The organism is Bowmanella yangjiangensis (assembly GCF_018531185.1).
In the GTDB taxonomy this organism is placed as follows: Bacteria; Pseudomonadota; Gammaproteobacteria; order Enterobacterales; family Alteromonadaceae; genus Bowmanella; species Bowmanella yangjiangensis.
Genome location: NZ_JAHDJU010000001.1, coordinates 1,380,384 through 1,495,726, shown reverse-complemented (window position 1 = coordinate 1,495,726; position 115,343 = coordinate 1,380,384). Strand labels below are relative to the sequence as shown.

At 50.4% G+C, this 115,343-nt stretch carries 102 protein-coding genes (1 of these 102 only partly in view); 44 read left to right on the top strand and 58 right to left on the bottom strand.

Annotation, left to right across the window (positions count from 1 at the left end):
* Window positions 1–1,732, bottom strand: the 5' portion of a protein-coding gene (locus KJY73_RS06715; protein WP_214341785.1) for a TonB-dependent receptor plug domain-containing protein. The gene continues 833 nt to the left of window position 1, outside the view; 1,732 of the gene's 2,565 nt are visible here — the first part of the coding sequence; it begins with the start codon at window positions 1,730–1,732; its stop codon lies off the left edge, out of view.
* A 285-nt stretch (window positions 1,733–2,017) separates the two neighbouring features.
* The gene (locus tag KJY73_RS06710) at window positions 2,018–2,629 is read right to left on the bottom strand and encodes an FMN-dependent NADH-azoreductase (RefSeq protein ID WP_214341783.1); all 612 of its coding nucleotides are present in this window, start codon (window positions 2,627–2,629) and stop codon (window positions 2,018–2,020) included.
* Window positions 2,630–2,819: 190 nt separating this feature from the next.
* Here KJY73_RS06710 and KJY73_RS06705 point away from each other — a divergent pair, with 190 nt between their 5' ends.
* On the top strand, window positions 2,820–4,223 hold the full coding sequence (locus KJY73_RS06705; protein ID WP_214341781.1) for a DUF4397 domain-containing protein: 1,404 nt from the start codon (window positions 2,820–2,822) through the stop codon (window positions 4,221–4,223).
* A 36-nt stretch (window positions 4,224–4,259) separates the two neighbouring features.
* Here KJY73_RS06705 and KJY73_RS06700 read toward each other — a convergent pair whose 3' ends face one another.
* The 3 genes from KJY73_RS06700 to KJY73_RS06690 form a co-directional block, all read right to left on the bottom strand.
* Window positions 4,260–5,984 (bottom strand): potassium/proton antiporter, encoded by a 1,725-nt coding sequence (locus KJY73_RS06700; RefSeq protein WP_214341779.1) that lies wholly within the window; start codon window positions 5,982–5,984, stop codon window positions 4,260–4,262.
* Window positions 5,985–6,126: 142 nt separating this feature from the next.
* Window positions 6,127–7,365 carry a cystathionine gamma-synthase family protein gene (locus KJY73_RS06695; protein ID WP_214341769.1) on the bottom strand — a complete coding sequence of 413 codons (1,239 nt, stop codon included), beginning with the start codon at window positions 7,363–7,365 and terminating at the stop codon, window positions 6,127–6,129.
* 63 nt (window positions 7,366–7,428) lie between these two features.
* Window positions 7,429–8,022: a lysophospholipid acyltransferase family protein gene (locus KJY73_RS06690; protein WP_214341766.1), complete on the bottom strand. Its 594-nt coding sequence runs from the start codon at window positions 8,020–8,022 to the stop codon at window positions 7,429–7,431.
* Window positions 8,023–8,172: 150 nt separating this feature from the next.
* Here KJY73_RS06690 and KJY73_RS06685 point away from each other — a divergent pair, with 150 nt between their 5' ends.
* From KJY73_RS06685 to KJY73_RS06670, 4 genes are all read left to right on the top strand, one after another.
* Window positions 8,173–9,438, top strand: coding sequence for a S1 family peptidase (locus tag KJY73_RS06685; RefSeq protein ID WP_214341764.1), 1,266 nt, complete (start codon window positions 8,173–8,175; stop codon window positions 9,436–9,438).
* The gene (locus KJY73_RS06680; protein ID WP_214341761.1) at window positions 9,429–10,385 is read left to right on the top strand and encodes an FHA domain-containing protein; all 957 of its coding nucleotides are present in this window, start codon (window positions 9,429–9,431) and stop codon (window positions 10,383–10,385) included. Before KJY73_RS06685 ends, KJY73_RS06680 begins: the two co-directional genes overlap by 10 nt.
* Before the next feature lie 8 nt (window positions 10,386–10,393).
* Complete coding sequence (locus KJY73_RS06675) at window positions 10,394–11,164, top strand: NRDE family protein (protein WP_214341758.1); 771 nt, start codon at window positions 10,394–10,396, stop codon at window positions 11,162–11,164.
* Between the two features lie 103 nt (window positions 11,165–11,267).
* Complete coding sequence (locus KJY73_RS06670) at window positions 11,268–12,455, top strand: amino acid aminotransferase (protein ID WP_214341755.1); 1,188 nt, start codon at window positions 11,268–11,270, stop codon at window positions 12,453–12,455.
* Window positions 12,456–12,516: 61 nt separating this feature from the next.
* On the opposite strand, the gene KJY73_RS06665 is transcribed toward KJY73_RS06670, so the two are convergent.
* Both KJY73_RS06665 and KJY73_RS06660 read right to left on the bottom strand, forming a co-directional pair.
* On the bottom strand, window positions 12,517–14,475 hold the full coding sequence (locus KJY73_RS06665; protein WP_214341752.1) for a methyl-accepting chemotaxis protein: 1,959 nt from the start codon (window positions 14,473–14,475) through the stop codon (window positions 12,517–12,519).
* 199 nt (window positions 14,476–14,674) lie between these two features.
* Window positions 14,675–15,349, bottom strand: a complete 675-nt coding sequence (locus KJY73_RS06660; protein ID WP_214341749.1) for a hypothetical protein — start codon at window positions 15,347–15,349, stop codon at window positions 14,675–14,677.
* Between the two features lie 118 nt (window positions 15,350–15,467).
* On the opposite strand from KJY73_RS06660, the gene KJY73_RS06655 reads away from it, so the two are divergent.
* The 5 genes from KJY73_RS06655 to KJY73_RS06635 all read left to right on the top strand — a co-directional run bounded on the left by KJY73_RS06655 (window position 15,468) and on the right by KJY73_RS06635 (window position 18,841).
* A complete protein-coding gene (locus tag KJY73_RS06655; protein WP_214341746.1) occupies window positions 15,468–15,896 on the top strand; it encodes a hypothetical protein in 429 nt (142 codons plus the stop codon).
* Window positions 15,897–16,038: 142 nt separating this feature from the next.
* Entirely contained in the window at window positions 16,039–16,515 is a 477-nt protein-coding gene (locus KJY73_RS06650; RefSeq protein WP_214341744.1) for a glycine zipper 2TM domain-containing protein, read from the top strand.
* 51 nt (window positions 16,516–16,566) lie between these two features.
* Window positions 16,567–16,839, top strand: a complete 273-nt coding sequence (locus KJY73_RS06645) for a PepSY domain-containing protein (RefSeq protein WP_408611346.1) — start codon at window positions 16,567–16,569, stop codon at window positions 16,837–16,839.
* A gap of 5 nt (window positions 16,840–16,844) precedes the next feature.
* Entirely contained in the window at window positions 16,845–17,519 is a 675-nt protein-coding gene (locus tag KJY73_RS06640) for a response regulator transcription factor (protein ID WP_214341740.1), read from the top strand.
* 5 nt (window positions 17,520–17,524) lie between these two features.
* Complete coding sequence (locus KJY73_RS06635; RefSeq protein WP_214341738.1) at window positions 17,525–18,841, top strand: ATP-binding protein; 1,317 nt, start codon at window positions 17,525–17,527, stop codon at window positions 18,839–18,841.
* Here KJY73_RS06635 and KJY73_RS06630 read toward each other — a convergent pair.
* Window positions 18,816–19,859, bottom strand: a complete 1,044-nt coding sequence (locus KJY73_RS06630) for an AI-2E family transporter (protein ID WP_206593745.1) — start codon at window positions 19,857–19,859, stop codon at window positions 18,816–18,818. The two genes, KJY73_RS06635 and KJY73_RS06630, sit on opposite strands and share 26 nt — an antisense overlap.
* 86 nt (window positions 19,860–19,945) lie before the next feature.
* Between KJY73_RS06630 and folX the strand changes: the two genes are divergently transcribed.
* Entirely contained in the window at window positions 19,946–20,311 is a 366-nt protein-coding gene (folX, locus tag KJY73_RS06625; RefSeq protein ID WP_206593746.1) for a dihydroneopterin triphosphate 2'-epimerase, read from the top strand.
* A gap of 22 nt (window positions 20,312–20,333) precedes the next feature.
* A complete protein-coding gene (locus KJY73_RS06620; protein ID WP_214341735.1) occupies window positions 20,334–21,233 on the top strand; it encodes a TIGR01777 family oxidoreductase in 900 nt (299 codons plus the stop codon).
* Between the two features lie 49 nt (window positions 21,234–21,282).
* Here the strand turns inward: KJY73_RS06620 and KJY73_RS06615 are convergent, their stop codons facing one another.
* Complete coding sequence (locus tag KJY73_RS06615; RefSeq protein WP_232848412.1) at window positions 21,283–23,805, bottom strand: ABC transporter permease; 2,523 nt, start codon at window positions 23,803–23,805, stop codon at window positions 21,283–21,285.
* Entirely contained in the window at window positions 23,795–24,511 is a 717-nt protein-coding gene (locus KJY73_RS06610; RefSeq protein WP_232848411.1) for an ABC transporter ATP-binding protein, read from the bottom strand. The genes KJY73_RS06615 and KJY73_RS06610 overlap by 11 nt, the downstream gene beginning before the upstream one ends.
* Window position 24,512: 1 nt before the next feature.
* Between KJY73_RS06610 and KJY73_RS06605 the strand changes: the two genes are divergently transcribed.
* Window positions 24,513–25,130 (top strand): arylesterase, encoded by a 618-nt coding sequence (locus KJY73_RS06605; protein WP_408611345.1) that lies wholly within the window; start codon window positions 24,513–24,515, stop codon window positions 25,128–25,130.
* A gap of 57 nt (window positions 25,131–25,187) precedes the next feature.
* Window positions 25,188–25,364, top strand: a complete 177-nt coding sequence (locus KJY73_RS06600) for a hypothetical protein (protein WP_214341724.1) — start codon at window positions 25,188–25,190, stop codon at window positions 25,362–25,364.
* 51 nt (window positions 25,365–25,415) lie between these two features.
* On the opposite strand, the gene KJY73_RS06595 is transcribed toward KJY73_RS06600, so the two are convergent.
* Together KJY73_RS06595 and KJY73_RS06590 are read right to left on the bottom strand one after the other, a co-directional pair.
* Window positions 25,416–26,687 carry an amidohydrolase family protein gene (locus KJY73_RS06595; protein ID WP_214341722.1) on the bottom strand — a complete coding sequence of 424 codons (1,272 nt, stop codon included), beginning with the start codon at window positions 26,685–26,687 and terminating at the stop codon, window positions 25,416–25,418.
* The gene (locus tag KJY73_RS06590) at window positions 26,684–28,096 is read right to left on the bottom strand and encodes an amidohydrolase (protein WP_214341720.1); all 1,413 of its coding nucleotides are present in this window, start codon (window positions 28,094–28,096) and stop codon (window positions 26,684–26,686) included. Before KJY73_RS06590 ends, KJY73_RS06595 begins: the two co-directional genes overlap by 4 nt.
* 991 nt (window positions 28,097–29,087) lie before the next feature.
* Here KJY73_RS06590 and KJY73_RS06585 point away from each other — a divergent pair.
* On the top strand, window positions 29,088–30,644 hold the full coding sequence (locus KJY73_RS06585; protein WP_214341718.1) for a Fic family protein: 1,557 nt from the start codon (window positions 29,088–29,090) through the stop codon (window positions 30,642–30,644).
* A 153-nt stretch (window positions 30,645–30,797) separates the two neighbouring features.
* Here KJY73_RS06585 and KJY73_RS06580 read toward each other — a convergent pair whose 3' ends face one another.
* Window positions 30,798–31,409, bottom strand: coding sequence for a tyrosine-type recombinase/integrase (locus KJY73_RS06580; protein WP_214341706.1), 612 nt, complete (start codon window positions 31,407–31,409; stop codon window positions 30,798–30,800).
* Window positions 31,410–31,778: 369 nt separating this feature from the next.
* Between KJY73_RS06580 and KJY73_RS06575 the strand changes: the two genes are divergently transcribed.
* Window positions 31,779–32,375 carry a hypothetical protein gene (locus KJY73_RS06575; RefSeq protein ID WP_214341704.1) on the top strand — a complete coding sequence of 199 codons (597 nt, stop codon included), beginning with the start codon at window positions 31,779–31,781 and terminating at the stop codon, window positions 32,373–32,375.
* A 265-nt stretch (window positions 32,376–32,640) separates the two neighbouring features.
* On the top strand, window positions 32,641–34,323 hold the full coding sequence (locus KJY73_RS06570) for a KAP family NTPase (RefSeq protein ID WP_214341701.1): 1,683 nt from the start codon (window positions 32,641–32,643) through the stop codon (window positions 34,321–34,323).
* Between the two features lie 193 nt (window positions 34,324–34,516).
* Here the strand turns inward: KJY73_RS06570 and KJY73_RS06565 are convergent, their stop codons facing one another.
* Complete coding sequence (locus KJY73_RS06565; protein WP_214341698.1) at window positions 34,517–35,458, bottom strand: tRNA-dihydrouridine synthase; 942 nt, start codon at window positions 35,456–35,458, stop codon at window positions 34,517–34,519.
* 106 nt (window positions 35,459–35,564) lie between these two features.
* Here KJY73_RS06565 and KJY73_RS06560 point away from each other — a divergent pair, with 106 nt between their 5' ends.
* Window positions 35,565–36,239, top strand: coding sequence for a DUF599 domain-containing protein (locus tag KJY73_RS06560; RefSeq protein WP_214341695.1), 675 nt, complete (start codon window positions 35,565–35,567; stop codon window positions 36,237–36,239).
* A 20-nt stretch (window positions 36,240–36,259) separates the two neighbouring features.
* On the opposite strand, the gene KJY73_RS06555 is transcribed toward KJY73_RS06560, so the two are convergent.
* The 4 genes from KJY73_RS06555 to KJY73_RS06540 form a co-directional block, all read right to left on the bottom strand.
* Window positions 36,260–36,595: a hypothetical protein gene (locus tag KJY73_RS06555; protein WP_214341692.1), complete on the bottom strand. Its 336-nt coding sequence runs from the start codon at window positions 36,593–36,595 to the stop codon at window positions 36,260–36,262.
* 343 nt (window positions 36,596–36,938) lie between these two features.
* Window positions 36,939–38,189 carry a lipoprotein-releasing ABC transporter permease subunit gene (locus KJY73_RS06550; protein ID WP_214341689.1) on the bottom strand — a complete coding sequence of 417 codons (1,251 nt, stop codon included), beginning with the start codon at window positions 38,187–38,189 and terminating at the stop codon, window positions 36,939–36,941.
* Window positions 38,186–38,866, bottom strand: coding sequence for a lipoprotein-releasing ABC transporter ATP-binding protein LolD (lolD, locus tag KJY73_RS06545; RefSeq protein ID WP_214341686.1), 681 nt, complete (start codon window positions 38,864–38,866; stop codon window positions 38,186–38,188). Before lolD ends, KJY73_RS06550 begins: the two co-directional genes overlap by 4 nt.
* A 30-nt stretch (window positions 38,867–38,896) precedes the next feature.
* Window positions 38,897–40,102, bottom strand: a complete 1,206-nt coding sequence (locus KJY73_RS06540; RefSeq protein ID WP_214341682.1) for a lipoprotein-releasing ABC transporter permease subunit — start codon at window positions 40,100–40,102, stop codon at window positions 38,897–38,899.
* Between the two features lie 179 nt (window positions 40,103–40,281).
* Between KJY73_RS06540 and KJY73_RS06535 the strand changes: the two genes are divergently transcribed.
* The 5 genes from KJY73_RS06535 to KJY73_RS06515 all read left to right on the top strand — a co-directional run bounded on the left by KJY73_RS06535 (window position 40,282) and on the right by KJY73_RS06515 (window position 48,743).
* Entirely contained in the window at window positions 40,282–40,881 is a 600-nt protein-coding gene (locus KJY73_RS06535; protein WP_214341679.1) for a PilZ domain-containing protein, read from the top strand.
* 55 nt (window positions 40,882–40,936) lie between these two features.
* Window positions 40,937–44,422: a transcription-repair coupling factor gene (gene mfd / locus KJY73_RS06530; protein ID WP_214341677.1), complete on the top strand. Its 3,486-nt coding sequence runs from the start codon at window positions 40,937–40,939 to the stop codon at window positions 44,420–44,422.
* A 2-nt stretch (window positions 44,423–44,424) separates the two neighbouring features.
* Window positions 44,425–45,714 carry a CsiV family protein gene (locus KJY73_RS06525; protein ID WP_214341673.1) on the top strand — a complete coding sequence of 430 codons (1,290 nt, stop codon included), beginning with the start codon at window positions 44,425–44,427 and terminating at the stop codon, window positions 45,712–45,714.
* The gene (locus KJY73_RS06520; protein ID WP_206593760.1) at window positions 45,711–46,229 is read left to right on the top strand and encodes a cob(I)yrinic acid a,c-diamide adenosyltransferase; all 519 of its coding nucleotides are present in this window, start codon (window positions 45,711–45,713) and stop codon (window positions 46,227–46,229) included. The genes KJY73_RS06525 and KJY73_RS06520 overlap by 4 nt, the downstream gene beginning before the upstream one ends.
* A gap of 315 nt (window positions 46,230–46,544) precedes the next feature.
* Complete coding sequence (locus KJY73_RS06515) at window positions 46,545–48,743, top strand: GGDEF domain-containing phosphodiesterase (protein ID WP_232848410.1); 2,199 nt, start codon at window positions 46,545–46,547, stop codon at window positions 48,741–48,743.
* 10 nt (window positions 48,744–48,753) lie between these two features.
* On the opposite strand, the gene KJY73_RS06510 is transcribed toward KJY73_RS06515, so the two are convergent.
* Window positions 48,754–49,269, bottom strand: a complete 516-nt coding sequence (locus KJY73_RS06510; RefSeq protein ID WP_214341668.1) for a M23 family metallopeptidase — start codon at window positions 49,267–49,269, stop codon at window positions 48,754–48,756.
* A gap of 58 nt (window positions 49,270–49,327) precedes the next feature.
* Window positions 49,328–50,167, bottom strand: coding sequence for a rhombotarget lipoprotein (rhlP, locus tag KJY73_RS06505; protein WP_214341657.1), 840 nt, complete (start codon window positions 50,165–50,167; stop codon window positions 49,328–49,330).
* A gap of 196 nt (window positions 50,168–50,363) precedes the next feature.
* On the opposite strand from rhlP, the gene KJY73_RS06500 reads away from it, so the two are divergent.
* The 6 genes from KJY73_RS06500 to rsgA all read left to right on the top strand — a co-directional run bounded on the left by KJY73_RS06500 (window position 50,364) and on the right by rsgA (window position 54,430).
* Window positions 50,364–50,612 carry a GlsB/YeaQ/YmgE family stress response membrane protein gene (locus KJY73_RS06500; RefSeq protein WP_214341654.1) on the top strand — a complete coding sequence of 83 codons (249 nt, stop codon included), beginning with the start codon at window positions 50,364–50,366 and terminating at the stop codon, window positions 50,610–50,612.
* A 150-nt stretch (window positions 50,613–50,762) separates the two neighbouring features.
* The gene (locus KJY73_RS06495; RefSeq protein WP_214341651.1) at window positions 50,763–51,125 is read left to right on the top strand and encodes a hypothetical protein; all 363 of its coding nucleotides are present in this window, start codon (window positions 50,763–50,765) and stop codon (window positions 51,123–51,125) included.
* Window positions 51,126–51,228: 103 nt separating this feature from the next.
* The gene (locus tag KJY73_RS06490) at window positions 51,229–51,960 is read left to right on the top strand and encodes an SDR family NAD(P)-dependent oxidoreductase (protein ID WP_214341649.1); all 732 of its coding nucleotides are present in this window, start codon (window positions 51,229–51,231) and stop codon (window positions 51,958–51,960) included.
* Between the two features lie 52 nt (window positions 51,961–52,012).
* The gene (locus KJY73_RS06485) at window positions 52,013–52,420 is read left to right on the top strand and encodes a DUF2141 domain-containing protein (RefSeq protein WP_214341647.1); all 408 of its coding nucleotides are present in this window, start codon (window positions 52,013–52,015) and stop codon (window positions 52,418–52,420) included.
* Window positions 52,421–52,435: 15 nt separating this feature from the next.
* The gene (locus tag KJY73_RS06480; protein ID WP_214341645.1) at window positions 52,436–53,098 is read left to right on the top strand and encodes a TVP38/TMEM64 family protein; all 663 of its coding nucleotides are present in this window, start codon (window positions 52,436–52,438) and stop codon (window positions 53,096–53,098) included.
* Window positions 53,099–53,392: 294 nt separating this feature from the next.
* Window positions 53,393–54,430, top strand: a complete 1,038-nt coding sequence (rsgA, locus tag KJY73_RS06475; RefSeq protein WP_214341643.1) for a ribosome small subunit-dependent GTPase A — start codon at window positions 53,393–53,395, stop codon at window positions 54,428–54,430.
* Window positions 54,431–54,543: 113 nt separating this feature from the next.
* On the opposite strand, the gene KJY73_RS06470 is transcribed toward rsgA, so the two are convergent.
* From KJY73_RS06470 to KJY73_RS06425, 10 genes are all read right to left on the bottom strand, one after another.
* Window positions 54,544–55,068 (bottom strand): NAD(P)H-dependent oxidoreductase, encoded by a 525-nt coding sequence (locus KJY73_RS06470; protein ID WP_214341641.1) that lies wholly within the window; start codon window positions 55,066–55,068, stop codon window positions 54,544–54,546.
* Window positions 55,069–55,105: 37 nt separating this feature from the next.
* Complete coding sequence (locus KJY73_RS06465; RefSeq protein ID WP_214341639.1) at window positions 55,106–55,540, bottom strand: acetyltransferase; 435 nt, start codon at window positions 55,538–55,540, stop codon at window positions 55,106–55,108.
* 62 nt (window positions 55,541–55,602) lie between these two features.
* The gene (locus tag KJY73_RS06460; RefSeq protein WP_214341636.1) at window positions 55,603–56,946 is read right to left on the bottom strand and encodes a sensor histidine kinase; all 1,344 of its coding nucleotides are present in this window, start codon (window positions 56,944–56,946) and stop codon (window positions 55,603–55,605) included.
* A complete protein-coding gene (locus tag KJY73_RS06455) occupies window positions 56,930–58,291 on the bottom strand; it encodes a sigma-54-dependent transcriptional regulator (protein WP_214341633.1) in 1,362 nt (453 codons plus the stop codon). The genes KJY73_RS06460 and KJY73_RS06455 overlap by 17 nt, the downstream gene beginning before the upstream one ends.
* Before the next feature lie 88 nt (window positions 58,292–58,379).
* Window positions 58,380–59,594 (bottom strand): ABC transporter permease, encoded by a 1,215-nt coding sequence (locus tag KJY73_RS06450; RefSeq protein ID WP_214341630.1) that lies wholly within the window; start codon window positions 59,592–59,594, stop codon window positions 58,380–58,382.
* Window positions 59,595–59,596: 2 nt separating this feature from the next.
* Window positions 59,597–59,797, bottom strand: coding sequence for a hypothetical protein (locus KJY73_RS06445; RefSeq protein WP_214341621.1), 201 nt, complete (start codon window positions 59,795–59,797; stop codon window positions 59,597–59,599).
* A 12-nt stretch (window positions 59,798–59,809) separates the two neighbouring features.
* Entirely contained in the window at window positions 59,810–61,162 is a 1,353-nt protein-coding gene (locus tag KJY73_RS06440; protein ID WP_214341618.1) for an ABC transporter permease, read from the bottom strand.
* A gap of 10 nt (window positions 61,163–61,172) precedes the next feature.
* Complete coding sequence (locus tag KJY73_RS06435) at window positions 61,173–61,874, bottom strand: ABC transporter ATP-binding protein (RefSeq protein WP_214341615.1); 702 nt, start codon at window positions 61,872–61,874, stop codon at window positions 61,173–61,175.
* A gap of 11 nt (window positions 61,875–61,885) precedes the next feature.
* Window positions 61,886–63,157, bottom strand: a complete 1,272-nt coding sequence (locus KJY73_RS06430) for an efflux RND transporter periplasmic adaptor subunit (protein ID WP_214341612.1) — start codon at window positions 63,155–63,157, stop codon at window positions 61,886–61,888.
* A gap of 293 nt (window positions 63,158–63,450) precedes the next feature.
* The gene (locus KJY73_RS06425; protein ID WP_214341609.1) at window positions 63,451–64,479 is read right to left on the bottom strand and encodes a hypothetical protein; all 1,029 of its coding nucleotides are present in this window, start codon (window positions 64,477–64,479) and stop codon (window positions 63,451–63,453) included.
* A gap of 204 nt (window positions 64,480–64,683) precedes the next feature.
* On the opposite strand from KJY73_RS06425, the gene KJY73_RS06420 reads away from it, so the two are divergent.
* A complete protein-coding gene (locus tag KJY73_RS06420; RefSeq protein WP_214341607.1) occupies window positions 64,684–65,721 on the top strand; it encodes an oxidoreductase in 1,038 nt (345 codons plus the stop codon).
* On the opposite strand, the gene KJY73_RS06415 is transcribed toward KJY73_RS06420, so the two are convergent.
* Genes KJY73_RS06415 through KJY73_RS06405 form a run of 3 tightly spaced genes read right to left on the bottom strand, consistent with a single transcriptional unit; the run spans window position 65,711 to window position 67,021 of the window.
* Complete coding sequence (locus tag KJY73_RS06415) at window positions 65,711–66,325, bottom strand: DUF6058 family natural product biosynthesis protein (RefSeq protein WP_214341597.1); 615 nt, start codon at window positions 66,323–66,325, stop codon at window positions 65,711–65,713. The two genes, KJY73_RS06420 and KJY73_RS06415, sit on opposite strands and share 11 nt — an antisense overlap.
* Window positions 66,322–66,678 carry an antibiotic biosynthesis monooxygenase family protein gene (locus tag KJY73_RS06410; protein ID WP_214341595.1) on the bottom strand — a complete coding sequence of 119 codons (357 nt, stop codon included), beginning with the start codon at window positions 66,676–66,678 and terminating at the stop codon, window positions 66,322–66,324. The genes KJY73_RS06415 and KJY73_RS06410 overlap by 4 nt, the downstream gene beginning before the upstream one ends.
* Before the next feature lie 4 nt (window positions 66,679–66,682).
* The gene (locus KJY73_RS06405) at window positions 66,683–67,021 is read right to left on the bottom strand and encodes an NIPSNAP family protein (RefSeq protein WP_214341594.1); all 339 of its coding nucleotides are present in this window, start codon (window positions 67,019–67,021) and stop codon (window positions 66,683–66,685) included.
* A gap of 72 nt (window positions 67,022–67,093) precedes the next feature.
* On the opposite strand from KJY73_RS06405, the gene KJY73_RS06400 reads away from it, so the two are divergent.
* Complete coding sequence (locus KJY73_RS06400) at window positions 67,094–67,825, top strand: ArsR/SmtB family transcription factor (protein ID WP_232848409.1); 732 nt, start codon at window positions 67,094–67,096, stop codon at window positions 67,823–67,825.
* On the opposite strand, the gene KJY73_RS06395 is transcribed toward KJY73_RS06400, so the two are convergent.
* The 13 genes from KJY73_RS06395 to KJY73_RS06335 form a co-directional block, all read right to left on the bottom strand.
* A complete protein-coding gene (locus KJY73_RS06395) occupies window positions 67,781–71,815 on the bottom strand; it encodes a hypothetical protein (RefSeq protein WP_214341591.1) in 4,035 nt (1,344 codons plus the stop codon). The genes KJY73_RS06400 and KJY73_RS06395 overlap by 45 nt on opposite strands.
* Window positions 71,816–72,080: 265 nt before the next feature.
* Window positions 72,081–75,179, bottom strand: a complete 3,099-nt coding sequence (locus tag KJY73_RS06390) for an efflux RND transporter permease subunit (RefSeq protein ID WP_214341588.1) — start codon at window positions 75,177–75,179, stop codon at window positions 72,081–72,083.
* A 5-nt stretch (window positions 75,180–75,184) separates the two neighbouring features.
* A complete protein-coding gene (locus KJY73_RS06385; protein ID WP_232848408.1) occupies window positions 75,185–76,219 on the bottom strand; it encodes an efflux RND transporter periplasmic adaptor subunit in 1,035 nt (344 codons plus the stop codon).
* Window positions 76,220–76,428: 209 nt separating this feature from the next.
* Entirely contained in the window at window positions 76,429–77,796 is a 1,368-nt protein-coding gene (locus KJY73_RS06380; protein WP_214341585.1) for an SLC13 family permease, read from the bottom strand.
* The gene (gene nagZ / locus KJY73_RS06375) at window positions 77,786–78,787 is read right to left on the bottom strand and encodes a beta-N-acetylhexosaminidase (protein WP_214341582.1); all 1,002 of its coding nucleotides are present in this window, start codon (window positions 78,785–78,787) and stop codon (window positions 77,786–77,788) included. The genes KJY73_RS06380 and nagZ overlap by 11 nt, the downstream gene beginning before the upstream one ends.
* 60 nt (window positions 78,788–78,847) lie before the next feature.
* Window positions 78,848–79,483 (bottom strand): PilZ domain-containing protein, encoded by a 636-nt coding sequence (locus KJY73_RS06370; RefSeq protein ID WP_214341578.1) that lies wholly within the window; start codon window positions 79,481–79,483, stop codon window positions 78,848–78,850.
* Window positions 79,484–79,578: 95 nt separating this feature from the next.
* Window positions 79,579–80,232, bottom strand: a complete 654-nt coding sequence (locus KJY73_RS06365; RefSeq protein ID WP_214341575.1) for a PilZ domain-containing protein — start codon at window positions 80,230–80,232, stop codon at window positions 79,579–79,581.
* A gap of 122 nt (window positions 80,233–80,354) precedes the next feature.
* Window positions 80,355–81,017 carry an SDR family oxidoreductase gene (locus tag KJY73_RS06360; protein WP_214341572.1) on the bottom strand — a complete coding sequence of 221 codons (663 nt, stop codon included), beginning with the start codon at window positions 81,015–81,017 and terminating at the stop codon, window positions 80,355–80,357.
* 17 nt (window positions 81,018–81,034) lie between these two features.
* Window positions 81,035–81,787, bottom strand: a complete 753-nt coding sequence (gene kdsB / locus KJY73_RS06355; protein ID WP_214341570.1) for a 3-deoxy-manno-octulosonate cytidylyltransferase — start codon at window positions 81,785–81,787, stop codon at window positions 81,035–81,037.
* A 6-nt stretch (window positions 81,788–81,793) separates the two neighbouring features.
* The gene (locus KJY73_RS06350) at window positions 81,794–81,991 is read right to left on the bottom strand and encodes a Trm112 family protein (protein ID WP_206593778.1); all 198 of its coding nucleotides are present in this window, start codon (window positions 81,989–81,991) and stop codon (window positions 81,794–81,796) included.
* Window positions 81,981–82,952: a tetraacyldisaccharide 4'-kinase gene (gene lpxK / locus KJY73_RS06345; protein WP_214343278.1), complete on the bottom strand. Its 972-nt coding sequence runs from the start codon at window positions 82,950–82,952 to the stop codon at window positions 81,981–81,983. The genes KJY73_RS06350 and lpxK overlap by 11 nt, the downstream gene beginning before the upstream one ends.
* The gene (msbA, locus tag KJY73_RS06340) at window positions 82,946–84,700 is read right to left on the bottom strand and encodes a lipid A export permease/ATP-binding protein MsbA (RefSeq protein ID WP_214341567.1); all 1,755 of its coding nucleotides are present in this window, start codon (window positions 84,698–84,700) and stop codon (window positions 82,946–82,948) included. Before msbA ends, lpxK begins: the two co-directional genes overlap by 7 nt.
* Before the next feature lie 131 nt (window positions 84,701–84,831).
* Window positions 84,832–87,069: a DNA internalization-related competence protein ComEC/Rec2 gene (locus tag KJY73_RS06335; protein ID WP_214341564.1), complete on the bottom strand. Its 2,238-nt coding sequence runs from the start codon at window positions 87,067–87,069 to the stop codon at window positions 84,832–84,834.
* Between the two features lie 47 nt (window positions 87,070–87,116).
* On the opposite strand from KJY73_RS06335, the gene KJY73_RS06330 reads away from it, so the two are divergent.
* On the top strand, window positions 87,117–87,653 hold the full coding sequence (locus KJY73_RS06330) for a DUF2062 domain-containing protein (RefSeq protein WP_214341557.1): 537 nt from the start codon (window positions 87,117–87,119) through the stop codon (window positions 87,651–87,653).
* Window positions 87,654–87,695: 42 nt separating this feature from the next.
* On the opposite strand, the gene recD is transcribed toward KJY73_RS06330, so the two are convergent.
* From recD to recC, 3 genes are read right to left on the bottom strand one after another with little or no spacing between them, the layout of a single operon-like run.
* Window positions 87,696–89,591: an exodeoxyribonuclease V subunit alpha gene (gene recD, locus KJY73_RS06325; RefSeq protein ID WP_214341545.1), complete on the bottom strand. Its 1,896-nt coding sequence runs from the start codon at window positions 89,589–89,591 to the stop codon at window positions 87,696–87,698.
* Window positions 89,585–93,127 carry an exodeoxyribonuclease V subunit beta gene (gene recB, locus KJY73_RS06320; protein ID WP_214341542.1) on the bottom strand — a complete coding sequence of 1,181 codons (3,543 nt, stop codon included), beginning with the start codon at window positions 93,125–93,127 and terminating at the stop codon, window positions 89,585–89,587. The genes recD and recB overlap by 7 nt, the downstream gene beginning before the upstream one ends.
* On the bottom strand, window positions 93,124–96,417 hold the full coding sequence (gene recC, locus KJY73_RS06315) for an exodeoxyribonuclease V subunit gamma (protein WP_214341539.1): 3,294 nt from the start codon (window positions 96,415–96,417) through the stop codon (window positions 93,124–93,126). The genes recB and recC overlap by 4 nt, the downstream gene beginning before the upstream one ends.
* A 230-nt stretch (window positions 96,418–96,647) precedes the next feature.
* On the opposite strand from recC, the gene ppk2 reads away from it, so the two are divergent.
* Window positions 96,648–97,415 (top strand): polyphosphate kinase 2, encoded by a 768-nt coding sequence (gene ppk2, locus KJY73_RS06310; RefSeq protein WP_214341536.1) that lies wholly within the window; start codon window positions 96,648–96,650, stop codon window positions 97,413–97,415.
* 52 nt (window positions 97,416–97,467) lie between these two features.
* Window positions 97,468–97,872, top strand: coding sequence for a GFA family protein (locus KJY73_RS06305; protein WP_214341533.1), 405 nt, complete (start codon window positions 97,468–97,470; stop codon window positions 97,870–97,872).
* A gap of 177 nt (window positions 97,873–98,049) precedes the next feature.
* On the opposite strand, the gene KJY73_RS06300 is transcribed toward KJY73_RS06305, so the two are convergent.
* A complete protein-coding gene (locus KJY73_RS06300; RefSeq protein WP_214341530.1) occupies window positions 98,050–98,658 on the bottom strand; it encodes a DUF4136 domain-containing protein in 609 nt (202 codons plus the stop codon).
* Window positions 98,659–99,056: 398 nt separating this feature from the next.
* On the opposite strand from KJY73_RS06300, the gene KJY73_RS06295 reads away from it, so the two are divergent.
* From KJY73_RS06295 to KJY73_RS06280, 4 genes are all read left to right on the top strand, one after another.
* Window positions 99,057–99,860 (top strand): helix-turn-helix domain-containing protein, encoded by an 804-nt coding sequence (locus KJY73_RS06295; RefSeq protein WP_214341527.1) that lies wholly within the window; start codon window positions 99,057–99,059, stop codon window positions 99,858–99,860.
* Between the two features lie 43 nt (window positions 99,861–99,903).
* A complete protein-coding gene (locus tag KJY73_RS06290; protein WP_214341524.1) occupies window positions 99,904–100,299 on the top strand; it encodes a VOC family protein in 396 nt (131 codons plus the stop codon).
* Between the two features lie 69 nt (window positions 100,300–100,368).
* Window positions 100,369–100,896 (top strand): cupin domain-containing protein, encoded by a 528-nt coding sequence (locus KJY73_RS06285; protein WP_214341521.1) that lies wholly within the window; start codon window positions 100,369–100,371, stop codon window positions 100,894–100,896.
* Between the two features lie 275 nt (window positions 100,897–101,171).
* Complete coding sequence (locus KJY73_RS06280; RefSeq protein WP_214341518.1) at window positions 101,172–101,630, top strand: GreA/GreB family elongation factor; 459 nt, start codon at window positions 101,172–101,174, stop codon at window positions 101,628–101,630.
* A 226-nt stretch (window positions 101,631–101,856) separates the two neighbouring features.
* Here the strand turns inward: KJY73_RS06280 and KJY73_RS06275 are convergent, their stop codons facing one another.
* The 5 genes from KJY73_RS06275 to KJY73_RS06255 all read right to left on the bottom strand — a co-directional run bounded on the left by KJY73_RS06275 (window position 101,857) and on the right by KJY73_RS06255 (window position 105,432).
* Complete coding sequence (locus KJY73_RS06275; RefSeq protein ID WP_214341515.1) at window positions 101,857–102,381, bottom strand: GNAT family N-acetyltransferase; 525 nt, start codon at window positions 102,379–102,381, stop codon at window positions 101,857–101,859.
* 1 nt (window position 102,382) lies between these two features.
* Window positions 102,383–102,988, bottom strand: coding sequence for a DNA-3-methyladenine glycosylase I (locus KJY73_RS06270; RefSeq protein ID WP_332874163.1), 606 nt, complete (start codon window positions 102,986–102,988; stop codon window positions 102,383–102,385).
* Window positions 102,989–102,997: 9 nt separating this feature from the next.
* On the bottom strand, window positions 102,998–103,285 hold the full coding sequence (locus tag KJY73_RS06265; protein ID WP_214341513.1) for a YciI family protein: 288 nt from the start codon (window positions 103,283–103,285) through the stop codon (window positions 102,998–103,000).
* 13 nt (window positions 103,286–103,298) lie between these two features.
* On the bottom strand, window positions 103,299–103,877 hold the full coding sequence (locus KJY73_RS06260) for a TetR/AcrR family transcriptional regulator (protein ID WP_214341510.1): 579 nt from the start codon (window positions 103,875–103,877) through the stop codon (window positions 103,299–103,301).
* A gap of 316 nt (window positions 103,878–104,193) precedes the next feature.
* A complete protein-coding gene (locus KJY73_RS06255) occupies window positions 104,194–105,432 on the bottom strand; it encodes a glycoside hydrolase family 18 protein (protein ID WP_214341508.1) in 1,239 nt (412 codons plus the stop codon).
* Window positions 105,433–105,743: 311 nt separating this feature from the next.
* Between KJY73_RS06255 and KJY73_RS06250 the strand changes: the two genes are divergently transcribed.
* Window positions 105,744–107,021, top strand: a complete 1,278-nt coding sequence (locus KJY73_RS06250; RefSeq protein ID WP_214341505.1) for a DUF2157 domain-containing protein — start codon at window positions 105,744–105,746, stop codon at window positions 107,019–107,021.
* Entirely contained in the window at window positions 107,018–107,959 is a 942-nt protein-coding gene (locus tag KJY73_RS06245; RefSeq protein ID WP_214341502.1) for a GDYXXLXY domain-containing protein, read from the top strand. Before KJY73_RS06250 ends, KJY73_RS06245 begins: the two co-directional genes overlap by 4 nt.
* Before the next feature lie 84 nt (window positions 107,960–108,043).
* Here the strand turns inward: KJY73_RS06245 and KJY73_RS06240 are convergent, their stop codons facing one another.
* Together KJY73_RS06240 and KJY73_RS06235 are read right to left on the bottom strand one after the other, a co-directional pair.
* Entirely contained in the window at window positions 108,044–108,727 is a 684-nt protein-coding gene (locus KJY73_RS06240; protein ID WP_214341499.1) for a glutathione S-transferase family protein, read from the bottom strand.
* 1 nt (window position 108,728) lies between these two features.
* Complete coding sequence (locus KJY73_RS06235) at window positions 108,729–109,055, bottom strand: antibiotic biosynthesis monooxygenase family protein (RefSeq protein WP_214341497.1); 327 nt, start codon at window positions 109,053–109,055, stop codon at window positions 108,729–108,731.
* Between the two features lie 377 nt (window positions 109,056–109,432).
* Here KJY73_RS06235 and KJY73_RS06230 point away from each other — a divergent pair, with 377 nt between their 5' ends.
* Window positions 109,433–110,473, top strand: a complete 1,041-nt coding sequence (locus tag KJY73_RS06230; RefSeq protein WP_214341493.1) for a hypothetical protein — start codon at window positions 109,433–109,435, stop codon at window positions 110,471–110,473.
* A gap of 59 nt (window positions 110,474–110,532) precedes the next feature.
* On the opposite strand, the gene KJY73_RS06225 is transcribed toward KJY73_RS06230, so the two are convergent.
* The gene (locus KJY73_RS06225) at window positions 110,533–112,215 is read right to left on the bottom strand and encodes a carbon starvation CstA family protein (RefSeq protein WP_214341491.1); all 1,683 of its coding nucleotides are present in this window, start codon (window positions 112,213–112,215) and stop codon (window positions 110,533–110,535) included.
* Between the two features lie 171 nt (window positions 112,216–112,386).
* Here KJY73_RS06225 and xthA point away from each other — a divergent pair, with 171 nt between their 5' ends.
* The 3 genes from xthA to KJY73_RS06210 are packed head-to-tail and all read left to right on the top strand — an operon-like array spanning window position 112,387 to window position 115,174.
* Window positions 112,387–113,193, top strand: a complete 807-nt coding sequence (gene xthA, locus KJY73_RS06220) for an exodeoxyribonuclease III (protein WP_214341488.1) — start codon at window positions 112,387–112,389, stop codon at window positions 113,191–113,193.
* Window positions 113,194–113,199: 6 nt separating this feature from the next.
* Window positions 113,200–113,856: an energy-coupling factor ABC transporter permease gene (locus KJY73_RS06215; RefSeq protein ID WP_214341485.1), complete on the top strand. Its 657-nt coding sequence runs from the start codon at window positions 113,200–113,202 to the stop codon at window positions 113,854–113,856.
* A gap of 1 nt (window position 113,857) precedes the next feature.
* The gene (locus tag KJY73_RS06210) at window positions 113,858–115,174 is read left to right on the top strand and encodes a hypothetical protein (RefSeq protein WP_214341481.1); all 1,317 of its coding nucleotides are present in this window, start codon (window positions 113,858–113,860) and stop codon (window positions 115,172–115,174) included.
* The last annotated feature ends 169 nt before the right edge of the window (window positions 115,175–115,343 follow it).

Sequence of the window (115,343 nt, the reverse complement as noted above, 5' to 3'; positions counted from 1 at the left end):
CCTGAGACACCAACACCCCCTGACTGTTTACGACAAACTGGGTACCGATATTGTTGAAGTACAACTGCTGCATGGACGGAGCGCGAAAGCCTGAGCTTACCGCACCACGTAAACTCAGATTGTCGGTAACAAACCAGTTAGCGGCCAGCTTATAGTTGGTGGTATGGCCAAAACCGTCGTAGTCATCGTAGCGCAGTGCACCTGTGACACGTAAGTTTTCGCTCAGGTCAGTTTCGACATCCACATAAAACGACATAACATTGCGGGTTTCATCTACCGATGAGGCCGGTGCAATACCTGGGAAGCCCTGAATACCGCCGCTGGCATCTTCGCTACCCAAGCCACCACTCAAACCACTGTAGATACTCACACCATTTACCGTATCGTAATCACGATAGGCGTATTCTTCACCGGGCAGAATTTTGTAGCCGTCTTCACGCACTTCCGCTCCCAATGCCAACGAGAAGTCGTCAAATTCTTTGGTGTAATCGAGGTTCAGGGTTTGCAGAGACAGTTCCAGACCATAAGCATCTGCCTCACGGGGAATACTGGAACGAATTTCCTCAGCGCTCATGCCCTGCTCATAACGCAGGGTGTTGGCGTAAGACGCATTGATTGAGTCACTGGTCTCATAGTCAATGCGGTTCTCCCCCCAGGTATAGGACAAATCCAAACTAGCCTGGTTGGAAAAATCCACCTTGTAACCCAGGTTGTAAGACAGATCATCAATCTGCGAATTTATTTTGGGCAGGAATCCCATCTGAATTGTGGCATCGCCGTCTTGCAGTGGGGTGTTTCCATCTGCATTGGCATTATGACGGAAAAACGCAGCCGACTCGTTGTCACGGGTAGAATAGGTTAAGAAAGCATATAACTCCCCTTCTCCCAACTGATACCCCGTATTTAGGGTTAAGGCAATTTGCCGAGAATCTGCGTCACCAATCCTGAAGGTATCGCGTGGCGCGGTCAGTTCTCTGGGATCCCCCGCCAACAAGGTGCCGTCCGCCAACGTCGTGCAGCCAGGGAACTGGCAGGAGCCGTGCAGTCCGGCCCGGTTGGTATGCCCACGGTCCCGGTAGTTAAACGTTAAATTCAGATAACCATCATCCCCCAGTGCCAGGCCTTTATTCAGATCCAGGTTAATGGTCTCACCATCACCTTCAGAATACTCGCCATACGAGAGCCCCGCGCTGCCCTGTTCAGCACTGTCCTTAAGTACCAGATTAATTACCCCGGCAATGGCATCTGAACCATATTGTGCGGCCGCACCATCCCGCAAAACTTCAATGCGTTTGATGGCAGCAGCGGGAATCGCATTCATATCAGTCCCAGCAGTACCACGACCCACAGAGGTATTAATATGAATAAGCGACGCCTGGTGACGACGCTTGCCGTTTATCAGCACCAGTGTCTGGTCGGGTCCCAAGCCTCTTAACGTGGCAGGCCTTAAGGCATCGGTACCATCGCTGATGGAGGAACTGGAGAAATTAAAGGATGGAGCGACCGCCTGCAACATTCTGCCCACTTCGGTTTGCCCGGTGTTCTGCAGGGCTTCTGCGTCTAATATATCGACAGGCACCGGTAACTCTTCTGCCGAACGCCCCGACACTCGACTGCCCACTATGGCTATTTTCTCGACCTGCTCAGCCCCCTGCTCCTGGGCGGTGAGTTGAGAAACAGGTAAGATGCCAAACATGGTCGCCACGGCCATGCTGATTGTGCTCTTTTTCATATTGTGCTCCCTTGATTATGGTTGTATCAATGCGCGGCATCTGCCGACGGTGCGCATTGATAACAAAAGGCATAGGCCAACTTCCCTCCATGCCTTATCCAAGGCTAAAAATAAGCCCGGACTATCAAGGTTTAGCATAGATATGCTGATAGTGAGAAAATCGATGGGTAGCAGATACGGTAACACGCGGGCATAAAAAAGCCCCGCTCGAGGGCGGGGCATAAAGAGCACACTCAACTAGGAACACACATTTGTAAGAGCTCGGCTCTCACTCACTGCACTTATTCAGGCAACCATTTTTTCAATAAGTTCAGAAATTTTTTCATCGGCTTGTGCAAAACCTTTATTCGCCGCGTCAGGCCCCATGTTCAGGCCTTCTGCATAGACAAATTCAACGTCTGACATACCTAAAAATGCCAGTACATCTTTCAAGTATTGGGTCTGGCTGTCTTTCGGCGTGCCCTGATACAGGCCGCCTCGTGCCGCCACCACATACACTTTTTTATTTTCCAACAATCCGACCGGACCATTTTCCGTGTAGCGGAACGTCACGCCAGCGCGAGCCACCCTGTCAATCCAGGATTTGAACACCGAAGGAACACCAAAATTGTACATGGGCATACCAATCACAATAATGTCATTGGCCTTAATCTCTGCCACCAACTCATCTGAGATCGTAGCCAATTCCTTCTGTTGCTCCGAACGCTCATCAGCAGGAGTCATCCAGGCCGCCATTTCGCTGCTGCTCAGATGAGGCAGGTTTGAGCTATCCAAATCCCGCAGCGTAACATTGATATCGGCGGAGGCCGCTAACTGGTCAACGAACTTTTCAGCCAGTTGCCAGGAATGACCTTGCTTACCGTTAAGACTTGTATTGATTAATAACAGCTTTTTCATGGCTCGTTCTCCAGTCAGTTAATTTAGAACACGAGCTAATTATCGACCTCATCATTACGAAAGAAAATCGCAATAAATGCGCAAAAACATTCTAATAAAGTGAAAGAAAGGACTAATGTTAACGGGATGTGATCCCCTGCAGACTTTTGCCCGTAGTTGAATTTGCCTAAACAACAATGAGGAAAAAACCATGCAAGGGATCACAAAGCTCTTGACGATCTCAATGATGACTGCAGCACTATCGGGATGTTGGCTTGATGATGATAATTCAACCACGCCAGCACCAACACCAGAACCTGAACCACCCGCACCAGTCAGTTCATACGTGCGTATTACCCATGCGGTATCTGATGCGCCGAAGGTTAATATACTTGCGAATGACAGCATACTGGCGGAGTTGGAAAATGTCGATTATCAGGTGTCTTCCCCTTGGATTACCCTGGACGAAGGCAAATACACCATTCAAGTCGATGCACAACTGCCGATGAACACACAAACTCCGGTAATCGGGCCAGCAGAGCTGACTTTTGCAGGAGATAAGACCTACGATATTTTGGCCGTAGGCACAGTTGCTACCATCGAGCCGTTGATAATTGAAAACGACTTCAGCCAAGTAACAGCTGGCAATGCCAGAGTACAGATTGTACACGGGGCGGCAAATGCCCCTATGGTAGACATCTATGTCACGGCACCTGGCGATGACCTCAGCAGCGCGCAAGCGTTAGCAACGCTGTCGTTTAAAGAGCATACCGCACAAGTTGAAGTATCAGCCGGTGACTATCAGGTAAGAATTACCCCTGCAGGCAGCCAGGATGTGGTGTTTGACTCCGGCACATTGTCCCTGTCTGATGGCTTGGATGCTATGGTCACTGCAACGGATAATGTCGGCGCAGGTACCTCCCCCGTGACCTTATTACTGTCAACGGCAGAATCTTCAAGTTTGATTTGGGATGCTAATGCTGGCGCGCATCTTCGTGTTGTGCACGGCGTAGCCGACGGCCCTGCTGTGGATGTTTTAGTGAACAATAATTCTGCACCTGCTGCCCCAGGGCTTGACGGCGTTGCATTTCTGCAGCAATCAGGTTATCTCCCCTTAGCCGATGGTGACTATCTGATTGATGTCGCCGCGGACGCAGACAACAGTGTTGTGGTTATTGACGATGCCCCTTTGATGTTGGAGCAAGGTGCAATTTATACTGCCATTGCTCACAATAATCTGGCCAATATTGCCTTAGGTGTATTAGTTGATACCCCAAGACCTCTAGCCACCGCCGCTAAAGTGCGCATTGTGCATGCATCACCCAATGCCGGACGTGTTGATATCTATGTAACAGACAGTGAAGACATCAGCAACGCGTCTGCCGCCTTCACGGATATTCCCTTCAGTTCCCCTGATTTGGCTAACACCGGCTACGTAGAACTCGCAGAAGGACGCCACTACGTGACAGTCACACCAGCAGGCAGTAAAGAACCCGCCATCGGACCGCTGGCGTTAGATCTAATGGCTGGGCAAGCCTTTACCGCTGTTGCACTAGATGCAACCGGGGGCGGCTTACCACCACAGGTTTTGTTGTTGGATGACAGCCAACCTTAAAGCTCAAGGGATGGCCTATTCTGGCCGCCCCTTAACTTAGCTTTCTTTTATACCCACACTCTCAATATTGCCGTTGCTATCCACCTGTCGCACTGTCAGTGTCACACTTCCCACATGCAGGTAGTCTCCAACCACCACACGGCGGTGAAACTTACGGGCAAAGAAGTCCGACAGACTCAAGGCGGCTTTCTCTTGTGGCAGCTCACCTAATGGGTAGAACTGCGCAACTTCACCAAGTGACAGGCTGGCATGCAAGCTGAATGCACCAAAGAAGTCACTTTCCTGTAACTGTCTGGCTTTGTCGCTGCTGGCCAGCACGCGACTGACGCTGTCCATATCCGCAGCCCGCCCCATCACCAGCACACAATCGCCGTCAACAAATTGTTGGGTATGCTCAGCCTGAATCCATGCATGGTTGCGGATAATGCCCACAAAACAGGGCTGGTGAGTAAAACTCAGCTCCTCCCAGCGATGTTCAAACGCCAGGCTGTCCTTGTTGATGGGAAAGGCCCAGACTTCCAGCGGGTCACCACTTGGCAGGGTTTCCAGTGGCAAACGCTGCGTTGGCTCTGGCGTAGGCGGTACTTCCAACCCCAGCCATCTCGCCAATGGTGTCATTGTCCAGCCTTGTACCAACAAGGAAATCAACACCACGAAAAACGCCACATCGAAATACAAGGCCTGATCTTCGAGCCCGGATAGCCAGGGATACAAGGCCAGGATGATAGGGACGGCGCCGCGCAGCCCAACCCAACTGATAAATAGCTGTTCGCGCCACGGAAAGGCAAAAGGTAACAGGCACACCAAGGTAGCAATGGGCCTGGCGACAAAAATCAATATCAGCGCGATGGATAGCGATAACGCGGCGTTATCCATCAAATGTGAAGGCGTGACCAATAACCCCAGGATCAGGAACATCAGTATTTGCCCCAGCCAGGTCAGGCCGTCCTGCACCTGTAATATATGCACAATCTGAGGCAACCGCGCATTACCGATGAGATAGCCCATTAAATACACCGCCAGAAAGCCGCTGGCGTTCGCTTTGGCGGTTAAGGAAAACACCAGAATGGCACTGGCTGCAGCCAGCAGTGGTACAAAAGTAAAATCCAGCGGAATACGCCTGACCAATTGGATAAAGGCTTGCCCGCCCAACCAACCGGCAATCAGTCCAATCACTAACTGCCATAACACATCTGTGCCAAGGCTCAGCAGGTCCAGAGAAGCGCCGGTGGCCAGGGCCGTTGTCAGGGTCATGGTCAAAATAACGGCCATGGGATCGTTAGTACCGGATTCAATTTCCAATGTCGAGGCCACTCGCTGTTTAAGGGTCACACCGCGAGACTGAAAAATGCCAAACACGGCGGCGGCATCGGTTGAACTGAGCAATGCACCTATCAGCAGCGCTGTCGGCCAGGGCAGTTCGAACAACCACACCGTCCCGGCCGCGGTGATGGTACAGGTAAGGGCAACACCTAGGGTGGACAAACTAATGGCTGGCCACAGCGCTACCCGAAATCGTTCCTTGTGAGTACGCATACCACCATCAAACAAAATTATGGCTAGCGCCAAAGAGCCAATAAAGAAACTAAGCTGTGGGTTGTCGAACTCTACGCCCAATATGCCGTCTTCTCCTGCCAGCATACCTATACATAAGAATACCAGCAGCAGTGGCGCTCCCAGGCGATTTGACAGGACACTGGCAAGAATGCTGAAAACCAGTAACGCCCCACCCAACAGCATAATGCCGATCACTTCATTCATGGCGTTTTCCCCGGCTAACTAAAAAATAAGGTTAACACATGGTACAAATAGCATGAATTGACTCGGGCCTGGATTGTCTCCGGTTCGCCTTATCAAACAAAAAAGGCGCGTAAATACGCGCCTTCACTCAGCCTTAGACCCTTTAGATCTTATCCAGCGCCTGATCAAAATCAGCGATAATGTCGTCAATATCTTCAATACCGACACTCAGACGAATCATATTGTCACTGATGTCCGCTTTGGCACGCTGTTCAGCGCCCATTTCAAAATAAATCGTGTGAGCGACAGGAATAGCCAGTGTTCTGGTATCACCTAAGTGCGTGGCATTTAGCACCAGCTTCAGATCATTCAAAAACGCGAAACAGTCTGCACCTTCTTTGAGATCCAAGCTTAGAATCCCGCCATACTGGCTGAAAAACTCACTGGCCAAAGCATGCTGAGGATGGTCGCTTAAGCCTGGATAATAGACCTTCTCCACCTTGGCATGACTGGCCAGGTAGGTCGCCAGGGTTAAGGCGTTTTTACAAATTTTATCCATTCGCAGCGCCAGGGTTTCCATCCCGACCGAAATCAAATGTGCCGAGTCAGGGGTCAGGCAGCCGCCCATATCACGCAGCCCTTTCTTTTTGACTTGCAGCAACCCCCAAAGATGGCTTGGCTGTGACTTGTAAGAGTCATTGATATTAGGAAACGCCTGCCAATCGAACAGCCCGGTATCAATCACCGCACCACCCAAAACATGACCATGGCCGGCAATGTACTTAGTCAGTGACCCCAGTAACATGGACGCTTTTACTGACTTCGCATCAAACAAATTCGCCGGGGTCATGGTGTTATCCACCAGATACAACAAACCATGCTTTTCGCATAAATCGCCAATGGCGGCGAGATCGGCAACCTGCGTCACCGGATTGGCAATAGTCTCCAGGTACACCGCGCGGGTATTCTCCTGAATAGCGGCCGCCACATTGCCCGCCTTAGTGGTATCCACTAAGGTGACCTCAATGCCGAAACCACGCAAGGTATTGGCAAAACTGTTGGTGTTGCCAAATAAAAACTGGCTGAAAATAAGATGATCGCCCTGCTTAAACAAAGCCAGCATGGTCGTGGTAATCGCTGCCATACCCGAGGCAAAAGTCAGTGCGCCTACACCGTTTTCCAATTGCGTCAGCATATTCTGCAACGCATTGATTGAAGCAGATGATTGACGTGAGTATGCATGCCCGGGGTTGCGGCCTTGAAACACATCAACCAAATCTTCTACTTGTTTATATTCGAACAGCACAGACTTAGTGGCAGGCTGATGCACAGCCCCGTCTTCAGGGTGGTTAAGCAGTCGGTCAGCGTGTACCAGTCTGGTGGTAAAACCTTTAAAATCCAAAAATCACCTCATCATTGCCCAATGAGACCGCTGCCTAGGGTCAAGCGGTCCCTGTACGAACTGTTATGCCAATTCAGGATACTTGGCTGCGACGCCAGCGTAAAACTCTCTGATTTTAGCCATCTCTACGGCTATATCATCGCCGATTTCCATCAAAGGACCAAATCCAATTACTTTCTTTTTATAATCCAAGTATATAAGCAGCACTGGAACATTGGCAGCACGGGCGATATGCAAAAAGCCGGACTTCCAGTTTTCGACTTTCTTGCGCGTGCCTTCAGGTGCCACGCCCAACACCATATCCTGACGGGCAAATACATCTGCCACTTGCTGTACTAAGCCCTGAGGTGCACTGCGCTCAACCGGGATACCGCCTATTTTTCGCATCCACCAGCCCAAAGGGCCTTTAAACAAAGAATGTTTCCCTAAAAAGGAAACCCGCAGCCTAAGCGCAAAAGCTGTCGCCAGACCCACAACAAAATCCCAATTGGAGGTATGCGGAGCCACGCAGGCCACCATTTTGTTCAGGTTGGGGAACTCCCCTTCCATTTTCCAACCTTTCATGGCCAAGACTTTACAGCCAAGCCAAAAAGTAAAACGGCTGCCTATTCTGGGCACTTTATCGCCAATTGGCGGCATATTCAGTGAAGATTGCATAAATTCACGTGTTTAACTTCAATGTACCTAATGTTCTCCGACCTCCTACTGCTTGTCGAGCGTATTTGCACAAATTCAAACAAGAGAAAGCATGGCAAAGCCTTGTCTGCTCAGGCAGAATGACCTTATTGATGACATTTTGGTGTGACAATGAAGTTGACGTTCATAATAGGGATGCTGATATCCCTGCTTGGTTCAGTGGCAAGCATGCCACTATTGGCAGAAGAAAATGCCAAAGATGTTTTTGGCCATTACCAACCCGCACTGTTTCAAATTCGCATGATTGAAGTGGAGTCTGGTAACAAGTCCTCCATAGGTTCTGGTTTTCAGGTTAGCGCCGATGGTCTGATCGTCACCAATTACCATGTCATTTCAGATTCAGTTTTTTTTCCCGAAAAATACCGTATCGAATATTTAACCCACACAGGTGAAACAGGGCCACTGACACTCCAGCATATTGATGTGGTAAACGACCTCGCCCTGGTGCGCCGAGAATCTGATGCAGCAGCATTTTTCCCTTTAGCGGCCAACCTGCCAGCGCAGGGTGACAATATTTTCTCACTGGGTAATCCCCATGATTTGGGCATGATAGTGGTACCCGGCACTTACAATGGCCTTAAGAAGAGCAGCTTCAATCAGAAAATTCATTTTACCGGCTCAATCAACCCTGGCATGAGTGGCGGCCCCACTGTGAATGCGTCCGGCCTGGTGGTTGGTGTCAACGTCGCTACGGCCGGAAACCAGATCGGTTTTCTGGTGCCTCTGGCGCCATTGCAGGCTTTGGTTGGACGTGCACAGGATAGCTTGCCGGATAGTTTTCTGAATGAAATTCAACGCCAGTTAATCGTCAATCAAGAACGCTTGCTCTCCCCCTTTATCCAAGCACCATGGCCAATGGCGTCCCTTGGACAGGCCAAAGTCGCGGGTGAGGTCGTGGACTTTTTACCCTGCTGGGGCGACTCCAATGCCAATGATAAAAACGCCCGTTACCTGACTGTGCAAAAGCGCTGCCGCCTTGACGAGGAAATTTTTTTGAACCAACGCTTGCGCACCGGCACGCTGGAACTGGAATACGAGTGGCTGACCTCCAACAAGCTGTCTTCCACCGCGTTCTACAACTTATACGAACAAGGTATGCAAAGTGCCGGTCCGGGTAATAATGCAGGCAAGGAAAACATCACCAACTATCAGTGTCAGCAACAGCGCGTCACTAATGCCCAGAGCATGAAACTCAGATTTGTGTTCTGCACCCGCGCCTACAAAGATTTTGATCAGCTTTTTGATGTACTGATCCTTGGCGCCAGTTACGGCCAGGCCCAACAAGGCTTGATTAGCCACTTTACCCTGGCAGGCGTGACTCAGCAAATGAGCCAGGCGTTCACCCATCGTTTCGTGGAGGCTATGGCATGGCAATAATCATTGAAAAGCTCGGCGGCAACAACCGTCAGGTAAAACACTACCGTTTTGCAAAGCCTTCGGTCAGCATTGGCCGTGGTTATGATAACGATATCCGTCTGGATGACCCCTATGTGGGCGCCGAACACGCCGTAATAGAACAAGATGCAGAAGGCCGCATTTATATTCGCGACAGCCAGTCGCTAAACGGCATGCGCGTCAACGGCAAACAACAGCAACAGGCAGAACTGAGCAAAGATGATGTGGTGGTGTTGGGTAAAACCCGCCTGCGTATTTTTGATAGTGCCGAACAAGTAGAACCAGCACTCAGGCTCAGCGTTATCGAATCACGCCTGACCATATTGTCACATTGGCGTTTCACGCTGTTACTTGCCTTTGTTTACGCCTTGGCCCTCACTTACCAAACTTACCTGCACACCTTTGTCGAATTTGATGTGGGCAAGATGCTGCCCCGGCTTGTCAGCGAATTACTGATCCTATCCGTCTGGCCTTTGCTATTTGGATTACTTTCCAGGCTACAAAAGCAAGATGCCCGACTGGCCAGTCAGTATTCAATTTTACTGTTAGTGGTCTTAGTCGGTATGGGGCTGTCTTTGGTAAGTCAGTGGCTGAAATTCAACTTCGCCCAATTTGCTGCCTGGAATGGTGTTGAACTAACAGTGATGGGCGTACTCTTCTTTAGCCTGCTTTGGTTAACGTTATTAATTGCCTTCCACCAACCAACCTACAGGCGTAATCGCATCGCGCTGGGCTGTACTTTTTTGCTTATTGCCTGTCTGATGGGATGGCAGGAGATCAAACAAGCTGATTTCTCGCCCCGCCCTAACTATCAATTTGTATTGCTACCCTACAGCTATGCCATAAATGATGGGGTATCCACCGAAGCATTTGTAGAAGGACTGGCCAGCACTTATCAGAAGACCGCAGCCAGCCGCAGTAAAGATTAGGGACTGGCATGTGTATCCTGTTCGTGGCAGTGAGACAGCACCCGGAATATCCGCTGCTGATCGCTGCCAATCGGGATGAATTTCATCGTCGCCCAACATCAGCATCTGGTTTTTGGCAGGATCAGCCGGATATTTTAGCGGGACGAGATATACAAGGGGGCGGCACCTGGATGGGCATTAACCGCCGCGGACAGATTGCCGCCCTGACCAACATTCGTAGCCCTTCAACCTTTGTTGCCGACAAGCCCAGCCGCGGTCACTTGGTTAGCGACTATCTGGCAGGTTCTACAGCCACTGATTACGCCAAATGGCTGCGTCAGTATAGAAATAATTACAACGGCTATAACCTACTGTTTGGCCGCTGGCAGTCGCTGTCGGTATACAACAACCATACCGACCAGCTAACCCAGTTAGAAAATGGCGTCTATGGTCTCTCGAATGCGGATATCCATAGTCCCTGGCCAAAGACCAGCAAAGGCGTTGCGGCACTCACCAACTATTGCCACCAAGGCAGCACCGACATTGAGATGCTGTTCAACATACTGCGCGACGAAACCCCTGCAGATGACGCTTGCCTGCCGGATACCGGCGTATCCAAAGAGTGGGAAAAACGGCTGTCTTCTATTTTTATTTGTAGCGAGGAATACGGCACCCGCACCTCTACCCTGCTTATGGTAAACAGGCACAGTCAAATTAGTTGGCATGAGCGCAGTTTTCTGCCGTCAGGAGAGCTTTACAATACTGTCAACCAGCATTTTCCTTTAGACGAATATCTATAACAACAATGATATAAATCCGCACTCGAAATTTGTCGTACTGCTGTCATAATAGGACGCCTTTTGCGCACAAAACCATCTGCACACAAATTAGTTGAGGGAAACCATGTTAGAAGTGCTTGAGCAGTTACCTGCCGATCCTATCCTTGGCCTGTCCGCCGCGTTCAAACAGGAAACCAACCCTAAGAAGGTTGACCTGGGTGTTGGCGTATATAAAGACGAACAAGGCCGTACGCCAATTTTGCATGCTGTTGCGAAAGCACAGAATATCCTACTGGCGAATGAGGATTCCAAAACCTATATCAGCCCTCAGGGCGTACAAGGTTTTATTGATGGGATGCTGGAACTGCTGCTGGGCAAAGGTCATAAGACCCTGATTGAACAGCGTGTTGCTGCAGTTCAAGCCCCGGGCGGTTGTGGTTCGCTGCGAATCCTTGCTGAACTGCTTAAGCGTGCTAACGGCGATCTGACCGTGTGGGTAAGCGACCCGACTTGGGCTAACCATATTCCACTTATTGGTAGCGCCGGTCTTAAAATTGAAACCTACCCCTACTTCGACAAAGACACGGCCAGCATCAAGTTTGACCAAATGGTCGCTTGTCTGGAAAAAATCAATAAAGGCGATGTCGTGCTGCTGCATGGATGCTGTCACAACCCCACTGGTGCAGATCTGACTAAAGAGCAATGGAATAAGGTGCTGGAATTAGCCCAACAGCGCGGCTTCCTGCCCTTCCTTGATATTGCGTATTTAGGTTTCGGTGACAGCATTGAAGATGACGCTTACGGCTTGCGACTGCTGGCAGACAACCTGCCGGAAGTCATTATTGCAGCCTCATGTTCGAAGAATTTTGGTCTGTATCGTGAGCGTGTAGGCCTGGCTGCCATTATCAGCGCCAACCGTCAAAGCCGCGATGCACTACAAACCCAGATCCAGGCCATTGCCCGTGCCATATACTCTATGCCACCTTCATACGGTGGTGCATTGGTTGACATCATTCTCAACAATGACGAGTTGAAGAGCCTGTGGATGGATGAAGTGACCGAGATGCGCGAAAGGATGCAAACACTGCGTCGCTTATTGGCCGATAAGATCAAAGAAAAAAGCGGTAAAGATTTTGACTTCATTACCCGCCAGAAAGGTATGTTCTCTTATCTGTGTATCAGCCCCGAGCAAGTGAAGAAAATGCGTAGCGAGCATGCTGTGTATTTTGTTGATTCAAGCCGTGTCAATATCGCCGGCATCAGTCACCAAAACGTTGACTATATTGCTGAAGCACTGGTTGCCGTACTGTAACAATCAGTCGAAGAAAAAAAGCCGCATTACGCGGCTTTTTTTATATGGTTTCCCCTCTAAGTCAGGCAACCTTAAAACGTTCACAACTTTGCTTTAAGTGCTTGGCCAGTTCATACAAACTGTTCGAGGAAGCCACGGTGTCATTTGCTCCTTCAGAAGTATCCCGGGCAATGACATTGATATCCCCCACACTACGATTGATCTGCTCAGCCACTATGTTCTGTTCCTCGGAAGAGCTGGCGATTTGATGATTCATATCATTAATCATTCCCACCGCCGAAATAATGCTCTCCAACGCACTGTTGGTCTCCAAGGCAGCCTTGGCGGTTTGCTCCGCCTCACTTGTGGTTTTCAACATAGACTCCACTGAACGCTTGGTTTGACTTTGCAGGCTGGACAGCTTGGCCTGAATCTCTTCGGTACTGGCCTGAGTACGACTAGCCAGAGTACGGACTTCGTCTGCCACCACCGCAAAGCCTCGACCTTGCTCCCCCGCCCGCGCCGCTTCAATAGCCGCATTCAATGCCAATAAGTTGGTTTGTTCGGCAATGCTCCGAATCACGCCCAAAATACTGCCAACGTTGTCCACCTCTTGTTCCAAATTGGAGATAATGTCGCTTACACCGCGAATATTACCGACCAACTTGTCGATATTCTGACCGGTAAAATCCACCACCTGCTTTCCCAGTTGAGCCTGGTTATCTGCCTCTCGGGCAGCCTCAGCGGCATTGTGAGCGCTGCGGGTAATCTCGTGCACCGTAATGGTCATTTCTTCCATAGCGGTGGCGGTCTGCGTCAGCATATTCATCTGGTTTTCTGTATTATCAGCGGTTTGCTGGGTGACTTTCGACAGCCCCTGGGCGGCATGAGTCAACTCGTCACTGGCACCATTAATTTGCCTGATAAGCCCGGACAATTGCTCAACCATTTGCATGGTAGAAGCATAAATACCTGTGAGGGGTTTGCCATTGCCTGTGCTGGTTCCGGCAAAGGTAAAATCACCCGAAGCCACTTTACGCACAATGGCTTCAATGTCCCTTGGTTCACCGCCAATAGGTCGAATCACCATATTACTGACAAACCAAGTCACTAAAATAGACACAATTACAGAAGTAATCGCCAGGATGATGACTTCCCATTCGACCTTCTTGTTGTAAGCAATTGCTTGGTCACCGGTTTTCTGCTCATCTGTCTGTATTACCTGCGCAATGTTTTGCAGCTCCTTTAACACCGCGGGGCCAATCCGGTTTAGCTCGGTTTCGATCAGTCCATTGCGCTCTCGGATAATGCCAGCCGTGGCACTAAAGGCTGCCTGGTATTGTTCAACGACCTGTTGGCTTTGCGCGGCAAGCTTAGTAACGTCACCACTGGTATTCACTTGCAGTTGCCCCAATCGTTGCAGCAAACCCGTTAAGGCCGTCTGCGCGGACGCGGCGTCCGCATCAGCATTGGTCATCAGGTACTTATTGGCAGACAAGCGTGCTTGCATCAGTTGCTCTAAACTAAGGGCCACTTGAACATTGCGTTCAGGATCCTGACGGATTTCATTTCTTCCCAGCAACTCATGCAACAAGGTTAACCCTTGCGGTCCAGCCTCATCCATTATGCCGACTTGCTGATTGCGTTGACGAAACAGCCCCTCAACTTGCTTAAAAACATTTTGATATTGGCTGATAGACTGCACTATTCGCTGAACGGCCTGCTTAAATTCAGGTTGGGTCAATCCATTTCGGGTAGCTTCCGCATCAGCATTCAGCCGTTGTATTGTCTTGCCAATGGCGTCGAGGTTGGTTTGGTTAGGTTGTTTCAGAAAGTTGATAACTGAAATTCTCATCTCCATCAAAGAAATGGTCATTTGCTGCACTACGGCTCGGTCCTGATTAAGCTCTCTATAGGTTTCCAGATTGTCATTGCCCCGTGATAACGCCACGTAAGATAGTGCAACAACAACAAAGATAATGGCCACTAAGATTAAAAATCCGCTTGCCAATTGTTGGCGTAACGACAGTTTTGCAAACACAAGCACCTCCGAATTGAACAAGCCATCCGGTTGGCCAGGCATTTCCAAAATAGGTAACCTTGAAGTATGAGATTCGTGGCTTAATCAGACCCACACCCTAGTAGCGGCATGAATCGGACTTACCGGTAAAAAGCCATCACACCTCAAGCAAAGTGTAGAAAACTTTATAAATTAAGCGAATAGACCTTGGTCTGTGTTTTCAGGGCACAAATGCATCAAGGCGATGATTCATATCCCCCATCACCTTGGCTTTAAATCCAGACTCATGACGCTGTTCGATTTGTCGCTTGTAATCAGCGATGTCCAATATTTCCAGATTCGCGGTCAGTGTTCGGAACAATCTGGGCAAGCGCTCTCCCGGACATTGAATATGATGAAGCCCACCACTATAAACAAACAGCAGTTTGCCCTGATCCAACCGTTCCAGTATGTCCGCCACCCCACCTCTCACGCTCATGGGTTTGCCGTCCTTATCCAGTCCGTTGCGTCTTTTCATCCGCCCCTCTGGCAAAATAGCGGTGATCACATCACCATTTACCAATGACAAGAAATGCTCCCAACTCTCATCCGCTTTACGGGTAATGGGAATAACGCCCGGCAGCAGCACCTTAAGCACACGACCAGCAAGGGGACGCTCTAAGGTCACGTCAGCACCAGGCACAATGACCTTGTGTGCAATATTCCAGACAAATGACCAGGGCGCAAAGCGAATAAACAGCGGCTCAAACAAACTGGTATGGTTCAAAAAAACCACCAGCCTTACCTCTCCCAGCGCGGCTTCCTGTTCTTCACTCAGCCAGTTCGGCCTGCCGCGATAGAAGCAGTGAGATAAAAACTTTACCCCACCCATTAACAGAAAACTGAACAGCTTCAACGATTCACTCTCCTCATCATTAGCCAGTAACCCTTTTTACATGCATTCAACTTAGCAAATTAAAGGATATTTCGGCGCAGCCGATACTTCATATGTAAACGCAAGACGGAGACCATTTATGTCCACACAGCCCCGTACCCTGATTCGCACGTTGTCTTATTCGGCATTGGCGCTGCTGGCCACTTTGTCTCTGACTGCCTGTATTCAAAGCCAATCCCTCACTGCGGTTGACTCTCAAGACCCGCAGTTGGTTGAACAGGCCCTTAAGCGCGTCAATCATAGCTTCAAAACCTCCTTTATGATGGGCGACTGGTATTATCAAGGTGCGCAAGTGGTCAAAGGTGGCATCAACGCCTACATCCAAATTCCAGCCAAGCTGGATATGGAATTGGAATATCAGCAAAACTATCTTCGCCAGTCTGTGTGCCCATCAGCCGCACAGCAGGAATTCTGGCAGGGAATGGGGCCGTTGTCCTTGTCGGTGCATATTTACACCTTTAATAAGAAGTTCAGCGTACACGCTGAATGTACTAACCCACTAGCCTGAATATTCAGGCGTAGCAGTACAACAGGGGCCTCGGCCCCTGTTTTGTTTGTTTAGCGCTATGCCCCCGCTTAAGTAAAAGTTCAGGCAAGATTCATCCTGGTCGTCCTACTCTGTGCATAACAACGACGAAGAGGATGTAACTATGAAAGCCTGGATGATTCCTTTATCCCTGTTGGCGTTATCTGCCAATGTGCAAGCCGCAGAGCGTTATGCTTATGCAAAAGTAAAGCAGGTTAGTCCTATCTACGAAACCATTTTGGTCAGTAGTGAGCCCGAACGTGTGTGCTACACCACCAGCCGTCGCCACGATGCTACACCAACGGTGGTCGGCGCTATTATCGGCGGTGCAGTAGGTCATGCACTGGGTCACAGCTCATCGAATAAAAAGGTTGGCATGGTGGCGGGTGCTGCGCTGGGCGGTGCCATTGGCCACGATGTTGGTAAAAACGGCTATCGTCAGGTATGCGAAACCCGTCCGGGGGAACAGCGTCGCATCCGCGAGCTGACAGGTTATGATGTGACCTATCAGTACAAGGGCGACTTGTACCATACTGTCACCCAGCACCACCCTGGCAAACGCCTGAAAGTTAAAATAAATGTTAGCCCCGCATTTTATTGATATGGGCTTTACAGGTAGACTTGAAGGCAATATGGCAAGTCGAAGGTAGCAATGATGAAACTGGGTAAAATACTGATATTCACATTAGGTTGTATGTTGGCTACGACGTCTCAGGCTTACCCTCAGAACAAGGAACAGTTGGACGAGGCCCAAGCAGCCAAACGCGCTAAACAACAGGTGGATGGTCGGGTATTGAAAGTCGAGCCGCAAAAGGACAACTACCGAGTCAAAGTGTTGCAGAAAAACGGCCGGGTGGTGACGGTGGATGTGGATAAAAAGTCCGGAAAAGTCAGACCAAGCAAGGACAACAAAGATAGGAAGTAAGCGCAATGCGAGTATTAATTGTTGAAGATGATGCCAGACTACTGACCCAGTTAGATCAGTTGATGCAGCAAAATGGCTACAGTGTGGACCTGGCTGACGATGGACAAAAAGCATTGTTTCTGTTCCGGGAATATCCTTACGATTTAGCCATCATTGATATCGGCCTGCCGGTGTTGGATGGTCTGGATTTGATTCGCCAGGTGCGTAAAGACAAGATTACCAGCCCAATTTTGATCCTCACTGCCCGCGATCGCTGGCAGGAAAAGGTCGAAGGGCTGGAAGCCGGTGCCGATGACTATCTGACCAAACCCTTTCACAATGAAGAATTGCTGGCACGTGCCAAGGCCCTTATCCGTAGGGCCGCCGGGCAGCCAAACCCTGCCATAGAACGTGGTCCCATCCGCCTGGACACTCTGTCAGAGGAAGTTTTTGTCAACGATCAGTATGTGGAACTGACCGCCTACGAATATAAGGTACTGGAGTACCTGTTGATGAACCCCAACAAAATAGTGTCAAAGACCGAGCTAACCGAACATATCTATGATCAGGACTTTGACCTGGACAGTAACGTGATTGAGGTGTTTATCGGGCGATTACGTAAAAAGATTGACCCAGATGGTGATATCAAACCCATAGACACGCTGCGTGGGCGTGGTTATCGCATTAGCCGCCAGCTTTGATTTCCATGCGCAAATGGTCGTTAAAAGGCCGTAGTTTTGCTGCGGCCATGTTGGTGTTAGTGGTCTTTTTACCACTGACTGCTCTCACCCTTGAAAAGGCATACACCAACAGTCTGACCCAATCCATGCAGGATCAACTTCGCATTCAGAATCTGGGGCTGATTTCTGAGTTTGAAGTGGTTAACGGTGTTATTCAGATGCCGGAGACCTTATTCAACAACAGCCTGAACATTCCCGACTCTGGCACCTATGCGCTTATCTCCATGCATATGTTGCCGCTATGGCAATCCGAGTCCACGTTACATTGGCAAAAGCTGCCGGACCTGCAACGCCCCGATGTGGGTGAAGAGCTTTTTCTATCGAAGCAAATTAACGGCCGTACCTTCTTTCAATTCAGCTACACGGCGGAATTTGAAGACAGAAGCCTGATGTTCCCGGTTACCTTTCATATTCTGATGGAAGGCAGGCTGTTCGACAGTGAGCTTTCGACCTTTCGCTATACCCTTTGGCAGTGGCTGGCTTTTGTTGCTTTGTTGCTAATTGCACTTTTGGCCTTTAGCTTGAATGCCGCGCTGAAGCCTATCGGTGACCTGGTAAGACAAATTAGTGAAGTGGAATCTGGTAAGCAGCGCCGGGCCGAAGGGGACTTTCCTCCCGAACTTGAGCACTTGAAGGCCAGTCTCAACCATCTGCTGGACTCAGAACAGCAACAGCGCAGTCGCTATCATCATAGCCTCGGCGATCTGGCCCATAACCTTAAAACTCCCCTGGCTGTACTGAAAGGTAACCCGGATTTACCCCTCAGTGCCAAAGAGCCATTGGAGCAAATTGAAAGTATTATTGCCCGTCAGCTTAAACGAGCGGTAGCCGGAATAGGTAGCGGCTGGCAACAAACCGAGCCCCTGGCACCATTGCTAAATAAACTTATCAAGGCCATGAGCAAGGTACACGCAGACAAGCAACTGGACATACAGCTAATCGACCCTCATGCCTTATCCTTGCCCGGTGATCAAACGGATCTAATGGAACTGTTTGGCAACCTGTTGGACAACGCTTGTAAAGCTGCTCAGCATCAGGTTAAGGTCAGCCTGCATACCAATGAACAGCTTTGCATTGATATTGAAGATGACGGCCCCGGGATCCCGGCAGAAAAACGCCAGGATTTACTCAGTCGGGGCACCCGTTTAGATTCTTATGCCAGTGGGCAGGGCATCGGTATGGCAGTGGTGTCCGATTTGGTCGCCGCCTATAACGGTACCCTGTTAATTCGTGATTCAGAACTGGGTGGCGCCAGGATCAGCTTGCGTTTTCCTTTGCCTTAACGTCATCGGCCAGCAATAACGCAAACCAGCGACCGCCCTGGGTGGACTCCAGGGCTATTTTGACAATCATAGTCAGCGGTACCGACAGCAACATCCCCACAGTACCGAGCAACCAGCCCCAGAAAATCAAAGATAAAAATACCACCAGAGTCGACAGGCCTAAGCCGCGGCCCATAAAACGCGGTTCAATCACATTCCCCATCAGGGTATTGATCATCACATAACCCAGGGCCACCAATCCTGCGGTCGCCGGGCCAAGCTGCACCAATGCCAGCAGCACGGCGGGCACAGCAGCAATAATGGAACCAATGTTAGGAATGTAATTGAGCAAAAACGCCAACACCGCCCACAGCATGAAATGATCTACGCCGAGTAAATAAAGCATCAGACCCGCCAGAAAACCCGTTGCCAGGCTCACCAGGGTTTTGATCGCCAGATAGTCCTTAATAGAAGATAAAAACTTGTCGATCTGCTGAATTTTCATGGCCGGATCGGCCAGGGCAATATGTACCTTGCGCGGCACAGACTCCGCTTCAAATAACATAAACACCACGGTCAACAGGATAAGCAGGAAGTTGGTCATTACCGCCCCTACTCCAGAGAGCAGGTTAGAGGCCATGTTCATGGCAAGACCGGGATCCAGGTAAGACAGCAACTGCGTTCTGTCCAGATGAATATTCAAGGCCGCCAGTTGGCTGACCAGCCAGTTTAATTCGCCTGCCAGTTGCTCTTTATACTCAGGCAAGTTACGGGAAAATTCGTTCATGGAATTTCCCACTAATCCGGCCAGCATAAATCCAAAAATCACAATCAGCAGTATAACCAATATGACTGACAGCCAACGTGGTACGCGGTAACGGCTAGCCCAGGTAATCAGCGGATTACAGGCCATAGCGATAAATACCGATAATAAGAAAGGCACTAATATGCTACTGGCGGCTTTTACCCCCGCCAGAATCACAACAAGGGCCGCCATGGTCAGCAAGACTTTGCTGGATGAAGAGTTTTTTATTTCCATATTCCAAGGTGAACAGACTCAGCTTGTGGCAAAATTACCAAAAGCCTTATGTGTTTGAAACAAAATCAAGAAAACGGATGTGCTCAATGAAGTTGAACCCTGCCATTATTCGAATTAAAAATCTGCGTCTGCGCACCTATATAGGTATCAAGCAGGACGAAATTGAAAACAAACAGGACGTACTGATCAACGTAACCATTCATTATCAGGCTGAGCAGGCAACCAACACTGATGATATGCAGGATGCGTTGAACTACCGCACCATCACCAAGCGAATTATCGATCTGGTTGAAAACAACCGTTTCTCCTTATTGGAGAAGCTCACCTCGGACATCTTGGCCATCGCTGCGGAGCATCCTTGGGTCATTCGCGCCGAAGCCGAAGTAGACAAACCCCATGCACTGCGTTTTGCTGATTCAGTCTCTCTGTGCTTATCTTGTAGTAAGCTTTGAGCTGTAAAGGATTTTTCTTAGCATGCAGATATTGATGACGGGTGGAACGGGACTCATTGGCACGCGCCTGTTATCAAGGTTGCCTGAGGGTTACCATGTCACCGTGTTGACCCGGAATCTAGCCGAAGCCGAATTGGCCCTTGGCCGCAGAGCCACCTGGATATCCTCCTTTAATGAATTGCCGAGTCTGGATGGCTTTGACGCTGTTATCAACTTAGCCGGTGAACCCATTGCCGATAAACGCTGGAGCAAGGAACAAAAGGACAGAATCTGTCAGAGTCGCTGGCAGATCACCGAGAAACTGGTAGACCTATGCCAGCGTAGCCAAAATCCGCCCAAAGTCTTCCTGAGCGGCTCCGCCGTAGGCTATTACGGGCGACAGGATGAAGAGCTGATCAGTGAATACCATCGCACTCCCCATGATGAGTTCAGTCATCAGCTATGCCATCGTTGGGAACAGATAGCCCTGCAGGCGCAAAGTGAACACACCCGCGTATGTTTGCTGCGCACCGGTATTGTGCTCAGCCGCAAAGGGGGGGCGCTGATTAAAATGCTGCCCGCCTTTAGGGCCGGTTTAGGTGGCCGCATGGGTGACGGCAGGCAGTTTATGTCCTGGATCCATATCAGCGATATGATGGCGGCCATTCGCTTTTTGCTGGAAACCCCCGACTGTCAGGGTCCCTATAATCTGACCGCCCCCAATCCGGTTACTAATCAGGAATTTTCTGAAACTCTGGCTAGCGTACTTGGTCGCCCCTGCCTTTTCCCCATGCCGGGTTTTGTACTGAAAATGCTGTTTGGCGACATGTCAGAGCTGCTACTAACCGGCCAACGGGTCATCCCCACCCGCCTCGAAGAAGCTGGTTTCCACTTCCAGTTTCAACACTTGAAACCAGCCCTTGAGAACTTGCTGAAAAGCTGAATTTGTTTTGACGGAATTATAAAAAAACGGGCTTTCGCCCGTTTTTTTGCTAGATCATGCGCCTTAACAGCTCACTGGTGTTAAAGGACAACAGCCGCCAACAGCTTAATGCCCCCAGGATCCCCACCACCAAAGCGCCAACCAGCGGAGCTAAGAGCCAAAAATCCCAATGAATACTAGCCTGCATATTAAATATCTGGGTTTGCAGCAAATAAAGCGCCAGTTCATTAGCCATGGCTGCCATTAACCCGGCCACCATGCCGATTATCACAAACTCCAGAATCACGCTCATGCGAATAAGCAAGCCTTTTGCCCCCAACGTACGCAGTATCGCCAGCTCCTGCATGCGTTCATCCATACTAGACTGTACCTGCGCCACCAATACTAAGGTACCGGCACAGAGCACCAGTACCAAAATAAATTCCACGGCCATGGATACTTGTTCAACAATGCTGCGCAACTGGTTAATACGAGCGTCCACATCAAACAGGCTGACAGTAGGAAAAGGAGCCATTAATCCGGCTAATTCTGGTTTTTTATCACTGTCTAGGTGGAAACTGGTGATATAAGTGGGCGAGAAATTAGCCATGCTGCGTGGTTCAAGCACAAAGAAAAAGTTCGGCTGCATGGTCTGCCAGTTCACTTCCCGAACGCTGCTGACTTTGGCCTTAACCACCTCACTGCCAATATTAAAGGTCAGCAAATCCCCCATCTTAATGCCTAAACGCAGGGCAACTTCCTTTTCCACTGACACCCGAGGTTCACCCTCACTGCTCTGTTCACCATGCCAGGTTCCTTCCACCACATGATTCTCGTGTTGCAACTGGTTACTCCAGGTCAGATTGGCTTCACGCCCCAGGCCCTGGCGTCCACGACTGTTGCTGTCCTCTTCCTTGCTCACATCGGTACGTATAGTTTCCTCATTGATGGCGGCAAAACGCCCGCGCACCACAGGATAGAAATGTTCGATATCAACACCATGCTCAACAAAATGCTGCTCCAGTTTTGGCAACTGCTGCTCGGTAATATTGATCATAAAGTAATTAGGTGTGCCCTCAGGTAACTGATCCCGCCACTGCTGCACCATGTCATTGCGCATCACCAGTACCACCAGCAGCAGCATAATAGTCACAGCGAAGCTGATCAGTTGTACCGAGTTGTCCATCGCCCGGCGGGATATGCGCGCCCAGGCCAACTGCCAGGCTCCCATTCTGCCCTGCCCTAGTTTGCGCCCGACAGCAATCAGACCAAGGGTAACCAGCATCAATGAGGCGACCAGCAGCAGCCCGCAAGCCAGCAAGATAGCGCTAATGGTCAGATTACCGCTGTAGGCCCACATCAGCAGGAAGATGGCCAGGCCCGCTGCCACGAATTGCAGACTTCTTGAGCCCATACTGGCACCTAAGTCCCGACGCAGTACGCGTAGCGGTGGCACAGAAAAGAGCTTCAGCAAAGGGTACAAGGAGAACAACATGGCGCACACCAAGCCGGTAAAAATGGCGATAAAGAACGGTCGCCAGTACCAGGTGTCCAGTGCCACCGGCACTTTGTCGGCAATCAGGCTGGCAATCAGCTGCTGAATGCCAAATCCCACCACACCACCGACCACGATACCAAGCAAGGTAATAAACAGAATTTGCAGCAGATACACCCGTCGTACCATGGCCGCCGGTGCGCCCAGCGTTTTCATAATAGCTACCGGGTCGTAATGACGCTGACTGTAACGCTGTGCGGCCACCGCAATGGACACGGCCGCCAGCACGATGGCCAGCAAACTTGCCAGCAGGAAATACTGCTCGGCACGTTTAACCGAGCGCCCCAGAGGTGAGTCTTCGTCTTTCACTGAGCGCCAGTAATGCAGCTCACGGTTTAGTTGAGGTTTAAGGTAGGCGTAGTAATCATCCAGCGCACTATCCTCTCCGGCAAACAGATAATCATAGTCGGTACGACTGCCCGGCCCGGTCACATTAGTCGCTGGCAGGTCGGCCAGGTTCATCAGCACCACAGGGTCGCCGCCAAACAGGTTAAAGCCACCATCTGGCAACTCAATCACGGCTTTACTCACCACAAAGGCTTTATCGCCTATTTCCAGTTCATCACCCAGGGATATGCCCAGTACCTGAAACAGGCGCGAACCGATCCAGACCTCGCCTAGTGTGGGTAAGTCTCGGGTTTCCTCTGGCAGACCAAATGGCGTATCTGATACTTTGACTACACCTTTCAAGGGATAGAAAGCGTCCACCGCTCTGACATCCGCCAGCATCATCTTGTCATTAGCAAATGCCATAGAGCGCAACTGATTACGCTGAGATACCGCCAATCCACGCTGGCGAGCCTCCTCCAACCAGCTATCAGGAACAGGTTTATCCGAGCCCAGCATACGGTCTGCGGCCAGAAACTCAGCACTTTTGTCCGATAGCGCCGATTGCAAACGTTCGCTGAACAGCGACAACGACAGCACCGAGGCCACAGACAACACAATCGCCAGCAGGATAACCGTCAGCTCACCGCGCCGCGCCTCGTGACGAAATAGGCGCCATGACAGGCTCAGAGCCATGGCATTACCCCGCATGACGCTGTCCTTCCAGTGCGGTCACTGAGGTATCTTCCAGCACGCCGCCGTGCATTTTCAGTTGCCTTTGACAGCGAGCCGCCAATTCGCTGTCATGAGTGACCAGAATTAAGGTGGTGCCAAGCTGCTGATTTAAATCAAACAGCAGGTTTTCAATTTTATCGCCATTGGCCGCATCAAGATTGCCGGTGGGCTCATCGGCAAACAAAATCTTAGGCCGGGTTATAAATGCTCTGGCAATGGCCACCCGCTGCTGTTCCCCGCCACTTAGCTGGTTAGGATAGTGGCTGCCACGATGAGACAGGCCCACTTGCTCCAAGGCTTCCAGAGCGCGTTTGCGCGCATCACTCAGCCCGGCAATCTCGGCCGGTAACATAATGTTTTCCAGTGCGGTCAGGCTTTGTACCAGCATAAAGCTTTGAAAAATAAAGCCGACCTTCTCACCTCGCAGGCGTGCCCGCTGTTCTTCATCCATGCTATGTAGCGGCTGATTATCCAGATAAATCTCGCCACTGGATACCTGGTCCAAACCGGCCAACAGGCCTAATAAAGTGGATTTTCCCGAACCTGACGCACCAACAATGGCAACAGTCTCGCCAGCCTTGACATCAAAACTGATCGGTTGAAGGATCTGTAACTCGCCCTGGCTGGTTGTCACAGTTTTGGTAATCGCCTTGGTACTTATCATATTGGAGGTCAACGTCATCGTGTATTCAGCTCTCAAGGTTATCCTGATTGTTATACCCCTGCTGTGCTTTTCGGATCAATTGAAGGCGGCGCAGGTCAAATTACTGGTGTTAGGTGACAGCCTAAGCGCAGCCTATGGCATGAAGCAAGAACAAGGCTGGGTGAGTTTGTTACAAAATTCGTGGCAGAGTAAAGGCATTGATGTGATTAACGCGGCAATCAGCGGCGAAACCACAGACGGTGGCTTAGCCCGCCTACCCCGATTACTCGAGCAGCATCAGCCCAGTCACCTGTTGATTGAACTGGGCGGCAATGATGGACTGCGAGGCTATCCGGTAGATAAATTCAAAGCCAACATTGAGGCCATGATTGCGCTCGCACGCCAAGAACAGGTGGTGGTATTGCTGCAACAAATGCAAATCCCAACCAATTACGGTAGGCGCTACACCCAAATGTTTACCGATAGCTATAGCCAACTGGCCGAAGCCCATGATGTACCGCTGCTGCCATTTCTGCTGGAAGATGTTGCCTTAAACCCTGAGCTGATGCAAAAAGACCGTATTCACCCCAACGAGGAAGCACAACCTCTGATCGCTGAATTTATGCGTAAACAACTTGAGCCCTTCTTGATCAAGTAGGCATAAACTGAACTACACTTTATCAACCATCAGGATTGAACAAAAAGGTAGGTGAACATGGAAATTGGATCCGCATCCGGTACTAATGTGCAAAATATTCAACCGCAACCGCGGCAGGAACAGCCAGAGTCACGCCAGGCTGACCAACAGCAACGTCAGGCTGAGCTGGAAGTTCAACGTACCGAGCCCGATCCTAATCAGCGGGTTGGCAGCCAGATTAATACCCAGGCCTGATAAGGCTTTGGGTCTGAAAAGAAGAAAAGCGCCAAATGGCGCTTTTCTGATTTAAGGACGCATATACTGGTATGGTGTATCACGTTTCAGGTTTAGGTACCTGTCACGCAGTTTGGTCTGACGGGATTCCATCTTAATAGCTTCACCATTAATCAGTACCTGCTCGGGAGCCTGCATGGCTTCAAGTGGGTCGCCTGACCAAATGACCAAATCTGCCACTTTACCTTTCTCCAGGCTACCGTAGTCCTTATCAATACCGAACAATTTCGCGGTATTGATAGTCAGGGCTGCCAGGCCATCCTGCCAGGGTAAACCATTGGCCACCGCATTCCCGGCATGCTGAGTAGCCAGGCGCAGGTTATGGGTTTCCACGCCAATAGAGACTTGTACTCCTGCGGCATCCAAACGGCCGGCGTTGGCCATAGTTGAAGCCAACATATCAAAGGCATAAGGCAGGTTTGGTTCAGGGTCGAGAATCACTGGTACACCGGCTTTGGCAATTTCATCGGCAACCCGCCAGCCCTCTGTGGCGCGCAGCAAAGCCAGATTAAGTTTAGGATGACGGGCCTTAAAGGCCAGCACCTGGCGGATATCCGAGGCACGACGTGCATCCACGACCAGCAGCATCTTGCCGGTTACCACCGGAATAAGGGCATTCACATCAGCCTTGCTGAGATAACCGTGCCATTCGTCTTTCGCTGACAGGGCTTTGCCATTTAGGGCTTCGGCCTCGGCAAAGGCATTTTCCACTTGTGGCCACAGCGAAGCGCGACTACCGCCAGCATCATCGGCCCCACCATTATTCACCGACAAGCTCATAAAGGCCTTAGGTTTAACCAGATTGTCACTATCACCCAGGCTGATAATGGCACCCTGGCCACCAAACAGCGTATGAGTGCTGGACATACCGGTAGCTGCCAGGGTAAACCCTTCAATGCGGCTAACATCCAGTACCGAGTTGTCAGGGTTGATGGCGTAAGAGACATCCAATGCCGAACCCGCTTTAGAAAAATCCTGCGGCTTATAACTGGCATCTACGGTGCCAGCAGACGAGCCGACTTCCACCAGGCCAACCGAGGTATAGGCGCCAATCAGACCAGGGGTGACAATTTTCCCTTTCGCATCAATAACACGAAAATGTGCTGGAATCTCAATGCCCTGGCCAATAGCTTCAATACGGCCGTCACGAATCAGCACCGTACCGTTATCCACACTGCCCTGCGCAGACATGGTATGTACAAAACCACCCACCACAGCGACATTTTCTGCTTGTGCAGCGAGGCTCAACAGGCCGGTGAGTAAAGCTAAACTGGTCTTTTTCATTTTACGTCTCCTTCACCTGGCTGACCCAATTCGAAATCAGATACCGGCCAACTCTCAGGGCTCTGACGATCAAAGGCCAGTCCACCGTCTATATAAACCCGCTCAGCCTGCGCATAGGTTGAGAAGGGATCCGCACTCCATAGCACCAGGTCAGCATTTTTACCCACTTCCAACGAGCCGGTCTTGTCAAAAATGCCCAGTGATTTGGCCGGATTGGCCGACAGCCATTGCCAGGCCACCGCTTTGCTGATGTCGATACCCGCACGCTGACCATCACCAAGGGCTTTAGCTGCTTCCTGATTCAAGCGCTGAATACCCAGGTCGCTGTCGGAGTGAACAATGGCGCACGCACCTGCCTGATGAACCATGGGAATATTTTCACGAATGCCATCATAGGCTTCCATCTTAAAGCCCCACCAGTCGGCCCACATGGCCGAGCACACATTGTCTGTGGCTAAACGGTCAGCAATCTTATAAGCCTCAACGGCATGCTGGAAGGAGGCGATTTTATAATCAAACTCTTTCATCAAATCCAGCATAGTGCCCATGTCGTCAGCCCGGTAGCAGTGCATATGCACCAGGATTTCACCATTTAACACACCAGCCAGGGTATCCAGCGTCAAATCACGTTTAGGTGGCGAGGGATTCTTGCCAGCCTTGTGCTCTTCGACATATTTATCCCACTTACGCTGATAGTCCTGAGCATCTGCCCACGCCTGGCGGTAGCCAGCCACATTACCCATTCGGGTTGATGGACCACCTTTATTGCCGTACACCCGCTTAGGGTTCTCGCCACACGCCATTTTCAAACCATAAGGGGCATCCGGGAATTTCATATCCTGAATGGTGCGCCCTGGCAGATTTTTCACTGTTACGGAACGTCCACCCACCAGATTGGCCGAGCCAGGTAGAATCTGCAGCGAAGTAACACCGCCGGCTAGTGCACGGCGAAAACCTGGATCCTGCGGCCAAATAGAGTGCTCGGCCCACACCTGTGCGGTAACCGGCTTGGTTGCTTCATTACCATCAGAATGGGACGGACCATCAGGCGTGGCATATACGCCCAGGTGGCTATGGGCATCGATAATGCCAGGGGTCAGCCATTTACCTTTGCCGTCGATCACCACAGCATCTGCCGGGGCCTCAACCTGGGTACCTACCGCGACGATTTTGCCGTTCTGGAACAACACCGAGCCCTTTTCAATCTGGCCGCCAATACCATCTAAAATACTGACATTAGTGATCAAGGTTGCCGGTGAAGGTAAGGCTTTATAGGTGCTGGGGTAAGGGTCTTTATTGATTTCTACCAGAGGTGCGGTAGATTGTTTATCGGCTTTCTGACCACAGGCAGCGAGCACCGCCATGGTCAGGGTGGCCAATAACAAGCGCCCTGTTTGTTGTTTTTTCATGATATCCCTGTAAGTCCGCGCGGGTTGACCGCTTATGGTTTTAGGAAAAATCACTACAACAAATTAACTAAACTGGATCAAGCTCATTGCGACAGTCTGTTGACTGATACAGACCATCGGTTTGAGGCTGTGAGTTATATTTGATCTGACACTTTTGCTAAGAATATTAGACGCGACCTGACAGTAAGCAAAGAGCGAGTTTCTGACTTGGCTTTCCCTGCTGGATATGACCCACCATCCTTGGTGCGCCAGTCCCATTTACAACAAGCATCCTGCCGGTTGCCTTTCAGGCCAGCTAAAGCTGTTCAATCTGGTTCCATACCAGATTGTCTTTACTGCGCGGTAAAGAAACGAGACGCAAAGAAAGCGCGCCCGCTGGATTCCCAACGACGTCAGTCCAGGGCACTGCTAAAAGGCGGTCGTGAAAACGACGTTCCCGACGCGTCTTCCACTCAATTTGCTCCAGGCAAATTGCCCGCCTTTTCACAGCCCCCTGAACCGACCGGGAATTTTTTAGCGGGGGGCAAAGCGGCTCGGGCCGCTTAAGGGGATCATCGGTTCATTCAACTAGCAATTGGTCCATCGACGGCCAACCAATTTTTGATTGCCACAAGTGCGAGGGATTGGAAGCTAGTGCAACTTTGTGAATGGCTTGATTGAGCAAAAAACAGGCTTTGACTAGCTCATTGGTGACCGTCTGCTTAAGACAAGGAGCGGAAGTTCAAATTGCGGGCGTACTGGCAGTGCCAGAGAACGACACAACGGTGTCCGTCGATATTTAAAACAAGAAACTGCTGAATGAAGGCCCGTGGCAAGGCATGCAAGGGGACACTGAAAAATGGGCAAATTTCCATTGCCATAAACTCCTATAACCTCAATTGCTCGCACTATTTATACACAATAAGCGAATTACCGTTCGACACAATAAGCGAAAAATGATACAACGCAATAAGCGAATAATGGATACGCACGATAAGCGAGTAGAACCACCATGGCAACACCTTCTGATAAACTGGCTGATGCCTTAGAAGCACTTCACGACCTTCAGATAAATGGCTCAGTTGCCATACGCTCTGCTGATCTCTCGCGCACTCACCGAGAACGCCTCGTTCAAAATGGCTTCCTTGAGGAAGTCATCAAGGGCTGGTATGTGCCAGCACGCCCAGATGAAACACGCGGGGAGAGCACGGCTTGGTATGCCTCCTTTTGGCAATTTTGTGCAGCCTACCTTAACTACTTAAAGGGCGACAACTGGTGCTTATCACCTGAGCAATCTATCGCGCTTCATACTGAAAATATGACTGTGCCCAAACAGTTGTTAGTTCGAGCTACCAAAGCACGAAACAATGTAACAGAATTGCCTCACGGCACATCACTATTAGATATTCGCGCTGCGCTCCCCGAACCCGCTCAGGTGACTAGCAAAAACGGTCTGCGCATATATAGCCTTCCTGCTGCTTTGATTGCCTGTAGCAAACAGAACTTTACTCAAAACCCCACAGATATGCGCGCGGGACTATCTATGATTAGTGATGCATCTGAAGTTTTGGATCAATTGCTAGAAGGTGGGCATAGCTCTATTGCTGGCCGTTTAGCAGGTGCATTCAGAAATATTGGTCGCACTCAAATTGCTGACGATATTATGGGCACAATGCGCGCGGCTGGGTATGATTTGCGCGAAACAGACCCGTTTGAGCAACAATCCAGCCTAAGCTTCTCACAGCGCGAGCAATCCCCATACGTAAATCGTATAAGGCTTATGTGGCAGAATATGCGGGAAACTGTGATAGCGCACTTTCCCGCATCCCCGACGCAAACAGTCGATAAAAACGCATACATGCAGCATGTTGAAGATGTGTATGTAACGGATGCCTATCACTCGCTTTCTATTGAGGGCTATCGCGTCACGCCTGAGTTGATCACCCGCGTTCGCACTGGAGACTGGAATCCAGAACAAAACGCCGATGATAAAGAGCGGCTAAATGCTTTGGCCGCCCGAGGTTATTGGCAGGCTTACCAAGCCGTGCGCAAGAGCATAGATCGAATACTCGATGGGCATAATGCAGGAGAAGTCGTCGATAACGATCATCGCGTATGGTATCGCGAAATGTTTGCGCCGGGAGTGACGGCTGGTATTCATAAACCTGCCGATCTTGCTGGTTATCGGAATGCGCCCGTTTTTATCCGTCGTTCCATGCACACGCCGCCAAGCCGAGAGGCTGTGCGCGATGCTATGCCAGCGTTTTTTGAGTTACTGAAAGCCGAAGAAAATGCCGCTGTGCGTGTTGTGCTAGGGCATTTTATATTTGTCTATATTCACCCCTATATGGATGGCAACGGCCGCACAGGGCGTTTTTTGATGAATGCCATGCTTGCCAGTGGCGGCTACCCTTGGACGATTGTGCCACTGGAGCAGCGCAATGATTACATGGCTGCACTTGAAGAGGCGAGCACAAACCAAAACATAGAGCCTTTCACGAAATTCTTGGGGGCACTTGTTCAAGCTTCACTGGATGGTAAAGCAGAGCCTTCAATTCCGAATGATTAACGAATAATCAAGATATACCGCGCATGATATACGTAGATACGTGGCTTAATTCTGAGAAGTCAGAAGGTCTGAAATACGTACGCAGCCGCTAGACCTCAAAACTCGAATGGAGGCATTTGGCACAGGAGGGGTGCTCATGCAGCCCTCTTGCTCTTAGACTTCAATGGATTCTGAAATCTCTAATGCATCGTCTACTTCAATTCCAAGATACCGCACTGTGCTTTCCAGCTTCTTGTGGCCCAGCAAGAGCTGGATGACTCTAAGATTCTTAGTCTTCTTGTAGATTAGATAAGGTTTAGTTCTCCTCATTGAGTGGGTGCTGTATAGAGATACATCAAGCCCCAGCTTCTGTATCCAACCATGGAAAATACGATTGTATTGCCGGGTTGAGATGTGTTCCGAGTCAGTAATCCTTGACTTAAACAAGTAATCCGAGCCTAACAAGTTTGCTTTCTTTATCCAGGCTGAAAGGGACTCTCTAGTTCCTTGGGTGATTTCGAACTGCACTGGACAGCCTGTTTTCTGTTGTACAACGTGAGTACGGGTTAATATTGAGCGCCCGCAAGCAACATCTGACACCTTAAGTTTGACCAAATCGCAGCCTCTGAGCTTGCTATCAAGACCAAGATTAAAGAGGGCTAAATCCCGTGTCTTACCTTCCAGTTCAAGCCTGATACGGATACCCCAAATATGAGATATCTGAAGTGGCTTTTTCTGTCCGATGATGCGATCTTTGTTCCAGGGTACTACTTGTTGAACAGCCATGATTAATCTCCTGTTGTTCGGAGAGTTAAGTATGGCGGCTCAGATGAGCGAATAGAGGACATTGCTGAAGATGCTTCGCTCTCACCTACTAAGAACGGTGAAGAGCATCTCACCACGGTTACTCCAATATGCACATAATGTTAGGCGCTAAACGCCCTGTCGCTGATTTTTCTGGCAAACTGAGTAATGCTGAAATAGAGTTGATAAATCAATAAATTGAAACGGGTTTGTGGTTTCAATCAAAGGCATGTTAGACGGCACCTGTCCTTTTCCCTGCCGTATATCTGTTAGACGGACACCCGCTACCTATCAGCCTTAACCGGACACGTGTCGTAAAGAAAGCGTTAGCCATACAAGGGAGAATCGAAATTGCCCCAAGAACTGTACGTCATTAGCTTGGTTTTCTCGTGCCTTGCTCTATTCGTATCTGCGATAACAGCTTGGCTAACATTTTTTAGAAATGGGGAACTAAAGGCTACTCAGCCAACTACAGTGTTTTTTGGTCCCGATGGACTGAAAGACCCTCTAATAAATGTTGCGGTAAATAAAGTTTACCTACGGACCTTGTTATACAGCACATCAAAAAAAGGTCAGGTTATAGAAAGTATGCATGTTTCTTTGAGGCGAAATGAGTCTAATCAAAATTTTAGTATTTGGGTTTATGGTACTGAAGGAGGCCTACAAAGAGGATCGGGGCTATTCGTTCCTCAGGAAGGTGTAACGTTTGATCATCACTTTTTATTACCTACTGATGGAGCTAGTTTTAATTTTCTACCGGGCCAGTATTCATTAACTATGTATGCGAAGCAAGTTGATAGTAAAACTACAATAAATCTTACCGAGCTAACACTAACGGTATCTGAAGCCCATGCGTTACAGTTGTCTGAAGCTAAAACAGGCATCTTCTTTGATTGGGGCCCTGATCAAAAGCAATATCATGCTCACACCAAAAAATATACAAATTGAGAGCATAGAGAAAGGGATAACAAATAAAACAAGCGGGACGTCTGCTTCGCAGCCGCCCCTTCTTTAGGCGTTGAGGCTGTAGAAAGAGTTCAGAAGATTTCTCTGAACCCAAGAATGATCAATAAATGAGCTAAAAATGGTGCCTGTTCTTAAAATCTGGAGTTATTGATATCAAAAACTCTCCTGGATTTTAAGTAGGAGCGTCATCTGAAAAGGAGGCTGTTTTTTTTCTACAGCCTCGTTATGCCTTTTTGAAGGAACAACGATGTCCGTCGAAGTAATCAAAGACCAAATTTTTCAGTTTTTATCTTCAGATGAGCCTGAAGTTATGGCGATCAAAGGTGAATGGGGCGTAGGAAAAACTTTTAGCTGGAAGAAGTTCCTTAACGAAGCTCGTGCTGAAAACAAATTGAACCTCGAACGCTATTCTTACGTTTCCCTTTTCGGCATTAACTCATTGGAAGCCTTTAAATACACAATTTTTGAAAATGTAATAAAGAAAGAGATTATCGACACCGACGCAAGTATTGAAACCTTCAAAAGCAATACAGCCAGTCTAATAGAATCATTCGGAAGGCAATCTGTTAACCTGTTTAAAGGTACGCCAATAATTAAGTCATTTAGTCCTGCCATAGAGACTATTTCTTTCTTGTCTTTGAATAAAACGCTTATATGCATTGATGACTTGGAAAGAAAAGGAAAAGGCCTCGAGATAAAAGATGTTCTGGGCCTGGTCTCACTGCTAAAGGAGCAAAAGAAGTGCAAGGTAGTATTGCTTCTTAACGATGGTGAAGATGGCTTAGGTGACTACGAAAAGTATCGTGAAAAAGTGATTGATACTGAGCTTGCGTTTGCACCCGATCCAGATGAATGTGCGGAAATTGCTTATTCTGAGAAAACACCCAATTATTCAAGGTTGAGGGAGCTAACTACAAGTCTCGGAATTAGAAATATTCGTATTCTTAAAAAGATTGAGAGATTAGCAACTATAGCTCTTCCGCTGACTGAGGGGTTTGAACCAGAAATATTGGATCAAGTTTTACATTCGCTGGTTCTATTTGCGTGGAGTTATTTTTGCTCAAACTCTAATGAGGACATACCTTCTTTAGAATTTATTACTAGAAAAGGTTATTCCTTGCTAGGTATTGGGGATGAAGAAGTCAGTGATCAGCATAAAAAATGGCAAACTACTCTACATGCATATAATTATCAGCTAACTGACGAGTTAGACCTGCTGTTATCTGAGGCGGTAAAAACCGGTTATTTCGTTGTAGATGAGTTCAAACAAAAAGCTGCTGATAAAAACCAACAAATTATAGCATCAAAATCTGAGGGTTCATTCTCGAATGCCTGGCGTCTCTACCATGACACTTTTAATGATAACTGCGAAGAAGTAATAAATGGTCTATATAAGAGCTTTAAGGAGAACTGCAAATATATAACGCCTACAAATCTAAATGGGACGGTTTCGCTATTTAGAGAATTAGGAGAAGAAGAAAAGGCATCAGAAATCATTGATATCTACATTGAAAGTAGAAAAAACGAAACCGAGCTTTTTAATATGAAGGAGAATGACTTCTTTGGAGATATTAGAGATAAGGAGATTATTGAAAAATTCAATGAGAGATATAGCCGGTCTGTTTCTACTGAGACAGCGAAACAAGTGCTAGAGCGTATAGCTGGTAGAAATGGCTGGAACCAAGGTGATGAAGTGGTGCTAGCGAGCACATCAGTCGATGATTATTACAATTTATTCAAAACTGAAAGTGGTCGCCATCTGTCATCCTTTGTCACAACCTGTTTGAAGTTCGGCCAGTTTGCTAATGCTAGCGATCAACTAAAGGAAATCGCGAATAGGGCTACAGAAGCATTAAGAAGAATTGCAGGCGAGAGCGAAATTAATAAAAGACGAGTCAAGAAGTTCGGTGTAAGTCTAGAAGATGCATAACAAGGCGCTGCTGTCGGACAAATTTTCAGCTGAGCTAGGATCAAGGGGTCGTAGTTGTTGAAACAGCTTCAGAGAATTGGGCGGTGACAAGACCGTTATTGCAGTCAATGACCGCTATTGGCACAAAGCAGACTGTTAGGTTTGGTTAAGCTCTAAAATGAAAAGTGTCAGATAGAGTTTTGGTTAATCCAGTTTAAGGCTGTTGTAACGCCTCAACAATCTGCTCAGAGGACTGCATGGCGCGGATACGGGCAAACAGAGCATCAGCTTCCACGTACTGGCGCTTAAGGTACCCCAGCCACTGTTTAATGCGATTTGGATAGTATTTACCCTTGTCACCGTATATCTCATAGCCGGAGTAGCGGGTCAGCAGCTTGCGTACTTCGTCCCAACTCATTGGGGCCTGATGCTGTTTAATCACGGCCGCCAAATTAGGCAAAGATAATGCCCCTCGCCCCAGCATAATGGCGTGACAGTCGGACTGCGCCTGACAAAGTGCCGCATCTGCCGCAGACCAGATTTCACCATTCGCCACCAGCGGCACTTTTACCTGTTGCTTGATTCTGGCAATCCAGTCCCAATACGCTGGCGGGTTATAACCTTCGACCTTAGTCCGGGCGTGAATGGTGATCAGACTGGCACCGGCGGCTTCCAGCGCCAATGCGTTGTCGATGGCAAGACTCTTATCTTCAAATCCCAGACGCATCTTGGCGGTGACCGGAAAAGCGCAGGGCACAGCCTGTCTGACTGCATGCACAATCTCATACAAGCTTTGGGTTTCTTTGAGCAATACCGCCCCACCCTTGCTTTTATTCACGGTTTTGGCCGGGCAGCCAAAATTCAGGTCAATGCCGGGGGAGCCTAGCTCCACTGCGCGCGCTGCATTGTCGGCCAGACAAATAGGATCTTGTCCCAGCAATTGCACCCGGACCGGCACACCTGCGGGTGTTTTGCCCCCATCCAGTAATTCAGGACACAAACGATGAAATACCCGCGCCGGCAGCAGTTGATCTACCACCCTGACAAACTCGGTTACGCACAGATCAAAGCCGCCCAGACGGGTTAGCATGTCGCGCATCAGGTGGTCCACCACACCTTCCATGGGGGCTAAGGCAATATGCGTATCTTTTGTCATGAATTCGGGGTAATCTTTTGCCGGTAGTATTTGGGGGAAAACGCCCCTAGGATCGGGCCGCGCAGTTTAGCAGATTCCTCAATATTGTAATCAGTAAATCCATTCTATGACCTTAATTGATACTCTCGCCCTACTTTGGTTTTTGGCCATTTGGATTGGCTACACCTTATTTGCCAAGCGCAAAGCCAAGCATACGTCCTGCTTAGCCAGTGAGTTGCGTGCCAAACGCACGCGCTGGATGAGCGAAATGCTGGTAAGAGAAAACCGCGTCGCGGATGTGTCGATTATCTCGACTCTGGAGCGCAACATCACTTTCTTTGCATCCAGTTGCTTGCTGATCCTGGCGGGTTTGCTCACTGCCACCGCATCAGTGGAAGAAATTAACGCTATGATCCACCAATTAAGTCTGTCGGAGCAGTCTAATCAGCAGATCCAAATCAAGCTGCTGTTGCTGATTGGGATCTTTGTCTTTGCGTTTTTCCAGTTTACCTGGTCATTACGTCAATACGGCTTTGGTGGCGTATTGATAGGTGCAGCGCCAAACGGCAACAAAATGACGGAAGAAGAGCTGAATCTTTACGCTAACCGCACGGCTAAGGTTATTGATCAAGCCGCACACTCATTTAACTACGGCCTGCGGGCAACCTATTTTTCGTTGTCCACCTTATCCTGGTTTATCGACCCAAGGCTGTTCATGCTGGCGTCAGTGATCACTATGATGGTCATGTACCAACGGGAATTCCATTCCAAGGTATTGAAAGCGCTGAAAGAGTGTCACTGATTTTTACAGTAAAAACACCCTTACCAGCGCCTAATTCGACTTGCAAAATAGCTCAGCAAAGACACCAAACCACCGACAACAAAGGCTTGTAGCGGTGCCAATACAAACACTTGAGCTAGTGTACCTGATATTGAAGGGTTTACAGATCCGGACAATAACCAATCAATATGTACATATAACAAACAGAGACTGGCGCCAAATAAAAATCCGTTAGCCGCCGCTGTGGCACCTGGAAATCCATGTGCACGTAAATATTTAAGCCACAAAAAGGCCACAATTAATGGGGAAATAACCCATGGAAACAATAGGTTAATTAGTACCCCTTCAATAACAAAACATCCAGCAGCCACCAACATGATCCAGATATTGGCCGCCTTATGACTCCATTTAAGCATATTCTCGGCCCCGACAGCGAGTTGACCCACCTTGTTCACCCACCCAGTGCAATATGTAGAAAGAAAAAATAGAGCAAGAATCGAACCAACTCGTTAAAAATATTGGGCTATCTATTTGAAAATGTGGAAAAACCGCGTCAGAAAAGGAAACTAAGCGGGTTAAAACTAATGATGGTTAGGTAACAAAGCGCCAACAAAATGGCAGAATAAAGCACAAATGATGCTCGACGCTCTTAGCACTGTTGCCATTTAGATACAGTAAATGGGAGAACCGGCAATTGCCTTGCCGGTCGAAGCTTGGGGGTTAGTGCCCAAGTACTTTAGCCGGTTCGATACGCGCCGCTTTAATGGCCGGGTACAAGGTCGCCACTGTGCTAAGCCCCAGGGCAATGCATGTTGTCACCACTACATCCGTCAAATGAATTTGCGAAGGTAAAAAGTCGATAAAATAGATATCACCAGACAGCAAGGTAATACCGGCGAGCCGTTCCAGTGCTTTAGCCAGAAATGACAGTTGCCAGGCCAAGAGCAAGCCAGCCGAAACACCGAATGCCGTACCAATCAAACCATTAAACAAACCTTGCAACATAAAGGCTCGGATAATCAGGTTGTCTTTTGCCCCCATGGTTTTAAGCATGGCAATTTCCCGGCGCTTTTCATTGACCGCCATCACCAGGGTCGACACAATATTGAAACAGGCCACCGCAATCAGCAGGGTCAGCACCAGATAGACTACGGCCCGCACCAGCTTGATGTCCTGATACAAATGGCCGTGTGTGCGAGTCCAGTCAGAAATATACACATACTGCTCAAAAGCCATACCCAGCTCGCGCATTAAAAACGGCGCGCGAAACGGGTCTGCAAAACCAAACTCCAATCCTTGCGCACCAGAGGTGACCCCCAAAATCTCGGACGCTTTGCTCAAGTGCACTAGAGCCAGGTGGTTATCGATCAGTTCGCCGCCGATACCCGCTGCGCCAACCACATCAAACCATACAGATTTTGGTGGCTTAAAGCTCTGCGAGTCACTTTGCTGAGGCATTAGCAGTTGCACCTTCTGCCCTACTTCCACCCCAAGCTTCTTCATTATGCCGCGGCCAAGCAAAATCCCATTGGGCTGCAGTTCAAACTGCTGCCACTGCTGGGGATCTGTCATCAGACTAATTCTTGAGGGGCGGGTAAAGCCAGGATCTATACCCGTGACCTGCACCGCATTCATCTTGCCTGCACTTTGTAGCATGGCAGCCATTTTGGTTACTGGCGCCACATAGGCCACTCGGGAGTCTTCCTGGAGCTGCTCAAGCTGCCTGCGCCAGTCACTGATACCCTCCGGCGCTACCGCCAGCAATTCACCATGGGGCAACACCGCCAACAAGCGGTCTTTCAATTCCCGCTCAAAGCCGTTCATCACCGACAGCAGTAGAATCATCACGCAACATCCCAGCGCAATCCCCACAGTAGAGGACGCCGAGATAAAGGAAGTAAAACCGCTTTGACCGCGACTGCGTCTGAATCGCCAGGCTAATTGACTGCTAAGGCGCCAATTGCCGTTCATGGCCGTTGCTCCAACTTACCGTTGTGTAGGCTCAAGGTGCGGTCTAACCGTTCAGCCAGATGTAAATCATGGGTCACCACCACAAAGCTGGTGCCCAAATCCCGGGTCAGCTCACGCAGCAACATATAGATAGATTCGGCGGTTTTGTTGTCGAGGTTACCCGTAGGCTCATCGGCCAGCACCAGCTTAGGCTGGTTTACCAACGCCCTGGCAATCGCCACCCGTTGACGCTCACCACCTGAAAGCTGGGCCGGTTTATGCTCCGCCCTGGCTGCCAATCCCACCCGCTGCAAAATCTCAAGCGCCTGCGCCTTGGCTTGTTGATGCCCTTGTCCGCCAATCAGCAGCGGCATGGCCACGTTTTCCAGCGCGGAAAATTCAGGTAGCAAATGATGGAACTGATATACAAAGCCCAAACTTTGATTACGAAAAGCCGCCTGACGGGCCGTGTTAAAGGCAAAAATATCCTGCCCTTCAAACAGCACAGTACCCGAGCTTGGGCTGTCCAGAGCGCCAAGCAAATGCAACAAGGTACTTTTTCCTGAACCCGAACTACCGACAATGGCTAACTGCTCTGCCACACCGACCTCAAAGCTGATATCCTCCAAGACTCTAACTGGCTGTGGACCCTCGTCATATTCCTTGGTCAGGTGTTGGCAACTTAATAACGGATTCATACTTTTCCTTCGATTTCTAACTGACAGCAATTACTCATCACGCAGAGCCTGGGCTGGCTGCACGCGGGCTGCGCGAATGGCTGGGTATAATGTCGCCACCAAACTAAGTGATAAAGACATCAACAGCATCACACCAACCTGATGCCATTGAATATCAACCGGCAAGCCTGAGCCATCGGGCGTTGCTAGCAGGTGAATACCGAATAAATCCAGTACATTATTAAGCTGGCTGGCAAGCAGCAAACCACCGACTAAGCCCAGCAGAGTGCCTTTAACGCCGTTATACAAGCCGTTAATTAAAAAGACATTAATCAAATCACGGCCAAGCATGCCTTGAGTGCGCAAAATAGCGATATCACCTCGCTTTTCAGTCACCACCATTACCATGGCGGACACAATATTAAAGGCTGCCACAGCGACAATCAGCGCCAGCATCAGCGCCATCATATTTTTTTCGGTACTTACCGCGTCAAACAGCGGTCCCTGACGCTGCCGCCAGTTGCTGGACGTCAGTCCCATAGTCTCAAGCTCGGACGTTACCGACTGCCAGGCAAAGGCGTCATCCAGAAACAGTCGGGTTTTAGCCAGCTCATCATACTTACCGCGCAATAGCTTAAGCGCGTCATTCAGATGAATAAGTACCACCTTATCGTCCAGCTCAGAGCCCACATCAAAAATACCGGTAATACGAAACTGCCGCTGACTGGGCATTCTACCCAGCGGGGTATAAACGCTGGCATCGGCACTGAGCAGCCGGACCTTATCACCAATGCCCAATCCCAACATGGCCGCCAGCGGCCGGCCCAGCACCAAACCATAGTCTCCCGATTTAAGTTCGGTTAACTCACCCAGCATCATATGGTTACTGATGATGGCATCGCTAGGCATGGTATCCGGGTCAATGCCCTGAATCATCACGCCATGTAAGGCGCGGGGCGATTGTAACAGCCCCTGGGACTCCAGCATGGGCGTGGTTGCATGGACATGATTAAGCGCAGTGATTTGCTGCACTGTCACGGCGTCAGTGGTATCCACCAGAATATGTGGGTTAATGCCCAAGATACGTTTTTTTAATTCGCCTTCAAAACCGTTCATCACGGACGATACAGTGATTAAGGCGGTCAAACCTAAGGCAATGCCGGCAACCGAGAAGGCATTAATAAAAGCAATAAAGGGGTTACCTTTACTGGCCCTGGCGTAACGCAGGCCAATATAAGCGGAAATGGGATAAAACATCTGGTTTGTTATTTTCCTCAGGCCAATACTTAGAAGGCATTGGTCATATTTTGACTGATAAACACCCCGACCAGTCCTTTCGACGCAGGCCCTGTTTATCGTTGGCCGATAATAGGTGTAAGCTAAGGGACAATCAAGGGCCGAACCGGCAAGACCGGATGAGCCGCAAAGGAGTATGGATGGAGTTACCTAGCCTCGAGCAAAAACGCCAGCAGTTCGACGAGTTTTTCCGCATCAAACACCCTATTAAGGTGAATGTGCGCAAGTTAGCTGCGGATTTTGTGTTACCGGCTGTCGAGCAACTGACCGAGCACATGCCTTATGCGTTTCGGATCGCCAGTGAAATGTCGGCGCTGGAAGTCGCTGCCTTGCGTCCGCTGCGCAATCTTAGCGAGCATGCAGCAGATTTGGTGACCTTCCTGAACCACCAGTCGCGTAAAATTGATTTGATGATGTCGTACATTCTGCACGAGCAAATGTCGCAGGATGAGCAATATATCAGCCATGCCTTTGGCGGTGGCGGCGTAGTTCTGTGTTCTGACCACCCCATCAGCGAAGGCCAGCAATGCGAGCTCAGGCTGTTTTTAGAAGAAGAAGCGGCGGCGGTATTTTGCTACGGTGAAGTAATTGCTTGCGAGCAGGTTGCTGATCAGTACCATATCTCCCTGTTTTTCAACCGACTGCGCGAAGAAGACCAGGAATTACTGGTGCGTGCCAGCCTGCATCTGCAAACTATGCAGCTGCGCAAGCGGGCCAAACAGCGCAGCGACAGCGAATAGGACGTTCACCCCAGGTGGACCATCGACTGACTTTACAGAAGCCGTCTACGTAAGCATGACCAACAGTATTTTTGCACCGTCCCTGCCGAAAAAGCCGGGCGATCATCTTCAGTGGGGCAATCTGCATGGTAGCAGCCTGGCCCTGACCATTGCCAATGCAGCCAAAACCAGCCAGCGTTCGATTTTGTTGGTCACGGCCGACACCCCCAGCGCGCTGAAACTGTCCCGCGAAGTGGAAGGTTTTCTGCAAGGTGAAAAGAAGGTCGCAGTGAAGGTCTTTCCTGATTGGGAAACCCTGCCCTACGACACCTTCTCGCCCCACCAGGACATTATCTCGCTGCGGCTTGAGACCCTTTATCACCTCACCCAGCCAGAGCCTTGTGTGTATGTAGTGCCGGTAAACACCTTGCTGCAACGTATGGCTCCGAGGGACTATCTGGCTAGGTATCTGCTGATTCTCAAGCAAGGGCAACGTCTTGATTTAGACAGTTTCCGTCAGGGGCTGGAGCGCGCCGGCTACAGCGCCGTCAATCAGGTGCTTAGCCATGGCGAATACAGCATTCGCGGCAGCATTATTGATTTGTATCCTATGGGCAGCCGCGAGCCCTACCGGATTGACTTGTTTGACGATGAAGTCGACAGCATCCGTTTGTTTGACACCGACAGCCAGCGCTCAGGCGATAAGGTACCGGAGATAAGGCTGTTACCGGCGCGTGAATTTCCCACCGATAAACCGGCCATTGAGCTGTTCCGGCGCCAGTTTGTGGACCGTTTTGACGCCAGTAACGCCAAAGAGTCTGTCTACTATCAGGTCGGCAAAGGCATTATGCCAGCCGGGATTGAATACTATCTGCCGCTGTTTTTCGAGCAAACCGCCACCTTGTTTGACTACCTGCACCCAGACAGCCTGCTGTTTATGCAAGGGGATTTGGTCAATGCCGCCGAGTTTTACTGGGCGGATTTGCATGAGCGCTTTGAGCAACATCGTTACGATCCACTGCGTCCCCTGCTCTCGCCAGCCGAGATTTATCTGAAAGTGGAAGAGCTGTTCGCCCGCTTTAAAGACTGGCCGCGGATCAGCATCCAACATCAGGCACTGGAAGACAAAGCCGGTCGGGTTAACTTTGCCACACAGGCCGTAAGCGATATCGCGGTTAATCCACAAAGCAAAACGCCGCTTTTAAACCTAAGCCAGCAGTTAACCAACTGGCAGCAAAGTGCCTATAAAGTGCTGTTTTGTGTGGAATCACAGGGCAGGCGTGAAAGCCTGCTGGAGCTGCTAAAGAAGATTGCCTGCAAGCCTAAGGTGTTCGACAACCTCAGCAGCTTCCTGGCCAGCCATGAGCCCCTGGGCATTATGCTCAACATTGCCGAGCACAGCTTTGCCCTCGCCGAGGCCGATGCCAAACTGGTGATGATCACCGAAACCGAGTTGCTGGGGCATAAGATCAGCCAGCGGCGTCTGCGTGATAAACGTCAGGCCACCGACGAAGCGGCAGTGATCCGCAATCTGGCCGAGTTGTCTATCGGCCAGCCGGTGGTGCACCTGGAGCATGGCGTGGGCCGTTATCTGGGTTTACAAACCCTGGATGCCGGCGGCGTCACCACCGAATACCTGACCATTGAGTATGCCAACGGCGCCAAGCTTTATGTGCCGGTGTCATCCCTGCACTTGATTAGCCGTTACAGCGGTGGTGATTTGGACCATGCACCGCTGCACCATCTGGGCACCGATGCCTGGGCCAAAGCGCGTAAAAAGGCCGCCGAGAAAGTCCGCGATGTGGCCGCCCAACTCTTGGATGTCTATGCCCGGCGCGCCGCAAAACCGGGTTTTGCCATCCCCATCGACTGGAATGAGTACCAGAGCTTCGCTGACAGTTTCCCTTTTGAGGAAACCGCTGATCAGGAGCAAGCCATTAATGCCGTGATTCAGGACATGGGCAGCCCTACCGCAATGGATCGTCTGGTTTGTGGTGATGTGGGTTTTGGTAAAACCGAAGTGGCCATGCGTGCCGCCTTTTTGGCCGCTAATGCCGGTAAACAAGTGGCCATATTGGTGCCCACCACCCTGCTTGCCCAGCAGCATTTTGAGAATTTCCGTGACCGTTTCGCCAACTGGCCGTTTCGTATCGAAGTGATGTCGCGCTTTTCCAGTGCCAAGGCACAAAAGCAAACCCTCGAAGAGCTGGCCGACGGCAAAGTGGATATCGTAGTCGGTACCCATAAGCTTTTGCAGGATGATGTAAAATTTGCCGACTTAGGCCTAGTGGTCATCGATGAAGAACACCGCTTTGGTGTGCGTCAGAAAGAAAAGTTCAAGGCCCTGCGCGCCGATGTAGATATTCTCACTCTGACCGCCACGCCGATTCCCCGCACCCTGAATATGGCGCTGTCGGGCATGCGAGATCTGTCCATTATCGCCACCGCACCGGCCAAGCGGCTGGCCATCAAAACCTTTGTCCGCCAGCGCGACAAACAGCTTATCCGCGAAGCCATTATGCGTGAGATCCTGCGCGGTGGTCAGGTGTATTTCCTGCACAACGAAGTGGACAGCATCGAACAAACCGCCGCCGAGATTGCCGAGATAGTGCCAGAGGCGCGAGTGGCCATAGGTCATGGCCAGATGCGAGAACGGGAGCTAGAGCGGGTGATGTCGGACTTCTACCATCAGCGTTTTAATGTGCTGGTGTGTACCACTATTATCGAAACTGGTATCGATGTGCCGTCGGCCAATACCATTATTATGGACAGAGCTGACCATCTGGGTTTGGCCCAGTTGCACCAGTTACGTGGCCGGGTCGGTCGCTCACACCATCAGGCCTACGCCTATTTGCTCACGCCACACCCTAAACGCATGACCAAAGACGCACAAAAACGTCTGGAAGCCATTGCCTCTCTGGAAGATTTGGGCGCAGGCTTTGCCCTGGCTACCCATGACCTGGAAATCCGCGGTGCCGGTGAGCTTTTAGGGGATGATCAGTCCGGACAAATCGCCAGTGTCGGCTTCTCACTGTATATGGATATGTTAGAGCAAGCGGTGGAAGCGCTGAAAAACGGCAAAGAACCTTCCCTGGATGAGGCCTTGTCGCAACATACCGAGATTGAACTGCGCATTCCGGCCCTGCTGCCCGAAGACTATATCAACGACGTGAACACCCGCTTGTCGCTGTATAAGAAGATTGCCAACTGCAAGTCTGACGAGGATCTGGATGATGTGCAGGTGGAGCTGATTGACCGCTTTGGCTTGTTACCCGATGCAGCGCGTAATCTTATTAAGCTGACCCAAATGAAGCTGGCGGCACGCAGCATCGGTATTAACAAAATCGAAGCCAGTGCAGTGGGCGGTTTTGTCGAGTTTGCTCAGGATACCCGCATCGATCCTGGTTTTATTATCAAGCTTATTCAATCGCAGCCGAAAATTTACCGGCTGGACGGCCCGCAAAAACTTAAATTTGCGATTAAAACCGAAGCCCATCAGGAGCGTGTTACACTCATCGCTTCGATGCTGGATGAATTCAAACAACGACTGCAGGCAGCTTGACTATGCAAATAAGACGTGCACCACTGATAGGACTGATGTTGGCGCTTTCGACCACGTCAGGCCAGGCCCAAAATCAGGATTGGTGGTTTGAGGTTGAAGTACTGCTGTATAAGCAAGGTCAAGCGGTTGAAAGCCTGGATGAACAGTTTCCCCAGCCGGTTGTCACGCCACGTGATAAGCGTGCCATAGACCTGTTAAGTCCGCTGCTGCGCCCAGATACGTCTGGATTACGGGCTGCCCTGCCGACCTGTAAGCCTGCCGCTCCTGTGCAGGATAAGACATTTGATGTTGGCGATCCTCAGTTGCTTGATACCCTGCAGTCCCAATTAGAGACGCTCGCCAGCTCTGCGAATAACAGCGATATTTTTGCGGGCGAACCACAGACGTTAGCCGACCAGGCACAAATTGTCGGTGCCGTGCCGACGACCAATTCCGCGGCCTGGCACGCAGAAGATTTTGTCGATTTGTATTCATTACAACGCGGTGGCTGTCAATATGAGTTCGAACAGGCTTGGTTGGAAGACTTGCTGGTATCCCATCCCCGCCCGGAAAATTTTGTCGAGCAAGCCCCGGTTTGGCCAAATGGCACTGAGCAGCCTTACAGCCAGACACCCTACCTGTTGCCCACAGACCAATTGCAACTTAGTCAGCTAGCTCGAGACCTATACCGCCAGCGCGGCATTGAGCCTTTAATGCATCTAGCCTGGCGCCAGAATGTGCAATTTGGTCGTAGCAAAGCCAAAGCTGTTCGTCTGTTTGCCGGGCGCAACTTTGCCAAAAGCTACGATATAAACGGCTATCCCGTTCAGGATGAAACCCTGTCCAGTGACCTGACTGCAGATGATACCTCGGATGCAGCACTGGATTTGATGGCCCAGGTAGACAAAGCACTGGCCGAACCTTTACTGCTCGACACCCAGCCCAGCAGGCATAGCGAAGCCGGTGAACGCACAGACGAACTCTGGGAGCTGGATGGGTTGTTCAAAGTGTACCTGCAGTACATCAACCGTGTTCCTTACCTGCACGTAGATGCCGATATGGTGTACCGTAAAGAAGGACAGCCAGGCCTGATGGGCACGGCCCCCATGCACATCGCCTTGCCTGAACAGGGCCAGATGGCGCCAGCTGACGCGATGCCCGCTCAGTTTCAACTCTATGGCATGCCTTTTGACCAACTGCGCCGCATAATCAGTAAACAACTACATTATTTTGACCACCCTATGTTCGGTATGGTGGTGGAAGTACGACGTTACCATCCACCAGCGCCCCCCAAGGATGAGGCTGCACAATGAAGATTTACACTAAAGGCGGCGATAAAGGCACTACACAGATATACGTAGATAAACCCGAACGCCTAGGTAAGCAGGATATTGTATTGGAGTGCTATGGCACCCTGGATGAGCTCAATGCCCATCTGGGATTACTGGCGTCCGGTCTGAAAGAACTGGACCAGCTAACCGCCGTTCAGCAAGTGCAGCAAGAGCTGTTTCAAATCGGCTTTGCCCTGTCAGCCAGCAGTAAGCTGACCGACACCGACGTTGAACGATTGGAACAGCAAATCGATCAGTGGCAAAGCGACATCCCAGCGCAAACCAGTTTTATTTTGCCTGGCGGCTGTCATAGTGCAGCGCAAGCCCATGTATGCCGAACTATTGCCCGGCGTGCCGAGCGAAGAATGGTGGAACTAAGCCATCAACGTGAGGTGCCCGGCGTTTGTTTACGCTATCTGAACCGTTTATCTGACTGGTTATTTGTACTGGCCAGAGTCATTAATTTCCAGGCGGGAATGAGCGAATCGAGAGTGTAGCGCCCCCCTTCGCATATCCTTTGTTTAACAACCAGCGACCGCAAAATTTGCCGCAAAACGACGGGACAATATCTCTGTCCGAGTTTCTGCCCTCACCTAGCAGATAGGCACTGTAACTTTCCCCTTAATTTCAAATTTAAATGACTCGGTCGTATCCAGCATTTGGTCAAACCTGCGACGACCCAAATTGCAATAAGAGTGAGCGAGGAGAAAACCGTTTATACGAAAAGGTTGCACAGCCATGCTGGTTATGCAATGGTTTAGCGCTCTATCTGTTTGGTTGTATTGACAGGTTGAAATAATAAGTTGAACGCCTTGTATCAACATATAAAACATTATCTGTTGTTGGAAAATGAGCACTTTACCGATGCCGACAACCGAATATGGAAACTAAGCGCACTTAGGGTCATTTTACTTAGCGGCACACTGCTGACGTTCGTGATTCTTTTGCATTCATCGTATTCAGCCTACCAATTGGATAGGCACTTTGTGCTGGCTATTACCTCAACCTTTGTGGTTCTGCTGGTTTTGATTCTTAGCCTGGGTAAATCTGCTACAAATCTGGCCGCAGCTGGACTGTTGTTTACTGTGGTATTGGCTGGCGTCAGCATCTTATTATTTGTGCCTGATTTTGAGTCAGCTAAATTCGGTCTGCTGTTTCTGTTCACTTTACCCCTGTTTGTACGATTGTTTTTCGGCAATAAGGCTGCCATTGTGGCAATGCTGCTAAATATTATTCCCTACGCCCTGCTTATTCGTAATACGCCACTGCCACAATTATTCAATCTGCAAGCTAGCTTGCCGCAGACACACACTTATCTCAGTAGTCTGGTATTTCTCTTTTTCAACTTTTGTCTTCCTTTAGCTGTGATGCGTCTGCTTACAACCTTAGACAGACAATCCAAGGCGTTGACCTTACAAAGCCGCAAGTTAGGCGCAGTAGTAAATCGTTATCAGGAGATCTTTGACAACGGTGGTACTGCCTCTTTCTTCTGCGACCAACAAGGCAACATTCTGCAAAGCAATCAGACTGCCCGTGAGCTAATCCGACAAGTGGGCGGAACATGCCAAAGTTTGTCGCAAATATTTCACTTTGAAGAAGCATTAAGTCCTGGCAAAAAAATACGCGGTAAGCTTAAAGCTCCTCCTCACGACCACTATGAACTGCATCCAGCCAGTTTGGTGCATCACAAGAAACAGCTGATTCATTGCCACAATATTTCGCAACAGGACAGTTTCAAGCGCCTCTATTTTCTGGACAGCCTGACCGGCCTGCGTAACCACAACTTCTGGTACGAGCGCGCTTTTTCACGTTTAAAACACCCCAAAGTTTTACTGCTTCTTAAACTGGCCAATTTACGTGAAGTAAATGTTCAACACGGTCTGAATACAGGTGATCAATTATTGGTGGAATTATGTCGACAGTTGCGCCGTAAGCTGCCCGAGCAAGTTCACCTTTATCGTTTTCCGGGCGCAAAACTGATGCTGGCAGCACCCGTTAGCTCATTTCAGAGTCAAACACCCCAGGAATGGCTTTCCCAATACTTACCGAGTTTTATCAGTTTACCTATGTCAGAAGGCTGCCTGGACTTACTGCTGGATTGGCGGGTAGGAATTAGCCGACAGCGAGAGGGGGTGGCAGCCAACCTACTAATTGAAGAATGTGCTATCGCCTTGAGCCGCGCTGACAGTAAGCATCACGTGGTGGAATATGAGCAAATTTATAGCCGTACTATTCACAGGAACAGTCTGCTACGTGACAAGGTTAAACAATATCTGGACGAGCGCGCATTGGAACTGTGGCTCCAACCTCAATTCAATGACCAAAACGAACTGACGGGGTATGAGGCATTGGCTCGCATTCGCCAGCAAGGTCATCAAAGTGTGCTGACGCCACAACAATTCCTACCGCAAATCGATCAACATGACTGGCATGTGCAGTTTTCTACCCAGGTTCTGAATAAAACCATCGATATATTGCGAAACTGGCCTGCTGTGTTGCCTTCCGTGCCCGTAGCTATTAACTTGGCGGGACCTGAAATTCTTGATGACGCTTTTTATGAGAAATTGCTTCGTTATTATTCAGAAAGCCACTTATTAAGACAGCGACTGGAGTTGGAAATAACTGAAACATCCGCCATGGCACGCCATGACGAGACCCGTAAGCGCCTCACCTGTCTCTCGGAACTGGGGGTATGCGTCATCATTGACGATTTTGGAACAGGCCATGCTTCCCTGTCACAGCTGATCGATATCTCAGCCTCGACGCTGAAAATTGATCGCGAATTTATCGATAGAATTACCGACTCCCAGAGACATTTAAAACTCGTCCAAGCCACACTGGAACTGGCCAACAAATTAAACATGAGAACGATCGCGGAGGGAGTAGAAACCAACGAGCAGTTGGCACTACTTAAATCGCTTGGATGCCAGCGTTTTCAAGGATATCTGTTTGGCAAACCTATGCCTTTATCTCATTGGGTTGCACAGTATAAGACAGAAAATACGCTCTGAGTGACAAGCCTTAGGGTTGAGGAGTAGAACTTGTGAAAACCTCTATAGGGTTTAAATAAAAGGCTTTCTTATACCCTTGGGTGGTTCCGTCCATTCGCCAGGGAATGGGAACGAGTGACACCAGGCTGTAATGCAGATGCGGCGCTTTGCCTTGAGCATTGCCGGTACTGCCCACCGTTCCTAGGGGTTCGCCCCTGGCAACCATACCACTTTGCGGTGTGATACTAGCCAAATGCGCATAGTAATGTATGCGCCATTTTGGCCCCAGGGCCAGCACCACCTTGCCGCCTTTGGCAATCTCGCCTTGATATAAAATCCATTGATGAGTAGCAGCAATCACCGGCGTGCCTTCATGGGCAAATATATCCACGCCTTTATGCACACCAGAGCTGCCCCAGGGTTCATACCAAAAGGTGTCTTTATGCCAGTCTTTAGCCGTGGCGTTTTTAACCGGGATAGCCACAGGCTCGGGCAGCATAAAACCAGTAAGCATCACCACCAGTATGCCGATGATCCATTTGCGCATCAGTGGCTACCGACGCCCTTGCCTGAATGCGCATGCTTTGCGCCGGAGGTTTTCCATGTTATCGAGCTCGCTTGTTGAACCCGGCCCTTATCTTCAGCAGCGCCAATCCACACAGCAATAGGAAAAGCCCCATAGCGCCACCACCTGAATAGTTCTCGCTATGCTGAATTTTTGCGATCTTCTCTTCTTTTACCCTGGTTTTAAAGCGAGCGAGTTCAGCATCTAGATTCTTGCTCATATCTTCAACGGCCAGATGAAAGCCTTGCAGCGATTTCTCCGATAAGGTGTCATCCACGCCAATTGCCGTGGTTCTTTTGTCTAATTTATTGATGCCTGGCGCCCTGAATAACATAGTGCGGCTTTTCACATCAAACACCGCAGTGTCGACAAAAGTTTGCACCGAGTTTTCATTACCTGGGATCAGGTACATACCGACTATGGTCCAGTACAGCACCGCCGCGTTATTCTCAACCGATTGGGTGACCTGATCGTAAGAAACCAGCGCCATCACATCCACGTCATACAGTCGGGCGACCTGCTCCAGGGTGATAAAGCCCTGCCCGCCAGTAAGGTAAGTGCTGGGGATCACTTCTATATGGTCAATGTAGTCGTACTGCGAGAATGACCGCTTCACTTTATCAAGCAGTTCAATCTGATCTTTGCTCTGAATGCCATCATGTTGCCAGTGCTTGGAAGGCACAAAGGCCAATCCCACCTTCACCGGCAAGGTTAACACCGGAATTTGTGGCTGATGCGCTTCGCGGCTTTGTTCATCCGGGTATAAATAGTCCACCAGGCTGCTGGCCTTGGTTCTTTGCCCCGTTTTCTGACTGACCAGCGCGCTGCAAGAAGCAAGAAAAAGCAGGCTGAACACGGCCATATAGATTCTGAATGTCATAGGTATTCCTTTGAATTAGCTTACAAAAGGCGGGTAAGCTTTCCATATTCTTGGCACTAGTTGTTTTACCATGCCTGCTTGCGATTATTCTATCGAATTCTATCCAAGGGTTAACAAGCACTCCCCTGCATAAAGCGCTTTACATCATCTGTAAAACAGGCACATTGGTAAAGCAATCCAAAAAAAGAGGTGCACTATGGGAATTTTCTCGTGGATTATTATGGGACTGATTGTTGGGGTGTTGGCAAAATGGATTATGCCAGGCAAGGATCCCGGCGGGCTGATTGTGACTATTATTATCGGCATTGTCGGTGCCTTTGTCGGCGGTTTTATCGCCTCATTGCTCGGCTTCGGCGGCTTTAGCGGTTTTAATCTTTACAGTGTCTTAATCTCGGTTGGCGGTGCACTGCTGCTGCTTTATCTGTACCGGGTTATTAAGAAATAACACCTGAGGGCTGCGCTTAATACAACAGGCAATATCTGTTTTTGGCCTAAACTACGCAGCCCTTCTCATCACTGGCTATCCCAATCCATTGCCTATCGAAACTGACCTTAGCGCAGTGCTACACTGTCGCAAAAAACAGGATGTATAAAGATGCTCGACAAGCTTCGCGTAGTAGCCATTAGGCTGCGATGGCTTAGACCTTTTTTATCGCTGGTTGGCTTAATGTCGCTGGCAGTATTTATTTACGTATTATTGCTAAGTGGCAGTAGCAGCCAGGACAGTCTATTGATACCCAGCATTCTGACCTTGCTATGGAGCGGCATAAGTTACTGGTTTATCACTGCCTTTACCCGCTTGCCGCGGCGTCCGTCCCCACGTCAAAGCTGGTCGGTACGCATGAAAATTCGCTTTATCCGAGGTTTTTATCTGCTCTTAATGCTAACTGCAGCCTGCCTGACCATGGTGGTGGTCTTTATCAGTATTCGCGGTATTAACCTTTGGCTGCAAAGTTAAGCCCAGTTAACTTTTTCAGGCCCCTTAACCCAGGTTAAGGCTGCCATCCCGATAAGGGGCTTAAATTCACTCAAGAACACATTTTGAGTGCGTTAATTACCCCATGTTATCTAACAAAACCCTGCTGATCACCGGCGCAACATCCGGTGTCGGCTATGAGTTGGTGTGCCAGCTCGCCCCGCATAATCACATTCTGGCAATTGGCAGAGACGACGCCAAGCTGGTCGCCCTTAAGCAGCGTTTTGCCGGTATACAGACCTATTCTGCGGACATGAGTGACCAGCAGGTTTTCCCGTCACTTTGCCAGAATATCCTCAGCGACTATGCGCAAATTGATGTGCTTATCAACAATGCCGCCGTGCAGTTTACCCCAAGGCTGTTAGACGACGACTTTTGCTATGCATCTATTGCTCATGAAGTGACCCTAAACTTCACCGCGGTATGTGCCTTAAGTTACTTGCTTTTGCCCGCTTTACTGCAATCTGGCAAACCAAGCTACATCCTGAATATCAACTCCGGGCTGGCCCTTGCTCCGAAAACCCAATCGGCGGTTTATTGCGCCAGTAAGGCGGCCCTGAACAGTTTTTCCCAAAGCCTGGGTTACCAACTTGAACATACCCAAGTCAGCGTTTTACAGGCTTTTCTGCCGTTGGTGGACACCCCAATGACTCAAGGGCGCGGCAGCAACAAGTTATCTGTTCAACAGGCAGCACAGGCCATTATCCGCGGCCTTGAACTAGGTAAAACGCAACATGATATCGGCAAAGTTAAGTTACTTCGCTTGCTGCTGCGCATCGCACCGGCATTGGCTCGCCACCTGATGAAAGGACATTAGCAACATGAAACATCCCTCTCGTTTTCCAGCTACAGCATATAAAGGATTTATGATGGCGTTACTCTTTTCTCCTTTTACCACCCAGGCGCTGACCGTGAAGGTTAGCCAGATTGACACCGCCCGCCAGGGGCAAATTATGGTGATGCTGTTTGCGAAAGACGGCTTTCCCAAAGATCACAGCAGCGCCTTGAGTATCCAAACCGCGCCTGTAACGGCCGGTGCCAACAGCATGTTGTTTCATTTCCCTCAAAGCCCCGGGGAATTTGCCATCAAAGTGCTGCATGACGAGGATATGAACAACCAGGTCACTAAAAACTGGACGGGAGTGTGGCCCGCAGAAGGTCTGGGGTTTTCCAATGGGGCGCGGGTGCGACTTACAGGAGCTCCCTCGTTTAAGGAGGCCAGATTAACCTTATCCAGCCCGCCGGATGTTATCAATATTTCGGTTATCTACCCTTAATCACAGGATACCCTTATGAAAGCCTTACTTACCCTGGTATTGCCGCTGGTGCTGCTATTTGCCAGCACTTTTGTGATTATCAAATCCACGGGGCTGTTGACGATTGAGCAAATTCGCCTGTGGCTGGAAGCCGCCCAGCATGCAAATCCCCTGTACGTCAGCAGTATGGTGGTCGCGCTGCTATTTGCGGATTTATTTATTGCTGTACCGACCCTAACCATCATTATCCTCAGCGGTTATTTCCTCGGGCCACTGGCAGGGGCACTGTCGGCCATCATCGGTTTATCTCTGGCCGGAATGGGTGGCTACGGCATCAGCTACCGCTATGGTGATAAGTTAATAAGGAAGCTACAAAAAGATGCCTCCAAGCATCAGCAAGCCGTCCACACCTTTGCTCGGCATGGCCCCATATTAATCCTGCTGGCGCGCGCCCTGCCTATTTTGCCCGAAGTGACATCCTGCCTGGCAGGTATCAGTAGAATGCGCTTTGCTAAGTTTATGCTGCTGTGGCTATGCAGTAGTGTGCCTTATGCCATGATAGGCGCTTATGCAGGGGCTATTAGCAGCATAGAAAATCCTAAGCCGGCTATTTTCACCGCCATAGGCATGAGCACCTTACTCTGGCTGGGATGGCTAGTGGCAAAACGGCGAATATCGCCAGCACCTAGCAAGCTATAGTTGGGTCAAAAACTCTGTCGCCAATGCCCATAATAGTTGTTATGCTGAAGGCCGCTGAGTAACGCTATTCTTAAAGGAGAGTTTGATGATTGTCGTTTTTACCCGCCCGGCAAAGGTTGCTGAGTAACGTCACTGCTGTCGCTTTCCTCGGCCCATTTTCTGCCTTTGCCCGGTGTGTTCTAACCGGGACCTCTGACTATTAATAAACTCGGTTTTATTCAAACCGGTGTCTTGTGGTTCCTATGCATTTTATCTCTGTGTGCAGAGCCTTGGCTGTGCGCATAAGGAAATCATATGAATTTATCCCTTTCTCAACTGGGCTGGCAGGCGTTTTTTCAACAACAACTTAGCCTGCAAGAATTTGAGCAACTTAATATCGCGCGCGTGATTGCGCATCATCGTAATGAATATGTACTGGCGTCTGAACAAGGCAAGCATCACTTGCCGCTCACTGTGGCCCTGCCAGCCATGACTATTGGTGATTGGCTACTGCTCAATTCTGATGGGCAGTTTGTACGGCTGCTGGAGCGCAAGTCGGTGTTTAAACGCAAGGCCGCAGGCAGCCAGTTAGCGGAACAGTTAATCAGCGCCAATGTGGATACTTTACTGATTGTCAGCTCGCTGAATCAGGACTTTAAACTCAGTCGTATAGAGCGCTATCTGACCCTCGCTTATGAGGCCGGCGTTGACCCTGTGGTGGTGCTCACCAAACTGGACTTATGCGACGACGCCGAAGATAAACGCCGTATGGTACAGCAGTTAGATCCCTTGTTGATCGTGGAGTCGGTCAATGCCCTGGATGACAACAGTTGCAAGTCGCTTTTGTCCTGGTGCAAACCGGGCAAGACCTTGGCAGTAATGGGCTCCTCCGGGGTAGGAAAATCCACCCTAGTAAACACCTTAAGCGGTGAAAATGGACAGAAAACCGCGGCTATTCGTGAGGATGACAGTAAAGGACGTCACACCACTACGGCTCGCTCCATGCACTTTTTGCCTTCAGGTGCTGTCCTGATTGATACGCCAGGAATGCGGGAGCTGCAGTTAAGTGATGGTGAAGATGGCATACGCCGCACATTTGCTGATATCGATGTGCTTGCCAAGCAGTGCCGTTTTAAAGACTGTCAGCATATGGGCGAACCGGGTTGTGCGGTGGAGCTGGCCATTAATAGCGGTGAACTGGAGTCTCGCCGCCTGGCTAACTACCATAAGCTGCAGGCCGAGCTTCGCAGAAACACCAGTTCGCTACAGGAACGGCGCGCCAAGGACAGGGAGTTTGGCAAGATGATCAAAAGGTTAGCCCCGGTTATACGGCACAATAAAAAGGGCTACTAATCACAAATCTAAAGGTCACCTTCAGGTGACCTTTTTTTGCTTGAGTCAAAGCCGGTTAAAAACGCTGACGAATCTTGTCCACAAAGGCTTCTACACGTTGCTTGTCGGCTTTTTCACTTTGATAAAAGTGATAACATGCTAAAGCGACATTTAGCCGCACAGGCACCCAGCAAGGCGGTTTTAAGTATACGTCGCACTGGTCTGAACATAATCAGTCTATCCACCCACCAGGGAGAGCCCAAAGTGGTGACCACTTTCATTTCCTTAAGATTTTCCAAACGAGGCTGAATCGCACCCAAATCGGCTGCATGGTCATAAGCATGGCCAGGTGCCCACACCCGATCAAACCAGCCTTTTAGTATGGCCGGAAAGCCAAACCACCAGGTGGGAAAAACCAGCACCAGTAACTCGGCCCTTTTAAGCTGGGCAATATCCTGCGCAAGCACTGAAGTATCAAATTCGGGCTGATAATAACTCTGCCGCTCAGTCTGTGTGAGGGCTGGCTGGAACGCCTCCTGGTAAAGATCCTTCACCTCAACCTGATGACCTTGGTGCTTGAGATGTTGAATGGTTTGCGATGCCAAATAAGCGCAAAGGCTGTTTTGCAGTGGGTGGGCGATAACAACTAAGGTGTTCACTTAGACTTCCTTGTAATAAACGCAAGCTCAGGAACAATCAGGCTAATGCCAAATGCAGCAGCGGAAAGGGATTGCCCTGCCCGTCCAGTTCACTGCGTCCCACTTGCTCAAAGCCCATGCGCAAGTAAAAACCAATGGCCTGTGGATTTTGTTCATTTACATCCACCTTAGTCACAGCCTGATGTTCTATCGCATGACGGCAAAGCGCGGCCCCTACCCCCTGTCCACGCTGCTCCGGTGCGATAAACAACATTTCCAGATTCCCGTCAGCAACACCACTAAAGCCCAGCAGTTCCCCCGCGTCATTGCGTGCCGCGGTTAAGTTCACCGCGTCGAAATACTGCTCCAGAATTAATGGCTTGAGCGTGAGAATAGCGGATTCACTAAGAAAATCGTGGGTTGCACGCACAGACGCTTCCCAAATCTGAATAAGCCTTGGGTAGTCATTGCGACTCACTGAAACTAATTGCATACATACTTCCTTTGGATTGAGGCCGGGCAGTTTGCCCAACTTAAAAATGACAGACAAAGGCTTTAGTTTTGCCTGTCATTGACCTGCGCAGCGCTGCGAACAGGTAGGGTAAAAGAAACGCACAAGCCACCATGATCACGATTGTATAAACGCAATTTACCCTGATGCGCGCTGATAATTTCATTACATAAAGTCAGCCCTATGCCGCTGCCAGTGGATTTGGTGGTGTAAAAAGGCAAAAGCGCCTGACTAAGCTGAGATTCAGTCATGCCAGCACCTCTGTCATACACCATAAAGCTCAGATGCTGGCCATGCTGGCGCAGTTCAAAGCCAACTTCCTGTGCATCAGATCCTGACTCCTGGGCATTCTTGACCAGGTTTACCATCACCTGCTCAATCTGCGCCGGGTCAAACCAGGCGTGCTGGCTGACAGAATCAAGCTCTCCTTGAATAGCAAACAACGTACATAAATGCTGAAAGAATTCACTTATCACTACCTCCCGCTTGCTGGGCGGTGGTAAGCGTGAATAGTTACTATAGCGCTCAATAAACTGATGCAAATGGGCACTGCGACGGCTGATGGTATCCAGGATCTCTTCGAGCATGGCGAGATGCTCAGGCTGCTGCAGTATAGCGCGGGCTGATTTAGTTAAAGATTGAATAGGCGCCAGGGAGTTATTCAGTTCGTGACTAATCAAACGGATCAGACGCTTCCACATTTCGTTTTCTTTGCGCGACATCTCTCGACTGAGGTTTTGGTAAAGATACAACTGATGAGACTTGCCGTGCAGGTGGAAGGGCTGGCAATGCAATTGGTAAACCTGCGTTAAATCGTCCTGTACATAGCTGACCAAACCGCTTTGACACTCTCTTGATGCCGAAGCCAAAGCCGTCGGTAAACGTTCAACTAATTCGGTAAAACGCCAACCTTCCAGCTTGCTACTTAGGCCAAACAGCTCTCGGCTAGCGGTGTTGGAAAAAACCACATATTGTTTGTCCGTCAATACCATGGCTAACGGCGCGTGCTGGATCACCTTATCCAGCAACAACTCTCGCTGATTCAAGGTCATGCGTTCCGCGCGCAACACCTGGGTAAGCTGATTGTAGGCATCCACCAGCTCAAGCATTTCGAGGTAGCGCTGATTATGAATACTGATACTGAAATCTGCATCCTTAAGGGCCAGTAAGCCGTGTTTAATTGCCAGCGCACTGCGGCTAAAGGGCGACAGCAACCATTTTAGCCAGACCGCTAGCACCACCACAGCCACAGCACCACTCAATACCAGTTGCCAGGCAGAGTGACCTGTCTTTACCTGCCATACCAGCAGCCACACTACCCCCGCCAAATAAGGCAATAGGCCTAAAAGCAGACGACGATAGAGGGACTTGTTAGTTATCCAGTTCAAACTTTTTCAACCTGCGATACAGCGCACTACGACTCAGGCCCAAACTTCTGGCGGCATCAGCAATCACACCACCGGCTTCTTCAATAGCCTGGCTGATATCCTCTGCACTTGGTTCCGGCACTGGCGTACCGCCTTCAGCAGACAAAACGGCAGCCTTAACCACCTCGGCAGGTAAACCTAAGTCAGCCACCTTCACCAGTTGGTCTTGGCACAACAACGAAGCCCGCTGCATAACATTTTTTAATTGGCGGATATTCCCCGGCCACTCGTACTGACCCAGCACCTGCTCAGCACAGGGTGCCAATTGCAGTTTGTCGCCAAGAAAATACCTGGCCAAAGGCAAAATATCTGCCCGGCGCTGGTTTAAGGCCGGTAAGGCCAGCTCAATCACATTCAGACGATAGTAGAGATCTTCACGAAAACTGCCGGCAGCAATGGCGGCCTTCAAATCGCTATTCGTGGCACTGATGATCCGTACTTTGACTTTGAGGGTATCACTGCCACCAATACGCTCAAATTCGCCGGTTTCCAGCACTCTGAGCAGTTTAGCCTGACCGTCCAGAGACAGATTACCTATTTCATCCAGAAACAGCGTGCCACCGTCGGCCAGTTCAAAACGTCCCGTGCGTCTTTTGCTGATACCTGTATAGGCACCGGCTTCCGCACCAAACAGCTCGGCTTCCACCAGGTCTTTAGGTAAAGCGCCGACGTTGACCTTTATAAAAGGGCCATGCTTACAACTGGAATTGGCCTGCACGATTTCTGCGATTTTTTCCTTTCCCGCACCATTGGGGCCGGTGATCAATACCGACACATCGGCATGCGCAACCTGTGTCGTGATGCGTAGCAGGTCATACATGGACTGACTTTGAAACTGCAGACCACAAAGATCAAACTCGTTTTCCAGTTGCCGTCTCTTCGACTGCGAGTAACCACGTTGCTCACGTTGTGCGCGCTGTAAAGCACCCAGCTTGAGTAGATTGCGCACCGTGACCATCAACTTGTCATCGTCCCAGGGTTTACCCAAGTAGTCGGCAGCACCGGCCTTAACCAACTCTACCGCTGTTTCCAGAGCGGTCCAGGCGGTAATAAGGATGATCGGCAGGTCAGGATGCATCTCACGGATCTGGTGGAACAGACTGATACCTTCTTGCCCCGAGGTGGTATCTGCACTGAAATTCATATCCTGAATAACCAGATCAATATCGCCATCAGCTAGTTTTTCCAGACCTTGTGCAGGACTTAAGGCCTGCTCGCTGGCCATACCGTTGATGGTAAATAACACCCTGAGCGCCTGGCCAATATCCGGGTTGTCATCAATTATCAGAATTTTCGGTGTTGTCATCTTATACCTTGGCCCTGTCCAGGCAGGGCCCTATTTTTGTTAATGGTCAGTTTGTTGTCTTAATTGAGCAGTAGTGCAGACCGGCAACTTAATTGCCTCGGGTAACAATAGCCGGTGAAATCTGCGCAGCCTTGCGAGCCGGTAGCCAGGTGGCAATGGCATTAATGGCCCACATACCCAGAACGATCAAGCCAATCACGCCCATGTTCAGATAATTTTCCTCATCCCGCTCTGACAGTTCAAACATCAGATACAAGGTCACCAGTAAACCCAACAGGCAGCCAAACAGAGTAACCAGGGCATTCTCAGTCAAAAAGTAGCGGATAATATCAGATTTACGCGCGCCCAAAGCCCGGCGGGTACCGATCTGCTTACGCCGCTGATTAACCTGAAAAGACGTCAAACCGGCAATACCCAACGCGGTTATCAGCATCAGTACGGCACTGATCACCAGATTAATCATGGCACGACTGCCGCGTCCATCATACATGCGCTTTTGTACCCGGGTAAGCAATTCACTGGCACCAACGTAACGGCCCTGTTCCTGATAAAACAGGCTGACAATCTCTTCGATCATGGCTGCGCCTTTGCCAGCGTCGACTCTAATCAAGTACTCGGGTTCGTTTTCCTGACTCCACAACAGCTGAGGACGTATCAGGCTATGATAGGACAAGCCACGGCCATTTAAATTTTCCCCCGTCATCATATTGGAATACACGCCGACCACCTGCACTGGGTCACCGCCTTTACTGAGCCACAAGGTTTTTCCTACCGCACTTTGCCCAGCAAACAGCGCCTTGGCTAAATCCGCGCTTATCATCACCGAGGCAGCGCGCTGACCGCTTGCCGCTCCCTCAATGACCTCATCGTTAACGGACAACCAGCGGCCGTCTAGCAGTGTCAACTCGAGCACATCAAACAGACTGGTTTCAGCTTCGACCAGAGCAGTTTGCATGGGCGCGGCGTTTTCATCCTGGCTAGTAAACACGTTGAGCACGTTTTCAGCCCGAAAAGGCACCGCATAGGTGCGAGCTATCGCTTCCACACCTGGCTGCGCCGAAAGACGTTGCAAATCTCTTTGCATGGCCGCCCCCAGATCCTGACTGTCATCGTAAAAATCGGCATTGATGCGGATAATATTGTCATGCGGGATGCCGGAAGGCATGTTCCAGGCTCGCAAGGTGACTAATGTGGTCAAAATAGCGCTGGACAGCACGGCCATCGTTAGCGCCACCTGCAAAGCTATCAATATAGTCATGAATTTATTCTGTTTAAGACTGAGCAAAATAGGTCGAATTTCCATTATCAGGCTCCTAATAATGGGAGCAGCCACAGGGCCTGCTCCTTAATGGGGTATGCAGCAACAGACAGGCTATCCAGTACCGCCAAATTCAGGCGTGCAAGCAGATTGCTTTGCCATAACCATTCAAATGCAGCCGCCAGTAAAATGAAAAGCAGCGAGAGCAAACCTAAGTCTTGCTGCCAGTCAGAGAAAGGCTTATCCATCGCCATTATTCCTTATTGAGATTTCAAGTAGCCGGCAACCGGCTGACTGCACAAACGCCAGATGGGATAAATGCTAATTAGCAAGGCACACAGCACACTAATCAGAAAAGCTTGTGCAGCCAGCGACCAATCGAGCTGGAAAAAAGGCACCACATCTTCAAATCTGGCATTGTAATCCGATGCCCACAAACGAATCTGAACCATAGCCTTTAAACCCAGTTGGGCAATGCCTAACCCCAGCACGGCGCTGCACAAACCTAAAATAACGACTTCCAAGGTATGCTGCAGGATAATTGCGCTTTTTCTGGCTCCTAGCGCTCGGCGCACACTGACCTCTTTACTTCGGCGTACAAACTTGGCAAGCAAAATGCCGATAGCGTTAAGCAGACATACCGCATAAAACAGCAAGGCCATAATCACCGAACTCTGCTCTCCGTAATTCGCATTGAGAAAATCCATCTGCTCCACCACATTCAATACAAAAGTGTGAACCTCACGGGGGAATCGACCATAGGCTTTCTGCTCGTTGATATAAGCATTAAGCTTTTCCTGATACATTCCTCTGTCTGCCTCGGGCAACTCGGCCCAAAATGCCAGCCAGCCGCATTCCGATGTTTTCAGGATATCCAGATCCTGAGAAGTAAAGCGTGAGCTCTGTGGCTGGTCGGCTTCCCAGCAATCAAAGCGGGTGTCACGGATAAAATTCTGGTTCAGGGCGTACTGCACCGGCACAAAGAAATCATGCGGGTACCCCTGATAAAAGCCACGGTCGTAAAGGCGCCAGCTTAAATGCCAACTGTCCATTACCCCCACAACTGTCACCGGCTTATTGTTGAGCAGAAAGCTTTTGCCCACGCTATTAATACCGCCGAACAACTTTTCATTCATGGTTTTGCCCAGCACCACCTGATTGTCACCGCCGTCGGCGTCAAGCCGCCAGCCGCTGCCGTACAAGAAAGGGGGTTCAAACATGGCGAAGAAATCTGCGGTAGTGGCTGCACCGCGAGATTGCATGGGACGAACATCACCATCGGCAAAACTTAAGGTTGCCCAGGTACGCATCACATAGGTTTGACGGGTAGCGGGCATATCCAGGTTGTACAGATTTACCGCATCACGGTATGTGGTATCCGGCATGCTAATCGCCCGGTCAATCTTATCGGCACTCAGTTCACGATTATCCATCTGAATCAGAAACAACGAGCTGGCCTTATCGCCGTGGGGAATATCCGAGCCGTTTTGAGCACTAGTGTAAAACGTAATAAACAGCCCCAGCCCCACTGACATGGCAAGCAGTACCAACACCGTCAGGCCGGGCCTGTCCTTAAGACTTCTGAGCGCCAGAGAAAAGTTATAAGCAAACATGAGGCAACTCCTAAGCGCGTTTAACCAGCGCTTCGCTGGGGTCTTGATTAACGTCGCTGACCTGGCCATCAAAGATCTGGATGTTGCGCCCAGCCCGGCGGGCCAGCTCATCATCATGAGTTACCATCACTATGGTGGTACCTTGCTGATTGATCTTTTCAAGCAGCTCCATGACCTGACGGGCCATTTGCGAGTCCAGATTGCCGGTCGGTTCATCGGCCAACAGAAAACGCGGCTCACCGGCAATAGCCCTGGCAATGGCCACACGCTGCTGTTGCCCGCCCGATAGTTGTGTGGGCAGATGCTTCATACGAGAGCCCAAGCCCACCAGCTCCAGCGCCTCTTCGATTCGGCGCTTACGCTCTTTTGCGCTCAGGCCGCGATAACGCAGAGGGACATCCACGTTGTCGTATAAAGGCAGGTCAGGAAGTAAATTAAAGCTTTGAAAAATAAAACCAATCTTTTGGTTTCTTAAATCAGACAGGGCGTTATCCGACAAGCCTCTGACATTTTCACCATCGAGGAAGTAATCCCCTTCCTCAAAGGTTTCCAGCAGCCCGGCCAGATTTAAAAAGGTGGTTTTGCCTGAGCCAGACGGACCGGTAACAGAAACAAACTCGCCAGCTTTGATATGCAGGTCAACCTTACGTAATGCGTGGGTTTCCACCAAATCGGTACGAAAAATTTTACTGACACCTTGCATTTTTAACATGTTGTTTTTCCTTAATTGGCCAGATAAATCTGTTGTTGCTGATTAAATTCTTCGAGGCTTGAGATAATGATCTCATCGCCGGGTTTGAGGCCGGACAAGACTTCGACTTCGGCCAGGCTACGCGCACCAATTTCGATGGCATGGCGCAGCGCCACATTGCCGTTAACTACATAGGTCACCCGGCCGCCACCAGACTCCAAAAAGGCACCGCGACGCACTTTCACCACATTCTGACGGGACTCAATCAGGATCCGGGCACTGACTCGTTGGTTCTGGCGCAGGTTGTCGATGTTGTCGCCGACAAAACGAATACGCCCGACCACCTGACCGTTATTCACTTCCGGGGAAATGGCTACCACCTCGCCGGCAAATTGCTGGCCGTTGAGGCCTATTTCACTGGCAAGGCCCACGCCTAAGTCGTCGGCATAATTCTCCGGAATCGCCACTTCCACTTCAAAGGCACTTAAGTCAATCAGGGTAATCAAGGGGCTATTGGCCGCTACGCTGTCTTTTTCACGGACATTGACGCTACCGATAATGCCCGACGCCGGAGCCAGCAGTTGCAGCTCATCCACCTGACGTTTGAGGTTGTCCACTACATATTGCTGACGAGCCAGCTGCGACTCTTTGCCTTTGAGCTCGAATTCCATGCTTTCCTTGTCCAGCTCAAATTGTTGCTGGGCATGCTTATGCGCTAGCTCGGCCTTTTTAAACTCAGCGACTTTTTCTTCGAACTCACGTTGACTGATCAAGGCATCGCGAATACTGATCTCCGCTCTGTGCTTGTTGACCTGGGCAGCTTCCATATTGACCGTGGATACCTCAATGGCCTGACGGTTGTTGAGAATTTCGCTCTTCATTTGGATTTGATAGCGCCCTACCTCAATGCTTAGCTGTTCAAGCACCGCCAGTTCCTGTGCATAGTTGTTATCCAGCTCAGGGCTATCAACACTGGCCAGCAACTGACCTTGCTCAACCTTATCGCCGGCTTTGATAAACAGCGAAACAATGCCTCCAGAGCGGGCATATAAGGTTGGGCTATTGGAGGCGACAATTCGTCCCTGTACCGCGATATCACGTTGCATATCGCCCTGCTCCACCACCGCAAAACGGACCCGCTCCCGGGCGATAGTCATATCCGCACCAAACAGGCTGCTCAGCGCCGGGGCGGTAACCACTAATGTGCCAACACAGATAAGCAATACGCCCCCGGCAATAAGCCAACTGCGTTTAAGGCCTTTGGGTTGAATCATTCTGTCTTGTCCTGAGGTGTCTCTTAGCATCTTATTCTGCGCTCCTGCCGCTACCGCAGCTCGGTCTGATCTTTATCTTGTAAAGCAGCTTATATGCCAAAACATATCCATATGTTTTTATTGAAATTTTTAGAATAGACACCGTGTGCGAACAGCAACGAACAGGGTGCGAACACTGACCGGACAGCTGAGTTCAAAGGAAAAGGGCGTAACGCGATAAGGAGGTTTGAATAAATACTAACGAGTTGACTGGCTCAATAAAAAAGCAGGCCGATGTTTTTCCCATTCGGCCTGCATGACGTACATTGTGATTTACCCAGCCCCTAATGCCCAAAGGCCGGAGAGATGCACTTTTTCACTTCAAAGGAGAAACCAAGCGGAGCGTTAGGCTGCTGAATAACCTGCAAAATTTCATAGTCATTCAGTTCCACTACCCGGGCACCGTCATCCAGTTGGCAACGAGAAAAGCTGTCTGACTCGAAAAAGTACACAAAATTAGCCACCGCCAGGCGGGTAAAGCTGCGGTAATCACAACTACTCACGCTGCAGGAAATCAGCTTATCACCCGACTTGATATGCAAACCGAAACTGGTACTGCTGTTCTCTTCGGGCTCAGCAGGTATGGACGCTGCAGGGACATCGGTAGACACATTATTGCCACCAGGCTTGGACGCATTTTCAGCCGGAGTCTCAGCGCTCTGCTCTTTGATAAAGTCAGCAAAATTACTCATCAGACTGGAGGACATCTGACGGCTCTCGGTAAACTGACTGGAGTCCTGCACGGCTTCCATCAGGTTGACCAGCACCACAGTCGACAACAGCAACCTCACCAAGGTGGTACTAATGGGGTAACGGCACTGGCTAAACAGCCGCATGCCTTTTTCACCAAAGGGCTTGGCCAGTAAGATGGCTATCAAATATATGGGTAGCAGAACCTGAAACAGTAGCAACATGACTAAGCTGACACTGATGGCCCAGGTTGGAAACAGCAATAAAATAGCAAAGTTATGGCTGTAACTAAGGTTATGTGCTGCCACACCTGTGACATCATTCACCAGCCCCGCTGCACCGGCTACGGCAAAATTAGCAATGGCGGCATAAAACAGCAGAATCAAAGCCCTGCCTGCCAAGGATTCCCACCAACGCACAAATTTAGGCCAAAACTCCAGCATTAAAGCTATACCAGTAGGCAGTGCCACCATCCAGCCTTGATGGTATGGCAGTATCACCAGAGCCAGCAGGTATAGCTTCTGACTTAAGGTTAGCCAGTTCCAGCGACGTGACAGGGTCTGCCAGAACGATGTAAGTACCTTTGGTTTGTCCTGCTTAAGCAAATTCACCGCATCTTCCATTTTTGGGTCCGTTTGAGTCGCTGTTGGCTGAGGGGCATGAAGTCTACTGTAATCAAGATGTTAAGAAAATACTGTGGCTAAACACGGCATGCGTCTTTTATTATCCTTTGGGTCGAGTTGCCAGCCCGCGTTTTGGCCCGTTTCACACTTGGCAGTAAGTCTTCTCCCTGTTTTAATAACCTTTTGCTCAGAACTATTATCCCTATGTCAAACCCCATTCGTACCGCGGTTATCGGCTTTGGCTTGTCTGCCAGGGTATTCCACTTACCCTTTATCCAAGCATTAGCAGGCTTTCGCCTTTCAGCCATCAGTTCTTCTCAATTTGAAGCGGTGCGGGAGGCCTATCCGGGCATAGTTTGTTTTAGTGACGCCAAGCAACTGATTGATCAGGCGGACTGCGATCTGGTGGTCATTACTGCCCCCAACCAGGCACACTTTGCCCTCGCCCACTACGCATTGTCACAAGGCAAACATGTGCTGGTTGAAAAGCCACTAACGGTCACTAGTCAGGAAGCTCGGCAACTTATTGAATTGGCAAAACGCACAGGTAAAGTGCTGGCACCCTTTCACAATCGGCGCTGGGATGGTGACTTTTTAACCGTCAAACAGCTTATGCAGCAAGGGCAGCTTGGTGAGATAAAACTGTTTGAATCCCACTTTGACCGCTTCCGCCCCGTTCCCCAGCAGCGCTGGCGGGAAGATGCCCAAATTGGCTCAGGGATCCTGTATGACCTGGGGCCGCATCTTATCGATCAAGCGCTCGCGCTGTTCGGGCCGCCAGAGGCGATAACGGCCAGGGTTTTGGCAATGCGACCGGATGCTCAGGCGGTAGACTATTTCCACTTGCAACTGCATTACCCTGATAAGGAAGTTGTTTTGCATGCCGATCCCTATCAGGCCGGCCCCAATCCAAGGTTCAAGGTGCAAGGTGATAAAGCGACCTATATAAAGTTCGGCCTGGATCCTCAGGAGGAGCGGCTGCGAGCAGGCATATTACCAATTGAAAGTGACTGGGCCGGGGAAACTGCGCAGCAATTCGGTACTTTGTATTTGCCAAACGAAAGCAAAGTTATTGCAACCCAAATGGGGGGATACCAGCATTTATTCATTAATATTGCCGATGCCATCAACAATAACGCGCCGTTACAAGTAAATGCAGAACAAGCCTTGATGGGCATAGAAATCATGGAATCAGCCCTGCAAAGCCAGTTACAGGGCCGAACTCTGGCTTTTAGGTCGTAAATTCAGGGTGTAAGTATTTTTGCCTGGAACTACCTGGATATTCATGTTCAGGAAAAGGTGCACAAGCCTTATCCAGCAGCACTTTGGCATGTTGTAGACGCTCACTGTCTGGCAGGTCGATATTAGCACTTAGCTCTTCAATCACGGCGATAGCCAGTTCTTTGTCGACAATTTCAGCTATCCGGCCGGTTTGAGTACAAAGTCCATAGGTTCCCTGTAAAAAATGTTGCCACTCCTGCTGAATATGCGCATCCAACCCATGGTTAAAGCGACGGTCAGTGGTAATAACGCCTAGCACATTCAAGGCTTGCAGCCGCTTTTTATATTGCGCCTTAAAGTGGCCAAAAGCAGCCTCTGCGTTGTTGTACTCCCTCAGTAGCCTAAGCCAGTCCGCTGTCGCAATGGCATAGTAACGAACTTGCCTGTGCTGCTGATGTTCGGCCAGTACCGAACGGCAATTGAGGCTAAAACTGACATAATATGATGGCTGGGGTGCCATCCGTTCTGCTTGCCATTGTTGCAGTTGTAGTAACGTACATTCTGCCGCAGTCAGCAATTGTTCTTCGCTAAGAAAACGGCTTTGCAAATAATCCTGAATATTCACGGCCTTTCTCCACTATGCCAGCGCTGGCTGTCAGTAGGGGCCTGCTCGCGTTCGTGTAACCCATAATCACGTTCAACCTTAGCGACGCGCAACCGATAATCGGTAAATAACGCATCCCGCCCTAATTGCTGGGCATACCGATGCGAAGCCAAATTACGCCAAGCCGTCAGGGATTTTTCATCACGCCAGAAAGACAGCGACAAATAGCGCCCAGGGCAACTTAGACTTTCAAAGCGTTCAACACTGATAAAGCCCTCTATCCGGGCAAGTTCGTCTTTTAGACTTTGCGCCATTTGCAGATAGTTGCTGAGCTTTTCAGGCGCCGGTTCAAGTTCAAAGATAACAGCGTACATCTGCCTATCCTTTTAACGCGACAGTGCGCAGATAACTGTGTGGCTCCGCCGCCAGAAAGGTCCGGTACTCCTCAAGAATAAATCCTTCGCGGCGGGCAAAGGCAAAATTCTCCTTTGCCTTTACATCCTCACTCAAACGCCGACGATAAGCTTCGTACTCGGCCAGGCTGGTAAAACTCACGAGCCCCCAGCCTTCACAGTTGGTTCCTTCATGGGGCAGAAAATACCCCAGCAGGTCGCCGCCGCAGGCGGGAATAATTTGCGCCCAGTTCTCAGCGTAACGGCGAAACAGCTCTAGCTTGGCCGGGTCGAGCTTATAGCGAATAAAACAGGTCAGGGTCATGGCTTGTCTCCTTGGTGAATTTGCGGCAGTCTAACGGGCTACGTGACCTGATGCTTCGACGGCCATCGAACTATGCACACTCTGACGCCTTCTCTTCCCCAGATTGCCGCCCTGATTGGTGAACCCGCCCGGGCCAGCATGTTGACAGCATTAATGGCAGGTAAGGCACTCACTGCCACCGAACTTGCCCTGGAAGCCGATATCAGCACTCAGACCGCCAGCAGCCATTTGGCCAAACTACTTAATGCAGGCCTGTTACAGGTACTAAAACAAGGACGACATAAGTATTTTCGTTTACACAGTGCTGAAGTGGCTGCTTTATTGGAGAGTTTGCTGAACCTGTCAGCCAGCCTGACACCGCTGAATGTCAGCACCGGCCCACAAGATCCGGCTCTGCGCTTCGCCAGAGTCTGCTATGACCACCTGGCCGGAGAACTGGGCGTGAGACTCTATGCCGGACTGCTGACAGAGGGCTTGATTACGGAGGTGGACACGCAGGCCAGCCTGACCGAGAAAGGCGTTGGCTTTTTTGAAGGAAAAGGCTGCGATGTCGAGCGCCTTAGGCGGAGCAAACGCCCTTTATGTCGGGCCTGTCTGGATTGGAGTGAACGCACCCATCACCTGGCCGGCAGTCTTGGGGCTTGGTTATTGGCCGATCTATTCAGCAAAGGCTGGGCAAAAAGCCAGCCGGATTCCCGCGTTGTTGTAATCAGCGCCAAAAACTTAGTAGCCGTTGAGCGCCATTACCCTGTATTCCCTTTAGCTGCCAACATTACTGCGGATAAAGTTAACACTGCCAAGTAGATTACCCACCAAACCTAACAGCCCCATCAATGAAGAAATCACCATATATAGCGAGTTACCGGAGAAAACCCCGAGTGCAACCAACAAGGTGACCGCCAGCAGAGTGATGGGAACCCGATAGCTATGCCAGTTACCGATATTTCCCTGAAAAATCATATTTTTAAGGTTATCTACCGTTTCTGCATGGCGGACGAAATAGGCAAAACTCTGATTGGCAATACGGATGCGACCATGTCTGACAATAACCAAACCGTTGGCGGCAAGTTGCTCCAGTACCACTATATTTGACGGGTTAACCCGCCGACCATTCGCCAAATAATAAAGCGCCAGTTTTTCAGACGGGCTACAAGCGCTCCACCAAAAGCGAAATAGTGCTTCAGCCTTCAATATTATCCGGTGCAAACTGTTCCACTCTGCTGCCGTTTTGCCCTCATCAGCCAGAGTAATCCAACGCAAATCATGTCGTACCTTGGCCAGATCGGGTTTGGCTTCGAACAATTCTTTGTATACAAATTGCAACATGGGCATCGCCAATACTTCCTTGGCAACCAATTCTGCATCAAGATGAGCAGTCGATGAGTCCTGAGTTCTTACACTGAAATCTTTCAGGCAATCAGCCCATGCCATGTACTCATTGTTGGTCATGCGCTCGCCTTGTCGCCCACCAGGTAAATTCTCTGTGGCATTGACCTTGCGCAGGCAATGGTAGTCACAATACAGATTCAACTTGCTTAGTTTCTTCTGCTGGCGAAGTGATTTAAGTTGGTTAAGCAGCAATAGCAGGTTGTCTCTGGCTGATTTATCTTCAAGCGCATACTCAAGATTAAACAAACTAACGCTGAACATAGTCTGGGAGCATTTCACTTCGATACGCACACCACAAAAACTGCCGCACGACTGCCCGGACAGTTGTGGGCACAGATCGATGAGGTTATGTATCAGGCTCCCCACCTGCTTTTCTTGACGATACAGCTGAAACTGCGTGTCCAGGTCCTCACCTCGTTGATATACGGAACGAAGGAGAATACACAAGGCAGAGTCAGGGCTGTGATATTTGGATTGCCTAACCTGCTGGTGCAGGCGATTTAAGTGACGCAGCATATTCAGGCTTCCAAACAATCGCACGTAAAGTACCCCGCGATTGAAGAATATCCAGGCACTACAAAGCAGCAACAACCCCAAACTGACAAGCAATACATTCCACCAGGGTACGGCCAGTCGCCGGACAACCTGATTGTCCTTATCTTCATCCTTGGCACCAGACACACCCAGAATGTAGCGGCTCAACCATTCATCCACCTGGGTGAGCTGAGTAAAATAGCCAAACGACAAAATGTCTTTGGGGCGCTTAGCTGAGGGCTGTTTGTCAGATATCAATGCGTCCGTCGTGCCGACCTGGCTTAGCTGAGTGGCAGAATAGAACTGATTACGCATATTCACTGACAGTTCCGCCTGTGCATGTTGTCTGGATTTAAGCAACTCAGCATAGTACCAACTGAGCGCACGCTCAGAAGCTTTGCCAATATGATTGAGATAGGCGGTTAGCATGAAGCTGGTAAAGATCACCAGCACAGTCAAGCCAATGAAACCTTTCCAGGCCACAATACACCCGGCCAGTCTTTGACTATGTTTTGATTCGTCAACTAACCGCCAATAATGCCAACTCCCCCAGAGCATACTGACCAGGCTAAACAACAGCGGTCCAAACCAGGTGATTAAAATAAAGGACGAATCATGCAGTATCAGGGCCGTTGCGCACCAATAGCCGGTCAGTACAGAAGCGATAAACACCGAGGTAAACAAAACCAGCTTTCGCCTGTCGATAAGCAGCGGGATGTTCAGTTTTGTCTTAAGCCATCCTGTATCCATAAGGCGTCTAAGCGCAGCGATGGTCAGATAGACCAACAGACAACCGCCGACCAAAATCAGAAAATTAACCCAGAACAAATTGGTCAGAAAATTATCCAGCGCATCACTGGGCACAAAGGCCACCAGTGCCCAAGGCGCAATGGGAGTGGCAATATGTACAAACCAGCCAGGAAAACCATGATAGTTAGCTTCCAGTGCACGAATAGTTGCCGATTGGGGGGCCTGCTCACGACTGTCTCGCTCTGCACGCAGTGAAAAACGCAACACATCGGTATCCTGATCTGAGGCATCTAAGCGCTCAGTCAGAACATGGCGAGGCTCGTCATGAAATAACATATCGCCGCTACGCCTATCGACCAGCATCAGAACGGTATCCTGGCGTGCGAGGGGATCTGCCAATGAAAACAATTCAACCGACGGCAGCAGAATATCTGCCACTATCTCATAGAAGCGCCCTCCCACGGTCAGCGACAAGCCCAGGGTAGTACCCAGCGTGCCATCTTCAATATTGCGCAGCCGCTGAATATAAAATTGCTGGTCGGCTATCTCATCGGTTTGCCAGCCTTTTCCTTGTCGTACGACTTTAAAGTAATCCCGTTTAGATAGGTCAGAAAACTTTGCACTGCCGTGACGTTCATACGAAGATACCCGCGGGCCTATTTGCTTACCGTCTGCGCCTACCAGGGAAACCTGCAAAATTTTGGCTTCCAGCTTGGTATCTGTGACCACCAGTCTGGGGTACGAACAGAGGCAACCTCCTTGCTTGGCACAACTTTCCGTGCCGGACTCCTTCTCGTCCTTTTTTATACCAGGCGCAAACACAGTCCAGATAGGTAAGCTGTCCTTATTGCCTTCACTGTCACATAAGCGGGTGATAAGGACTGGTGGCTGGCCCGACTTATACAAATGCGCCTTGACGGCCTTGCGTAGCTCATCTTCGGTGAGTTTTGCCCCCAGCATGTCCTGTTCAATCACATACTTATAAAACTCAGTCACATCCCTAAGCTCAGTGAATATGCTTTTGAGTTCACTGTCCAACTGCTGTTTGTTTTTTTGCAACAAGGCAAAAGCACGTTCAGCCTTATCACTTTTTTCCAACTGCATTTGTGCATAAGCAAGGGTCAATGACACCAGCGCAGCAAATAATAGATAACTGCTGTACATGGTCAGCCGGTAAAAAAACTCATCCACCGTTTGATGCACGGATAACAAATACAAACGCAACAACGCCCAGACAAATACCAGGCTGATCACACCAATCAGCCATTGTCCCCAGGTCCAACGCTTACTGTCTTTGCTGGAGAGCTTTTCGGCTGGCAAGACGCCGACCAGTGTCAAGATCTGGTCATTAATCAGGAAAGGATAAAAATACAGTCGATAGGCACCAGGATTAATTTTGATATCGAGAAAATGACTGAATCCCGGCAGTGGTACTTCGTTAGGCAAACTGTGCTGGCTCGCCTTTCCTTCATTACTAATCAGTTGCAACCAGTCGCGGTTCAACTCCACGGCAATCTGCTTGCTAAATTCATCGACATTGACAATGGACAGTGCCTGGCTACTGTGGGTACTGGCCACCACCGCATTGTTTTTGTCGATCAACAGCAATTCATTGAATTCCTGTTTATCCAATGAAATCAGGTCGCTGAAATCGATCAACAAACATCCTTTTTTTGCTTCACCCTCTCTTTGCTTAGACTCTATTTCTTTTATTGCCCTGAGTTCGACCTGATTCCGCCTCAGTTTTAAAGTATCAGATAAGGCGACACTGCGCGTTGGGGTATTGTCGGTTTTATCTTCGATGTCTGATATGGCGCAGTCTTGCAGGATGGCGGAGGGAAACAGGGATTTTATCTTATTGATTTTACTTTGGTTGGCGGACTCAAACTCTTTATTATCCCAGCTCGCCAATATATCAAGTTGCTCCAGTTTTTGATCAAATCGCAGCGCGACATTGGCCAGTTCACGAAAATAATTGCGGTTAAGCGCCTGCGCCTGCCCTTGAATATAATCGTAATAGACATAGCCCAACATACCGACCACTATGATCAGTACAGGTAACCAAAGCGGCAGTCTTATGGGTTTTCGGCTGGATGATGCTGATTCTGCGGCCTGACTCATCTTGTTTACTCATTGCGTTGCTCTTCCCTGGCAACACAACGCAAGAATGCCAACCTCCGGACAGAGAATCTGTTTCTCCTTTGGCAGCTACAACCCGGCTTCTCCCACCTGTCAGTCAATAGTGTAGTTCAACAACAGTTAACTTACTGAGAAACTTAACGAATTGGCGCTGCTGTTAACGCACTTTTGATGAGATAGAAACTAACCTAAAAACAGTAGCAACGATGGGGACGCCAGGCAGCGCTGCTGCCTGGCGAGTTTAAGATTAATGCTCCAATGCTTCTACAGCATCAAGTTCGCGTTCCAGTCGCAGGCTTTCATCCGCCCGCGGTTTGGTAAAGCGGGCCAGAGCCAGGTACAACACCGGGGTTAAATACAAGGTAAACACCACCGCCAGCCCCAGGCCACCAAATACCACCCAGCCGATGGCATTACGCGCTTCGGCCCCTGCACCTACCGAGAGGATCAGTGGCAAACCGCCCAGAATGGTGGAGAACAGAGTCATGGCAATGGGGCGCAGACGGATCACTGCCGCCTTTTCCACTGCTTCACGTACGCTCAAGCCCTTGTCACGCAACTGGTCGGCAAACTCCACCAGTAAAATGGAGTTTTTTGCCAACAGACCAATTAGCATCACCAGGCCTATCTGCGAGTAGATATTGATGGACGTACCGGTTAAAAACAGGGCCAGCAGCGCCGCAGCAATACCGAAAGGTACCGTCAGCATCACCACTATGGCACTGTTGACGCTTTCAAATTGCGCCGCCAATACCAGCAAAACAATCACAAAAGCCAGCACATAAGTGAGCACCACCTCGTTGGCGGTTTCCTCAAAAGTCAGCGCCTCGCCCTTAAACACCAAGGCAATATTGCTTGGCAGGCTTTGCTCGGCCAGGCCTCTGAGTTTTTCCACCGCCTCACTCATGGCCATGTCTGCGGGCAGTTCCATATCCAGACCAATAGCACGGCGCTGGGCATGACGTTCAAGCTCCGCTGCCACCCCTTCCTCACTGATACTGGCAAGACTGGATAAGGGCACCAATTGACCACTGCGCGAGCCCACATACAGGTTTGATAAGTCACTGGGGTCATTGATGGTGTGATTCTGTGCCTGCAGCATAATAGGAATGGATTGGTCACCCACATTTAAGTCCGCCACATCGTCGCCATTAATGGCGCTGCGCAAAGTGGTGGAAATATCCGACAAAGACACACCCAGCTCTTCGGCCCGGCGTCTGTCAATATTCACCCTAAGCTGTGGCTGGGTGGGTTTATAGGAAATATTCACCTTACCCACATCCGGCATGCTTTGCTCTATGACCTTGGCAAAATCCAGTGCAGCCGAATAAATGCTTGTGTAATTTTCACCTGTAAGGGCCAGTTCAATGCCGCCGCCCTGGCCACGTAAATTCAGGCTGTTGGAACCAAAAGCACGCCCTGGCGCACCGGGATTCTGACCAAGAGGGCCACGAATTTCGTTAATAATATCCTGCTGACTGTGGCTACGCTCACTCCAGTCTTTAAGGGGCACGGTAATAAATACGATATTGGGATCCCACTGCCCCACAACCGTATAGATAGAGTCAATATCCCCAGCATCCACATAAGGCAGCAGCACTTCTTCCATGGCCCTGGCTTGTCTGTCCATAAAATTAAGGCCAACGCCGTCTGGACCTCGGGCAAAAATACGTATCTTGCCCCTGTCTTCACTGGGTAATAGTTCATTCTCCAAATGCTGATACAAGGCACTGGCGGCCCCGGCGGCCAGGATACAAGCAAAGAAGGTTAGCCAGGCGTGCTCAAGCACCCATTGCAAACTGCGGCTGTAGCCATTGAGCAAACGCTGGCCTATACCGGTAAACAGATGACTGCCGCCATTTTTCACCGGCAATCTGGCCGTTAATGCCGGTACCAGGGACAGTGCCACAAAAGACGAAATGATCACCGCGCCAGCCAGCACCCCACCAAACTCGCGGAACAGTCTCCCGGCCGTTGACGGTAAAAACGCAATAGGCACGAATACCGCGGCCAGCACCGCGGTCGTGGCCACCACCGCAAAGAACACCTCGCGGCTACCAATCACCGCGGCGGCGCGGGCACCCAACCCCATACCACGGCGACGCTGAATATTTTCCGATACCACAATGGCATCATCGACAATAAGCCCGGTCGCCAGTACCAAGGCTAATAGGGTCAATATATTCACGGAGAAACCCAGAGCCCAGATAATGGCCAGCGACCCGACCAAAGCCACCGGAATCGACAAGGCCGGCACAATAGTGGCGCGCCATGAACCGATAAACACCCACAAAGTGGCAATAACCAGCAAAATGGTCAGCCCCAGTGAGGTGATAACTTCTTCAACCGAGCCCCGGATAAACTGTGCATCATCCGAGGTGATCTGAAACTTAAGCTCGGGAAACCGCACTTCCAGGCGTTTCACCATGGCCAGCACTTCGTCTGAGATCTCTATGGTATTGGAGCGGGCCTGACGAATAATCTCTAAGCCGATAACCGGCTTGCCGTCCAGGCGCACAAAGCTCTGCGCATCCGCCGGGCCAAAATACACAGAGGCAATATCACCGATACGGGTATCGCCGCGCACTACTATATCTTCCACCTGTTCGGCGGTCACCGACGTGGCATCGGCACGTACAATCAAGGTTTGGTCGGTGGAGCGCAGGCTACCTGCCGGCACATCAAAGGGGGCCTGGCGCAGCACCGCGGCTACATCAGGTACGGTCAGACCAAAACTGGTCAAACGCAATGGGTCAATCATAACCCTGAGTACCCGTTCACGGTCACCGTTAAGGCGCACATCGGCCACCCCGGGAATACTTAAGAACAGCGGCGCCAGGTCGGTTTCAACCCGCTCGGTCAGTGCTTCAAGTTCAAGTTTGTCGCTGGATACCGCCAGACTCACCACGGATTCTGCGTCGTTATCTGCCTTGATAATAGACAAACGCTCGACATCATCGGGCAGCTGGCGCTGCACCCGGCTGACCGCTTCGCGTGTCTCGTTGGCGGCGTTATCCAAATCGATCCCAGGACGAAACTCCACCATCACCCTGGCGTTGCCTTCCTCGGAATTGGCACGAATGCTTTTTACCCCGCTAACCCGGGCCACCGCGCCTTCCAAACGACTGGTGACTTCGGTATCTACGGTTTCCGGTGAACCACCAGGGAAATTGGCGGTAACGGTTACAATAGGCCGGTCAACGTCTGGCAGTTCTCGCACTTCAACACCATTGATGGCGGCAAAACCAGCAATAATGATCAGCAGGTTGAGCACCACAATCAGAACCGGGCGGCGAATGGATAGCGAAGGCAGATCGCTGGTTTGTAAGTATTGTTTGAAACTCATGCTGCTTACCCGTTGGCGATAGTGACGGCCTGGCCTTCACGCAAACTCTGGATCCCTTCGGTAATCAGTTGCTCATCCTCTCCCAAGGCACCAGATACCAGCAAGCGGCCTTTCAGACGCTGCTTAATCTGCACTTCAACACGCTTAGCTTTGCCATCTCTGGCCACCCACACATAAGCGCCGTTAGCTCCCCAGGCCAGCGCCACTTCGGGTACCACGGCATGCTTGTCACCTTGCATATTCAGCTCAACGCGAAAACTCATGCCAGGGCGGTAAACATCGTTGTGATTATCAATAATGGCGCGTACCGCCAGGGTACGACTGGTGGTATCGATGCGCGAATCCAGTTCAGCAATCTGGGCTTGAATCTCAGTACCCTGACTTTGCCAGGGCTTGAGGGTTAACTTGGCACCGGCCTGCAGCATATCAAGAGCCGCTTCAGGGGCGCGAAAATTTACATAGAGCTGTTTTCGACTATCTATGCTGGTAATAGCGGTTTGCAGATTAATTCGGTCGCCGACTTCCACCTCGGTGAGACCCACTACCCCATCAAATGGCGCCAGTACCGAGCGGTCCTGCAACTCCACTTTGGCTTCTTCCAATTGGACTTTGGCCAGATCGCGCTGGGTTACCGCATCATCCAACTGGCTTTGCGCAATAGCGCCACGCTTGCGGCTGTCGGTTAATCGTTCTACGGTGCGCTCAGCATCGGCCAATAAAATGGTGGCCCTTTCAACAGCCACTTTTTGGCGCCTAGCGTCCAGCTCTAACAGCACTTGCCCTTTGCTGACCCTGTCACCGGGTTTAAAATGCACGGCTACCACCCGGTCTGCCGCCGCCGGATACAACACCACAGAGTGCAGTGCCTCGGCTGTCCCTACCGCTTCAACCCGACTGGTTTCATGTTCAAACTGAAGGTCAGTGGCCAAGACTCTGGCTGCCCTTGGGCCACCGGGCGCGCCTTGCGCAATCACAGAACTGGAATAGCTGGCCAGCACCAGCAAACACCCGCATACCGCCGCAGGCATGGAAAGCTTCATGAAATATCCTTGATTCGTAGTTATCTGCCCACGTTAGTACGCAAGCTGCTTATATTTGGATTCAATCGGGAACGGACTATAAAGCAAGTCCTGTAAAACGCCTCCTGAACTTCGACCAACAGAAGGCGTTGAGAGTTAATTTACTATTCTTTGACCTGACATTAGCGGCCTTGACGATTTCTTTACACTTCATCAATCCGTCAGCTGATTTACGCCAGCATCACATACACCACCAGACTGACAACAACCGCCACCAGTAGATTTAATACCAAGCCTTCCCGCGCCATGGTTCTGATCGACACTTTCTCAGTGCTGTAAACAATGGCATTGGGGGCAGTGGCAACAGGTAACATAAAAGCACAACTGGCACTGATGGCCGCTGGGATCATCAATAACTTGGGGTCGACGCCGGCAGCCACGCCAGCGGTGGCAAGTATCGGCATCAGCAAGGTTGCCGTTGCCGTGTTGGAAGTGATCTCGGTTAGGAAGGTCACAAATAAGCACAATGCCAGAATTAACAACAATACCGGAAGTTCAGATAAGCCACCCAACCACTGCCCCATGGCTGCACTTAAGCCGGATGCATCAAAGGCTTTAGCAACACAAATACCGCCGGCGAATAAAAGCAACATGCCCCAGGGAATGTCATTGGCGGTTTTCCAATCCAACAATTTCTCACCGGCTTCTTTACCTGTGGGAGTTAAAAACATGGCAACGACTCCCGCTAAGGCAATAGTGCTGTCACCAACTGACTCCAGACCCAACCAGGCCGTCCAGTAGGGCCGGAAAATCCAGGCGGCGGCCACCACTGAAAACACGTAAAGCACGCGTTTTTCACCACTGTCCCACTTACCTGCCGCCGGCATCTGTAAATTGTTCAGCGCACCTAGTCCCCTGGTGAGCCATAAGGCCATTAGCGGAATGGCGATAAGCACTATGGGTAGACCAAAACTCATCCAGTCAAGGAAGCTGATTTCCTTGCCCTGGGACTGGCTATAAACACTCATGAAAATAATATTAGGCGGCGTGCCTATGGGTGTTCCTACTCCGCCCAGACTCGCTGAATAGGCAATACCCAACAGAATAGCCGCCGCCAAACGGGGCTCCTGAACTCTGGCTATCACCGCCAACGCGATAGGCAATAACATCAGGGTAGTGGCGGTGTTAGAGATCCACATGGACAACAGCGCAGCGGTAAGCATAAAGCCCAGCACCAGTCGCCTGGCACTGTCAGCCCCGGTGAGTTTAACCATGTAAAACGCAAAACGACTGTGTACATTGGATTTTTCCAATGCCTTAGAGAGCATAAACGCGCCCATCAGCAGAATAATCACGTGGCTACCAAGGGATGACGCCGCCTGCTGATGAGTGAGCACCCCCGTCATAGGAAAGGCAGCGAATGGGATCAGAGACGTTGCCGGGATCGGCATTGCCTCAGTGATCCAGTAAAAAGCTGTCAGTAAGGTGATGCTGGCTGTCCAGACAATAGGTAGAGGCAAACCTTGCTGATACAAAAGCCCCCACAACAACCCTGCCAATATTGGACCTGACAGCAATAACGAGGTTTTAACCGGCATGTAGTGTTTCCATAGCTGAATTGGCAGTTTGCCATAGTGTTTTTGTACGTAATGCTGAGAGACCGGGAGCGTCGGACTTACGCAGTGCATTCAAGCGGCTGCTGGCCTGGTAGCTACTTGGTAACGCATCCAAAACGGCGATAGCACCATCCCGGTTACCACAAACCAACACCATATCGCATCCGGCATCCAATGCTTGGCGGGCACGCTCTGAAAACTCGCGGGTATGGCTGACACTGGCACTTAGATTGCCGGAGAACACCACCCCGTCGAAGTCTAATTCCTTGCGTAAAATATCCCGTAACCAGCGACGAGAGTAACAGGCCAATAACTTGTCCACCGCCGGGTAGACCACATGGGCAACCATTACCGCATCCAGCAATTTTTGCTCTTGCATGGCCTGAAATACTCGTAAATCATGGTGGCGGATTTCTGCCAGAGGCCTTGGATCGATGCGTTTTTCAACGTCAAGCACATAACCAAGACCAGGGAAATGCTTGCCCACGGTTTTCATACCCGCTTGTTGCATACCTTTGGCATAGCTGGCGGCCATTTCGATGACTTGTTGCGATTTGCTGTGAAAGGCACGATCGGCCACGAGTGGCGACGGACCGAGAATGTCCAGCACCGGACCAAATGCCAGATCAATATCCAGCGCCAGTAACTCTGCTGCGGTCAGCCATCCGACCTGCTGAGCCAGGTGACAGGCTTTATCGAGCTGCCCTTCCGCATATCTGAACAAGACAGACAGCGGTGGTAATGGGCTAAGACCACTTCTTAATATCTGGTGATCTCCACCTTCCTGTTCCACACCTATGAGTAGCGTATTGCGTGCATGTGTCCGGGTTTGTCCTATTAGTTCACTAAGCTGTTTCAGATCATAAATATTTCGGCTGGTTAACATCACTCCACCAACCAGTGGATGATCAAGAATTTCTTTTTCTTCACCGCTCAGCTCATGTCCGGCCAAGTCAAGCATCAGAGGACCCATGGCCTTCCTCATCAAATCAAAGTGCCAACACTTTAAATAATTGTAAACAAAAGGCAATGCTCAGGGTAAATTCTGTACCCAGGCCTGAGGGGCGACAAACTGCAATCCTACACTGACACCTTCACGCCCTTCCCTATGATTACGTACATGGGCAGTTAGGGCTTGTTTGGGGCCTTGTGTGCATTCTATAGCCAGTGCTACTTCAGCCTTGTCCCAGTCTTGCAGTTCGGGGGCCTGGGGCAATAAAAGCCGACAACCGCCTTCGGATATATCGGTAATCTGCCCCACATAGTTCTTTTCAGCAAAAGTCGCCGTAGCGGGCAGATTAACTTCACTGCGGGCGGTATCGCGCAGGCTACGTTTGGCCACATCATCAGGAAAGGTCAGAAAAATCAGATGGTCAGGGAAACGCATTAGCTGCAATACCTCGGCCTTAAAGGCAAAGATCTCGCCCAATTCATCTTCAACCAAATAACGACAAACCACGGCCATACCGGTTAACTGTTCCCCGAGCGGCCAGTTTTGCGGGTCAAAGCGCAAGGCAATATAACGACCAATACGCAGCCCCATCAGCTCGGCATGGTAGCGGCGCTTTTGTAGCTCTAGCAATTGCACATCAACACGCATGCCAAAGGTCAAATGCTCGATCCAATAGTGATCATCGGCCTTATCCGGTTCGTTGAATGTTGGCTGCATGATTCAACTCCTCAGCGATTAAGGGATGAGCAGGAAAGACTGTGTGAAGAAAACACCACCCAAGGCGGCGGGATGTAGCATTTAGTTAAGTGCAATCACAGCGAAATGTCCAAATCCGGTTGTTCTTCATCAAATTGCACGCCGATGGTCAGAAAACCATCCTGCATTTTTGAGTTTCTCACCATACCGCTAACTTCCTTTTGGATCCCTCGCTCCGGCCAATCGATGCGAATCAGTATTGGCAGCAAATTCACCTTGCGCCCGGTATGGGAAGCGTCGAACTGAAAGCGGCAGCCTTTGCCTGACACATCAACTAGAACACCATTGAAGGAGGGAGAGGTACCTTGAGCACTACGTAACGAAATAGCGGCAGGAATCTTCAGGCTTTGGCGCTTGGTAGCCCGTAACGGGCGTCGGTGGATTTCCGCAGGAAACGCCATAAACAACAGCTTATCAGGACGCCTTAGGGTACTGACAATTTCACTCTTAAAGGCAAAACACTCTCCCAGGCTGTCTTCAATCAGAAAGCGACAAACCGCAATTAAACCGATGCAGTTCATACTTTGAGGAATAACAAATTCGTCAAACCGGATGATTAAGTAGCGGCCAAATCGATAGCCAATCAACTCACTTTGAAACCGACTGTCGTATTGGTCTAGCAGTTGTATATCAATACGCGTACCACTGTGAACGTGGCTCAACCACTCTTTATCCTGCTCAGAGCAGGCTTGAATTATGACATTCTGCAATCTGGCAATCCTGCATGATGATGGGCATACATCAGTAACAAAGTGTCACCAAGTGGTGACACTTTGTTAACTTATAGCAGGAACTATGGCAGAACAAGCGCACATGAAGAATTTTTTATTATTTACCAGGGTAAGACTTCGCCGTTGGCATGCCAGAACCGACCTGAGTTGTTTAGATTCAACTCATCAATACGCTGCATCAAACGTGAGGCGGAGACATCCGCAGATACATCACCACCAAAATTTACCATCTGCGTCTGTACGTAGCCTGGATGCAGCAACGCCACGGCGACACCTCGCTCGCCAAGGTCTCGCGCCATGGACACACCGGCCGCATTAAGAGCGGCTTTAGACATGCGATAGCCGTAGTAACCACCAGAGCCATTATCCGCCATGGAGCCCATTCGGCTGGTCACCATGGCTATCTTTCCACCTTTTTGCATATGCGGGGCCAGTAACTGGCTGACCATCAGCGGCCCCAGTGCATTAACCTTAAACTGATATTCAACACTGGCAGGATCAGGGCGGTCAAATGTCTCATTGCCCAGCACACCAGCATTATTAATCAGAATATCGATTTGTACGCTGGTTAAGGGTTTGAGGGCTTCTGCCAAACCCGTTATATCTGCCACATCCACGCCTTCCAATACCTCAGCGCCGCTTTGCAGCAATTCCTTAGTGGCATGGCGGCAAAGTCCATAAACCTTGTCGCCACGTTGCAAATACCCTTGCACCAGTGCCAGACCTATACCTCTTCCTGCGCCGGTAATCACCACGGTTGCCATTGTCTTTTCTCCTAGTATTAAACCTGAGTTAATACCCTGGCCAGATCATCTGGAGTATCGATACCTGCGGGCGGGGCCTGTAATGCCACATCAACATGAATTTTTTCGCCATGCCACAGCACCCTTAGCTGCTCCAGTGACTCAATCTGTTCCAGTCCGGACGGTGTCATATTTACATATTGTTTAATAAAACCCGCCCGGTAAGCATAGATGCCAATATGACGAAGGTAGTAATCGCCAATTTCATCAATACTGTCAGCGTCGAGAAAACGCGCTCTGTCATAGGGTATAGTGGCACGACTGAAATACAGAGCATACCCCAGTTTGTCCGTGACCACTTTCACCACATTGGGATTGAAAAGTTCTTCCACGTCGGTTAAGCGTACCGCCAGGGTCGCCATTTCAGCCTGGCGATGCTGATTTAAGTTTTCCGCCACCTGCTGAATGATAGCCGCCGGAATAAAAGGTTCATCCCCCTGCACATTGACCACAATCTCGTCCGCATCCAGGCCCAGTATATCCACCACCTCGGCCAGTCGCTCTGTGCCCGACTCATGATGCCGACCTGTCATACAAACCTGTCCGCCGAAGCTATGCACGACCTCGGCAATGCGATCGTCGTCGGTGGCCACCACCACACGACTGGCCCCTGACTCCATGGCACGCTCAACCACATGTTGAATCATGGGCTTGCCATGAATATCCACCAAAGGTTTGCCAGGAAAACGGGTGGACGCGTAGCGGGCAGGAATGATGCAGGTAAATTTCATGGTGTATCAGCCTTTAATTTGTTCAAGCTCATCTAAGGATAAACTGCGGGCCTCGTTTTCCAGCATCACCGGAATATTGTCACGGATAGGAAAAGCCAAACGATCGAAACGGCAGATCAACTCGGCGTTGTCGGCCTGATAAATAAGCTTGCCCTTACAGGTTGGACACGCAAGGATGTCCAGTAATTTCTTGTCAAATGCCATGAATTTTTTCCAGCAATCGTTGTTTGAATTGTTCGGTTAACTTAGCACTTACCGGCAGGTACCACCATTGCGAGCGGGCAAAGTCGCGACACTTCACCGCATCCTTTTCGGTCATCAGGACCAAATCATCAGGTATATCGCCGTCTTTAAAAGGATGATGATCAGCAAATACCAGGCGCTCCTTAAGTTTTACCTGCCTGGTCGCCAGTAGCTTGAAGAAACGCTCAGGATTACCGATACCAGCCATGGCGATGGCCGGACGTTTTAATTCAGAAATGGACTGGGTCTGGCTGGGGTATTTCACATTCACCAATTGGCCTGGCTCCAGTGACATCAGATATTCCCCTTCCTGCGCCACGCCGCCATTAACCACGACGAAATCCACAGTTTTCATTCGCCACGGTCCTTCGCGCAGCGGCCCCATAGGTAACAAGTAGCCGTTACCGTTGCGCCGCTCACCATCCATCACCAGGATTTCGATATCCCGCGCCAGACGATAGTGCTGCAGGCCGTCATCACACACAATGATATTGCATTTATGTTCTGCAATCAGATACTTGGCACCGCGCACGCGATCAGGATCCACCACCATAGGGCAGCCAATGTGATGGCGCATCATCACAGGTTCATCCCCAACCAGCTTAGGATCGCTGTTCATGGTCAGACTATAAGGATAATAAGGTGCCTTACCGCCATAACCACGACTGACTACGCCAGGGTGAAACCCCTGTTGCTTAAGCAGTTGGCATAAACGGATCACCATAGGGGTTTTACCGTTGCCCCCTACCGAGATGTTGCCCACTACAATCACCGGCGCATCCACCCGGATACTGCGCTTAATACCCAATCGGAATAGCAGTCGGCGAAATGCTGAGAGCAGCCAGAATAAGATAGTTAGCGGCAACAACAGCCAAATCAGGGCATCAGGTTGGTACCAACGTTTTTCCAGCCAACTCACGATTCGCCCATTCCTTCCTTGAACTGCATTTTATGTAAAAGCGCATAGGCACCGTCTTTTTCCAACAGGGCCTTGTGGTTGCCCTGCTCCAGTATCCGACCATTATCAATAACCAGAATTTCATCGGCATTTTCAATGGTCGATAAGCGGTGTGCCACCAGAATGCTGGTTCTGTCTTGCTGGAGTTTGTCCAGCGCATCCTGAATCAGCCGCTCGGATTCGGTATCCAGGGCCGACGTGGCTTCATCCAAAATCAAGATGGGCGCATCCCGTAAAATGGCCCGCGCGATGGCAATACGCTGACGCTGACCACCGGAGAGCATCAATCCATTTTCACCAATATTGGTATCCAGTCCGTCGGGTAATTGCTCAACAAACTCCATCACATGGGCAATACGCGCAGCCTCTTTGATTTTGGCGCGACTTACCGAGCTGTCAGCACCATAGGCGATATTGTTGGCAATACTGTCGTTAAACAAAGTAACGTGCTGAGACACTAAGGCAAACTGACGCCGCAGGTCCTTAAGGCTGATATCATTGAGCTCATAGCCATCCAGGCTGATCCCCCCATTCTCCACCTGATAAAAACGCGTTAACAGACTGGATATGGTGGATTTACCGCTTCCCGAGCGCCCCACCAACGCCAGGCTTTTGCCTGGTGCCACATGGAAGCTGATGCCTTTTAGGGCATTGCTGTTTTTGCCCGGGTAGGCAAAATCCACGTTATCAAAACGTATCTCGCCGCGCGCACGCTGTATATGCACACTGCCGTTATCCTGCTCTCGCTGTTCATCCAGCACCTCAAATACGCTGGCACAGGCCGCCATACCGCGCTGGAATTCTGCGTTAACCGTGGTTAATTGTTTTAGGGGTTTGAGCAACATGGTCATGCTTACCACCACAGAGGTAAACACCCCGGCGGTCAGATTCTCAATCATGCCAGGGGTGCTGGCCAGATACAGCACAACAGCCAAGGCCACTGAGGCAATAATCTGGATACTGGACTCGCTCAGTAGCCTGGACACCACCAGTTTCATATTCTGCTGACGGTTATGGTTATTACGCTCAGCGAAACGCTCTTCTTCGAGTTCCTGGCCGCCGAACATCAGTACCACTTTATGGCCCTTGATGACCTGCTCCACCACATTAGTCACACTACCCATGGCCTTTTGAATATTGCGACTGACCTGGCGAAAACGCTTACTGACCACAGATACGATGACCGCTACCACCGGGCCAATCAGCAGGAAAATCAGTGAAAGCTGCCAGGAGTGATAAAACATAATTGCCAGCAGATACACCACCAATGCCCCTTCGCGCACTAGGGTCAGCAAGGCTTTACCAGCGGCGTTGGCAACCTGTTCGGTATCGTAAATCACCTTGGAAATCATCTGCCCGGAGGAATGCTGGTCGTGGTAGGACACCGGCAGATGGATGTATTGATTAAAGAGTTGTTGGCGCATCCGCATCACTACCTGATTGCCCACCCAGGACAAGCTGTAGCTGCCCATAAAGTTAAACAAACCGCGCAGAATAAACAGCGGTAACACCAAGTAAGCGGCCATGCGCAAATAATCCACATTGCCTTTGACCAGGCTTTCATCAATAAGCGGCTGCATCTGGAAAATCACAAAGGCATCTACCGCTGAATAGCCAATCATACCGACAATGGCCATGACAAAGGCCAGCTTGAACTCGCGCAGATAACGAAGAAAGCGCGGAAAAACGGAAGCGCTGATTTTTTTACTCATGAGACAGGACAGACTTTTCCATTAACGCCCGCATTCACCGGGCCGAATCGAGCTATTGTAACCGCCAGCTAATAATTCCCCAACTATCAATAGCTTTTTGTACAAATTTATAGCAGTACCTAAGCGTATCGCTACTGCATAAACCATCGGTTGTAAGTAGAGTGGCGCAGGCGCTGCACCTGAATTTGCCCGGCTTCAATTTTAAACCTAAGTTGTCCACTGCTGGCGGTATCATAGGTTATGGCCCCGGCTGCTTGGTAGGCAGTGACCACTTCTGGGCGCGGAAACCCCCAGCGATTAAAACGCGCCAAACTGAAAACCACATGTTGTGGCCTTACCGCGTGAATAAAGTCTGTTGACGATGAGGTTGCGCTACCATGATGCGGTGCAACTAAGATCTGAGCGCGAAGATCCTCCGTGGCGACCAGTCTGCTTTCCACTTTCTTTTCAATATCACCAGGCAGTAACAAGACATTCTGCCCATCACTGATTTTCAGCACGCAGGATTGATTGTTCTGACTGCTGTATTCGCCCGGCTGGGGCCAGAGCACCTGCAAATCCAATCCTTGCCACTGTTGTTGCCAGCCTGCCTGGCAACGTCCTAAATTGGTCATCAATTGTAAAACGGCAACTCCCTCCAAAATATCCGCCTGGCCACCAGCGTGATCATTATCCTGATGGCTGATAAACAGCCAATCCAACTGTCGGATCCCCAGCGCCCGCAGTACCGGTAGCACATGCGCCGATGCGGCGCTGCTACCGGAATAATACGCCGGCCCGGTATCGTACAATAGCGCCCGTCCCTGTCGGTGCACTACCACGGCCAGCCCCTGGCCGATATCCAGCACTTCAATATGCCAGGCGTCACTGCGCGAAGGCAGCCAGGTACTAACAAGAGGCAACAACAGCAGCCATCCCAATGGGCGAGGCACTAAACCCCGAGGCATAAATAGCCAAATGGCGGCCAATGCCACAGATAGCCAGATCCAGGCCGAAATAGCCGGAAGCAGCAAGGCGCTTTGCAATTCTGCTTCCAGCCAAGTAATGGCCGATAAACCCATGTCCACCAGTTTATCCGCCAAAGCGAAAAGCCATTGCCCCGCTTCGCTGTGTAATCCCAGTATCAGTAATGCAACCAAGCAAAGGGGTAACAGCAATAAGGTCACAAATGGCACGGCAAATAGGTTAACCAGCGGCGATACCCAGGACACCAACCCAAACTGCCAGGCCACCAGCGGCAGCATTAACAGGCTCAAGGCCAATTGTACCCGTAGCATCACAGATAATGCCGCACCAATAGCCCATCCACGTCCGCGCGTTGGCCAGCGCCAAAACACCAGATATAAAATCAATACTGCAGCAAAGCTCAGCCAGAAGCTGACCGTCAAAAGACTCAAGGGAAAAAGCACTACAAAAAGTGCCAGGCAGACCAGCAAGATCCGTCTTGGTCGCCAATGCAAATTGCTACTTAACAGCATGACAAACAGCGCCAGCATCAGCCAAGCGCGTAGCGTCGGTAAACTGAAACCTGCCAGCGCTGCATACCCTAAGGTTGCCAGCAAAGCCGTTACTAGGGCCAACTTATGCAGATTAATGCGTTGCCGGAATCTGCCAAGCACGGCACCCAATGAAAAAGTGACCAGACCGTAGATAAATGCCGACACCATACCCAGATGCAGACCGGATATCGCTATCAGGTGGGCAATGCCGGTGCGCTGTACCATTGACCAGTCATCCGCCTCAAGCCAGCCTCGATAGCCCATACTTAAGGCCGCCAGCCAGCCTCTGTGCTCAATATCCAATTCAGCAAAGCGGCTCAACCACCACTGTCGGACGCTGTTTCCCTCTGCCAACAACTTATTTTGCGGTGCGTTAGTCACGTATCCCGTCGCCCTGATCCCGCTGGCAAACAGCCACTGCTGATAGTTAAATCCGCCCATATTCAGCATACTATGCGGCGGGCGGAGCCTGACCGCCAGGCGCACCACCTGGTCTTGTTCGAGTGACCAATCAGCGTCCCGCCAGCTCAGTCTCACGCGCACATCACGCCACAACGACTGCTCATCAAACTTTGTCAGACGTAGCGTGAAACGCGGGCTGGATTCCGGTTTTAGTAAAGTCTCCACTCGCCCTTCGATAATAACGACTTGTCGGATCTTGTCGTTTGGGAGTTGCCAGGCAAGCTGCCAATGGCCTACACTCGCCATCCAGACCACGCCGGTCAATAGACCGGACAAGACCCAATGGCGACCGTAGGCAAACCATAAGGCGCCAAATAGCAGAACAGGTAACAACCAGGCGACAGGAAGCGCAGGGAACAGCAGCATTAGCGCGCTAGCTGTCATAAAACTGAAAAGCCAACCATCCATAGTTATGTCGCCTTTACACCTGGGCTGCGCCCGAATCAGAGATGTCTATGCCGAAGAAAATGATTAAGCGCTTTTTACCAAGCCATGAATCCATAAAGGAACAAAAAGCCCTCAAAGTCTTCGGAACCTTATTACATGACGCCAACCTCTGGCATCTGAACCGCAAATCCGCCTCCGGTGCCTTTGGCCTCGGGTTATTTTTCGCTTTTTGGCCGGTACCATTCCAAATGTGGCTTTCGGCCGCCTGCGCCATTCCGCTGCGAGTCAATTTGCCCTTGTCGGTCGCCACAGTGTGGATCACCAATCCCTTTACCATGCCACCAATCTTTTATGGTGCTTATCTGGTGGGGGTCAGTGTGCTGGGGCAGCCGGCCCAGGAATTTACCTTTCAGTTAAGCTGGGAATGGGTAGTCCAAAGCTTGGAAACCATTGGCCCGGCCTTTTTGCTTGGTTGTGGGATCTGTGCCGTGGTATTCGGCTTACTGGGCTACTTTGGAATGAATCTGCTGTGGCGCTATTCGGTTAATAAAGCCTGGAAAAAGCGCCAGCAGCGCAACCTCAACCGCATGACCCGCCGCCTGTAAATCCCACGCTTAAGCATAGTCCGCACCGACAGCGGTTGCAGGTTATCCGTTCACGGATAACCTGGCAGCCAGGCGAGAACCACGCTGACAATGTGCAGTGACCGCCGCTTTTACGTTAGCTTCATCGGCAAACACACTAACCTGCTGTTTGGCCCGGGTAATACCGGTATACAACAATTCACGACTGATCAGGCTGGACTGCCCTTGAGGCAAACAGATAATGGCGTGCTCAAATTCCGAGCCCTGACTTTTATGAATGGTCATGGCATAGAGCTTTTGCCAGGCTGGCAAACGGCTGGGTAACAGCGCTCTGACACTGCCGTCCGCCTGCATAAACCAAACTTTCAATAAACCGTCCTGATCCGGCATACAGATACCGATATCACCATTAAACACCCTGACCTGATAATCATTCTGACTAACCATCAACGGGCAGCCCGGATACAGCTCCTGAGTGGGTTTAATCATACCGCGGCGGGTAAGTTCCAGTTCTATACGCGCATTAAACTGTTCAACACCCCAAGGCCCGCGGCGAGTGGCACAGAGCAATTGCTGATTCATCAGGGCCGTAAAGGCCGCCTGAATATTTTGCTCAGCCACCACAGACATATAGTCCTGCAGCAAGCGACAGATTAAATCCACCACCTGGGCAGTATCGGCACGATTAAACCAGCTGACATCCGTTAATGCCGGGTCTTGGAGGCAGCTTAATACCGCCCCGGTTTGTCCATTGTTGATGGCGCGGGCCAATTGACCAACGCCACTGCCCGCCGTGAATCTATGACTTTTTCTAAGCATCACCAGATTATTCTGAACCAGGCTCCGCGCCGCGTCAGCTGCCAGCAGATTCACCTCGCCAAGCTGATTTAACATTGAGGTGGTGTTCGCGTCATATTGGCCCTGTTCGGCTTGCCACAGCCCCTCCGGTAAACTTTGGCAGATATCCCCCAGCACTGACCCCACCTCAACCGATGCCAACTGCTGGCGATCGCCAAGCATCACCAATCGCGCGTGAGCAGGCATGGCCGCCAGGAGTTTGGCCATCATGGGTAAGTCCACCATGGAGGCTTCATCCAGGATCAGCATATCCAGTGATAACGGATTGTCCTGATGATGTCGGAATGTGCTTTTACCCACCTGATAACCCAGCAACCTGTGCAAGGTTGCCGCCTCGTTAGGTAAATGCTGTCGTAAGTTTTGCGGTAATCGCGCCTTCGCCAGGGTAATGGACTCGCTAAGCCTGGCTGCCGCCTTACCCGTGGGTGCGGCCAAAACTATGCGTAGCGGACTCTGGCCGGCTTGTTCGCACAGCCCTTGAATAAGCGCCATAAGACGCGTCACTGTAGTAGTTTTACCTGTTCCAGGCCCACCGGTGATGACACAAAACTGTTTGCTGGCTGCTAAGATCACCGCCAGTTTCTGCCAGTCCGTGCCCTGCGTTTCCTCGCTGAAAAGCTGTGCTAGCAGCTGCTTACCGCTAGTCAGATCGAAACTAAACTGACCCGACGCCAACTGTTTGAGCTGTTCGGCCAAGGTTACTTCATAGTGCCAGTAACGTTGCAGGTACAGGGCCTGACCATCCAGGATCAGGGGCAAAGCTTGCTGAGAAATCCCCTGTTCAACCTTCCCAAGGGTTACCGCCTCTTCCAGCAGTTCCTGTAGCTGTGAGGTAAATAGCATAGGCAAAGGCTCAGCCAGCACCGGCACACAAAGGTTGTACAGGCGTACCAGCTCGTCCAGTTGCACACAAACATGCTGAGCGCTTAGCTGCTGACTTAGGATGGCGGCCAAAAGCCCCATTTGTCTGGCATGTTGCTCACCACCCTGATGCTCGCGTTCCGCGATAAAATCCCCAAGGCCCAAATCCAACCCGGTAAATGCCAAGGGACTGAGGCCGGGATCCAACAGAGGTTTAAGATAGGAGGTCGAATTCAACATAAACTAAGCTGCTCCATTTCCCCCTGGGTTGTTTGCTTACCAGCAAACAAGGCATCCAGTGCCAGGATCATGGCTTTATCCGGCCGCAACTGGAAAATTCCCTGTCCAGGCTGGTGCTGACTCATGCCACGTAAAAACCAATAGCAAGCTCCACCCACATGTTTATCGTAGTCATACTCACTCAAGCGGCTTTGTAGCCAGCGATGTAACGCCAGACAATACAGCACCGCCTGTAACTGGTAATCATGCTCAAGCATCGCCTGTCGCATGCTGCCTTGATCGTAGTGGTGAAAATCATTACCCAGATGGTTGGATTTATAGTCCGCCACATACAGCTTGCCGTCATGAATAAAAATCAGATCCACAAAGCCTTTGAGCATCCCGCTCAAGGTCTCAAAGTCGTAACGCGCTGACATCTGCGGCATATGCGCTTGCAGAATTTGATTAAATTTATGCGCCTGCACTTGATGCAATGGCAGATGGAACTCTAGTTCCACTCGCGCCTGATGAATATCTGCCAGTCTCAGCGGTGAATCGAGCATCAGGGGGGTATGCAACACATCCCACAACCACTCCTTCACCACGTCATGCCAGCGCGGCTCAATGCCATATAATTCAGCCTGCTGCTGAACACTCTCCAATAAGCGTGCTTCCGTGATTTTGTCCCCTGATTGGGGATTATCATCCATCATCAGCAGTTCCAGCACCCCATGTAAGAATGAGCCCGCTTTAGCACCCTTGATAAAACCGAAGCGATCCTCTGTTGGCTGGCTATCCAGCACGGCAGAAAGCGGCGCCATCCCTTCATCATGACCCGGTGCGGGTAAATGATCCTGCTGCTGACTGATGGCGGAGTAACTGGTTAACCGCCAGCTTTGACGTAAGCTTCGCCCCACTCTGGCACAGTCCAGTGGCTGAGGCGCTGTCGCCAGATTTTTATAAAGTTCAGGCTCGGCCTGCCCCATAGGCTGATAATGCACATAGTTTCCTTCCGCCAGACTGGTCAGGCGGTTGCCTAATTCACCTGCAGCCAGTTCAGTGCCAGGCCCGAACAATAAGGCGCCCAAGGCAGTTGAGGTCAACGCCGAGCTTCGACTCTGGCCACCGGCCGTGGTATCGAACACCCCCAGGCTGCACCAGTGCTCGGCCCGGGTCAGGGCCACATACAGCAAACGTATGTCTTCAGCGAGCTTTTCCCGGCTAGCTTTTGCCAGGCTGTCTTCGCGACCAAGAAAGTCCACCCACAAACGACGCTCGTCATCGTGATACAAGGGATCCAGCCGCTTCTGGTAACGACAGGCAAAAGGCATAAATACCAGCGGATATTCCAGCCCTTTGGAGGCGTGCATAGTGACAATCTGCACCAGGTTGTCATCTGTCTCCAGGCGCAACTGTTGACCTTCATGATTATCATCAGGTTCAAGCAAGGTCTGGGCAAACCAATGCAATAACTGGCTTTCGCCCTGTAAAATCTGGCTTTGCTGTTGTAAAAGTTCAAACAAATGGCGCAAATCGGTAATGCGTCGCAAGCCATCATCAAAACGTGCCTGCAGTGATGACATCAGCGCCAATTGTTGCTGCATTTGCGCCAAAGCACTGGCAATGCCCTGGCGCTGCCACAAGCGTTGCCAGTGATAAAATTGACCAAGCAATTCCTGCCAGCGGCTATCATCTGCCAGCCAGCCTTCAAACTCAGCACTACTCAGCCCCACCAACTCGGTCAGCATGGCAGATTTGACCAGCGCTTCTTCACTGGGTGCATGGATTGCCTGTAATATGAGTAACAAATCAGCGGCGGTTTGCGTGGAAAAGACACTTTTTCTGACCAGAAACACTGACGCAATCTGCAACTTCGCCAAAGCATCGCGCATCAGTTGCGCCTCGAATCTGTCTCTGACTAACAGCGCGCAATCAGCCGGGCGAACAGCGCGATGTTCGCTGCCATGTTTTATCTTCGCCCGACCTTGCTGCCCCCATGCCAACATATCAGCAATCTGCGCGGCAAAATGTTCCGCCAGGGGTTGTTGAGCGGCGCTAAAGCCCAGTGGTTTGTCACTGCTTAAATGTTGGAAGACCAGGCCGGTCTGCGGCTCGCCGTCTAGCAATAATTGCTTGCTCGTCTGACCTGAGCGTACCGGTAAAAACGGGATCTCCTGGTTGTATAAAAAGCCTTGTGGGCTTTGACTGAACAGCTGATTGACGGCTTCCACCATGCCAGGTTCGGAGCGCCAGTTGATTTCCAGGGTAAAACAGCGCCCATCGCCCACCTGTTGTTTGGCTTGCATGTAGGTAAAAATATCGGCACCACGAAAGGCATAAATAGCCTGTTTGGGATCACCAATCATAATCAGGCAATGGGTCGCCCCAGCCGGATACAACTGATTGAAAATCTGGTATTGCACCGCATCGGTGTCCTGGAACTCATCAATCATGGCCGCCGGGTAAGCCTGTCGTATTGCCTCCTGTAAGGCCTGGCCATTCACACCTTGCAGGGCAAGCGCCAGATGATTGAGCAAATCATCCGGACTCCACTGATTCGCATCATATTTGCTGCTCGCCACCTGCCTGCGCAGACAGTCGATGGCTTCCAGACTGAGGGTAACCTTAACCCCTTGTTGCAATTGCTCCTGCAATCTCACTAATTGCTCAAAACGGGCAAAATCCAGGTCGGATATATCCGGGCTGCTTTTACTCAGCGCCTTGGCGATTTTCTCTGGCAGGAAATCCGCAAACTCAGCCCCTTGTTGCAAAAACAGCCCTTTACCGGCACAAAAACTGTCCATCTGCGTCAGCACGTCGCCCTTGCCCAGACGCGAGCGTTTATTCAGATTGGCCTGCCACAAGCGTTCCAATACCTGGTTGTCTCGCCACCAGGCTTTAGTATCCGCCACTAACCACTGGAACTTTGCCAATATTTCTTCCAGGGCAACGGGCTTATCCTGACTGCTGAATGGCTGGTTCAGCAAGCTACGCACCTGTCCCAACAAGGCTAATGGCTGAGGCCAGAGGCCAAGTGCCACTTCCAGTAACGGGGCGGATAACTGCAATACTCTGACCCGCCAGAAATCTTTGATGGCTTGATGTAAATGTTGTGACTCATCCAGGATCAACTCCTGTTGATAACGACTACCACTTTCAAATGCATGACGGGTCAAAACACGCTGACAGAACCCGTGGATAGTAAACACCGCCGCTTCATCCATCTGCCGCAATGCCAGTTGCAGGCGCCTGCACGCCAGCGCCCTATCGTCTACCTGCTCAATCAAACCGGCAATAATGGCATCGTCACTCTGACCAATCAGCATATCCAAATTGGCCTTGGCCAAAATAGCGCGGATGCGGCTTTTCAATTCAGCGGTGGCGGCATTGGTAAAGGTCACCACCAGAATTTGCTCAACGCTCAATGGCGCACAGCCCACGCCCAATAACAATCGTAAATACAGTCGCACAATGGTAAAGGTTTTACCTGTACCGGCACTGGCTTCGATCAGTGATTGACCGGATAGGGGGAAACTGGCGATATCAAGTGGCTTCATGCCTGACTCCAGTTAAATAAGGGACCAAGCAAGGCGTCGCTGACGGCAATAAACTCGTCCTGATGCATCGCAAGATCCGGCCAGATACGTCCCGTATGCGCTTCCTGTCCCTCGCCTCTGGCAAAGTCGTTACCCATATAGCTGGTCAGTACCCTGTACATATCGCCTTTTTCCAGCCACAGCCAGCCACACTCAGGCAGCAACAACAAGGGATGGTTATGACCGTTTTGCCAGGCTTCCACATAGATAGATAGCTGTTCAAGGGCTTGCTGCTGTGGCATCCCTTTAAGCTCAAATGTGCCGGAGTCGGTACCGACATACACCGCCGAGCAAAGTGGATAGCCGTTGGCACAGAGCATCAACATACGCAGCCATAATGACAGCTTATCCCTGGCACGCACTTTACCCGCCCGCCACAATACCAATTGGTTTGCATACAGATGATCCTGCCAGCCCTGCATGCTTATACCATTCAGTTCCAGGTGCAGTAACTCGCGTTTGGGTTGATGATCCAGACAATACTGCATAAGTGCGTCGCGTATCGTAGCCGCCTGATTTATCACGCCCTGCAGCGCCAGTGTACCGGCGTGCCCGCCAGGCAACAGGCCTTCGGCGCGCAGACGGGCAGTCAGCACCTCATCACTGGCCTGGCTATGTTGCCAGGCGACCAAACGATCGAGCAGTTGGTATCGCTGCAGGCTATCCAGTACAAAGGGTTCATCCTCCTCCAAACTGTCTGCTGCATAGCCAAAACGTGCCTGCCAGCGCAGTTGGAAAAAGCCCCGGGCAGGGTTGAGTAAAAAGTTGATAAGCTCCTCACAACCCAACGTACTTTGCACCTCGATGGTCGCCAGGTTTTGGCTCATAAAAGCTTTGGATTCGGGAGGCTGCGACTGGCCTTTGGCAAGTGTCAGCCAATAGCTGTCAAAACTACGCGGCTGTTCGACTTGAAAATAATCAGGATGAAAAGGCTGTAGATGCTGAGCCTTAATCAGCTCATCACCAAGCGGATTACCTTGCGAATCGCAGTATACCAGGCGGCAATAGTCCAGCAGTTCGCTCAGCAATACCGAGGGCACCAACGCCTGATTATCTCTGGCACTACGTCCCTGAAAGCTGATATACAACTGCTGACGCGCCGACAACAGGGCCTCCATAAACAGGTATTTGTCGTCGAGGCGACGTGAACGGTCACCTTTTCTACCAGCACTGTGCTGCATTAAATCAAAACCCACCGGGGTAACCTGGCGAGGATAGTCGGCGTCATTCATGCCCAGCAAACACACCAGCTTAAATGGCACACTGCGCATCGGCATCAGGGTACAAAAGTTCACACTGCCAGCTAAAAAGCGTTGCCCAACCCCAGACTCCTGCAAGCGCTGCTGCAATGCCTGACAAAACACTTGTTGGTCAATCGCCTCGGCATATTGCAGATGATGCCCGGCCAATTCGCTTAGTGCTTCACGCAGTCCAAGCCACACGCCTTCATCTTCCGTATCAATCTCGTACAGTTGTTCGATGCGTGTTTGTACCCAGTCAATGCGCTCCGCCAAGGGCAGTTGACGCTGGCAGAAATCCAACCAGTCGGTTAGTTGTTGCAAAAACAGCAGTAGCTTGCCCAGTACCTGGCTGCTCTGGCCTTCCAGCTCAGCATAAGGCGCAATGATATTGGTCTTACCCTGCAGCGATTCCACATACAGCTCTGTCTGCATGGCGTAGCCGCTAATCAAGCGTTTGAGGCCAAACAGCCAGGTATTCTGTTCATCGATGGGTAACTGCCAGCGCTGTTTATCCTCACCATCCAGGCCCCAGCGCACGCCCACATCCAACAGACAGCGGCGTAGCTGTGCAAACTCCGCTTCACTGAGCTCGAAACGGCGCAAGATCGCTGGCACTTCGAGAATATCCAACACCTCGGCCAGGGTCAGACGCGACAAGTGCAGTTTATTCAGGCTGATAAAGCTATTAAGCAGCGGCGATTCTTCACTCAAGCTGCGATCAGAAATGGCATAAGGGACGGACAGCTCCTGACGATGCCCGCCAAATACCCCATGGATCAGCGGCGCATAAGCGGCCACATCCGGCATCATGACGATAACATCCCCAGGGTGGTTGTCCGGATGCTCACGGAAAAATGCCAGCAAATGATCATGTAACACTTCAAGCTCACGCAGCCTGGAATGACAACTGACCAACATCAGACTGTCATCTGCGTCCTCAATCTGCACTCTGGGTAAGGAGCTATCCTGCCCCAGCAGCGCTTCGGCGCTTAGCGGCTCGGTGCTACCACGCAAGGTCAGATTAAGGATCTCATGCTGAATATGCTCAAGCAGGTTTTGTGGTGGATGCTCCACAAATAAGTCATGTTGCTGGGGTGAGCGCTCCAGCAGCATATCCTGAAAATCCTGCCCCAATTTTCCCCAGGAAGCGAGCAACGGGTTACCCACATCCAGATAATCGACCAGCTCGTTGCCTTGGGTCAGCTTTGCCAGTTCTGCGCGAGCTTTGCGTTTCTCATCGACGATATCCCCCCAGTATTGCTGACTGGGGTTAAACCAAAAAATCACCACCTCAATTTGTCGGGCCAAGGCGTCTAAGATTTCCAACTGCTGTGCGGGCAGTGCAGAAATACCAAACACCAGTAAGGTGGACGGTAAAAAACCGCGACAATCCTGCTGCTGCAACTTTTCCAGTAAACTATGGTGCAGATTGCCCCGATGCCAGGGCGACTCACCCAATGATTCGGTGTATTTGCCTAGCGCACGCCATAACTGCGCCTGCCATTCCTGTTCACTGTCAGGCAGATTGTCAACCCGCGCTCCTTGCTCCCAGCTTTGCAACCAATCGGGGCGATAGACCAGGTACTGGTCAAATAAGTCAGCGATTTTCTGACACAATTGGAATAATTTTAGCCCCTCAGGCTGACTGACATTACCCAGATAGCCCGCTACAGCGGCGAAGGCGGGCTGCTGACACATAGTCGGCAAAATCGCCATCAGCTTCCAGGTCATGTTGTCTTTGGTAAAGGCCGACTGTTTGGGCAAGTCCGGCAACAACCTAAGATACAGACGATTCCAGATAAAACTGGAAGGCAAAGGAAATTCCAAGTTCGCGGCAATGCCCAAGGACTCTGCCACCTGTAACTTTAACCACTGCGCCATGCCGGGGCTTTGTACCCAAATAGGCTGGGGGGTAAACAAGTTGTCCAGGGTCCGATTGTCACTGGCTAACTGCTGGCATAGCTGGGCAGCCAACACTTCCATTTTGTTTGATTGAACAAGGTGCAGCATAAGGCGTTGTTATTATTGTCCTTCCCGCATGGTATCACACACCAGCCGTAATACCCCGTCAAGGGCATTGTCTGAGCAATTTTCAGCCCTTCCCTCTGATAGTCAGACTTGGCGTTGATTTGCCTCAACAACATGGCCAATGTGCTGCGCTACAGCACATCCAGCGACTAAAAAGACTTAAAGCCCTTAACAACAACTGCTATAAAACCCTAAGACAGCCGGAGTGAATCATGGATAAACAAGAATACAAGCAACAGCTAAAAACCCTGCAGGTAGAACTTATTCAGCTACAACAATGGGTAGCCAGCAGCGGCCAAAAACTGGTGGTGATTTTCGAAGGCCGGGATGCTGCGGGTAAAGGTGGCGCGATAAAAGCCATCAGTGAGCGGTTAAACCCTCGTATTGTAAGGATTGCGGCGCTGGGTAAACCTTCGGACAAGGAGCGTGAGCAATGGTATTTTCAGCGTTATGTGGAGCAATTACCCAGCGCTGGCGAAATCGTGCTGTTCGACCGAAGCTGGTACAACCGAGCAGGTGTAGAGAAGGTCATGGGCTTTTGCAATGATGAAGAGCATCAGGAATTTCTGCGCGCCTGCCCTGAGTTTGAACGTATGTTGATTCGCTCAGGTATTCGCCTGGTGAAATATTGGTTTAGTGTCTCTGCAGATGTGCAGGAGCAGCGTTTTCAGGAAAGACTGGATAATCCCTTAAAACGATGGAAGTTCTCCGATATGGATCTGATTTCACGCAGCCGCTGGCGCGAATACAGCCAGGCCCGTAATGAGATGTTCAAACACACAGATACCGAGGACAGCCCTTGGTACATTATTGATGCAAACCACGATAAAAAGGCCAGACTGAATTGTATCAGCCATCTTTTATCTTTGGTGCCTTACCAGCAACTCCCCTTTCCCAAAGTGGAGCTGCCCGGCATGGAAGAACATCATAGAGATCTGGCTATACCGGATAAAGTTAAACGCATTCCGGAGCCATTTTAAATCATCAATAGGACGTTGGACTGACAAGCTAAAACCACATTGAGGTGCTGACATGCTTAATCAACAAGGCGGATGCTTATGCGGCCAATTACGTTACCAGCTACATGGCCCCTTGCATGACGCTGGATATTGTTACTGTCGATTATGCCAGCGGGCAAGTGGCGCACCAGCGCTTGCCTGGCTGACCATAGCAGTTGCGTCTTTTCGCTACACCTGCGGCACCCCCGGCATTTTTGCCTCGAGCACCGACTACCAAAGAGAGTTTTGTCCAACCTGCGGCACACCTGTGGTATTTCGCAAACAACAGGCCGCCAAGACAGTGGATGTTACCTTGTGCTCCCTGGATAACCCTGACTCGGTAAAACCCCAATACCATATTTGGACCACCAGCCAGAGAGGCTGGCACCATATTGGCGATAATCTCCCGCAGTATTCAGACAATGGTCCGGATCAGTAACCTGGCTTGTCATTCTTAGAATAAATACTGGTACGCGCTTTGCGCCTAGATGGGCAGTAATGCTACGGAGAGCATGCAAGTGAGACAATCCGAACACAAACAGATAAAAAACGTCCCAGCTAGCATTGCCAGGACGTTTTAAGGTTTAACCTCACGTTCAACTATCTGAAAAGGCGTCTATTTTTCTTGTTTAGCGTTGGGAGGAAACTGAGATACCACATCACCAATAACATTATCCAGCGCCTCAATTCGCTCATCTCTATTCATATTCTTGGGTATCTTCCCTTCTGCCGTTGCGCGCCACAAAAGCTTGCCGCTATTCGGACTAATAATATCCAACACTAAGGTTCCTTGTTGATAATGGCTGACCTTGGTCTCTGTACTGGCCATACCGACACCGCTGTACATATAGGGTCCATATCCGTAGTAACCAAATCCCCAGCCTGGACCAAAGCCCCCATAGGTATTGTAGGTGCGAATATCGGTTCTTGGCTCAGATGAAACCGTATAGTTAACCAGAAAATCAACCTCTCCAGACTCCTGTTGTACATAGCCACCGGCCTGTAATTTCTCGTCTATTTTCTGTCTGATCCGCTGATCGAGAATGTCATTATTCAAGTACTTGGCAGAAGCCGCGTTGTAACTATTTGGCTCGTGCCAACGATAACTTTTAAAGGTGGAAAAGTTGGTATTAGAGTCATAGTCAGAGGAAATTTTGTAGGGTTTGGCGCAAGATGCAACCAGTGCACAGATCACTATAAAAAACAGGTTACGCACGTGAGTCATGTTTATCTCCTTGTTAACTAACATTCTTTTGAAAATATCCTGTTTGGTGAAGCTGAGCTTCAGCATTGTTCAACACATTGACGAATAGCAGTCAGGGGAATAAGTGCAAGGTTTACAACCCGTTATTTTAAAAAATTCACCTGACAGAGTGAGGTTAAGCGCCCCTTCTCAACACGATTAACCCAGGTATTGCACGATTTCCTGCACCTTTTCAGCTTGGTCAAGCTGTTACTGAATAAAGGTGGCTAAGTAAAGGGCGCACTGTGTTGTGGTTACAATTAGCAAAAGGCTGGCCAGAGACGAGAAGGCCAGCTAGCATACTGGTTCGTTGACAAATGCCTCAGATGGAAGTTTGAGGTGGCAACGCGGATACGTCTGGACTACAAAGGTGAGAGTAAATGCCAGGCCCCATTGTTTCTTACCCTGTCACCCAGGGACCCGTTTACCAAAGCGGCGCCTATCAGCAGTGCCTGCCACCGCCAGCACTGCAACACTGGGTGCAGTGCTTCTGGCAGCTCAGCATTCCAAACGGGCACTATGGCTATACCAGTTTGCCGGACAATTGCGTGGATTGGATCATCAGTTGCCAGCATGCCCAGGACAGTTTTCTGCTCAGCCCTTTTACTCAGGCACAAGCCTTTAGCATGCATGGGCCCATCAGCTACTTTGGCATTCGTTTTCTGCCTTTAGGCCTAGGCGCCCTTAGCCCGATCGCATTGGGAGAATGGGCGGATACTGCCTCCATCGCTTCAGGCTCGCTGGTCGGTGAGCCCTTTGCGCTAAGGCTATTTGAAGCCTTGCAACAAGCCTCAGAATTTAAACCGCGCTGCGTACTTGTCAGCCAACTGCTGCAATCCAAACTTAAGCAGATAGAGGTAGATCGGCGCCTGCAACGCTTTATGGCCTATTGTCGCAGCCAGAATGGAGCAATGGAGAAGCTAAGTGATACCCAATGCAGCGAATTTGGCCTGTCGGCCCGACAATTAAGAAGACTTAGCCACTTATATTTAGGTTTATCCCCCAAGGCCTTCGCCCGGGTCTGGCGGTTCCAGTACCACTTACAGCAGCTGCATGCCCAACCAGGCTTGTGGCTACAGCATTTCCACGACCAGGCGCATTTTATTCGTGAATTTAAAACCATGAGTGGTGCCAGCCCAAGCCAGTTCGGCAAGTTGTCCGTTTTATACAAGCTCCCCGACTAACACGCTGCCATGCTTTATCCCACTAATTCACGAGGAAAAAAGCATGATAGATATCCACGCAATGTTTCCGGTCATGGTGACCAGCGACCTGGCCAGCATTCAAGGGTTTTACCAGCAGGTTTTCGGTTTCGAAGCGGTGTTTTTTGACCCAAACTTTTACCTGCATCTGTTACATCCGACCAGCGGTATCCAACTGGGCTTTATGCAGCCGCAACTGGCTAACCAACCAAGCTTTCTACATCCGTTAATGCAGCCTCAGGGCTATGTGATCTCACTGGAGGTAAAAGACGCTGCCGCGGCTTACGAACAGGCCCTGCAGATGAAACTCAATATTGCCATGGCGCTAAAAGAAGAGCCCTGGGGCCAAATCCATTTTATGCTTACCGACCCAGGCGGCTTTAAAGTGGATGTAGTGCAGCATCTGACGCAGGGCAATTAACGGGGAGAGCCAATGAAATACGCGCTAATCCCAACTATAGTCTTGGCATCCTGGTCACAGAGTTAGATTATGCGCGTCCTACTCACCTCACTGCTGGCAGGGCTCATCACCCTGCCGCTGTTTGCCCATGAGCCGACCTCCCCCACCGATACCTCGGCTACACCTGTTATGCATCCTAGCTGGGATAGTAATAATGACGGTATCAACGACTGTGAAGATGATGGCAGCTGTGACCACAGTGTGGATTACAGCAAGCCTCGTCCAGACGGCAAGATAAGGCTCGATAGACTAATGAGCAGCGAGCTGGCGGGTATTGCAGGTAAAGAAGTGATTATCAGCAAAGTGGATATTCCCGCACATACCGAACTGCCCAAGCATTGGCACCCAGGGGAAGAATTTGCCTATGTTATCAAAGGCAGTGTCAGCTTGTGGCAGCAGGGCAAAGAAACGCTGCTTTATCACCAGGGCGACGCCGTTAAGGTGCCGTTAAGACAGGTTCATACCGCCATAACAGGTGCTGAAGGGGTAAGCCTGATTATTTTTCGCGTACATCAACAAGGTCAGCCCGAGCGGGTATTAGTTGAGGAGGACATGTAAAAAGCATCACCTTGTTTTTATTTTAAAAAGGCAGTTGTCGAGGATATTCAGTGGTTGGTCTAATACACCAGTATCTTCCGGCTATTTCTGATAGATCTATGCTGAATTTCACCAGCCTTGGGGTTATTTCCCTGAGAGAACTAACACGGTGAAAAATGGAGTTTTCATGTTCAATCACATCTCAAATTATCAATCCCCCTTTCCGGTTTAAGCCGGGGAGTCTTTTTACGCTTCCCGGCAATAAAAAATCGCTGCTATTTTTTTGGGGAAGTTAGATGAAAGCTTGTTTTCTTGGGCTGCTAAATTATTTAGCCAGCCGTATTCAATACTTTTTTATTTATAGTCCGTCGATATTTATTCTTTCACCTGTCGAACTATTAGCCGCTTTAGAACGGGTGGCGTGCCAGCGCAGCCCTGAAAATTCGACCACTGTTACTGTAGGTGACAGGGTTCTGGTATGGGACCTACAAAATAAAACCTTGCTGAAACTGACCCTGATTGCCAGTCAACATTCCGACCCTAAGCAAGGACTGTTGTCCGCCTGTTCCGGGCTAGGTATCGCTTTACTTGGCAAACACCCCGGCAGTTATTGCAAGGTATCCGTCTTACATAAAGCGTATCACTTCCGCTTGCTAAACATTTTAAATATCCAGGACGAAGAACCCCGTACACACAATGGAGAGCAACACATTGAAGCCGCAATTATGCCGCAAAAAGATCTGCCTCAGCATTAGAGCCTGTTGAGATTATTGTACTAAAGTCAGCGGCATCTTTAGTTAGCCACATTTAATTCGGAGAATATCTGGTTATGTCTAAAGAAAAAGACAAGAAAAAACCCACTAAATCGATAAAAGAAAAACGCCGGGATAAAAAGGAAAAGCGCTTAAACAACAGCTAATCCTGCCCATTTATCCTTGTAAAAAACAAAAAAGGGGCCGGCTACCGGCTCCTCTTCTCCTATTACTTTACATCCTGTGGAATAATGGCATAGCAATTAGCGTCGCGCGGCTGTCCGAAATGAAACAGACGATTACGCTGCACCGCCTCAAGCTGGCCTCCCAATGCACTGGCCACCTTATTGCTGGCAACATTATCCAGCAATACGTGCACCTCGATGCGCGCCAGCCCTAACTGGGTAAAACCATAGTTAAGCGCCAGGCCCGCGGCCTGTTTGGCAATGCCCTTGCCTAACATGTCGCTGCGTACCCAATAACCCAGGCAGCCCACTTTATGCTGCTCGGTGATTTGGTTGAGTCCCACGCCCCCCAACAGCCGACCGGTGACGGCATCAACAATCACAAAGCGATAGTCGCTGCCTTCCTGCCAGGCCCTTGCCGCCCCTTGTACCCAGGATCTGGCATCTTCCAGGGAATACGCCTCGCTGCACCAAGGCAGCCACGCCGATAGGTGTGCCACCGACGAGCGCACCGCCTCGTACAAAGGCTCCACGTCATCTGTTTGGTAGGGTCTAATTGTGATTTTCATTTTAGGGCTTATTAAAAGTTTGCCTGGCCCGCGCCACTTTTTGACGGGTTACACAGTCGGCCGCATGATCATTGACCAGCCCCATGGCCTGCATAAAGGCATAGACGGTAGTCGGACCCACAAACTTCCAGCCCTGCTTTTTTAAGGCTTTAGACAAAGCTTCCGACTGGATACTGGTAGAACGCATTTGCAGCTGTTCAGTATCCGGCTCGATTTCTTCAAAACGCCAGAAATAACTGGCTAACGAGCCTTCTCGCTCTATTAGCTCAATGGCTCGTTTGGCATTATTGATAACTGCCTCAATCTTACCGCGATGACGGATAATGCCTGCATCCTGCAACAACCGCTGAATATCCTGCTCGTCAAAGCGGGCCACCTGATGAAAATCAAAGCCCTTGAAAGCGCCCCGAAAATTTTCTCTCTTGTTTAAGATAGTGCGCCAACTGAGGCCGGACTGAAAAGACTCCAGACACAGCTTTTCAAACAAACGGATATCGTCTTCTACCGGAAAGCCCCATTCGTTGTCATGGTAGGGCAAGAACTCAGGTGCGCCGCCACACCAATTGCAACGGGGCTGACCATCCATAGGCTCAATATAGGTACTCACACGCACTCCTTAATTAAGTAAAAAGGTCAGACGTTGGTCGGCCTGGTTGGGTGCCACTTCGATAATTTCGCTGCTAACCACCTGATGCTGTACAAAAGGATCCTCTGCCACTCGCTGTTGCAAGGCTTCCAGGCTGGTATTGTGGGCAAGCAACATGCCTCCCTGCGCAGGTTTCAAACTGCCCACCAGCAGAAAAACCCCCGCTTCCCGGCCGCGGGTTATCCAGTCTTTATGTGCCTGCATAAATTGCGCGGCATCGGCGCGGTTCTTAGCAAACTTTAATAACACAATAAACATCAACACTCCTTGATTAACTCTGTAGCGACTGAATTTGCAGATCAAGCCACTGATTCAACAGCTCGACCTCCTGTTCAATAAAATTCATATCATTAAAGGCATTGGCAAGGGTCGCAATGCCCTGGCTGCGGGCCAGCAGATGCATGGCCAGGGTGTCGGCTTGCTGCGGGGTAAATTCCATGGCCATAAGCTGTTCACCTAACCATTGGCGAAACAGACTGAACAAGCCATTGGCATGGCCCAGGGCCTGATGATTCAGTTTGGCCAATTCAGTGCTGAGCGTGCCGATGGGGCAACCAAATTTTAAGATTTTGCTACTATTGGCAATCAGAATCTGGATAAAACAGCTGATTCTGGCTCGCGGCGAATCCCCCTGTAGCTGCCAGCTGTCCAGCATTGCCTGGGTATTCGCCAACCGCCGGGCTATAACCGCCTCGAGGATCTCGTCTTTGCTTTTAAAGTGATAGTAGAAATTGCCACGGGAAATCTGCACCGCCTCGGCAATGTTAGCAAAAGAAGTAAACTCAAAACCCTGCTCATAAAAAAGTCGATCGGCCTGAGCAACTATCTGTTCGCGTTTGGAAATCTGCATTAGTCTCATCGCCACTAGGACATTTGACCTAAACATTAGGACAATCGACCTAATCATTCAAGACTAAATGTACATGAGTGAGTAAAATATCAAGATTATCTGACGCACAAGACGACCTGCGGTGTCCAAATCCATCCACGAAATTAGCATGTCAGATATAAAGAGACCACTAGCAGAAGGGGCAAGTTGAGACGCGCGATATTGATTGAAAAAGCCATGACATCCAGACAATAAATAGCTAAATGCCTTGATGAGACTGGCCGCTACGTCCACAGCGTCAAAGAGTTGCAGATGAAGCGGCCTCTGAGTTGACTGACTACGGCTTCAATCCCTCAACAATAGCCCCCAGAAGCTCGCCGTCTTTGGTATCACCGCTGAGCTGCCAGAAAAACGCACCGCCTAAACCTTTTTGTTTAACGTAGTCCATTTTTCCCAAAATGGTTTGTGGCGTGTCATAGCTCCACCACTCCCCATTACATAAGCCATAGGCCGTGCCCCCCAGGGTTCCCGTAGCGGGACAATGTGTTTTCAGCACATGATAGGCGTTACCACCCGGCTCCTTCGCGCCTTGAGCAGGCCCTGTCGCGGTTGCTAACGCTTCTGTTTGCTCAATACCTGCCCAGCCGCGACCGTAAAAGCCGATACCCAGCAAAATTTTATCTGCCGGAATACCTTGGGCTAGCATGTAAGCAATAGAATCATCAGCGTTGTTTTTCTCATGAGTGGTGCCTTTGGCAACATCAACCGGGTACAAAGGGGAATGGGGATAGGTTGGCCCTTGCGGCGACCAGGCACCAGCGTAGTCGTAAGTCATGGGCATAAAGAAATCGAGATAAGGCGCAGCCTTAGCATAGTCCGCAGCGCTTAGTATAGATAGCGGTGCCCCAATGGCTGAGGTAACTAAGCTGTCGCGACCAAACCTGTCCCGTACCGCTTTGATAAGGGTGTAATAGCCATCTGGGCCACTTTTATCACATTCAACGCCACAGGCATTGGGGTATTCCCAATCAATGTCTATTCCATCAAACAAGCCCGCCCAGCGTGGGTCATTAAGCAGCGCATGGCATGAATCGGCGAATCGCTCAACATCCTTAGCGGCCTCGATGAAACCGACCGAACCTGTCCATCCACCAATAGACCACAGCAGCTTCACATCTGGATACATGGCTTTGAACTTAATCAACTGGCCAATAACGCCTTTAACCTTGGCATCCTCGCTATCAGCCACACCATCCACGCTGTCTTGTGCACTATAGTGATGTTCAATGCTGGCAGGTATCTCATCCAGCACACATTGACCTTCGGCTAGCCCACCAAAGGCGAGCAAGATATGAGTAAGCTGCTCGGCTGCGCCACGGGTCACAATGTCCTTAACCCGATAGCCCCGTTCAGGCTCCCAAAGTGGAAAGTAGCCGACAACCTTTTGCTCGGCTTTGGCCGATGTTGATAATAATGCAGACGAGTCCTTGTCAGCGGCAAACAGAGCAGATTCACTGCACCAGGCTAGTAACACAGCACAAAATAGAACGCTTAGTATCCTGTTAGTCACACGCATATTGTCCCTCAATCAAATGTTAATAAGTAACCAAAATAAATTAGTTTAATGTTAAATAGCAAGGGCGTGTTGGCTAAAAATCCTCTTACACCAATCAGATACCTCTTGATTGTGATAACCTGCACCGGTTTTAAGAACAAGTCTAAACAGGAACAATAAGTCAGCCAGGGTTCATTCTGGGCTGCCACCATAACGTCAGGGAAGACAAAGCCGACACTAGACAGGCCAAAACCTGGGTAACAGTATCGGCTTGGCAGCAAGCCTGCCAAGCTGGAATGACCCTATGCCCTGAAGCAAAAGGATTGAGGACAATGAAGAATGCTTATATCCGTTGGCTGCGTGAGCAAACACTGCAATGGCACACCAGCGGCATCATCTCAGAACAGCAACAACAGGCCATACTGGCTCTTTATCCTGAACCACCCAACAGCAATTGGGGCCAGTGGCTTATCAATGCCTTTGCCGGCGTTATCCTTGGCCTGGGGGTTATTCTGTTTTTTGCTTACAACTGGCAGGATATGCATCGTTACCTCAAGTTACTGGTAATAGCCGCAGCCTGCATTGGTGTAGCCACCCTCACCTGGACTTTACAACGAAAAAATCCGCCCCCGCCCTTGGCCAATGGTATGGGACTACTCTGGAGTATGCTGTTTGGTGCGGCTATCTGGCTGGTGTCGCAGATTTACCATATTGATGAACATTACCCGAACTTCTTTATGTTGTGGGGGCTGTCAGCGTTAGCCCTGGCTATTATCCTGAATAACTGGATGCACAGCTTGTTAGCGCTGATATTGTTAAGCGTTTGGGCAGGTGCTGAAGTTTGGGAATTTAATGCCACCTTGCACCCCGCACAGGCAGCCCTATTGGGGCTTTACGTGTTTTGCTGGCGCTTTCAACCAGCCTGGCTGCTGTTACTTAGCGCATACGTCAGCCTGTTGATGCTGCTGTCCGGCCTTTATAATGCCAGTGGCGAGTACCCCGAACTTATGGTGCTGGCCGCCTGCAGCCTAGTGATTAGCCTGGGCTATGCCAGAGGCACTTCAACCAGCCAATACCAATTGCGGCTGGGTTTGCTATATCCAGCTTACACTGTGGTGTTGTTGTGGCTGCTGGCCTTTGGTTTTGACGCCAAACAACTAGGTTGGAGCCCAGGGGAAACCCCGGCACATTGGCTTGGCCTGCTCACCATAGCCGCCATCGTTTTGGCCTTCGTCACTTTGTTTATGCTGCGAAATCAGAAAGACAACAGCACCTTGGAGAAAAGCTGGCATCTGGTTTTGCTAGCCATAAGCAATGCCCTGGCTCTGAGCCTGGCCTACTTCCCTGAGTGGCTATCCGGCCAGATACTGGATCTGCTGTTCAGTCTGATCCTTGCCACACACTCTATATTGTTTATTCGTCAGGGCAATCGCCAGCAACGCGGCCTGATGGTTGGCTTCTTTGCCCTGCTGCTGGCCATTGTGGTTTTTGCCCGCTTTATGGATCTGTTTGATAGCCTGCTACTGCGTTCCCTGGCCTTTGTTGCAGTGGGGCTGGGGCTGTTCTTGGTGGGTTGGTACTATCAAAGAAACAAGGATGTAAAGGCATGAAAAAAGCACATATTTGGCTGCCGGTGGTACTAGTCGCGCAGCTACTGATACTGGGTGCCATTGTCGGTAAACGTGAACGTATTATGGCAAACGGTGACGTGGTTTATCTGAAAACCATGCCGGTGGACCCCAGGGATATTTTTCGTGGCGACTACGTGGTGCTGGATTATGAGCTGGTGTATCAGGCAAGAGGGCTGATGCAGGAAAGCAAGCTCAGTGCTGAAAAGGTCTATCTCAAGCTCAGCACCAATCAGCGTGATGTGGCCAACCTGGTAACGGTTGACCACACAGCACCCAAAGCCGGTCTATTTGTGCGCGGTTTCGCCCCTTCTATTGACTACAACAATCTACCTGAGCTGCGACTTGGCATTGAAAAATACTTTGTCGAACAAGGCGCGGGGAAGGAATTGGAAGACATTCGCGGCGAAGCCCAATCCTGGCAGACACCTCTGGAAATGCGGGTCGCCTTGGGCAATGATGGCACACCTGTCATCATCGGCCATCGCTTTAGTCCGATTCGCACCCGTACACGCTTTGCCGACTTGGAAGATACGCTGCCACAGCGGGATAGGTCGCCCCAACATCTTGAATTTAGCATTGAAAACAACAGCCTCGCCACGCTTTCAGTTTTTGACAATAAAACACACTGTGGGTTTACGTTGGTGCACGCCGAGACATTGAGACCGGTGTCATTGAACCGGGATTGCAGCGAAGCGGCGCTGGAGAGAACCGAGCTATCAGCCGGGGCTACCTATCAGGTCACTATCGACCTCTCGCAACCTCAATGGCAGGTTAAAGGTCAATCTGATCCCTTATCACTAGCGGGTGTAGACGGCGCTTGGCAGGGATTCCGTTTGCTCTATCGTGACCAAAGTGGTGCAGACGACGGCGAACAAATTATATCGGCTCGCTTTTTCAGACGAGGCGGCATCGACTGATGCCGCCTTATCCCCCTGTTCCTGTTTAGCGGCCACGTGAGTGGCCACCGGCATGCCCAAGCGTGGCAAAAGTACATAGCCTTGTCAGGAGGCGCGCAAATCAGCCAGCCACACCCCGGCTTGTCTGGCTTCCTGTTCATGCTCTTCATCTCGCCAGGTTTCAAGCAAGGCAGCCTGATACCAGAGCTGCATGGCAGGCAGTGCCAGCAAACGTGCCGCATAGGCTTGTGCCTCATCACTCAGCGCTGGCGTATAGGTCTGAGCGCGAAACGCCAGGGGAGCATAAAACGCATCCACCGCACTAAACTGCTCACCGGCTAAAAATGGCCCGCCGTACGCGTGCAAGCCCTGCTGCCAAAGACTGTCGATACGCTGCCACTGCTTATCCAGAGGTTTTGACCAGCCATGCAGTTTAACCCGCAGACCACAGTTCATGGTGCAGATATCACGGATAGCCATAAAACCAGCATGCATCTCGGCACTGGCACAACGTGCCCAGGCCCGTCTGTCGGGATCCTGTGGCCACACACCAGGAAAACGCTCAGCCAGATATTCAATAATGGCCAGCGAATCCCAAATGGTATTGCCGCCATCCACCAAACAGGGCACCTTGCCTGTGGGGGAAAAACGCTGAAACGCCTCTGGTGCGGTCTGTCCGCCAAATGGCACCAGCACTTCCTCAAATGGAATATCCAGTGTCGACATCAGTAGCCAGGGGCGTAATGACCAGGACGAGTAATTTTTATTGGCAATATACAGCCGCAACACATTAGCCCCCGATGACCTGATAGTTACCGATGTCACCTTCTATTCCCAGCCTTTGCATGGTCTCCTGAGCACTAAAACCCATGGCTTGATGGGCTTCCATCACCACCGCCTTGGCGGCATCGATGGTGGCCTGGCTTTGCCACTGGGCAATAGTCACTATGTTGTAACGGCCTGGACCGGCCACTTGTTCCAGCAGTTGGTCCTGAATAAAGCCCGGCTGCTTGCGTAAAATCTCGTGGGTGGCCAACACCCGCTGCAGAAACTCCTGCTTCGAGGCCTGAGGCACAATAAATTTATCGACACGAAACACAGACTGATTATCCGACATCACATTGTTCCCTTATTGAAATGTTGTTATTGCAAGTTTTGAACGGCTTTAAATGCTTTATCTTTCAGCTAATTTTCAGGAAAACCTCAAACTAGATGAAGTAGCCAATATTTACCAGTTACGTCACAATTCCTGTCTCTGCTCAACCGTCACGTCTATTGGCTTTCAAGGTGATTATGATCAGTTATCGGAGTAATTCACCCAACAACTCAGCTACCCGCCGCGACATCAACTATAGTTAGCAAGTCAGTCATCAGGCGTGACATAACCGAAATGGATGTTGGTTTTATAGCTGTCATCATCCGTTTTCCAGCAACCTTATATGCCCCAACAACGGTTGGGTACATATCAGCAGCAGAAAACAGGAGATAGCAGGTATGAGCAAATACGAGGGAGATATCATTGATCTGCTTACGCAAAAGCATGCTCAGGCTATCTACCCCATCCCCGAATTACTCCCCAATCAACGGGGGCCAAGTTGCGGATTTTACGCCCTGGGTTATGTACTGAATTACTGGCATAGCCGCTTCGAAGAGTTTGGCGGGGACTACCGTGTACAACCCCCTCTTCCACCGCGCGGCAATATGGACGGACCAAAGCAAACTCCCAGTTCTAACACTGAGAGGCAGCAGAAAAATCAACGGGCTGCACATGGGCAATTTAAATCCCTAAGGCAATACGGTAAATACCATGGCTTAACAGTGTTGGGCTCGGTATTTAATGCCATGGATTTGGTCCGCGTTGCTAAAGGCCAAAACTCGCAGTATGCGGGTCAGTTTGACGGCAATGTCGTCGATGTTAGCGTCGAGAATTTCACGGCATTGGTGAAACGATTACTGGATTGGGAGTGCCCGGTTATCGTGCCTTATGACGTTTCGGTTGACGCTGTGACTGAAGGCGAACCCGCACAAAAAGCCGGAGAAGCCGCCCATTGGATTGCCATTATTGGTTACTATCGTGAAGGCCAGCATGACTACGCAATCTATTACAACTGGGGAGAATTCTACACAGCAAAGCTTCAGGACTTTGCGGTGTCCAATGCGCAGCTAACCAGCAATCGCCATTTAACCTTTGCCAAATACCGAATAGTGGATCAGGACCAAGACGTTTACTTCAGCGATTATGCACGTCGCTCCACCATGCAGAAAACGGTCAGTAACTGGCAGCAAAGTGAAATAGAAGACGGGGGCGAACGACAATTCAAGCTGGTGCGCGATATCACTAAGCATAAACACCTGCATAATCCTGAATTCAACGATCCCACCCTCAATAACCAGGCACCGGAAGGTCGCGCTGATCAACTAGATGGCAGAGACAGAATGATAATAGGTGGCCTACGTGGCAAGGTGGTGGTGGTGTATCGAAGCGAGGATGCGCAGACAATCAGAGGCACACTGCAGGGATATCATTACAGTTAGGTCAACTAAACGGGAAGGTGCGCCATATCACCTTCCCGCGAGACAGCATTTAAAACAATCTATTCCTGGGATGTCGCCGCTTCACTGGCTTTGTGTTTAACAATCACCGACCAAGCTTCCAGCATTACCAATACGCTGACGATCAGTACGATCAAATCCAGCCCTACCAGTAGCCAGTTACCTTGCTGGTAGTATTCGCCGAGCTTAATTACTCCGGCGAAAAACGCCATCACCAGCACAAAGCTCATGGGAATAAGGGTATAAATTGCGGGACGACCGGCCTTGATCAGCATCACCGAAATCACCAGCAGTGTCAGGCTGGCCAGGATCTGATTGGTTGAACCAAACAACGGCCAGATAATCATGCCGCCGCTGCCAGAAGAACCACCAGCACCAAAAGCCAGCAGTAAACAGCAGGCCACCGCCAACAAGGTGGCAACGATGCCGTTTCTGAGCGCCTTTACCTGATAAATCTCACCCCACTCCTGGATGATATAACGCTGCAGGCGTACACCTGAGTCCATGGTCGTGCCAGCAAACAGCACCACCATCACCGCAAGTAAGGTGGAGGAGATTTCCACCGACAGGCCCCAGCCACTTTGAATAAGATTGGCACCGCCGGTAATAAAGGCATTAACACTTCCCGCCCCTAAATGACTATATACTTCATGCCATTCCTCAGGTGACGCGGCTAGCATCACTCCGCTTACTGCCACTAGCGTAATCAGGGCCAGGCAACCTTCACCAACCGCCCCCAGATAGCCAACAAAGCGGCCATCGGTTTCTTTATCCAGCTGTTTGGAACTGGTACCGGATGACACTATGCCATGAAAGCCTGATACCGCGCCGCAGGCTATAGTCACAAACAACAGCGGTATAATGCTGGGGGTGTCGATCGCGGTTTGAGTGTTAAAGGCTGGCGCGGTGATATCGGGCATAGACACAAACACCGCGCCATACAACAGCACTAAACCCACCAATAGTTGCATACCATTGATAAAATCTCGTGGCTGCAACAGCATCCATACCGGCAGTAACGAAGCAATGGCGGCATAAATAAACAGGATAATAATCCAGTTGGCCTTATCGCTCAGACCAAACATCTCGGTAGGCAGCGCCAGGGGCATGTCACTGCCCACCACAATGCTGTAATAAAGTATCCCAACGCCCACCAGACAAAGCGGAATTAACGGCACCTTGCGTTTTAGCAACTGGCCGATAACCAGGGCCACCACAATAGCGGCCCAGGCAGGAAACACCGAGTTAGGTTGTGAGACGAAGGAGTTGGCAATCACCACCCCAAACACCGCATTCACCATCAGCAAGACCAGAAACACCACCACCATAAACAGCGAGCGGGTACGCTTGCCAATCACGGTTTCAGACAAGGCTCCCATGGACTTACCCTTGTTGCGCGCACTGGCCCACAGCGCGCCCATGTCATGCACGCCGGCAAAAAAGATAGTACCCAGCACCACCCACAGAACGGCGGGCACCCAGCCCCAGTAAACCGCGATGGCTGGGCCGACAATGGGGGCTGCCCCGGCTACCGAAGTAAAATGGTGGCCCCAAAGCACCACCTTATTGGTTGGTACATAATCCACGCCATCCTGCAATTCATGGGCAGGGGTGACAAATCTGTCGTCCATGGCAAAGATTTTCTCAGCAATGAACTTGGAATAAACCAGCCAGCCGAACAACATGCCGACCAAGCCGAGTAACACGATAGTGACGGATTGCATAACAACATTCCTGTGAAAGCCTGAATTAACCATATCAGGTTAAGCAAAAATGTCTCTGCTGCTTTGGTCATACCTGCTGAATGCGTAAGAGTGGATTCAGCGTCTTTTCGGGGTGACTGGCGCCGACGGGATTTGCTAACATAAGCCCATCCTTTTCCAAGTGACCATGCCATGAAATTTATCTCTTTTAATATCAATGGACTACGCGCAAGACTTCATCAGCTTCAGGCACTAATCGACAAACATCAGCCGGATGTTATCGGTTTGCAGGAAACCAAAGTGCATGACGATATGTTTCCCCGCGAGGAAGTTGAAGCCATGGGCTACCACGTAAACTTCTTCGGCCAGAAAGGTCATTATGGTGTGGCGCTGCTCAGCAAGCAGCAACCTCTGGCAGTACAATACGGTTTTCCCGGTGATGATCCCGAAGCCCAGCGTCGCATGATTATGGCCACATATCAGATGGAAGACGGCGTTCAGGTGCGGGTGTTAAACGGCTATTTCCCGCAGGGAGAAAGTCAGGATCACGAAACCAAGTACCCCGCCAAACGCAAGTTTTACGCTGATTTACAAGACTACCTAACCGGCAATCACAGCCCAGATGAACGACTCATTGTGATGGGCGATGTGAATATCTCGCACCAGGATCAGGATATCGGCATTGGCGAGCCCAATCGTCTGCGCTGGCTGAAAACCGGCAAGTGCAGCTTCCTGCCTGAAGAGCGGGAATGGCTAAACCTGCTACTAAGCTGGGGACTGACCGACAGCTTCCGCAGTCTGCACCCGGAAGTTGCCGACCAATACAGCTGGTTTGACTACCGTTCCAAAGGTTTTGACGACAATCGCGGTCTGCGTATTGACCTGATTCTGGCCACGCCCAGTCTGCACGCCCAATTGGTTGAAGCGGGGATTGACTACGAATTGCGTGGAATCGAAAAACCGTCAGACCATGCGCCCATTTGGGCTGTGTATCGGTAACATCAGGTGTTAGAAAATCTGACCACGCTGCAAAGCCTGGCCTGGGTGGCTTACCTGGGCCTGATGTTAAGCCTGTTTAAGAACGCCCCGCTTCGCCAGTTATTGCATGACAAGCATAGTCAGCACCTGATCTTCGGCTCAGCGGCCTGTGTGTTTGTGCTATGGCTGTTTCGCGCCGGTATCTATGACGGTTTAAGCGTGCATTTTTTGTGGTTGTCGGCCCTCACGCTGGTGCTGGGCCTCAGGCGTGCCCTGCTCAGCAGTTTTTTAGCCTTGGCCGGCATCACCTTAGTGGGTAAAGAAAGCTGGAGCATGTTCGGGGTTAACGGCCTACTGGGCATCAGCCTGCCACTGGCGCTGGCGTACCTCATATATAACCTGTCGTTTCACAAGCTACCACGACACGTCTTTATCTATATATTTCTGTGCGCCTTTATTCCCGGCGCAATGCTTATCACCTTAAAAATGTTTCTAATGGGAGGGTACTTCGTTCTGGACGGCGTTCACAGCTGGGACGTAGTCGTAGATAACTACCTGTTGCTGATCCCACTAATGCTGTTCCCAGAAGCCATGCTTAATGGTATGACTATTACCTTGCTTATCATTTATTGCCCTACCTGGGTCTACACCTTTTACGATAAATATTACATTAAGGATAAATGACATGTTGAAACGCCCGTTGTTGCTGTGTTCCAGCTTGCTTGCACTGAGCGCCTGCCAACCCTCACCGCAAACCACACAGCAACCACAGGAGCAACAGACATCCCCCCTTCCCCGTCTGGAAGACCAAGTCTTTTATCAACAAAGCGTCGATGTTTTTCCTTATTTGCCGGCCGACTTGAGTGAGCCTTATATTGATTGCCCGCTTACTGTGCAAGCGTCTTCGGAACAATACCAAAGCGCGGCGCAAACCGACTACGCAACGCCGGGCTGGGAGCAGCGCATAGCCGCTGATTGGCAGTTTTTTGGCAACGACAGTCAAAATGGCCGCCTACTGGTTATCGATCACAGACTGACAGAAAATGGCCTGAGCTATCGATACCTGGCCAACGGCAGCAGCCAAAACGAACTCTACGAGCCGTGGAGTTCTTCCAAGGTGATGGCATTTACGGGGGCGGTCAGTAGAGCCCGTCAATCCGGCGTTGGCGCAAACAGCCTGGCTGGCGACGTGCCCATAGCGGATTTGATTACCAGTATCCACACCTATTTCCCTTTTGGTATGGCCGATGGCAATTCCAATGCTATCGCCTCATATTTTATTAATGTCAGTGGCCGGGATTATCTGACCAGCCTATTCCACGATGCCTGGTTAAAGCTAAGTAATCCGAATATTTTTATGCGGGGAGCCTATGGCAGTGTGTTGTTTGATCCCGGCAGCGATACTTGGCAGGACAGAAGCACCAAAGAGTCAGTAAGCATGCCTCGCCTGACCGACAATCAGCGGGATCCTGGCTATTTGCCCTATCGCTGTGATAACTGCGGCCTGACGGGCAATAAACCCATGACCACCTTAGCCCAGGCTGAATGGCTAAAACGGTTGGCCAGTCATATTGCTGAGCCAACAACACGCCATCCGGGCCTTGAAGAAGAAGACATCCGCACGCTGTTTTATGGGGTGGGACACTCTGATGTGACGCATCAGTATGGCGGCATGTTGATGGGGATTTCAAACCTGCTAGCCGATGCTATTGCCAAGCAAATAGATGGCCCCGGAGATAGCAGAACTAAGCTCAATCAGATTAGCGATGGCAAATGGCGGATTTTTCAAAAGTTAGGTTCGGGTCCCAGTGAGACACGCAAGCGTGCAGAGATGGTGATGCTGGCCCAGGTATGCCTACCCGACTACCAAGGCGGTCGCGCATTTACGCTGGCAGCACAAGCTGGGGTAGATGGCGACGAAGAATGGCAAGTTAACCAGGCGGCCATGAAATTGCAGGCCTTGCTGGACAGCAGCATGGCTACCTTGCTCGCCCGACCTTAGCCCCTTTATTCAGGCAGAAATGCGTTATCCCTTGGTTTTACTACTTGGCGCGCCAGATTGTTAAACGCCACTAAGGTCAAGGGAATATAACGCCTAAGGGTATGAAATTGGCATTTCAGGTACCCATCAAGTCATACGAAGTGGTTAGACTATTTTCGCACTTACTTTA

Excerpts from the sequence above, each read along its gene's own strand:
- KJY73_RS06700 (WP_214341779.1), bottom strand. The coding sequence starts at position 5,984 with ATGAATGAAGTGATCGGCATTATGCTGTTGGGTGGGGCGTTACTGGTT.
- KJY73_RS06300 (WP_214341530.1), bottom strand. The coding sequence starts at position 98,658 with ATGACTCACGTGCGTAACCTGTTTTTTATAGTGATCTGTGCACTGGTT.
- KJY73_RS06390 (WP_214341588.1), bottom strand. The coding sequence starts at position 75,179 with ATGAGTTTCAAACAATACTTACAAACCAGCGATCTGCCTTCGCTATCC.
- KJY73_RS06655 (WP_214341746.1), top strand. The coding sequence starts at position 15,468 with ATGTCCACACAGCCCCGTACCCTGATTCGCACGTTGTCTTATTCGGCA.
- KJY73_RS06705 (WP_214341781.1), top strand. The coding sequence starts at position 2,820 with ATGCAAGGGATCACAAAGCTCTTGACGATCTCAATGATGACTGCAGCA.
- KJY73_RS06685 (WP_214341764.1), top strand. The coding sequence starts at position 8,173 with ATGAAGTTGACGTTCATAATAGGGATGCTGATATCCCTGCTTGGTTCA.
- KJY73_RS06335 (WP_214341564.1), bottom strand. The coding sequence starts at position 87,069 with ATGGATGGTTGGCTTTTCAGTTTTATGACAGCTAGCGCGCTAATGCTG.
- KJY73_RS06350 (WP_206593778.1), bottom strand. The coding sequence starts at position 81,991 with ATGGCATTTGACAAGAAATTACTGGACATCCTTGCGTGTCCAACCTGT.
- KJY73_RS06495 (WP_214341651.1), top strand. The coding sequence starts at position 50,763 with ATGCTCGACAAGCTTCGCGTAGTAGCCATTAGGCTGCGATGGCTTAGA.
- KJY73_RS06680 (WP_214341761.1), top strand. The coding sequence starts at position 9,429 with ATGGCAATAATCATTGAAAAGCTCGGCGGCAACAACCGTCAGGTAAAA.
- KJY73_RS06290 (WP_214341524.1), top strand. The coding sequence starts at position 99,904 with ATGATAGATATCCACGCAATGTTTCCGGTCATGGTGACCAGCGACCTG.
- KJY73_RS06235 (WP_214341497.1), bottom strand. The coding sequence starts at position 109,055 with ATGTCGGATAATCAGTCTGTGTTTCGTGTCGATAAATTTATTGTGCCT.
- KJY73_RS06650 (WP_214341744.1), top strand. The coding sequence starts at position 16,039 with ATGAAAGCCTGGATGATTCCTTTATCCCTGTTGGCGTTATCTGCCAAT.
- KJY73_RS06570 (WP_214341701.1), top strand. The coding sequence starts at position 32,641 with ATGTCCGTCGAAGTAATCAAAGACCAAATTTTTCAGTTTTTATCTTCA.
- KJY73_RS06600 (WP_214341724.1), top strand. The coding sequence starts at position 25,188 with ATGGAAATTGGATCCGCATCCGGTACTAATGTGCAAAATATTCAACCG.
- rhlP (WP_214341657.1), bottom strand. The coding sequence starts at position 50,167 with ATGACATTCAGAATCTATATGGCCGTGTTCAGCCTGCTTTTTCTTGCT.
- KJY73_RS06675 (WP_214341758.1), top strand. The coding sequence starts at position 10,394 with ATGTGTATCCTGTTCGTGGCAGTGAGACAGCACCCGGAATATCCGCTG.
- nagZ (WP_214341582.1), bottom strand. The coding sequence starts at position 78,787 with ATGGGTCCTCTGATGCTTGACTTGGCCGGACATGAGCTGAGCGGTGAA.
- KJY73_RS06245 (WP_214341502.1), top strand. The coding sequence starts at position 107,018 with ATGAAAAAAGCACATATTTGGCTGCCGGTGGTACTAGTCGCGCAGCTA.
- kdsB (WP_214341570.1), bottom strand. The coding sequence starts at position 81,787 with ATGAAATTTACCTGCATCATTCCTGCCCGCTACGCGTCCACCCGTTTT.
- KJY73_RS06565 (WP_214341698.1), bottom strand. The coding sequence starts at position 35,458 with ATGACAAAAGATACGCATATTGCCTTAGCCCCCATGGAAGGTGTGGTG.
- KJY73_RS06585 (WP_214341718.1), top strand. The coding sequence starts at position 29,088 with ATGGCAACACCTTCTGATAAACTGGCTGATGCCTTAGAAGCACTTCAC.
- folX (WP_206593746.1), top strand. The coding sequence starts at position 19,946 with ATGAAGTTGAACCCTGCCATTATTCGAATTAAAAATCTGCGTCTGCGC.
- KJY73_RS06535 (WP_214341679.1), top strand. The coding sequence starts at position 40,282 with ATGGAGTTACCTAGCCTCGAGCAAAAACGCCAGCAGTTCGACGAGTTT.
- KJY73_RS06285 (WP_214341521.1), top strand. The coding sequence starts at position 100,369 with ATGCGCGTCCTACTCACCTCACTGCTGGCAGGGCTCATCACCCTGCCG.
- KJY73_RS06360 (WP_214341572.1), bottom strand. The coding sequence starts at position 81,017 with ATGGCAACCGTGGTGATTACCGGCGCAGGAAGAGGTATAGGTCTGGCA.
- KJY73_RS06435 (WP_214341615.1), bottom strand. The coding sequence starts at position 61,874 with ATGTTAAAAATGCAAGGTGTCAGTAAAATTTTTCGTACCGATTTGGTG.
- KJY73_RS06425 (WP_214341609.1), bottom strand. The coding sequence starts at position 64,479 with ATGGAAGATGCGGTGAATTTGCTTAAGCAGGACAAACCAAAGGTACTT.
- KJY73_RS06410 (WP_214341595.1), bottom strand. The coding sequence starts at position 66,678 with ATGTACGCTGTTATCTTTGAACTTGAACCGGCGCCTGAAAAGCTCAGC.
- KJY73_RS06645 (WP_408611346.1), top strand. The coding sequence starts at position 16,567 with ATGATGAAACTGGGTAAAATACTGATATTCACATTAGGTTGTATGTTG.
- KJY73_RS06275 (WP_214341515.1), bottom strand. The coding sequence starts at position 102,381 with ATGAAAATCACAATTAGACCCTACCAAACAGATGACGTGGAGCCTTTG.
- rsgA (WP_214341643.1), top strand. The coding sequence starts at position 53,393 with ATGAATTTATCCCTTTCTCAACTGGGCTGGCAGGCGTTTTTTCAACAA.
- KJY73_RS06305 (WP_214341533.1), top strand. The coding sequence starts at position 97,468 with ATGCTTAATCAACAAGGCGGATGCTTATGCGGCCAATTACGTTACCAG.
- KJY73_RS06525 (WP_214341673.1), top strand. The coding sequence starts at position 44,425 with ATGCAAATAAGACGTGCACCACTGATAGGACTGATGTTGGCGCTTTCG.
- KJY73_RS06440 (WP_214341618.1), bottom strand. The coding sequence starts at position 61,162 with ATGTTTGCTTATAACTTTTCTCTGGCGCTCAGAAGTCTTAAGGACAGG.
- KJY73_RS06330 (WP_214341557.1), top strand. The coding sequence starts at position 87,117 with ATGCCGAAGAAAATGATTAAGCGCTTTTTACCAAGCCATGAATCCATA.
- mfd (WP_214341677.1), top strand. The coding sequence starts at position 40,937 with ATGACCAACAGTATTTTTGCACCGTCCCTGCCGAAAAAGCCGGGCGAT.
- KJY73_RS06555 (WP_214341692.1), bottom strand. The coding sequence starts at position 36,595 with ATGTTGGTGGCTGCTGGATGTTTTGTTATTGAAGGGGTACTAATTAAC.
- KJY73_RS06640 (WP_214341740.1), top strand. The coding sequence starts at position 16,845 with ATGCGAGTATTAATTGTTGAAGATGATGCCAGACTACTGACCCAGTTA.
- KJY73_RS06690 (WP_214341766.1), bottom strand. The coding sequence starts at position 8,022 with ATGCAATCTTCACTGAATATGCCGCCAATTGGCGATAAAGTGCCCAGA.
- KJY73_RS06610 (WP_232848411.1), bottom strand. The coding sequence starts at position 24,511 with ATGACGTTGACCTCCAATATGATAAGTACCAAGGCGATTACCAAAACT.
- KJY73_RS06430 (WP_214341612.1), bottom strand. The coding sequence starts at position 63,157 with ATGCTAAGAGACACCTCAGGACAAGACAGAATGATTCAACCCAAAGGC.
- KJY73_RS06595 (WP_214341722.1), bottom strand. The coding sequence starts at position 26,687 with ATGAAAAAGACCAGTTTAGCTTTACTCACCGGCCTGTTGAGCCTCGCT.
- KJY73_RS06490 (WP_214341649.1), top strand. The coding sequence starts at position 51,229 with ATGTTATCTAACAAAACCCTGCTGATCACCGGCGCAACATCCGGTGTC.
- KJY73_RS06500 (WP_214341654.1), top strand. The coding sequence starts at position 50,364 with ATGGGAATTTTCTCGTGGATTATTATGGGACTGATTGTTGGGGTGTTG.
- recD (WP_214341545.1), bottom strand. The coding sequence starts at position 89,591 with ATGTTGAATTCGACCTCCTATCTTAAACCTCTGTTGGATCCCGGCCTC.
- KJY73_RS06455 (WP_214341633.1), bottom strand. The coding sequence starts at position 58,291 with ATGACAACACCGAAAATTCTGATAATTGATGACAACCCGGATATTGGC.
- KJY73_RS06630 (WP_206593745.1), bottom strand. The coding sequence starts at position 19,859 with ATGGAAATAAAAAACTCTTCATCCAGCAAAGTCTTGCTGACCATGGCG.
- KJY73_RS06710 (WP_214341783.1), bottom strand. The coding sequence starts at position 2,629 with ATGAAAAAGCTGTTATTAATCAATACAAGTCTTAACGGTAAGCAAGGT.
- KJY73_RS06230 (WP_214341493.1), top strand. The coding sequence starts at position 109,433 with ATGAGCAAATACGAGGGAGATATCATTGATCTGCTTACGCAAAAGCAT.
- KJY73_RS06395 (WP_214341591.1), bottom strand. The coding sequence starts at position 71,815 with ATGAGTCAGGCCGCAGAATCAGCATCATCCAGCCGAAAACCCATAAGA.
- KJY73_RS06550 (WP_214341689.1), bottom strand. The coding sequence starts at position 38,189 with ATGAACGGCAATTGGCGCCTTAGCAGTCAATTAGCCTGGCGATTCAGA.
- ppk2 (WP_214341536.1), top strand. The coding sequence starts at position 96,648 with ATGGATAAACAAGAATACAAGCAACAGCTAAAAACCCTGCAGGTAGAA.
- KJY73_RS06370 (WP_214341578.1), bottom strand. The coding sequence starts at position 79,483 with ATGCAGCCAACATTCAACGAACCGGATAAGGCCGATGATCACTATTGG.
- KJY73_RS06510 (WP_214341668.1), bottom strand. The coding sequence starts at position 49,269 with ATGCGCAAATGGATCATCGGCATACTGGTGGTGATGCTTACTGGTTTT.
- KJY73_RS06405 (WP_214341594.1), bottom strand. The coding sequence starts at position 67,021 with ATGACCCTGACCTGTTTTATTCGCTATAAGCTCGACCCGGCCAAGCTA.
- xthA (WP_214341488.1), top strand. The coding sequence starts at position 112,387 with ATGAAATTTATCTCTTTTAATATCAATGGACTACGCGCAAGACTTCAT.
- KJY73_RS06225 (WP_214341491.1), bottom strand. The coding sequence starts at position 112,215 with ATGCAATCCGTCACTATCGTGTTACTCGGCTTGGTCGGCATGTTGTTC.
- KJY73_RS06250 (WP_214341505.1), top strand. The coding sequence starts at position 105,744 with ATGAAGAATGCTTATATCCGTTGGCTGCGTGAGCAAACACTGCAATGG.
- KJY73_RS06445 (WP_214341621.1), bottom strand. The coding sequence starts at position 59,797 with ATGGATAAGCCTTTCTCTGACTGGCAGCAAGACTTAGGTTTGCTCTCG.
- KJY73_RS06520 (WP_206593760.1), top strand. The coding sequence starts at position 45,711 with ATGAAGATTTACACTAAAGGCGGCGATAAAGGCACTACACAGATATAC.
- KJY73_RS06615 (WP_232848412.1), bottom strand. The coding sequence starts at position 23,805 with ATGCGGGGTAATGCCATGGCTCTGAGCCTGTCATGGCGCCTATTTCGT.
- KJY73_RS06635 (WP_214341738.1), top strand. The coding sequence starts at position 17,525 with ATGCGCAAATGGTCGTTAAAAGGCCGTAGTTTTGCTGCGGCCATGTTG.
- KJY73_RS06465 (WP_214341639.1), bottom strand. The coding sequence starts at position 55,540 with ATGCAATTAGTTTCAGTGAGTCGCAATGACTACCCAAGGCTTATTCAG.
- KJY73_RS06385 (WP_232848408.1), bottom strand. The coding sequence starts at position 76,219 with ATGAAGCTTTCCATGCCTGCGGCGGTATGCGGGTGTTTGCTGGTGCTG.
- KJY73_RS06400 (WP_232848409.1), top strand. The coding sequence starts at position 67,094 with ATGCACACTCTGACGCCTTCTCTTCCCCAGATTGCCGCCCTGATTGGT.
- KJY73_RS06295 (WP_214341527.1), top strand. The coding sequence starts at position 99,057 with ATGCCAGGCCCCATTGTTTCTTACCCTGTCACCCAGGGACCCGTTTAC.
- KJY73_RS06480 (WP_214341645.1), top strand. The coding sequence starts at position 52,436 with ATGAAAGCCTTACTTACCCTGGTATTGCCGCTGGTGCTGCTATTTGCC.
- KJY73_RS06560 (WP_214341695.1), top strand. The coding sequence starts at position 35,565 with ATGACCTTAATTGATACTCTCGCCCTACTTTGGTTTTTGGCCATTTGG.
- KJY73_RS06380 (WP_214341585.1), bottom strand. The coding sequence starts at position 77,796 with ATGCCGGTTAAAACCTCGTTATTGCTGTCAGGTCCAATATTGGCAGGG.
- KJY73_RS06265 (WP_214341513.1), bottom strand. The coding sequence starts at position 103,285 with ATGTTTATTGTGTTATTAAAGTTTGCTAAGAACCGCGCCGATGCCGCG.
- KJY73_RS06580 (WP_214341706.1), bottom strand. The coding sequence starts at position 31,409 with ATGGCTGTTCAACAAGTAGTACCCTGGAACAAAGATCGCATCATCGGA.
- KJY73_RS06670 (WP_214341755.1), top strand. The coding sequence starts at position 11,268 with ATGTTAGAAGTGCTTGAGCAGTTACCTGCCGATCCTATCCTTGGCCTG.
- KJY73_RS06450 (WP_214341630.1), bottom strand. The coding sequence starts at position 59,594 with ATGGAAATTCGACCTATTTTGCTCAGTCTTAAACAGAATAAATTCATG.
- KJY73_RS06540 (WP_214341682.1), bottom strand. The coding sequence starts at position 40,102 with ATGTTTTATCCCATTTCCGCTTATATTGGCCTGCGTTACGCCAGGGCC.
- KJY73_RS06620 (WP_214341735.1), top strand. The coding sequence starts at position 20,334 with ATGCAGATATTGATGACGGGTGGAACGGGACTCATTGGCACGCGCCTG.
- KJY73_RS06260 (WP_214341510.1), bottom strand. The coding sequence starts at position 103,877 with ATGCAGATTTCCAAACGCGAACAGATAGTTGCTCAGGCCGATCGACTT.
- lolD (WP_214341686.1), bottom strand. The coding sequence starts at position 38,866 with ATGAATCCGTTATTAAGTTGCCAACACCTGACCAAGGAATATGACGAG.
- msbA (WP_214341567.1), bottom strand. The coding sequence starts at position 84,700 with ATGAGTAAAAAAATCAGCGCTTCCGTTTTTCCGCGCTTTCTTCGTTAT.
- KJY73_RS06255 (WP_214341508.1), bottom strand. The coding sequence starts at position 105,432 with ATGCGTGTGACTAACAGGATACTAAGCGTTCTATTTTGTGCTGTGTTA.
- KJY73_RS06210 (WP_214341481.1), top strand. The coding sequence starts at position 113,858 with ATGTTGAAACGCCCGTTGTTGCTGTGTTCCAGCTTGCTTGCACTGAGC.
- KJY73_RS06485 (WP_214341647.1), top strand. The coding sequence starts at position 52,013 with ATGGCGTTACTCTTTTCTCCTTTTACCACCCAGGCGCTGACCGTGAAG.
- recB (WP_214341542.1), bottom strand. The coding sequence starts at position 93,127 with ATGAAGCCACTTGATATCGCCAGTTTCCCCCTATCCGGTCAATCACTG.
- KJY73_RS06590 (WP_214341720.1), bottom strand. The coding sequence starts at position 28,096 with ATGAAAAAACAACAAACAGGGCGCTTGTTATTGGCCACCCTGACCATG.
- recC (WP_214341539.1), bottom strand. The coding sequence starts at position 96,417 with ATGCTGCACCTTGTTCAATCAAACAAAATGGAAGTGTTGGCTGCCCAG.
- KJY73_RS06420 (WP_214341607.1), top strand. The coding sequence starts at position 64,684 with ATGTCAAACCCCATTCGTACCGCGGTTATCGGCTTTGGCTTGTCTGCC.
- KJY73_RS06280 (WP_214341518.1), top strand. The coding sequence starts at position 101,172 with ATGAAAGCTTGTTTTCTTGGGCTGCTAAATTATTTAGCCAGCCGTATT.